Source organism: Algoriphagus oliviformis (assembly GCF_017254915.1).
Taxonomy (GTDB): domain Bacteria; phylum Bacteroidota; class Bacteroidia; order Cytophagales; family Cyclobacteriaceae; genus Algoriphagus; species Algoriphagus oliviformis.
Genome location: NZ_JAFKCT010000004.1, coordinates 1 through 115,343, shown reverse-complemented (window position 1 = coordinate 115,343; position 115,343 = coordinate 1). Strand labels below are relative to the sequence as shown.

Sequence of the window (115,343 nt, the reverse complement as noted above, 5' to 3'; positions counted from 1 at the left end):
ATGCAGCTACGATGGTTGGAAGCTGGAGGACAGCGCGGAGCCCTTTGTCGTCGATTTCCCCAAGGGCTATCTGACCAAAGTCGCCGGGAACACTGAGTCTCCTTTGCTGAAAGTCGGCATTCAGGCCCCTGATTTTGAACTGGAGGACGGGCATGGCAATCCAGTCAGGCTTTCGGATTACCGTGGAAAGAAGGTCCTGCTCGACTTTTCCATCATCAACTGTGGCTGGTGCAAGATCGCCTTGGAGCAGTTTGCCAAACCCGACTATGAGTTTGCGGACGACATCGTACCCCTCTACATCAATCCCTCGGACTCCAAAGAACGGATGGAAAAGTACCAGTTGAAGATCAAGATCCCTTTTCCCGTCCTGGCCGATGCCGAGCAGGTCGGGAAGGACTATGGGGTCAATGGATTTCCGACCTTTTACCTGATCGACGAGACCGGCAAAATCGAGGAAGTCACGCAGGGCTACAGCGATGAGACGATTCTCCAGTGGAAGAAAAAATCAGAGTAATTTGGCCTTGCTTGTCAAAAGTCGACGGTCCACTGCACCAGATTGTCCGGTCGACTGCACCAAGTTGTCAGGTCGAGCACTGGAGCTACGAGAGTAGCGTATATCGAGACCCTGCTCAGATAATATGTTACGCTAGACATCACACTGGTTTCATCCGGATTTTCGAAAGGGGAAATCTGTTCTAACTTTGTTTTTCCCTCCTGTTGACCGCGGTCGGTCGACTGCCCTCAAAATTTTCTTTGCAAGAAGCTTCCGCTCAGTTCCGTGAAACTCATCCCCGTCACCTGCGCCCTGATCATCCACGATGGGAAAGTCCTCGCTGCCCAGCGCTCCGAAGGCATGGATTTGCCCGGCAAGTGGGAGTTTCCTGGCGGAAAAGTGGAGGAGGGGGAAGATCCCCGGGATTGCTTGGCGAGGGAGCTTCGGGAGGAGTTGTCGATTGAGGTGATCGTTGGCGAGGCTTTGGCTCCGTCGGACTTTTCCTATCCCACCAAGATCATCCGCCTGCTGCCCTTCCTGGCTGTCTGGAAAGCGGGTGCCATCCGTCTTCAGGAGCACAGCCAAGTGGCCTGGTTGGGTAGGGAATCGCTTTTTTCCGTAGATTGGGCGGAGGCCGATATCCCGATTGTGCACGATTTGCATGATAATTGGGTTAAGCTTGCAAATCCAACGAACGCTCAAAAGCATGGCTGAATTCATCAGGCTTTACGAAGAAAACCCCGACCCGCGCCGCGTGCAGCAGGTGGTGGACGTGCTCCGAAACGGAGGCATCGTCATCTATCCCACCGACACCGTCTATGGTATGGGCTGCGATATCACCAACCAGCGCGCCATCGAACGCATCTGCAAGATCAAGGGCATCAATCCCAGAAAGCATAACTTCTCCTTCATCTGCGCCGACCTGAGCAACATCGCCCAGTACACCCGGATGATCGACAAGCCGGTGTTTAAGATGATGAAGAAGGCCTTTCCAGGCCCATTTACCTTCATCCTCGAAGCGAGCACGCAGGTGCCCAAGATCCTGCACAGCAACAAGAAGACCGTCGGAATCCGTGTGCCAAACCATGGCGTGCCCCGGGCCATCGTGGAGGAGCTTGGCCAGCCTATCCTCTCTACCTCCATCCACGACGAGGACGAGGTGATCGAGTACTCCACCGATCCCGAGCTGATCTATGAAAAATACCAGCATCTCGTCGACCTGGTGATCGACGGAGGCTATGGCGCCAACGTGGCTTCCACCGTATTGGATTGTACCGGCGAAGAGGTCGTCGTCGTCCGAGAAGGACTGGGGAATGTGGATGATTTGCTCTGAGGTTGCAAGTTCGGAAGCCGGGATGCCGGAAGCTGTCACGCTGAGCGGAGTCGAAGCGTTGGGACTAGGGATAGTTGGATCGATGCTGTCCTCGGCCTCTTATCCCGATAGCTATCGGGATGTAACATAAATCAAAATTTCTCTTTCCCGTTTGGTTTGGCTATTGACGCTAGATACTACCGGCCGCCTCGTATCCCGATGACTATCGGGACGTATTTCTTACATCGTAAATCAAAAAGTCCTTTGTCCCAAATCGCCATAGACCTACACTACCTCCCCAGCTTGGAGTTTTTTGCCGCCATAGCAGGAGCGGAGGAGTTGTTGGTATTTCCGCAGGACCGCTACCAGCGCCAGTCCTACCTCAACCGCACCCGCATCCGCTTGGCCAACAAGGTCGAGACGCTAAGTATTCCCATAGTCGGCAGGAGGCCTCGGATACCCATGGAGGAGGTCAGGATTGACTACGGGCAAAAGTGGCAAGCGGTCCATCTTCGGGGGATTCAAAGCGCCTACGGCAAGGCTCCCTTCTTTGAGTTTTTCTTCCCCTATTTTCACGACATTTTTGAGTCTGAGGAAGAAAGCCTTTGGCGACTAAACCAAAAACTTCTGACAGTCTGTCTGAAACTCCTTCGCTCACCTGCCAGAATTACGGTGGCGGAAGAAGGCCGCCTTTCATCCGAAGTTTTTGACATAAGAGGTCAAATCGAGCCGGGAAGGCCTTTTTCGGAGAGAAATTTTTACCATCCCGTGCCCTACACCCAACTCTTTGGCGTAAACTTTGAGCCGAACCTGAGCATTCTGGATTTGCTTTTTTGCGCCGGTCCCGAGGCCGGGAGAATCCTGCAGGAATCGGCAAAAAAACAATGAACAATCCTTAAAAGGATTGTGTTTGTAAAACAAATTCGGTAACATACGTACAGGTTTATTACATAATCAGAAAGGATTTAAATGGAAGCGAAATTTTCGAATAGAGTCAAAGAGGTGATCTCTCTCAGCCGAGAAGAAGCGCTTCGCTTGGGACATGATTACATCGGGACAGAGCACCTCTTGCTGGGGATGATTCGTGAAGGGGAAGGTGTGGCTGTTTCCATTCTCAAAAAAATGGGCGTGCCTCTCGATGAGTTGCGCAATGCAATCGAACGAGCTGTAAAAGGCACCGCCAACCACAACGTAAAAAATATGGCCAATATCCCGCTGACCCGTCAGTCGGAAAAGGTACTGAAGATCACCTATTTGGAAGCGAAGATTTTCAAAAGCCAATTGATTGGCACCGAGCATCTCCTCCTTTCTATCCTAAGGGACGAAGACAATATTGCTACCCAAATACTGAACAAGTTTGAGGTGAATTACGACTCCGTGAAGGAGATGCTGGAGATGCAGTCTGATTCGGGTGCGAGTCCGCGCGCCAAGGCGGAAGCCGAAGATGGGGACGACGACGGCTCCAAGCTGTTTGGCTCGTCTGGCAGCGGATCTGGAGGACAGTCCAAACCAGGGGCGGAAAAATCCAGGACCCCGGTTTTGGATAACTTTGGCCGCGACCTGACCAAAATGGCGGAAGACGACAAGCTGGATCCCATCATCGGTCGTGAGAAAGAGATCGAGCGTGTCGCTCAGATCCTTTCCCGTAGAAAGAAAAACAACCCGATTCTTATCGGTGAACCTGGTGTGGGTAAGACCGCGATCGCAGAGGGCCTCGCCCTTCGGATCGTACAGAAGAAAGTTTCCCGCGTGTTGTTCAACAAGCGCGTGGTGACCTTGGACTTGGCTTCCCTCGTGGCGGGTACGAAATACAGAGGGCAGTTTGAGGAGAGGATGAAGGCCGTGATGAACGAGCTGGAAAAATCTCCAAACGTCATCCTGTTTATCGATGAGCTGCATACCATCGTGGGAGCGGGCGGCGCGTCCGGTTCTTTGGATGCTTCCAACATGTTTAAGCCAGCCCTAGCCCGTGGAGAAATCCAATGCATCGGTGCTACCACGCTGGACGAATACCGTCAATATATTGAGAAAGATGGTGCCCTCGCCCGTCGATTCCAGATGGTGATGGTGGACGCGACCTCTCCCGAGGAGACGATCCAAATCCTGAACAACATCAAGGACAAATACGAAGATCACCACAACGTGATTTATACTCCGGCGGCCATCGAGGCTTGCGTGAAGCTTTCCGATCGGTACATTTCCGACCGCTTCCTGCCTGACAAGGCCATAGACATCCTCGACGAGGCGGGTGCCCGAGTGCATATCAACAACATCCACGTGCCGGAGGATATCCTTCGTCTGGAGGCGGATGTGGAAAATATCAAAGCGGAGAAAAACCGCGTGGTCAAATCCCAAAAGTATGAGGAAGCCGCCCAGCTGCGCGACAAGGAGAAGAAGCTCCTCGAGCAGTTGGAAGCTGCCAAAAACCGTTGGGAGGACGAGAGCAAATCCAAGCGATTCACCGTGGAGGAGGACAACGTGGCCGAAGTCATCGCAATGATGACCGGCATCCCTGCCAAGCGTATCGCCCAAAACGAGGGCAACAAGCTTCTCAACATGGGCGAAGAGCTCAAGGGCAAAGTGATCGGCCAGGACGAGGCAATCAAAAAATTGACAAAGGCTATCCAGCGCACCCGTGTGGGCCTGAAAGATCCGAAGAAGCCCATCGGCTCCTTTATCTTCCTCGGCCCAACTGGCGTGGGCAAGACGGAGCTGGCGAAAATGCTCGCCACCTACCTCTTTGACAAGGAGGATTCCCTGATCCGAATTGATATGTCGGAGTACATGGAGAAGTTCTCCGTATCCCGACTGGTAGGAGCGCCTCCAGGCTATGTGGGCTACGAAGAAGGCGGACAGCTGACTGAGAAGGTAAGGAGAAAGCCCTATTCCGTAGTCTTGCTGGACGAGATCGAAAAGGCCCATCCCGATGTATTCAATATCCTGTTGCAGGTGTTGGATGACGGGATCCTGACCGACGGCCTGGGCAGAAGGGTGGATTTCCGAAACACCATCATCATCATGACCTCCAACATCGGGGTGCGTGACCTGAAGGACTTCGGAGCGGGAATCGGCTTTGCCAATCGCGCCAAGACGGAGGGGCTGGATGACATCATGAAGTCCACCATCCAGTCTGCGCTCAAGAAGGCCTTTAGCCCAGAGTTTCTCAACCGTCTCGATGACGTGGTCGTGTTCAACTCCCTGAGCAAAGAGCACATCTTCAAGATCATCGACATCAGCTTGGGCAAGCTTTTCCACCGAATCACCGACTTGGGTTACCAAATCGAGTTGACCGATAAGGCCAAGGATTTCTTGGCAGAAAAAGGCTACGACCAGCAATATGGCGCCCGTCCGCTCAACCGTGCCATCCAGAAGTATCTGGAGGATGCCATCGCGGAGGAGATCCTGAAGGGAGACCTTTCCGAAGGGGATGTGATCACTGCAGACTACAGCGGGGAAGGAACTGAGCTTACCATTTCGGTGACGAAAAAGGAAAAAGCGGAAGAATAAAGCGAAGTAAAGCAATAAAAGTGAAGCCCTGGAAATGATAGTTTTCGGGGCTTTTCGTTTTTGCTGTCTAAGCTATCTTGATGTCGGCGGCCAGCATTCTTTGCTTCAGCTCCTCCATCGTGCCTTTGTATTCCCAATACATCACTCGCTCATGCGAGGATTTGACCAAGATGTACTTTTCACTGATGGACTGGATGCGGTCAATCGCGACGATCTTTTTGACAAACTCGGGTTCTTGGCAGACTTCTTCAATCTCTCTGTTTTCGGCAGTATAGCCATGGACGATGATGCCAAGTTTGACTTCTAGTTCGATGAACATTGGAGTTTTAATAGGGAAAAATGGATGTTGGGAAAATGGTTTTTGTTAGGCGTGAATTTAATACACCGCCTTATAATTCACCTCGATATCCAAAAGCGTCCATTCGCTTTCCTTGACGGTCACAGGCTGCACATAGCCCTCGCCATCAAAAATGTTTGCGAAGAGGCCGCCTTTCTCGACCACAAAGACAGAATATCTACCTGGGCTGAGCTGGACGGAATAGGTGCCATTTTCGTCGCTTTCTACTTCTGTCAGTGGTTTTTCGGCAATCGCAGTGTACAGGCCTTCTTCTACTTTCAGATCTTGAAATTTGACCAGTGGATAGATTCTCACGGTTCTTTGGATTCCCTTGGCGGAGGCTTTCGCTTCCGTATTATCCCCATCACTGATTGAGGGCATTTGGTTGCCTTCTACCCAGGTCAGGGTTCCGGTGATGCCTTGGCCTTCGGGTTTGTAGGGTTTGCAGTTTTGCGTGGTCCCCAGGACGAGGACCGCAAGCAAGGAGAGAAGTAGCCTTTTCATTTTTGTGGGGGTTAGATCCCTTCAAAGAGCACAAATGATTCCAAGTATTGCGGAATGACCGTGTTCCATCCCAATTCTTCCTTGAGCTTGAAGCTCAGCGCCTGGGCGCTTTCTTCCTCCCCGTGTACGATGAAGACGCGCTTGGGACTGTCGCTGAAACCTTCCGCCCAGTCCATCAGCTCGTTTTGGTCGGCATGGGCGGACAAGCCTTCGATGTGGTAGATTTTGGCTTTGACGGGAATCTCGCTTCCGTAGATCTTCACGCTGGACTCGCCGTCCAGCAGCCGCCTTCCCCGCGTGCCCTCGGCTTGGAAGCCGACGATGACGACACCGTTTTTCTCGTCTGGAAGACGGTGGAAAAGATGGTGCAAAACCCGCCCCCCAGTCGCCATACCACTGGCAGAGATGATGATGGCCCGTCCCCGAAATTCATTGAGCGCCACGGACTGTTCCTGCTTCTGCACGTAGTGGAGCTGGGGATGGCGAAAGGCATGCTCGGGCTCTTCCTCCAGCATCGCGGAGAGGCGATGGTCGGTGTGGAAATCCAAGTAGAGCTTGGTAGTCTCTATCGCCATGGGGCTGTCCAGGTAGATGGGTACTTTCGGGATTTTCCCTTTTTCCATCAGCTGGTAGAGGTGGTAGAGCAAAAGCTGGGTTCGTCCCACGGCGAAGGCAGGGATCACGACCAGTCCGCCCCGGTCAAAGGTATCCCGAATAGCACGGGCAAGCTCGTCTTCGGGTCGGCTGCTGGGGGCGACGCGGTCGCCATAGGTGGACTCCATCCAGAGTATGTCGGCCTTGGGAACCAAGGTGGGAGGAAAAAGCAAAGGGTCATTGAAGCGGCCGAGGTCTCCGGAGAATACCAGCCTTTTGCGCTGTGAGTCGCCTTGGATCACAATTTTGGCGATGGCTGCTCCTAGGATATGGCCGGCGTGGAAGTAGGTCAGCACCACACCCGGGCGGATAGACACAGGCTTGTCAAATGGCTGGGGGACAAAGAGCGGAAAAACGGCCTCGGCATCCTCCATAGTGTACAGAGGCTGGGGAATCTCGTGGCGAGAGTAGCCCTTTTTGCGGGCAAACTCCGCTTCTTCCTCCTGAAGTTTCCCGGAGTCCAAGAGCAGGATCTTGGCCAGCTCAGCGGTGGCTTCCGTGCAATAGATCGGGCCTTTGAAGCCTTGCTTGACCAGCTTGGGCAGGTAGCCGATGTGGTCGAGATGGGCGTGGGTGAGGACTACGGCGTCCAGCTGCTCCAGAGCCATGGGGAAGTCGTCCCAGTTTCTTTCCCGGAGCTCCCTAGGGCCCTGAAAAAGCCCACAATCCACCAGGAATTCGAAGTCTCCCAGATCGATGAGGTATTTGGAGCCGGTGACTGCACCCGCTCCGCCGAGGAATTTTACCGTGACATTCATGTGATTTTGGGTTTGGAAAATAAGATACAAAAAAAGAGACACCTTCTGGGGTGTCTCTTTCTATCGCTAGTTGGGGGGAAGCTTAGTCTTTCATAAAGTACGCCGAGTCGAATTTTGCGCGGGAAGCGCTGTCCAGCTGAGACTTCTGTAGGGAGTCGAGCTGGGGCTTTTCATCCTCGTCCCACTGGTCCCAGTTTTCCGATTCCCGGTTTTTCCTAGGACAGGTCAGGCAAACGAGGCCTCCTTCGTTGAACACCCAAACGGCGCTGGAGCTGACATCCGAAGACCGGTAGCCGTTGGCGTAGATGGTGTTTCGGAGGATGTCCAGCAGGGATCTTTCCATGATGAATGGACGGTCGAAAGGCACTTGAAGGGTGAGGTTGACCTTTTGGTCTCTAAACTGGCCGAGACTGCTGATGTCGAAGCCTTCGTTGAAAGTCACCACGGAATCCATCACGGAGTAGGAGTACTGGAACTTCTGCGCGTTGGCCAATGCTTCGGTTTTGGTACGGCCTCGGGAGAAATACTCCTCCAGCAGGTTGACCGTGCTGTCTTCTGTCCCTTCGATTCTCAGATTCACGTGGTTGAAGGTAGGCTCGTCTTCCATGTCGTTGAGCTTCAGGACTAGCGTGCCGGCGGAGACTGGAAGGGCCGCCTCGGTTCTATGCCAGTTTTCCTCCTTGAATTGTGCGACGATTTTTGGGATTTGGAAGATGGAGATCCCCACGCAGAGCAGCCAGACTCCAAGCGCTACCAGTCCAAAACGTCCTCCGATCAGGTTCTTTTGCGCCAGCACACTCAAGCCAAGGAGCAAGATGATGATGCCCGGGATGATCACCAGCCCGATGCTGGAGAACACCAGCCAGAGCGGTACCATGTCGGTGAAGAGCTCGATGGGGAAGTTGTCCATCAGGACTCTATAGTCCGCGTCGGTCACCCCGAAGTAAGCCGCCAAGGCGATCAAAGGTGTGATGGTCAGCGACAGGCCGATGAAGAAGATGATCAGTCCAAAGATCACCCGGATGACGTTTCCGAGGAATTTGCCCAAGGGACCCAATGCCGAACCGATGGCGTCAATGACCTTGCCCAGTACCCGGAAGGGAGCCATCAGGATCTTTCTGGTCTGGGACTCGGGAGCTTGGGGAATGGGATTGATGCTTTCCTTGATCGTGGAGTCGATGCTGTCCAGGGTGATCTCGCCGCCTTTCATCTTGATGCGCTCGGTGATGGAGCTTGCCACAGGCGTGATGATCCAGAGGATGAGGTAGATCAGGATGCCAGATCCACCGGCGAAGGCCAGCAGTACAAAAGCCAGTCTGACATAGACGACCTCTACGCCGAAATAGGCCCCCAGACCGCTGGACACGCCTCCCAGGACTTTGTCGTCGGGATTTCGGAAGAGCTTCTTGATCTTGGTGTCCTCGGTCATCTCGTAGGAGACCGGCAGGATGATCCACAGCACGATGTAGGCGACTACGGCAAAGAAGCCGAAGCTGAGGTTGACACGGAAGTTGTCAAAAGGAAAGATGTCCAGAAATCCCGGACGGAAATTCAGGTTGCCACTGAAGAGCAGCAGGATGGCGATCAGTCGGGTCCACAGTGGATCCACGGAGAAATAGTTGGCGATGCCGGCGCACACGCCGCCGAGGATTTTTTTGTTTTCCAGGCGCTTCAGTTTTTTGTAGCCGCCGGATTCGCTGCCGGGAGGGGCCACATATTTGTAGAAGTCCTCTTGGGTGGAGTCCCCCTCGTCTTGCAGGATTTCTTCCTTTTCCTCTTCTACCACAAAGTCCGCGATGGTGCCCATCTTTTCGATGAGTTTGTCCACGTTTTCGGCGGTGATGACCTGCTTGTTGTTTTTCAGGTTGCTCAGGAAGATCTCCGCGATGCGGTTTTCGATGTCGGAGATGATCTCGTGGTTTTCCTTGTAGTTGGAAAAGTGCCTGTTGATCGCGTCGAGGTATTTTCTCAGGGTGTCGTAGCCGTCTTCTTCGATGTGGAAGAGAATGCCGGAGATGTTGATGCTTATCGTCTTTTTCATGGTGAGTCTAGTTTAGGGTCGCTTCGGGATCAATTCTTGGAGGTGATTTCATTCGTGGAATTGACCAGGGAAGCCCAGGTGTCGGACAGGGTGAGCAGGAAGTTTTTCCCCTCCTCGGTGATGGAGTAGTATTTCCGAGGCGGTCCGGCTTCGGACTCTACCCAACGATAAGTGACGAGTTCGGCAGATTTGAGCCGGTTGAGCAGGGGATAGAGGGTGCCCTCGACCACGATCATCTGAGCCTGGGTGAGCTCTTCGATCAAGTCTGAGGTATAGACCTCGCCCCGGGAGATGATGTGCAACACGCAAAACTCCAAGAGTCCTTTGCGCATTTGAATCTGAGTGTTGGCGACGTTCATGGTTGGATGATTTAGCGCCCTTGCAGCGCGTGGTATTCGTTTCACTTGCCAGGGATAAAAGAAAAATAGTACCAAAGTTTTCCAAGCTACCTTGTATAGCCTAATTCCTTGCAAAAACTAAGCGCTGGGGATGGCAGAGTTCTGGAAAAGACGCCTTATCTGCCCCAAAAACGACTTTTTTGAATAGTCCAAAAAACTCCGGTTTTTTGGGGTGGATTGCTGGCCTTTCCTTTCAGTCTGCTGGAATGTCCACGTGTGTGACATAAAAGTGTCCGTCTGTGTACAGCGCAGAGGCCTTAGTTCAATTAAAAAGCGCTGGCTCTATGGGGAGTTTTTGAAATTGGATTATTTTGTCGGACAAATGAGCCACACCCGATTTTTGATCCTGCTTTCGCTTTGCCTCTTCCCTGGATTGTGGATGGGGGAAGCTTTCTCCCAGGATCTCACCCCGAAGTATTCCAACGAGTTCCTGAGCATAGGTGTGGGGGCAAGGGCTCTGGGGATGGGAGGGGCGCAGGTCGGGGCGGTCAGGGACGTCACCGCCGCCTATTGGAATCCCGCAGCGCTTACTGCGATCCGGCACGAATACGAGTTTTCACTCATGCATGCGGAGTATTTCGCAGGCATAGCCCAATACGACTACTTGGGGTTTAGCACGCCGCTCGGTGACCAAAACCAAGTCGCAGCTTCGCTGATCCGCTTTGGTGTGGACGACATTCCTGACACGCGCTTTCTCTACGACGCCAATGGCGCGATCAACTACAACAATATCCAGTTTTTCAACGCTGCGGACTATGCCCTGCTGCTGAGCTTTGCGCGGGACTTTTCGGAGAAAATCAAACTGGGCGCCAACGCCAAAATCATCCACCGCAACGTCGGCAAGTTTGCGCAGGCCTGGGGTTTTGGGCTCGACGTCGGCGGCATATACCTGCACAAGCGCATGACCCTAGGCCTGATGGTGCGCGACATCACCACCACCTACAATGCCTGGACACATGACGCCGACCTCGTGCGGGATGTTTACTCCCAGACCAACAATGAAATTCCGCTAAACACCGTGGAAATCACCCTGCCCAAGGCCATCGCCAGCATTGCCTACGATTGGAAGCTGGGAGAAAAGTTTTCGCTTTTGACGGCATTGGACTTGGAGACCACCTTTGACGGGGAGAGGAATACGCTGATTTCCAACTCGGCCTTCAGCGTAGACCCAAGATTTGGCCTGGAGCTGGGCTTCAAGCAGCTGGCCTACCTGCGCGGTGGGGTGAGCAATTTCCAATACATCAAGGACTTCCAGGGAGAAAAGTCGCTGAGCTATCTCCCGGCTGTGGGTCTTGGCGTGGTCCTCAGTGAGCGCTTTCAGATCGATTATGCGCTCTCGGATCTTGGAGATGTGTCCGAGAGTCCCTATTCACATATTTTCAGCGTGAAGGTCAGCTTGGAAAAGCTTGCGGATGATTTCAGAAAATTTAATTCCTGGGAGCGATGAGCGTGAAAAATACCTTGATCTGTTTCCTTCTTTTGGTTTTTACGAGCCAGGCCGCTTGGGCGCAGCTCCCGGTTTGGTACGACTACTCCAATACCTACTATAAGATCCCCACTGCCCAAGACGGGATCTACCGCATCTCCGCCGCTTCGCTAGAGGCCTCCGGGATCAACACCGCCAGCATAGATCCGCGGATGATCCGCGTGTACCATCGCGGCCAGGAAGTGGCTATCCATGTGGAAGGCGAAAGCGACGGCAAGGTCGATCCCCAAGATTTCATCGACTTCTACGGAATCAGGAACGACGCCGAGCTGGACAAGAGGCTCTACTCGAAGTTTCCCTCGGTACCCAATCCCTATTATAACCTCTACACCGATACCACGGCCTTTTTCCTGACAGTCACTCCGGGAAGCCCCGGCAAGCGCATGGCCCAGCGTGCCGCGCCCGCGACCAATCTGCCCCAAGTGGCCAGTTTTGAGACCGAGCAGCTGCAGGTGCTTTCCGACCAGTTTTCTCTCGGGGCCGAATATGCGCTGGGATTCCGGCTCTCCACCTATGACCAGGGCGAGGGCTGGATGGGCACTAACATTACCAAGGGATCGGCGCGGGAGCTGGTGTTTTCCAATCTCGGCACGCTGCTCAGCACCGGCACGGCAAAGTTGGAGATCGGCCTGGTCGGTAGATCCTACCATCCCCACCTGGCGGTCATCAGCGCTGGGCCCGCGACGGGAACCCAGCGGACACTCAGCCAGGCCAGCTTCAGCGGGTTCGAATATCCCCAGCTCACACTGGACCTGCAGATGTCCGACTTCAACGCCAACGGTACTTTGGTGGTGAAGGTCACTCCCCAAGGAGCCGAGTCGGTGGATAACATGTCCATCGCCTACGCCAAAATCACCTTCAGAAAACCAATCCAGAGCGGGGACTTTGCCGCCAGGCTGATGAACTTCCCGGTGGGCAGCCAGCGGGCAGTGATCACCCAAGTGCAGCAGAATTATGTGGCCGTGGATGTCTCCAACCTGTACAATGTCCAAAAGGTCTTGGTCTCCAGGTCCGGGACGACGCTGAGTTTTGCGGCATCCGTGCCGGGGCAGGCCAGCAAGATTTGGGTGCAGCCGGAGCAAAGCCTCATCCAAGTAGGAGCGATGCAAGCGGTGAAGTTCAAAAACTACCTCGCACAGGCGGCGGACTACATTCTCGTCGGTCATCGGGAGCTGGAAAAGCCCAGCTCGAAATATTCCAATCCCCTGAAGAAATACGCCGAGCACCGGGCCTCTTCGCTGGGAGGCGGTTTCGATACCTTGACGGTGCGGATGGAGGAGCTATATGACCAGTTTGCCTATGGGGAAAAATCCCCGCTGGCCTTGTACGAATTCCTGAAAGCCTACTATCCCGTCCACAAGCCCACGCACCTCTTTTTGGCGGCAAGGTCGCTGGCGGTATATTCTACTGCCCGACTCAACAACCAGACCGTGTACTACCGGAAAGCCCCGCAGGCTTTTGCCTTTCAGGACTTGGTGCCGGTGGGCGGCTATCCTTTCTCCGACAATGTGTATGTCCTTGGACTCGATCCGGAGAGGCCTTTGTTTCCAGCCATGGCAGTGGGAAGGATCCCTGCCAAAACCTCCCAGCAGGTGGAAGACTACCTGGACAAGGCCATCGAAAAAGACCAAGTCGGGGTGACGGAGCCTTGGCAAAAAGAGTTGGTGCACCTGAGCGGCGGGGTGTCGGAGTTTGAGCTGGAGCGATATTTTGGGTTTTTGAATGGCTTCAAGGCCGTAGCGGAGGGTCCCTTCCTCGGAGGCAATGTGACTACCTACCGCAAGCGCTCCAACTCGGTAGTCGAGGTGATCGACATCTCCGGGGACCTCAACGAGGGCCGGAGCATGCTTACGTTTTTTGGGCACGGCTCGCCGACGGTGATCGACATCGAGATCGGCTTTGCCTCCGATCCCACGCTGGGCTATGCCAACAAGGGCAAATACCCCGTCATGCTTTTCAACGGCTGCGACTACGGCTCTGCTTTCACTCCAGCTTATACCCAAGGGGAAGATTGGGTGATCACGCCCGAAAAGGGAGCGATCGCCGTGATGGCCAACTCCTCCATCGGTGTGGACGTGTATCTCCGCCGGTACTCGGATGCTTTTTATCGCTATGCCTTCTCCGACAGCTCGATGATCTATCGTACCGTGGGGGAGGTCAAGATGAATGCGGAGCGAAACTTTGTCGAGCTCTACGGCACCAGCCCGCTCAACTACTCCCACATGGAGCAGATGATCATGTTTGGAGATCCGGGTGTACGCATGTTTCCCGCCAATAAGCCCGACTATGCCGTCAAAGTGGAGGAAGTGGCCTTGGGGACGTTTGACGATTCCCCGCTCTCGGCCATCTCGGATAGTCTCAAGCTGAGTTTTGTGGTGAGAAACCTAGGCATCACCCATCCCGATTCCCTGGATTTCAAAGTCTCGCGCACGCTGCCGGACGGGACGATGGTGAGCTTTGACCCAGTGAAGATCCCCGCGCTGGACCGTGCCGATACCTTGGTCTTTTCCGTGCCAAACTTCCTGGTGGACGCGGCGGGGGAAAATCAGTTTACCATCTCCCTCAATACCGCACGAACCGTGGAGGAGATGACCTATGCCAACAACTCGGTCGTCTATTCTGCCTTCATTCCGCTGAGCGGTACCATCAACCTGTTTCCGGCGGATTTTGGCATCGTGAGCCAAAAGGAAATCAAGCTCCTGACCCAAGCGCCCGGGAAGCTCACCGAAAGCCGCACCATCGTCGTGCAGCTGGATACGACCTTCAACTTCAACTCGGCCTACCGAAAAGAGATCCGGTCCACCACCGCCGGACTCGTGGAGTGGCCGGTAAGCCTGCTGGCGGGAAGCGACTCGACCACCTACTACTGGAGGTCACGGTACGAGGAGCCAAAAGCCGGGGAGACGGACGCCTGGACCAATTCCAGCTTTTCCTTCATCCCCAATACCGGCAATGGTTGGACCCAGCGGGAAAATGAGCAGCTGGACCAAAGCGGTCTGGAAAACATTGCTCTGGACGCCAGTCGCAGCTCTTGGCAGTACATCAGCCAAAAAACCGGCATAGAGGTTTTTACCGTGGGGGCTGCGGTGGATTCGCTGAATTTCAGGAATACCCAGTTTTACTACGATCAGGTGCCGCAGATTATCGACAATGTGAACAATGCCAACAGCAGGCTTTGTCCCAACGGCTCTTTGGGACTGGTAGCGATAGACCAAAAGACCCTTTTGCCCTACCTGGCGATCCCGGTGCCTGGTTTTGATATTTTGGATTCCAGAGCCTGCGGCCGTGTGCCACAGATGATCCAGAGCATCCAAAACGCCTGGATCACCACGCCTGGCAACAACATGCTCCAAGAATACACCGCGGGCGTCAGGCCAGGCGACTATGTGGTCATCTTTTCCGTGGGCAATGTGACCTTTGATGCCTGGCCGGAGCGGGCCTACCAGAGTTTGAAGGAGTTTGGCGCGAATGAGGCGACACTCCGAACGCTGAAAACCGGCGACCCTTACATCCTCTACGGACGCAAGGGCATGCGGGCAGGTGAAGCCATCGAGATCGTGGGCAATCCCAATTTTGCCGTGCCGCCCTCCCAGCAGACGCTCAGCTTCGAATCCGAAGTGGAGGGCTACCTGACCAAGGGCGTGATCCTGACGCCAAAGATCGGTCCCGCATCTGCTTGGGAGCGTTTTTTCCAAAACGTCAACGCCCGCAGCTGGATCAACGAGGAGCAGTTTACCGGCTTTGACATCCTCGGAGTGAGGGAAAGCGGGGAGGAGGAGCTCTTGCTCGGCAGAGTCTTGGACACCGAGATCGACCTCTCCAGCATCAGTCCGGCCAGCTATCCCTATCTGCGGCTCAGGTACTCCATGGACGATCCCAATTCTACCCAGCCTGCCCAGTTGGACAAATGGCAGGTAAACTTCGAAGGAGTGCCGGAGGGGGTGCTTTTGGAGAAAAACCCGGGAGATCGCATCCGTCTGAGGGAAGGCCAGAGTGCCAAGATCGATTTTGTGTTCAAAAATGCCTCGGTGTACAGTTTCTTGGACTCCATCCAAGTGGACTGGAAGATGACCAACAAAACCACAAACAAGGTGGAAAACTTCAGCAGGAAGTTTGCCGCTGTGAAAGCCGGGGAGCAGTTTGAGTTTTCCGTCGAATTCAACAGCGTCGGAAGGGCAGGGGAAACGGAGCTGGAGGTTTTTGCCAATCCGCGGATTCTGCGTGAGCAGACCTACCGCAACAACCTCATTGACCTCGGGGTGGCTTTTGAGGTAGAGGGAGACAACTCGACCTCCCTGTTGGATGTGAACTTTGACGGGATCTACATCATGGATGGGGATCTGGTGTCGCCAAACGTGATGGTGACGGCCTTGCTCAAAAATGACCAGACCTTGCTCTACAAGACCGATACGCTGGGCATGGAGATCTTCGTGAAGAAAAACTGCGAAGGCTGTCAGTTTGAAAAAATCAACTTCTCCAATCCGAATCTGAGCTGGACTCCGGCTTCGGAAGACGAAGATTTCCGCGTGTCTTTTGTGCCCGGTCCTTTGGAGGATGGGCTCTACACGCTGCGGATCGCCAACGAAGACTCACCCCAGCCTTACGAGATCACATTCGAGGTGGTGAATGAGTCCCAAATCAGCAATTTTTATCCCTACCCCAATCCATTTAGCACCTCCGTACGCTTTGTGTTTACGCTCACCGGCTCGGAGATCCCCGACGAGATCAAGATCCAGATCATGACCGTGACGGGCAAGGTGGTGAGGGAAATCCTCCAAAACGAGCTAGGTGCCATCCGTATCGGCAATAATATCACCGAGTACGCTTGGGATGGCCGGGATGAGTTTGGCGACCAGCTGGCCAACGGCGTGTACATCTACCGGGTGTTGGTCCGCAAAAACGGCCAGTTCATGGAGCATCGGCCCACTGCCGGAGATCGGGGATTTACGAAGGGATATGGCAAAATGTATCTGCTTCGCTAGGATCGGCCTTTTTTCCAATTGCGGTACAGTCCCCAGAAGCTGACCAAAAGCAAAAACGCAAGCACGGCGACTTGCCAGGGATCTCTCAGGGCCTGTCGCGCATCCACGATCGAGCTGGCCAACAGGCCCGTGACAAAAGCGATCAAGGTTCGGGGCAGCATGCCTGGGACGCCGTAGAGCAGGACTTTTTTCAGGTCTATCTTCAGCGAGGCAAAAAGGAAATTGGAGATGGCAAAAGGGATGACGGGACTGATGCGGATGAAGAAAATCAGGCTTTGGGGCCGCTGGATTCTCCGCTCGATTTCTTGTCGCAGCTCGGGCTTTCTCAGATACAACAGCCCAAGAAAGTCTGCGTTGATCGCTTTTCCCAGGAGGTAGCCGATCACGTTGGCTAGAAGGTAGCCAAAAAACAAACCGGGAAAGCCCAGCCATCCAAAATAATAGCCGGTGACCAAGGCAGTGAGCGTGGTGGGAAGCAGTGCCAGCCCGAGCAGGGCGGAGACCGCCATCGTGAAAATCGCCTGGGCGGGAAGTCCTCCAAGACCCAGGCCTTCTAGGCTGTCGGCCCTGGAGAGCAGTACCAGACTCCCCAATCCAGGCATGAGCGCCACCCAAATCCAAGCCAATGTCGCCCCAAAGTGGGCTCGGAAGTACTCCCCCAATGTCTTGAATATACTGGCCTTTTTTGTCATATTTGGCTGGCTTTCGCCTGGTATTTTGCATTTGCTCCGGCAAGTTTAGCATTCCTGGCCGGATTTTTCCTTAATCGATCCGATTCATCTGACAGTCACTTCCCCAAGCATTTAAACTCAAAGTATTTTATGAAATCGAGCATGTCGCGAGCGACACACATTGGGATGAATATTCATCATGCGAGATTCCATGTAGCCACTAAACAAAAAATTGTAATCACATGAAATTTGGTACCAAAGCCATCCACGCTGGTGTGAGTCCCGATCCGTCCACGGGTGCGATCATGACCCCGATCTTCCAGACTTCTACCTATGTCCAGAAATCCCCCGGCGACCACCTCGGCTATGAATACAGCCGAACCCACAACCCCACCCGTACCGCACTGCAAAACTCGCTGGCGGCATTGGAAAACGGCAAGCACGGGCTTTGCTTTTCCTCCGGTCTGGGAGCTATCGACGCGGTCGTCAAGCTCTTCAATCCCGGTGACGAGATCATCTCCACGAGTGACCTCTACGGGGGGACCTACCGTCTTTTTACCAAAGTCTTCGAGCGCTACGGCATCAAGTTCCACTTCGTGTCCATGGCCGATCCGGAGTCTCTCACAGCGTATGTGAACGAGAAAACCAAGATGGTCTGGGTGGAGACGCCGACCAATCCGATGATGAACATCATCGACCTGAAGGCAATGGCTGCCTTTTCCAAAAAACACGGACTGCTCCTCGCAGTCGACAATACCTTTGCTTCCCCCTACCTCCAAAATCCCCTGGATCTCGGTGCGGATATCGTGATGCACTCCGTGACCAAGTATCTCGGAGGTCACTCCGATGTGGTGATGGGGGCATTGGTGGTCAAAGACGACGAATTGGCTTCCAAACTTGCATTTCTTCAGAATGCCTGCGGGGCGACTCCGGGGCCGCAGGACTGCTTCCTGGTACTCCGCGGAATCAAGACCCTGCATCTGCGCATGGAGCGCCACTGCCAAAACGGAAAGACGATCGCCGCCTACCTGAAAAACCACCCCAAGGTGGACAAGGTCTACTGGCCGGGCTTTGAAGACCATCCCAACCATGACGTGGCCAGGGCGCAAATGCGCGATTTTGGCGGGATGATCTCCTTCACCCTCGTGGGCAACCAGCTGGAAGACGCCAAAAAGGTAATGGAGAGCTTCCACCTCTTTTCCCTTGCGGAGTCACTGGGAGGGGTGGAGTCACTCTGTGGACACCCTGCCTCGATGACCCATGCGTCCATTCCTAGAGAAGAGCGGGAAAAGGTAGGCTTGGTGGATTCGCTGATCCGACTGAGTGTGGGTGTGGAGGATGCCGAAGACCTGAAAAACGACCTGGCCAAGGCTTTGGCCAAGATCTGAATTAGCCCATCACTTTCCTGAGCAGCTCAAAGGCCTGTCTTTCGATCTCGGAGGACAGGCTTTTTTTCTCTTCCTTGAGCTCCTTGATCCAGACCATGTACTTTTTGGAGATGTCGTCTTTTTCTGCCAGGAATCCCGAAAGCGCCTGAAAAGCGAGGTGGTTGGAGTACCAGGGCTTGAGGTTTTCCTTGAGCTGGTTGATCTCCTCGTGGATGGACGAGACAAAAATGGGATTGAAGCCCAGGCCCATGAGGAGGTTTTCGAGCATGATGATCTTGCGCAGGCTTTCGAACAAATCCCTGAAACCTTGGCTCTGGAGCGAGACCTTGAGGTCGTGGTGGAGGAAGTCCAGCTCTTCCTGCACGAGCTGGTTGATGGCGGTACTGATGACCAGGGGCTTGATGCCGCGGCTGGAGACTTGGGCTTTGTGCTGGAAATCATCCCAGGTCTTCAGGGAGCTGCCGACCACCAGGTCAAAGGCCTCCTTTTGGATCTCCTTTTTCTGGCTGGCCAGGTAGTCCTTGAAGCTCAGATAGCCCAGTCCGGAGGCTGATTCCCTCGCCTTGAGGCTGCGCTCTACCAGCTTGAAGTGGTGGGTTTTGCGGAGGGATTTTTTCAGGGGTTTGAAAGGCAAAAACAGCTCTGGCCCCCTGCTGGGATCTTCAAAGTGGATCTTGCCCATCAGGTCTGTGAAGAGCTCCAGAAACTCCAGCTTAGTCTGGAGCTCGATGGCTTTCTTTGATTTGACCTGTTTGCCTAGGACCAGAAACAGGGCTTTGGCTTCTTGGTGTTGCTGCTCAAAAATCTGGTAAACCGGAGAAGTCTTCGCTTGCATGGGATCAGGATATTCGCACCAAGGTAGCTCCGTAGCCCCATTGGTCTTTCTGGGTGTCCTGAAAGTACTTAATATTTCCTAATTGACTCAGGCGCTTGTGGATTTCTTTTTTGAGCACTCCGTTGCCCAGACCATGGATGAAGGTGATCTCGTCCATGCCCGAGGCGATGGCTTGGTTGAGGTTGGTTTCGAAGGCTTCGAGCTGGATGCGCATCTTCTCCGAGTTGCTCAGGGAGTCTGGATTGGCGTGGAGCTGCTCGATGTGGAGGTCGATGGATCGGGGTGGCTTCACGGCTTTGACGGGCTCGGGCTTGGGGCTGATTTCCTTCAGCTCGGCATTGAGGCTGCGGATGTCCAGCTCTTTGGTAGTCTGCTCCATGGCAAAGAGGTACACGTTTTTGCCAAGAATCGGGGCCTTGCTCAGGTGCTTGAAAAACTGCGTCGCCTTCATCTTCAGCTGGCGCTCAAAAGGTGGGATGGCCTTTTCCAACTTGTTTTGGATGGGGATGAAGCGGAGCAAAAATGCCGGCCAAGCGTCCAGCTCCTTCATCAGTCGGTCGTCGATCTTTTTGCTTTCACCCGGATTCAGCGCCCCGGCATAGAGGGTGCGCTGGTTGCCGCCGTGCACCTCAGACGCATGGGCGAGGTAGGGCTGGTGGCTGTCGTTGATCAGGTAGAGGCTGAGGTTTTGGTCGTTGATCGGGAGAAAAGCCAAATACAGTCCCTGGTCTTTGGGCGCTGAGATCGGGAGAGGGGCCTCGGGTTCCTTTGTCGCTCCCGCGTTTTCCCCGAAGTAGCCCTTCTCCGCCTCGGCGATGAGGACCACCTCAGACTTCATGGCGGGGACGATGAAGCCGTCCTCGATTTCTATCTCTATCCTCCCGCTGGAGGATACTTTTCTTATTGTTCCTTCTTCCCGTCCGTGCAGCAGTCTGACTCTGTCTCCGATGTTCATTTTCCCAAGGCGTTTTTATAAGTGTCCAGTGCTCTTTGTCTGGCAAATTTATAATCAACCATGGGTTTTGGATACTTATTTGTCCCTAATTCCGGAATCCATCGCTTGATGTAGGCCAGATCCGGGTCAAATTTCTTCGTTTGGGACTCGGGATTGAAGATTCGGAAGTAGGGCTGGGCGTCGGTGCCGGTGCCTGCTGCCCATTGCCAGCTGCCGTTGTTGGCGGCGAGGTCGTAGTCCAGGAGCTTCTGCGCAAAGTAGGCCTCGCCCCATCGCCAGTCGATCAGGAGGAATTTGGTCAGGAAGGAAGCAGTGATCATCCGGACCCGGTTGTGCATATAGCCGGTCTCGTTGAGCTCCCGCATGCCGGCATCCACGATGGGAAAGCCGGTCTTTCCCTCGCACCAGGCCCGAAACTCCTTTTCGTCGTTTCTCCAAGGGATGCGGTCGTACTCAGGCTTGAAGGCCTGGTCCACCACCTGCGGGTAGTAGGCGAGGATGGCCATGTAAAACTCCCTCCAGATGAGCTGGTTGAGGAAGGTGCCGTTGAGTGGGGCGGCCAGCAGCGCCAGCTTTCTCACCGAGACCGTGCCAAAGCGGAGGTGGATTCCCAGGCGGGAAGTGCCCTGCTGGGCAGGAAAGTCCCGTGTCTCGTCGTAGTGCCGGATCAGCGCTTCGTCCGTGGCTTTGGATGGGATGGGAATGTCTGATTTTCGGAAGCCCAGCTCTTCCAGGCTAGGCATAGTCAATGCCTTGGAGGACTTCAGGTTTTTCCAGTTGGGGCATCCGAGTTCTTGGATTTTTCTCTTTTCGAAGTTCTCCAGCCAGGTTTTGGAAAAGGGCGTGAAGACCTTGTAGCATTCGCCGGAGCCGTTGAGGATCTCTCCCGGCTCGAAGATGACCTGGTCTTTGAAACTCAGAAAAAGCACCTCTTTTTTCTTCAGAAGCTTTTCCACCCGCTCGTCCCGCTCTTTGGCGTAGGGCTCGTAGTCGCGGTTGGTATAGACCGCATGCAGCTCGTACTCCCCGGCCAGCTCTTCAAAAACCTCCTGTGGCGTACCGTGTCTGACCAGCAGGGAACTTCCTTTTTTCTCCAGACTGGACTTGATGTCAGCCAGCTGGGCATGGATGAAATCCACGCGGGCGTCGGCTTTTTCCTCGAGCTTGTCGAGGATGTTTCGGTCAAAAATAAAAAGGGGAAGTACGTTCTTTTCCTGCTGGAGGGCGTAGTACAGTCCGGTGTTGTCTTCGAGGCGAAGGTCCCTGCGAAACCAAAAGAGAGTCGTTTTGTCCATAAGCTTTTACCCACTAAAAGCGGATTGGGTCTGGAATTGTTTGGGGAATCGACCAGGCGAAGCGAGGCTACTGGTTTTCCTTTGGGCGGATGCAGTCGTCCGGGATGGGCAGGGGAGGGTCTTTGCGTGGAGGCAGGTTTTCCAGGTCCAGCGGTTTCCAACGTTCATCGCCCTGATATTCCTTTCTCAGGAGGTCGTCTGTGTCGTTGATGTTGAGCTGCTTGTCCTTTTTTCGGGTGATTTTCTGAAACAGTTCCGAAAAGGAGTTGAAGGACACGTTTTGGGTGACGGAGGCGCCGTAGGTGAGCACGTTTTGCGTGAGCGAAAGCGAGGTGAAGGTGTTGTAGTTGTTTCTGTTGAAGATGCGGAGGCGGTAGACGCCGTCTTCGGTGAGCATGTATTCCGCCTGCCAGTCTCCGATCACGGATGCGGCGCTGGCGTTGCCCTGGTTGTCGGTGAAGCCCCCGTCCCGAGAGACGCGGAGTCGGCCGTCCAAAAAGGTATAGGCCACGGACAGCTGGAAGTTTTCGAGGGTGTTTTGGTCTAGTGTAGCGAGGTCGACATTGACTTCGAGGTTTTTGTCCCACTGCCCGATGAAGCTGTTGAGCTGGGAGGAAAGCAGGCTTCCGAGGCTGGAGGAGATCGTGGCTACGCCCGAAAACTGTCCCTCGGGGGAGAAGTTTCGCGTCATGATCACGGAGAAAACCTGCCTGTTCATCTCCTGCTCATCTGCGGCGACGCGGCTTTGGAAAGCCGAGATGGTCGTCTGCACGTCGCCGCTGGAAGGGAACTCGGAGAAGTCGAAGCTAAACCTGATGTCCGGCGAGAGCAGCTCTCCCTGCAGGTCCATGAGCACTTTCAGCGGGTATCGCCGTCGCATTTGGCTGTTTTCGGAGACTGAGTTGGACGCCAAGAGAGGCTGGAGGGAGATGTTTTCCTCATAGATCGCTTTCAGGTTCATCACCCCCTGATACGGATCCCCAAACCAGGTAATCCTCCCTCCGGGCTGGATCACGAAGTCTTTTTTCACGACGTTGTAGAGGGAGAAGTTGTATTGTCCTTGGGTGATCTCGTAGTTGCCGGTGAGGTTGAAGTTGCCCTGGGTGTCGATGTTCATGGTGAGTACACCCCGTCCGCGGGCTTCGAGGCTTTCCTCGGTTTTTGGGTCGATGATGATCTGCGCAAAGGCATCGGGGGTGATGTCCAGGATGAAGTTCATCCGGATGTTTTCAATGTCGAGTCGGTTGGTCTCCTCGGACAGCTGCTTGATGCGGACGGTATCCTGGATGTTGATGATCTGGATGAAATCCTCCTGGTACTGGGCATTGCTGCTGGTGAGGGGGATGTAGATTCTGGTGTTGGGCTGAGTGGTGGCTCGGGCATTGATGTCCAGGTTGGTCGTGCTGCCCTTGATGGCCAAGGTACCGGAGGCGAATGCGGTGCCGTAAAAGACCTCGTTGTCCTTGGAGGTCGTGTTCAGTACCTGGAAATTGTTGAGGTTGGAGTTGATATCCAGGAAGATGTCTTTGAATCCCCGGTGGTTGAGCCCGCCGGTGAAGGTCGCCCGATTGGAGTTTACGTCCTTGAAGACCAGGTCTCTGAAGCTGACTTGGGTGGGCTGGAAGAGGATGCTCCCATCCACCACGTAGTTGGTGTTGAGGTAGTTGATGTGGAGTTTTCCCCCGTCGATCCGGCCGCTTCCCAGCACCTCGGGCATGGCCATCGTGCCCCGTACCTGCAGGTTTCCGGTCACGGTGCCGTCGAGATTGGTGATGTATTTGGACAGAAAGGGCTCAAAGATCACCAGATTGGCTTCCGTCATCCTCGCCTCCAGGTCGATGTTTTGGTAGGCGAGCTCGATGGAGCCGCCGATGTCGATTTTCTTTTGGCCGTTGATTTCGTTTTCCAGCTTGAGTAGGAGCTCGTTTTCCTGGAGGTTGGCCGAGCCGGCGATGTTGCCGATCGGAAAGCGGTTGATCTCGGTGTCCTCGATGAAGAGCTCTCCCTCGATGAGCGGCTGGTTGAGCAGGTTGGTCAGACGAAAGGCCCCGTTTGCCGTGCCCAGGAAATCCTGGGTGGTGATGGTGTTTAGCACATCTATGCCCACGTCACGGAAGAAGAGGTCCAGGACTTCCTCTGGGTTTCGGCTGATTTTCCCGTCCACGCCCAGCATCTGTCGGTCGTGGAGTATGCTCAGCTTGGTGAAAGCGATTTCTCCCTGGGAAATGAGGATCTGGTTTTCGGGGTCAAAATCCCAGTCCTTGTTGAGCACCCGAAGTACGGATGGCTTGAAGTGCAGCTGGGTGCCGGTGGAGGAAAAGGTCGTTTCGGCCTCGATTCTTGCGCGGCTTTGGGTAGAATCCTGGTCCAGGCTCAGCTGCAGGTCGAGGTTATCCTGATCCCAGATGGCCTCCAGGCCCAGATTGGTAAAGCCAAGGGTGTTGCCCACTTCCTGCTCTTTGGAGTAGATGTAAAAGGAGGCCAAGATGTCGGCGCTGTTGATGATCTTGGAGGTGTTGAAGTCGATGTTGGTGCCAAAGGCCGTGTTTCCCTGATAGCTCAGCGTGTCTATGCTGGTGAAAAAGTTGAATACCGTGTTTTCCGGGGTTTGGTAAAAAGCCCCTTCCAAAATCGTGTTTTTGGAAATGGAAAGGTCAGGCTGAAAAAGCTGGATGATGGGATTCAGGTTTTGGAGGCGGACATTGAGGTCGAGGTTGTAGGTTTCCGAAAAGTTTTCCCCCAAGTCGGCGATAGGTTGGGGCTCGTTCAGGAGGATAGCCAAATACTGAGAGCCCAGCATGTCCAGGTCTTTGAGCATCTGCTCCAGCTCAAACTGCCCCGATGCCGCCGCTACCAAGTAGTCCGAATTGATCGACAGGGTGCGTGTGCCTCCGGCGAACAGGGACTGGAAGAAGAAGTCACCCAAGTCCAGAAAGCGGTCTTCGTAGCCGATCTTGATGTCGGAGAAGCGCGCGATGCCCTGGATATCGTCCAGGTTGATGCCCTTGGTGTCGATGTCCAGCTTGCCGCTGAGGAAGGTAGGGGTTTGGGTCAGGTTGATGCTGTCCAGAAAGACCGAATCCACCTGCACCACCATGCGGACGGAATCCACGGATTTTTCGAGGTTCAGGTAGCCCTGGGCCGTCGCCTTTAGGTTGGGATCGTTGATGGCGAGGTTGCCACGAAAGAGGTTGAGCCCATAGGTGGCGTCCGTACTGATGTCGGAGTAGGTGTAGTTTTTGAAGCCAAACTGGGAAATGTGCGCATCCAGGTCCACTAGGGCGTTTTCCAGGGTGTTTCCTTTGAGGTTTACCGTTCCGTCCAAGCTTATTTTTTGGAGTAGCTCGCGGTCTTCTGTGAGGATGCCGAGATCCAGACGCTCCACCTTCACGCGGGACACCACAGAGGGAATGCCCTCTACCAGGTCAAAGTTGACCCGCCCGTCGATGTCGCCGATGCTGGTTCGGAACTTCCCGTTGGTGATGAAGCGGTTGAGCAGTCCGGCAAAGTCCGCATCCATACGGATCAGGTTGAATTTGTTGACCTGTTTTTCCATCTCGGGACTCAGGTAGGGCGCCAAATCCCGCGCCGACACGACCGAGTTTTTGAGGGAGAGGTGGATGTAGGTGGTCTCGATGTCAGGCAGTCCATCCAGCTCAAACGCCCCAAAAAGGGCTGTTTTTTCTCCCAGACGGATCAGAAACTCGTCCGATTTCATGTCCGATATCGGCCCCACGACCTCCCCGCTGAGGTAGATTTGGTCTTCGAATACGGGAAGGGAAGGAGCAAAAAGCCGAAGGTCTCGCAGGTCGATCTTGGTCTCGTCCATTCGCGCCGTGAGCTTCACGTCGTTCACAAAATCGGAGTAGCCCTCGGGGCCGGTGAGGTCCAGCCGGATGTAGTCCTTGATATGGCTGCGTGAGGACTTGAGGTTGAGCTTGTCCAGCTCGATGTACTTGGGCGAATAGGTCAGGTCGGTCTTTAGCTCTTGGATATCCAGACCGGAGGTGGACTCTATCCCCGTGAGGCGTAGGATGTCGATGCCGATTTCCGCACCTTCGAGTCTGAAATCCGCCGCGCTGCCGGATAGCTCCTTGAATACCATGCGGTTGTAGTCGAAGCCCTCCGTGATGGGTTCTTTGTTGGAGTTGACCAGCGAAAACTGGGTCTGTCGCAGCTCGATGGCGCTGATGTAAAACTTGGCTTTGGTGGCGGTGGTGCTTTTGGCAGTGAATAGGTCGCTGATCTCGTCCACCCAGCGGTTGATGTTCAGGACCGAGTCACCCTCGTGGGTGAGGAGATTGACCTGGGCACGCTCCAGGCGCACCGCGTCTATGGTCGGGTCACCAGGCGGGATGAGCGAAAGCAGGGCAAAGTCCGCGTAGAGCGTTTCCGCTCCGATCATCACGCTGTCCTGTTGGTCCCGGATGGTGACATTTTTCAGCTCCAGGGCGTCCCACCAGGTGAGTTTGATGCGGCCGATTTCTGTGGTGAAGTTGGAGTTGGCGTTGAGATAGCCGGTTAGGCGGTCTACCATCCAATTTTGTACTGCCGTGATCTGCAGGGCGAGCGCCATGGAGATGACAAAAAGCAGCAAACTAAATACTACCCAGAGAACCACCCGGAAAGCTTTGTACAAAAAATCCGTAACTTTCGAGTTCTTTTCCAATGGGTACCAAAGATATTTCTATACTAGCAATCGAATCCTCGTGTGACGAGACTTCTGCCTCCATTATAGTCAATGGCAAAGTACTCAATAATATTGTGGCCACACAATCAGTCCACGAAAAATATGGGGGCGTGGTTCCCGAGTTGGCGTCTCGTGCGCATCAGGAAAACCTCATTCCCGTCGTCCAGGAGGCCTTTTCTTCCTCGGGTGTTTCCAAAGAGCAGCTCTCCGCGGTGGCCTTCACCCGAGGGCCCGGCCTCATGGGATCCCTGCTCGTGGGGGTGAGTTTTGCCAAGGCTTTTGCGCGCTCGCTGGACATCCCGCTCATCGACGTGAACCACATGCAGGCGCACGTTTTGGCGCACTTCATCGAGGACCCCAAGCCTGCTTTTCCCTTCCTTTGCCTCACCGTCAGCGGCGGGCATACGCAGTTGGTTTTGGTGAAAAGCCACCTCGAGATGGAAGTGGTCGGCGAGACCCAGGACGATGCGGTGGGAGAGGCTTTTGACAAGACGGCCAAGCTGCTCGGCTTGCCCTACCCCGGCGGTCCGCTCGTGGACAAGTATGCCAAAGAGGGAAATCCCAAAGCCTTCAAATTCCCGGTAACGCGCATGCCTGGGCTGAATTATTCCTTTTCGGGGATCAAGACGGCCGTGCTGTACTTTCTCCGGGATCAGCTACAGACGAATCCCAAATTCATCGAGGAAAACCTGCCTGACCTTTGCGCCAGCATCCAATACACGCTGATCGAGATGCTGGTGATCAAGCTCAAGGAGGCCGTGAAGCAGTACGGTGTCAAAGAAATCGCGATTGCAGGTGGTGTGTCTGCCAACTCAGGCCTTCGAAACACGCTGGCCGAACTGGCCCGCCGAAAAGGCTGGAACCTCTACGTGCCCAAATTCGAATACTGCACTGACAACGCCGCCATGATCGCCATCGCGGCCCATTACAAGTACCTCCAGGGCGAGTTTGTCGGGCTCGACGTCACGCCCCTGGCCAAAATGAAACTCTGATATGTCCAAAGCCAACCGCTTCGAGAAAATAGTCAACATCAAAAACAAGAAGGCAAGCTTCGAGTTTGAGTTCATCGACACCTATGTGTGCGGGATCACGCTCAAGGGCACGGAGATCAAGTCCATCCGCGAGAGCAAAGTCTCGCTGACGGAGGCCTTTTGCATGTTCCTCGACGGGGAGCTCTACGTGCGCCAGATGCACATCTCGCCCTACAGCATGGCGGCGAGCTACAACCACGTGGCCGTGCGGGACAGGAAGCTTCTCCTGAAGAAAAAAGAATTGGAAAAGCTGGAAACTAAGTCGGCCGAAAAGGGTCTGGCAATCATTCCGGTTCGTATATTTATCAACGACCGAGGTCTGGCAAAGATGGAGATCGCGCTGGCCCGAGGGAAGAAAATCCACGATAAACGTCAGGACCTGAAGGAAAAAGATGCAAAAAGAGAGCTCCAGCGAATGGCCTTTGATTGATGCTTTTGGGATATGTCGACAGACTATCCTCCCTGTTTACCGCCAACCCACTTTTGATTCCGCCCTAGTCACCCAGCTGCTTTTTGGGGAATGCTACCAGATCAACGGACTGACCGCCGACAGGCAGTGGTTTCGGGTCTACCACGAGGACACCGGCATGGGCGGCTGGGTCTGGGCCACGCTCATCAAGGAAATCACCGGAGACGAATACCAGAAGTTTCTCAACCAGGACTTTCAGGTCGTCACCAGCCCCATCGCCGCCATCGAATACCTCGGCTCCAGCCTCTACCTCCTGCCCGGCAGCCGTCTCCATTTTTCCGAACTCGAACTCTTCAACTGGCAAGACCACGTCGGCTTCACGGGCAATTCCCGGCCCCATGTGCTCAAGGCGGATCGGGAGCAGCTGGTCCAGATCGGCCTATGCTTTCTCAACGCACCCTTTCAGGCGGGTGGCCGGAGTATTTTTGGGATAGACGAGGAGCAGGGCTTTGCCTTGATCCTCGCCATCGCGGGCTACAGCTGGAAGTCGGGCAAAATTCCCGGCAAAAGTGTGGAGCCCGAGGACGCACTTCCCGGTGATTTGTTTATTTTCAGGGACTTGGAAAAACAAAAGTCCCATTTTGGTTTGTTTCTAGGTTCGGAGGAAATCCTCTGGCTCGACAACCGCATGAAAGTATCGGATCTGGACGAGTGGGAGGATTTTTTGAGAAACAATACCGGAGATCAGGTCAGCATAGACACCCGGGCAATCGTCACATAAGCTATGGAAAAGCGCGTTTTGGTACTGAACTTGGATCACTCTCCGGTAGCGGTCGTGCCGGTCAACAAGGCCATTGTGCTCTGTCTTTTGGAAAAAGCCAACGTGCTCACCACCTACGAGCTCCTCCAGATCCGCACCGTGAGCCGCAGCTTTGCGTACCCCGCCGTCATCCGGCTCAACCAGTACAAAAGCATCCCCTTCCGCGGCGTGCTGCTCAACCGTACCAACCTTTTCCGCCGGGACAATGGGGAATGCCAATACTGCGGGAGCAAGCGCCACTTGACCATAGACCACATCGTGCCCAAGTCCAAGGGCGGCAAGACCAACTGGACCAACCTGGTCACCGCCTGCAACCGCTGCAATGTGAACAAGGGCGACAAAACCCCCGAGCAGGCCGGATTGGCCTTGCGGTCCGAGCCTTTCAAACCCTCGCTTTCCTATTTTTTGGCGGAATACGCCGAGCGCCAAGCGGAGGAATGGCTACCCTTCCTGCCCAGTCGGGTGAGGACGGATTGCTAGCGTTGAGCAAAGAAGTTTTTCCAACGCGTTGCCAAAGTCTCCGAAATGGTTAATTTGATCACGGAAACAGCCGGAAAGAATCCTTCGTCCAAAATGGATATACACGACACTCGGTAAGGGAGTGGTACTTATACGGATGTTAGAGGTAATATTACACAATGAGGACTATTTTCTGCTCACTCTTAATTTTCGTTTGTTTTGGAGCCTTTGCTCAATATTCGGTGCCGCTAACTAACGGGCAAACCTTAACATTTATCAACGCTGAATCCGACAATTTTGAACATGAGTTGAGTGGGGACACAGTCATCATTCAACAACTCTTCTTTGATGGTTTAGACGGCTTGGAGATCAAGTTTTCAGAACGCCCCATGAATATCAGACTAAGTTATGAGATTGATTTCTTTCAATATACAATTGACGATAACCCAGCTGGACCTCTCGAACCAACTTACTGGACTAAACCGTCTCTTTTCTACGGGTCAATTCTGCCAGATAATTATGGCAACCACTTGAATACTAAGCAAACTTTCAAATATCTCGGTTTCAATTCACAGTCCGATTTTGCTAACTACTTTTTAACGAACTATCCGAAAATCAAAGAATTGTCGCTTCTGACTCAAACTAACTTCATTAATGGATTACTGGAAGATGAACGATTTCAGGAGTGCTGTCCTGAATACATTCAACAAGGCAAAGAATTTTTAAGCAAAGAACCCTACGATTTTAAAACTCTTGGAGATCTAGCTCTTGAACTGGGTTTTCGAACAACTTTACTGGAACTTACCTACGAAACTGGCAAACGATATGTCAAAATCAAAAGGTAATCCGCTCAACTTAAAATATGACTGAACAACCCAAAATTGAATTTAATCCGCTTCAAGCAGTAGGAAAATTAATAATGCAACTGTTTGGACTTGTTGGAATGGTCAGTTTTACTGAGGATCTTGTAGCTTGGAAAGCTCGGATAATCAAATTATCCATAGCCTATCAGAAGATAGTTTACTACCCATTTTTTCAACTGAATATCTCAATACCCGAACGCTTGATTGACTACTTTTTCATAGGCTCTCTTCTAGGTATTTCATTTGCCAAAGCTATTAACTACGGCATAAACACTAAACGATTGTCAACGAGAGGAATTGACAGTATGGGGGCTAAGATTTTCTACTTTATCCTTTACCTTTTGTTTTGGCCTTTGGGGATGTTGATAACTCTTAAACAAGTTCTTATCGGGGAAGCTGATGAGAACGAAAGATCAATCAAAGTAAAGTTTCTACAATGGTTAGGAGCTGCATTAATCTTATTTTTCTTGGTGTTAACCATTAATACCCTATGGTTGTAGTGGAAGCAAAAAGAAAACCTTTGACAATCGCTGTTCCATACAACCCTTTTTAATGACAAAATTATTTGACAAGGCCTACTTGATTTTTTGCTCGCTATTCCGCTGATCCTGTTAGTCGGTTTTTTGGATAGAGATTCTAACTTGGATGTGAATGCATACGACACGTATTACATCATCTCTTACTGGCAGTTGGCGTTGTGGACTTCGATACTTTTCGGAATAATCACGCTTGTTTGGCTCTTGGAAAAAGTGGTAGCGATCCGCGTACTTAGATCAGTGCTGGTCTTCATCGGGATGGTGGGGACGGATTGCTCGCGTAGAGCAATGAATTTTTTCCGACACCTTGCCAAAATCTCCGAAATGATTAATTTGACCACGGAAACAGCCGGAAAGAATCCTTCGTCCAAAATGGATATACACGACACTCGGAAAGGGAGTGGGACTTATACGGATGTTGTAAGCCATTAAAAAAAACGTGAGACACCTAATTCCAATATTCTTATTCTTATCCATTGCACTTGACAGTTCTGCTCAAACTGACAGCTTGAAAAAGGTAAACCCGAGCTATACCAAAATGCTTGTGGGTACAGAAAATATTTATGCATTGAATTCAAGCGGACAACTTGTTGCTTGGGATATGGAGAACTTAACTAGAACCTTTACGAGTGACACCATTGTAAAGTACACCTCCATTGCCAAAGACAACTCGAATAAAATCTACCTAGGAACATCACATGGCAAAATTTTCACGATTAACGAAGATGACTATTCAACTGAGCTGCACCTTGAATTAAAAAAGGACTACATAGTCACTGATATCTTTTTCAACTCTGCAGATGAAATCTTTCTAATAGTTCCCTACGCTGTCTATGACCCGATAAAAGATGAAAATTGGACAAATTTCGAACACCAGCCAAATGGTGTGATTGTGTCGAAGCGATTCTTATTCTTCTTTTGGAAACGTACAAACCATTACTTTGACATGCCACAATATACTTTCATAGACAGTCAAGACAGAATTTGGATGACTAGGAGCTTTGGAGAGTTTGGTGGATCAATACAAATTTTCGATACTCAAAATAGGACAGAACTAAGTGCGGACATTGAAAGTCTAAACTATGGCTCACTCTTTCCAAAGTCGGTATTTGAAGATAAAGACCAAAACGTTTATATCACTTCTGGTCATCAACATTTTATGAATAGTGGCGACATTTTTCAAATTAGTAACCATACCGCTACCAAAATTTATGACAGTGAAGATTTCAGAGACACTGCAGAAACTAATCCTTTTGGTGGTGGAGTTTTTGTTGGACCAGGCACATATAACCCTTTTGACAACAAAATCTATTTTGCCACAACAGACGGATTTTATCGAGCTACAATTCCGAACGAAGGAAGAATAGAAAACCCTGAATTGATTTTTAAACCAGAATTACTTTGGGATAGAGAACCTTTGGCAATTGGAGTTTCAATGTCCGTAAAAAGATTAGACTTCACAGAAGACAATAGACTTGTTTTCCTGACTTCAAATAATGGAATCGGGATTTATGATGGGAAAGAATTAAAAATGATAAAATAAAAATGGCTTTCATCGGCTATAGCAAATGCGGGCAAACTGCTTTAAAATGAAGATATTTTGGCCAGAAAGCATTTGGTCTGACGGACAAAGATTCGTTTTCAAAATCCTGCGCTCAAATCAAGACATGGCTACGTGCGAGGCCAGAGTTTTGTACTTGCTAATCCCCATCATTATAGCTGTGAGTTACCAGCTTGCCGGGTAAATCCACTCATTCGACTTAGTATTTTGGATATTACGGCTGATTACCAGTGATTCTATTATTCGAAAGCATCTCCTACCTCATCCTCTCCAGCTCCGCTTCCGCCGCGATAAATCCAAAGGCGGAGAAGTTTTTGCCGCCGACCACTTGCTGGAAGATCTCTTTGGCGCGAGCGCTGTCTCCCTTTGCGAGGTACCAGTTGCCGACGCCATAGCCTTGGGTGGCCAGCGCCAAATCCACGTCAGAAGTTCCTGCACTGACTTCCAGAAGTTGCTCGGCGGGGATGAGCCCCTGGTACATCTGGAGGCGGAGGTAGTACGATTCGTTTTCGATGATCTCCATCCCTTCCGGAGAGATGAGATCCAGCACTTGTTGGGCTTCCGCTTTCTTACCGAGCTTTTGGTAGGTCATGTAAAGCCAGTCGGCCGTGGCGCAAATCAGGTCGTCGTTGTCCGACACGAGCATACACTGTTCGTAGGCTTTCGCGGCTTTTTCAAAGTCCCCCTGTAGGTAATAGGCAAGTCCCAGATGATACCAGACGTTGAATTGGGTACTGGACAGGGGGATGTTCAGCATGTTTGGGATGCCGTCGGGCTCGATTTCCAAGGGCTCTTGGGGCATCAGCGCCGCGGCTTTCTCGAAGTCGGCAGTAGCATTTGCAAAATTCCGGGTGGTGAGGTAGCGATGGCCGCGGTGTCGGAGCAGCCTGTAGGAATCGGAAAACCGAGAAAGCCCCTCCGTGAAGGTTTCGATGGCCGCGGCATAGTGATAGGCATAGGCCTGCCTGCGCCCCAGCCAAATGTAGTTTTCCTCGCTGGGATTGGCTTCGAAGTTTTCCTTTGCTACCTGCAGGTTGCTGTCGAGTCGGGCTTGGCTTTTTTCGGGGAGTGCGGGAACGGGAAAAAGCCGCCCGTCCAGGCCCTTCACCACTTCCGCCCTAGGCTGGGATTCGGGAGCTTTCCCTCCGCCGCATCCGGCCAGGAGGATCAGGCTGAGGAGGAGAAGGAAAAATTGGGGTGGAAGTGGTTTTCTGTTCATACTGGGTTTTTTCTGTCGAAGAGAAGATCGGTTTGTAACAATGGAAGGGCTTTGGATTAAGCTGTGAAAACTGGGAAGGGATTTTCTTCCTTGATCATTTTTTCGCTTTGCGATCAAGAGCTCCATTTTTTCAAGCTGAATACTACTCTTTGTGTTTTTAGGTTGAGTCTCAGGACGAAATAGGCTATTTTTAGTAATACTCCAACCCATGATGACCCGACTTTTAGCATTTTGTCTCAGCTTTGTGACTTTTCAACTTTTGGGCACGCTCTGCCAGGCACAGATTGCCTATCAGCGCCCGACCTACAAAAACTTCTACATCGGCAGCTACGGACGCATCGGGGCCGATTGGTCCTTTGTAAATGAAGGCTCGATCGGCCGGCGACTGAACCTGAACAATATGGGCAGCATAGGCGGCAGGATGGAGGAGCAGGACTACCTGGAGCTGGCGACGGGGATAGACTTTTCACCCCTGGTCAAAGGCGACAGCATGAATGTGACGGTCAATACCCGCTTTGCCCTCTGGTCCAACAGTCTTTCGCTTTTTGGCAACAGTACCACGAGCAGTCAGGGAGGACTTACTTTTGCCATCCCCGAGCTCTATGTGGAGGCTACCGGAGTTGGGAAAAAGGATCAGGTAAACTTATGGATCGGAAGTCGCTTGTATCGGGGAGCGGATATCCACATCGCAGACCATTTTTACTTCAATGACCACTCTGGGCAGGGATTTGGCGTGGAGGTGAAAAGTACCCGGTTTGCCGCGCTATTCGTAGCCTCGACGGACACCTCCTCTACCGTACCGCCCTATTTCTACCTCAACATCAAGACGGGTACTCTGGCCTTGGCACTTCGCCAGCGTACCGTGCTCGTCGTGGAGCAGGACCTTCCGCTGTCTCAGGGTTCCCGCCTGACTCTGCTCGGCGAATATCACCGTATGGGCAATCCGGATGCGACCGATACAATTCCTGACCTAGCCTATCCCGGCGATAGGGGCTATGTGCTGGGCGCCCGGGTGAACAAGAGCCTTCCGAAGTTTCTGGCCGGCTCTTTCAACGATTTTGCCATCCGCTATGGCCGCGGCATCGCCAACGGCGGCGATGGCGGGGTGTCGCGGACTTGGCTGACCTTTGGAGCGCCGGATCTGGCAAGCCAAAGCTTCCGCGATGCCTACAGCTGGTCACTGGTCAACCATGTCCTTTTGAATCTGTCGGAGCGCTTTTCGCTCAATGGCTACCTGATCTATAACCAAAGCAAAGGCGCGGCGGACTCAGACGATAGGGCGGAGACCTTCTTCGAAAAGGAAGTCTTTAACCGAAAGGAAGACTTCACCATCGGCAGCCGTGGCACCTGGTATATCAGCGACAATTTCCACCTTTTGTCCGAGTTGCACTATTCCCAGCGGCGGGACGGCGAGCAGCCCCTGTATGCCATGGGCAAGTTTTCCATCGCTCCCACGCTGTCCACTTCGGGGGAAAGAAGCGTCTGGGCGAGGCCCCATCTCCGCTTTGTCTTTAGCCTAGCCCGATACAACGAAAACGCAAGCGAATCGCTCTACAGCCCCTACCTGCAGTTTGTCGGCCCGGAGCGCTGGGGCTACTACATGGGGGTGAAGGCGGAGTGGTGGATTTTTTAGAGGCCAACGATGGTTGATGGAAGGTGTGAGCTACGATTTCAGAAGTACGATTTACGACGTCTCCGTCAGCGCCAAACGCCATTTTCCGACTTTGACACCTTTCCGCCCAATGTTCCAACCTTTCAACCTTCCAATTTTCCAATTCCGAACTCTGGATTCTTTACAACTCGCCCCTTCGACTCCGCTCAGGGTGACAATCCTACTACACCGGATAATTTTCGATCACAAAAGCCTCGGCATTGTTGTAGCAAAAGTCGTCGACCAGCTTTTCCACGTCTTCCCGCGACTTGAGGTGGGCGAGGTGTTTGGCGGCGGGGTTTGACCTGGCGGATTCGATCTCATTGGCCAGGTCCTCGGCAAATTGCCCGTAGCTCAGCGCGGTGGGGTAGGCGTTGACCGGATCGATCAGGCCCTCGAAGTCGGTGCCTATCGTGAGGCACTTCCATACTTCGCGTTTTTCCACTTCCGAAAGTCTGGGGTTGTCATAGGCGCTCAGCGCGATGCCTTCGATGTTTTCCCAGATCAGTTGGATGCCGTTGCGCTTGCTGTCGGGGTCTTTGAGGTCTTTTTTGGTGATGCCCAGGATGCGCTGGTCAAAGGATATCCCAAACATGCCCCGGGTCTTCACGATCATTTCGATGTCCTCGTCGCACATGTTGATGTTCCAGGCGTTGAACTTCCCGCTTTTTTTGTCGCAGTAGTCGTCCTCCTCTTCCCGCTCGCAGCGGATGTGCTCCGCGAGGGACTCGATGCCGGAGTAGCCGCAGTGCGAGGCGATCACGGGGATGCGGTCTCCCTTGGCGAGGCATTCCTTGACCAGCTCGTAGTATTCGACGCGGGACTTGGCGGCCATGTGCTTGACGTCCACGAGGATTCTATAGCCCAGTTTGGGGTCTTTTTCCAGCTTGGAGTCCAGGCCGAGCACTTCCCGGATGATGCGCCGCCCGTTTCTCCGAAAGCCTCCATTCATGTGCTTTCGCTGTTTCATGAGTATTTTCCCCATCCCCGGGATGGAGTGCGCGTGGCCACAGAGATGATTGTCGAAGTGATGGGAAAAAGTGATGAAAAACACCGGCACTTCCCACATCTCCTTGATGAACTTCACGCGGTCGGAGATGTCGTCCACACTCTTGCAGCGGTCGGTTCCCATGGCGTGGGCTCCCTCCACGGTGATGACCATCGTGATCTCGGTGTCGTCGGCCAGGGACTGGAGGAGCTCTGGCCGGTTCTTGGGCACGCGATAGCAGGCATTTTCCGCCACGTAGGAGGAAGGGTCTTTCTTGGCCCGCTTGGCGGCGGCTTTTTCATCCCCAAAGATCGCCATCGGCACATGGATCTCGTTTTGCTCGAGCCGCTTGCCCGAGTCCAACAGGACAAAATCCTTTTCCTTGTTGAGCGCCTCCCAGTAGTCGTAGTCTTCGGACTGGAAGAAGTCGATGACCTTGTCCGGGATGCGCATGTAGGCCGTCTGGAGTAGGTCTCTTTTCAGGCCGGAATGGCCCAAAATCCCCCTGGCGACAAAATGATACCATTTGTCTTCCTTGATGCTGGGGTCCATGCCCACCACAAACTGCCGCTCCAGGGGATAGAGGGAGTTGAAGGTGAGGCGGAGGTTGGCGTTCCAGCACTTGACCAGGTCGATCTGGCTGTAGCTGGCGCCCATCTTGCCGAGTTCCTGCTTTTTGGAGTTGGACGCGATCACGGTCCAAGGACTGAATTCGCCCTTTCTTTCAAACTTCTTCTGTTTTTCCTGCATGTGAAAATGTGCCCTCATGTGGTTGTGGCAGTGCAGGTCTGAAAATTTACGTTTCATGGGTTGGGGTTAAAAATGTGAATGGTACTCAACGAGAGGCCTGGCCCAGTGGCGTATGCGGGGATCGTCGGTGAAAAAGGACGGAGATCCCGCCACGTCCGGCAGGCGAAAAGCGGAGACCTGGTTGGCTCCAAAAACTTCTAAGCTCCTGCTGGGAAAAGCGGCAGAGATTGGGTTTACTTCTTGAAATACAGGGGGTAAACGGACTATAATTTGGGAATAAATCTCCTTATTGTCAAAATCGTCCCGCCCAAATCCCGGGTAGCGCAGGATTAAGAAATTGAGAAGTTTGATGAAATGCCTTTTTGGTGTCGGACGGCTGCGCAATTTTAGGGGAGAAGTCAGGAAGGCTTCAGTTCTGAAAATGTCTAGCATCGAATTTCGAAGACTTCGACTCCGCTCAGTCTGACAAGACTCCGCTCTTCCGACAGTTATCGGGACTGACCGCACATTGCCACTTTAAAACCTTACCACATTGCAACCCGAAAACGCAATTTTCCAATTTTAGAATCCGCCACGGCGGACGAGTCTTTTCAATTTTCAAATAATCCTATGTTCAAAAGAAGAGAATTCATCAAAAGCCTGGGCCTGAGCTCAGTCGCCTGGCTGGGAATGGGGGATGCGGTCTTTGCCGGAGTGCAAAAGGAGCTGCCTGTTTTGGATCTTCCCACGCTGTTTAGCCCCATCCGTATCAAGGGAAAAGTCAGTGCTGCGGGCAAGGGACTCGCCGGCGTGTCCGTCTCCGATGGCAGGATCGTCGCCCAGACCAATGCCAACGGGGACTTTGAGCTGATCTCCGGCAGTGACCGCGATTTCGTTTTCGTTTCCATGCCCTCGGGCTACGAGATCCAGAAGCAGGCCAACGGATCGGCCTCTTTTTTCCAAAAAATCGACAAAGCCAAAGCTGAGCAAAGCTTCCAGTTTGAGCTGAAAAAGGCAGGAAGCCCGGACGAAAACCATCATTTTCTCCTCCTGTCCGACACCCAAATCCAGGATGAGTACGATGCCAACCAGCTGCTGACTGTGTCCGCTCCCGACGTGCAGCGGACCATCGCTTTCCTCGGCGATCCCAATCTCTTCGGCATAGGCTGCGGGGACTTGGTCTATGACAAGCTGGAGCTTTTCAAAGAGTACAACCAGTCCATACAGATGTACGACATTCCCTTTTTCCAAGTCGTAGGCAACCATGACCTGGACTTTGGCGGGCGGTCTGACGCGACCACGACAGGGACCTTCAAGGGACACTTTGGCCCCACCTACTACTCCTGGAATCGGGGCGAGGTGCACTACGTGGTCCTGGATGACGTGTTTTACCTAGGCCGCATCGGTGCGGGAACCAAGTACATCGGCCATATTCCCGAGGAACAGCTGGCTTGGCTGGAGCAGGACTTGAAAGCGGTGGAAAAGGGCAAGACGGTCGTGATCGCCCTGCATATCCCTGCCTACACCGGCGCGGTGACCCGCTATCCGGAGCGCGACACGCTGGGCGGCACCGTCAGCAATCGCGAGCATCTCTACCGCATGCTGGAGGGCTATCAGGCCCACATCCTCTCGGGGCACACCCACTTCAACGACAACATGATCAGCGGGCACGTGTACGAGCACTGCCACGGTACCGTCTGCGGAGCCTGGTGGTCAGGCCCCATCTGCTATGACGGCACGCCCAATGGCTATGCGATCTACGAGGCCAGAGGCTCGGAGCTCAGATGGCAATACAAGGGAACCGGCCTGGACATCAACGAGCAGTTTCGGGTCTATGAGACCGGCCGACACCGGGACTTCCCCGAGCAGATGGCGATCAACTGCTGGAACTACGATCCCGACTGGGAGATCAGCTGGTATGAGGATGGAGTGAAAAAAGGCGCGCCGCAAAAGATCGTTGCCCTGGATCCCTGGAGCGTGGAGCTGCACTCCGGCCCTGATCTGCCAGCGCGCAGAAGCTGGGTAGAGCCGCAGCTGAACGACCACATGTTTTTCTTCAAGCCCGAGTCCCGCGGCAATCTGGTCGTGGAGGCCAAAGACAGGTTTGGAAAGGTGTACAGTAAAAAAATCTAGCCAAAAGTCGCAGATAGGAAAAGGGATTGGGTAGCGCCCAATCCCTTTTTTGTTTCCTCAAAACTCTATCCTATAGCTGATCAGCGGAATCAGCGGTGCCTGATAGGAGGTCTCGATCTCTCCCGACATGGGCTCAAAGTAGCTCCCGTAGATGTTTTTTCGGTTGGTCACATTCTGGATGTCCAGCGCTAGGGTGCTGGTGGATTTGGGACGGTTCCACTTCAGGCTGACGCGGAGGTCGGTACGGAAATAGGCCGGATTTTTCTCCTCAAAGGCCCGGCTCTCGTCATGCACCGTCTCGCCATCGAGGATGGATTGCTCCAGGTCTATAGGCGTGGCGCGCAGTCCGCCACCGTAGATGCTGCGGAGGTTGATGCCGAGCATGCGGTTTTTCTTTAGGTGATATTCCTTGCCCGCGGTGAGGGTCAGGTTGGCGTTGCCGTTGTAGAGCGTGTTTCTCCACTTGTTTTCCTGGGTTTTATACAGGGAATTGTACACCGAGGCGGAAAGGAGGAAGTAGAGATCCTTGTGGGTAAACTGCTCCAGGGTAAACTCCGCCCCGTAGTTTTTCCCAAAGCCGTCATTGACCAGCGGATCGGTCATGTAGGTCCATTGCTGGTTGATGATCGAGTAGGTCTCCGTCTCGCCGGGCTTCACCGGGATATGGTACAGGTGCTGGTAGTAGCCCTCCACTTTCATCCGCAAGTAGGGATTCAGCTGCCGGTCATAGCCCAGTACAAGGTGATGGGACTTGCTCAGGTCCAGGTCTTCGTTGGGCTTGATGATCTGCCCGTTTTGCTCCTGCTCCGCAAAGTAGGTACCCAGGGGCTGCACCTGGCTGTGGAGGCCATAGCCCAGGCTGATGCGCTGCTTTTCGTCCAACTCATAGGAAGCGCTGAAGCGGGGTTCGAGGGAGTTGGAGTTGTTGAGCAAAAACTGGAGGTAGTGGATGCCGACGTTGAAGGTGAGCCTTTCGCTGGCGCGTAAGTGCAGTTGGGAGAAAGCCTGGACGCTCTGGGAGCTGCCCTTGGAGTTGATGTGCGTCTCCATCTGTCCGCTGTCGTCGCTGTAGCCGTTTTCCTTGAGGTTGTAGTAGAGTTGGTTGAAATAAACGCCGCTGCGCAGATTGGCCCTGGCGGAAAGCTTGGAGTTCAAGACTGCATTGAAGGTGACTTTGGAGTTGCCAAAGTTTTCATAGCCCCTTTCCTGATCCAGGTATTCGTCGTCCAAGCGGCTGTACTCGTCGCCGATCTCATGGCCTGATGCGAGCACCGTCGCCTGGAGGAAATTGGAGGAGTTCAGGATATAGGAGTACTTGATGCCGGCAGCCCCGGTGTTGGAGAAGAAGTTGGAGCTGTAGCGATCACCTTCGCTTTCCCAGATCAGGGAGTCCCGCTCGGCGGCGCTGTTTTGGTCACTCAGTCCTCCAAAGCCAAAGACACTGAAGCTGCTTTTTTTGCCGGCAGGCAGGTAGAAGTTGAATGAAAGATCTTGGAAGTTCGTGACAAAATCCCCCAGAGGCACACCGAGCTTCGACAGGATAGAGAGCGTCGAGTAGCGGTAGTTGACCAGGTAGGAGCCTTTGTAGCCTTTGGCAATAGGCCCTTCGGCCGCGATGTCGGTTCCGAGGAATCCCGCCTGGAAGGTAAATTCCCTGTTTTCGTTGTTGCCCTTTCTCAGGCTCAGGTCAAAGACACCGGACATGGCATTGCCGTACTCGGCAGGAAAGGCGCCGGTGATGAAGTCGGAATTGGCCAGCAACTGGGCGCTCAGGATGGACACGCCCCCGCCGGAAGTGCCCGGATTCACGAAATGGTTGGGGTTGGGGATGTCGATGCCTTCCATTCTCCACAGCAATCCGTTGGGGCTGTTGCCGCGGATGGAGATGTTGTTGTTGCCGTCGTCGGTGCCCACCACGCCGGAGAAGGAGGTGGCCATCCTTCCCGGATCGTTGACCGCCGCTGCAAATTTGCGGGTTTCCTCTACCGAAAACGTCCTGCCGCTGACCGCGATCATGTCGTTCACCGTGCGGTCTTTTTCCGCCCCCATCACCACGACTTCGTCCAGCTGCCCAAAGTCCTCGGCTATGCCCACGGTGAGCACGACTTCCTTGCCGGAGTTGACCAGGATGTTGGGGAGGAGGAGGTCTTTGTAGCCGACGAAGCTGACCCTGAGGGTGTGGTTGCCCAGGGGCACGCCTTGGATTCGGAAGTCTCCGTCCAGATCGGTGGCGGCACCGAGGAGGGGATCGGTAGTGAGGATGCTCACCGTCGCGCCGGGTATGGGCATCTGGCTGACTTCGTCGACCACTTTGCCACGGAGGGTTTGGGTGAGGTTCTGGGCTTGGAGGGGATTGATTGCGAAGCAAAAAATCACCAGGAGGAGTTTACTAAGCGAGTTCATGATGTTGGTTTAGTGTGAAAAGGGTTTGGGAAAAGACAAGGCGTTGCCAGGCGGCCGATAGTAAGGCAATCGGCCGTTTGGATTTCAATAGGTTTCGTTTGACTGAGGAAAAGGAACTAGTCCAGAGCTAGTAGGGCTTTGAGCGGAAGTCCGACTTCCGTCTCCGGTCTTCAGACTCGATTTCTAAAACGCGGTTTTAGTATTTGTTCCCCCATCTGCCGCCGCCCACGAAGAAGCCCAGCGTAAAGCCGAAGTACTCGTTGGTCGCTTCGCCGATCACCTCGCCGTTGACATTTTGGAGGTTGCTGGAGGGTACAAAGTTGTATTCGGCGCCGATGCGGAACTTTCGCAGCTCCACGCCCACTCGGACCATTGGAGCCCAAGCGAAGGAAGCCTCCAGGTTTTCGGCATCCTCGATGTTGTCGCCGTCCACGTCCACGTTGCTCAGGGCGTAGTAGCCGAACCCTGCGCCGATGTAGGGCGCTACCCTGCCTTTGCCGTAGTTGAAATAGTAGTTGGCCGTGCCGGAGACAGAGAGGTTGCCGGAGAGCTCACCCTCGTAGTCGTCGGGGATTTCGTAGTAGGTGACGTCCTTGGCCATGCCGGTCACACCCATTCTCAGGCCGACGGCGAGGTTGTCCAAGACGAGGATTTGAGGCTCGAGATGCACCATGGCGCCGATGCCGCCGTCTTTGGGGGCTGCAAATCCGAGATCCATCTGGTATCTGAATTTGCCTTCTGTTTGGGAATAGGCGGCTTGCGTGAGGAGCAAGGCAAGTACGAGGCCGAGTAGTTTTTTCATTTTGCTTTCTGTTTTTGATGTTTGTTTTTTCCTTCCCAGGGGGAAAGAAAGAGTTGGTTTAATTTTCGTCTATAGGACAATTGGGGTGGGATTTACCCCTATTCGGTTTTCGTGTTTTTTTACCACAGCACAGAGAAATGTGAGTTATCTTTTTTCTAAAATTTCCTTATGCCTTCAGTGCCGTTATGAAGTGGTAAATAGCTTGATGTGGCCTTAAGTTGTTGATTAATTGTGTTTTTTCTCCGTGTTCTCCGTGGTAATAATTACTATAAAAACCGGAAGCCCGCTTTGAATCCCCACCAGAATTGACTTCCTAGATCTTCTGGATAGTACACGTCATTGTGGATCTTGGTATTGGTGTAGGTGAACAGCTCGGGGTGAAAAGGATAGGAGGTGTCGTACACCCTGAAGTTGACCGTCGGACCAGCGAAGAGGGCAAAGTTCTTGGTCGCCTTGAACTCCGCTCCCAAATAGCCCCGGTTGATCAGGTTGAGCGCGTGAACGCCTCCCTGACTCAGCTGCTCGGAACTCACTTCGATGTTTAGGTAGGTCTTTTTGCCGAGTCTGGGCGAGGTACCGAGCCCGTAGCCAAAGGACCAGGTCACCTGCTCGTTTCCCTCCGGACGGATGCCGGCGAAGAAGATGTTGTAAAACTCGCGCTTGCCAGTTCGGAAGGCCAAACTGAGGGGAAGTACCTCGTTCACGCTGACTTCGATGCTGTGGTATCCCGATCTCACAAAGCTGAACAAGCCGACCGGAACTCCACTGATGCTGTCGGCGTAGTTGATCACACCCAGTTGGAAGCCGTTCACTTTGTTGGCAAAGTTTACCCCGCCGGCCTGGGAACCCTTGACATCGCCTGCGGCAAAGTTTAGGACACCGGCTACCTGGGTGCCTTCCAGGTCCGTGGCCGTAAAGTTCGTGACACCGGCGATTTGCACGCCCGTCACTTTTTTCGGGGAGAAGTTGACAATCCCGGCGATCTGTACCCCGTCCACGGCTCCGGTGGTAAAGTTGGTCAAGCCTGCCAGCTGCACGCCCTTGGCCGAGTCCAGATTGGAATTAAACAGGCCTGCGAGCTGGACTCCATCCACTTTTCCGCCGACTTGGTTGAAGAGGCCAGCCAGCTGTACGCCGGTCATATCGCCCCGGTTGATGTTGAAGAGGCCGGCCATTTCCAGCCTGGTGGTGCCGGCAGAGTAGCCTCCCAGCAGGTTGAAGGAGTAGTCGTTGACCATATTTCCAGAGTACATGCCATTGGTGCCCACATAGGGGACGAAGGAAAACTGGAAGCCGATGGATGATGTGTCGCTCAGGTCTTTGCCAAAGGGATCAAAGCGGAAAGGGTCGGGCTTTTGGAAGGCTAGGGGAGTTTTTGCCTGCTTGCTGCTGTCGGATTCTGCTTGGCGGGCAAAGGCTTCCCCACCGAGAAGACCGAGAAATAAAAACGCTGCGAAGATTTTGTGAATCGTGTTCATGATCTGGTTTAGTTTCACCTATAGGACAGGCGAAACCAGATTTACCCCTATGATTTGGTGAAAAAAGATTTGCGAGGGAGGATTTACAGCAACTCTTGCGGTACAAGCCTCTGTAGGATTTGAAACTTTAGCGTGATATATTTTGTAAGTTTGGGTATGGGGAAGATCATCATCGAGACAAAAGACAAATCCAAACTTGACCTGGTCAAGTCCATGCTGGAGGCTATGCGGATTGGCTTTGAGGAAGTCGAAGATCGCGGCGAAATGCCCGAAAACCCCTCACCGAGCGGTGATCCATTTTTCTCCGATCCCAAGAATCTGAAGGAGCTCGACCGAAGGCTGGAAGAGCTTGAAAAAGGCACTGCCAAACCGATCAGCTTTTCAAAAGAGGAGTTGGCTGAATTGCTGAAGGCCAAATGAGATTTCAGGTTCTTTATCATCCCGATGCCCTGAAGGATATCGAAAGGTTGGTGAAAACGGGGAATAAGGGTTTGATCAAAAAGCTGGAGCAACTAATCGAGGAGCTGGAAACTCATCCCGAGACAGGTACCGGCAAGCCGGAACGGCTAAAAGGCAATCTTTCGGGGCTTTGGTCAAGGCGAATCAATCAGGAGCATCGCCTTGTCTACTCCATCGACGGCCAAAAGATCTTGGTGACGGTGATTGCCGCCTACGGACACTATTAAGCATCATTTACTTCTTAAAAAAACCTCACCCCAGCCCTGACGCCAAACCACAGTTGGCTGGCCAAGTCTTCGACTGGATAGGTTTTTTCCGAAAGGATTTTTGGCTCGGCATAGGTGAAGGTCTCCGGATGCTCGGTGTAGGAGCTCTCGTACACGCGCCAGTTGAGGCTTGGGCCCGCGTAGAGGCCAAAGCCTTTGGTGGTCTGCCAGTCAAAGCCCAGGTAGGCTCGGTTGACCAAGTTGACCGCGGCGACGTTGCCCTTATTGAGCTGCTGGGAGCTAAACTCGACGTTGAGGTAGGTTTTTCTTCCCAATCTAGGCGAAAACCCAACCCCATATCCAAAAGCCCAAGTGGTGGAGTCGGCCTGCTCTGGCCTCATGCCTGCGAAGAGCATGTTGTAAAAGGCGCGGGTGCCAGTACGGATGGAGATGTTGAGCGGGAGCATCTCATCGGCGCCGACTTCCAGTTTGTGGTAGCCCTTTCTCACGATGCTGATCAGTCCGACGGGCGCACCGCTGGTGCTGTCCGAGTAGTTGAATAGAGCGACTTGGGAGCCGGTGACATTGCGGGCGATGTTGAGTACAGCGGAGACCTGCGCCCCTGTGATATCGCGATGAGTGTAGTTGGCCACGCCTGCGATCTGGGTTCCCTGGACGTTTTTGGTGGCCAGATTGAGCACACCCGCCAGTTGGAAGCCCTTGACCTGTCCGGTGGTGAAGTTGGCTACGCCCGAGATCTGTGCCGCCTTGACTGAGTCTAGGGTGGAGTTGACTACACCGGCGAGCTGTAGCCCTCGCGTCTGTCCGCCAACTTGGTTAAATATGCCCGCGACCTGCACCACGCCCACGTCTCCTCGGTCGATGTTGAACATTCCGCCCAGCTCGGCCTTGTTGGTGCCGCCGGAGAAGCCGCCCAGCAGGTTTAGCGAATAGTCGTTGACCACGCTGCCGGATAGCTTATGGTTGGTGCCGACGAAGGGGATGACCGAAAACTGGAAGCCCCGGTGGATGGTGTCCCGCACGTTTTCGGAATTGGTGAAGCCGACGGAGTTTTTGGTCCACATCCAGAAGTTTTTCATGGGCTCGGCGAGGCTTTTGCCGATGTCCTCGGATTTGAGGAGGATCTTCTGAAAGGAATTACCCGAGTCGTCCAGCAAGAGCGTGTCCGAATAGTCCTTCTTGTTGACGATCAGTTCGAAGTTTTCGGTGGCGGGGTTTTTCACCTCAAACTGGAAATAGCCAAACTCATCCGTGGTGGAGGACTTCAGCGTGATCGGATCATAGACTGTCGCATCGCGGATTCCCTTACCGCTTTCATCCACCACATAGCCGCTGATGGTGACTTCCTTGTCGGACTCGGGCTTGGGCGTGAGGATCACGTACACGCCCTTGGACTTGAGCTGGACTTTTCCCTCAAAGACCGTCTCCAATATCTCCCGAAGCGGGCGGTCGGAGAAGGTGCCGGACACGCTACCGGTGACGTCCAGGACGGAGGGGCTGTAGGAAAAGACGCACCCCGCCTCCTGGGAAAGGCGCTTCAGAAACAAGTCCAAGCGTTCGTCTTGGGCCGAAAAATCCATTTTTCGCTCCAAGACAGGGGTAGTCTGGCTTTTTGCCTGCGTCAAAAAAAGAAAAAGCGCCAGTGTAAAAAGTAACAGTCTAGTCATAGTTCCGATGCCGTAGATTTAGAAGCAACCCTCGCCGCTCAGGATGATCTCATCGTCTTTCTCGTCCACTTCCAGTCCCATGGTTTCCGACAAGATCGCCAAAATGGTATCGAGTTCCTCCTCGTTGAATTCTACGGTGATTTTGCAGCTTTCGATACCACCCAAAAGGGTGATTTTTTTTCCATACACTTCACTGATGCGGTCCGCCACAGTCTGGAGATTTTCCTCGGCAAACTGGAAAGATCGGGTTTTGAAGGCTACCACATTGGTGTCGGCTACGGTCTTGCTGTAGCTGCCGGAGGCTTTGTCGTAGATGCCTTTTTCTCCGGCTTGGAGCAGGATGCCGGATTCGGTTTTGCTGTAGAACTGCACCGCTCCCTCCAGCACAGAGACTTCCACCTGGCTTCCGTCAGGATAGGCCTTCACATGGAAGACCGTACCTATGTCTCGAACGAGCAGGTTTTCCGCTTCTACCGTCCATTGCACTTCTTTCTCCTTCCCTATGCTGATGGTCGCCTCACCCTTGAGTTGGATGGTGCCGGTCTTTTTGCGGGCGTTGTAGTCCACCTTGACCTCGGAGGCTTTGTTCATTGAGATTTCGGTCTGGTCGGGAAGGGTTTGAGTAAGTACCTCGTTTTCGCTTAGGTAAACGTATTCGTCTCCTGGAGCCAGATTCCAGTAGAAGAGGTAGGACACCACGGCCAATAGGGCCAGGCCGGCGGCGACTTTCCATAGAGGGGAGAAAAGGCTGCGTTGCTTTGCCTTTCCAGCGCTGAGCTGGGGAGCGACTTTCGCCCAGGCCTTCGCCGGGTCAAAGGTATGCTCCGAAGGCAGCTGGGCTTTTTCGTAGATCAGCTGGCTGTCTTCCAAAAAGCGCTGGTTTTCCGCGCTTTTTCCCCTCCAGTCGTCCACCAGCTCCTGCTCCTGGGCGCTGGCCTCGCCGAGGAGGTATTTCACCACCAGCTCTTCGATATGTTCCCTTTCCTGCTCGCTCATATTTCCAATAATCCCCTCATCAGGATGATAAGTAAGGGTAAGTAATCTTTTAACTGCTCCCGCATGATCTTCAGTGCCTTGCCCATCTGGTTTTCCACGGTTTTGACCGAGATGCCCAGCTGCTCGGCGATCTCCTTGTACTTGAGCTCCTCAAAGCGGCTCATCTGGAAGATCAGCCGGCACTGCTCGGGCAGGCAGCGCATGGCCTCCTGGATTTTGTCCTCCAGCTCCTTTTTCATCGCGATCCGGTCCGAGGCCTCGGATTGGGGCTCCCCGTCCAGCGCGACCTGAGTGGCGTGGAGCTGCCGCACCTTTTGGCGCTTGAGCTCGTTGAGGCAGGCATTGCGCACGCTGCGGAAGAGGTAGGCCTTCAGTGACGTGTCGATGGAGATGCTTTCCCTTTTCTCCCAAAAGCCGATAAACGAGGCCTGCACGATCTCCTCGGCATCCTCGGGATCCCGGAGATACGTCACCGCAAAGCGGCATAGGGTGGAATAATAGGTATTGAACAGCATCTCAAACGAAGCGACGTCTCCGGAACGAATGGCAAAAAAAACCGACTGATCTGTGGCCTGCATGAAAAAAGGGCTGCTTTCGCGCAAGTTAAGACTTTGGTTCTTTTTTAGAAATGACAACCGAAAGGCGCGACACCCCTATGTCCGGAAAAATAATTTTGGACTATTCTTCAAAAAAGTAAACTACCAGCATTTTTGCCGAGCTCGAGCCGCTGTTCACGGGGTTGTGCTCTATCCGCCCATCAAATAGGATGGAGTCGCCCTGCCGAAGCTCGATCGTCTGATCCCGAAACACGTAAGTCACCGTGCCGTCGATGAGGTATTTGTACTCGAAGGCGTCGATCTGCACAAAGTCCCGCTCCGCCCCAGGCTGTATCTCCAGCAACACGATGTCGATGGTGCAGGCGTTGATTTTTTTGGTGAAAATCCTCGAATACTCGTAGCCGGAGGAGGCCTCCTTCTCAAACTTCACGTACTGCTCGCTGCGCTGCACGAGGATCCGGCCTTCCTTGCCGTAGAAGTTGAGGTCGTTGAAAAACTCGTCCAAGCCGGTCTCCAGCGCCTTGACGATCTGGATCAGTACCAGCAGGGAGGGGATGGTGCGGCTGTTTTCGATCTGGGAGATCAGCCCCTTGGTCACCCCGGCCCGGTCTGCGACTTCCTGTAGGGTAAGGTTTTTTTCTTTGCGAATGCTCTTGAGCTTATTGCTGATCTGGACAATAACTTCCTGCTCCATGCCTGGATATTTTGGGTGAAACACGGGGTAAACTAAGGAAAAAAATGCGTGCTGGCGATATGGGTTTCTTTGGGAGGATCGACTTGCGGCCGCCGCCACGAAGCGAGCGATCGTAAAGACCGAGGGCTGGCGCCGTCCACTTCCATCCTGTGCCGATATGCGGGTCTGCCATCAATGGGAAATCGGTTTGGGATTCGCACGAAAGGGAGAGCCGCGCAAAACACGCTCCCCCTTCATTGTGCAAAACCAACTCAGTTACTGTTTAGCAAAAGTAAACATGCGAGGTTTTTTGATTGAAAAGCCAGGATTAACCTTTTGTTAGGGGTTGCGCTTGAATCGTTTATGAGATGCGTATTTCCTTGCTGAAACTGGATTTTGTCAGTCCGTTTATGCGTTTGAATGAGGAGGTCAAGTTTACAAAAACTTAACCGTTCAAAATTGGCGAAGCCAAAGACTTGGGTGAATTTTGCGGACTAAACGCGGCCTCTATGGACTTTCAGCAGCTGAGCAAAACCGAAAAACTGGATCTGATTTTTGGCCTCTACGACCGACATGGGGCGGAGGACTACATCGGTGAGCCGGTGTCCCAGATCGAGCACATGTGCCAGAGCGCCCAGTTGGCCGAAAAGGAGGGGTTCGACGACGAGGTCATCCTTGCGGCATTTTTTCATGACATTGGCCATCTGTTTTCCCATTTGCAGGAGACAGAGTCCATGGGAGGCTTTGGTGCCCAGCGCCACGAGGAGCTGGGAGCCCGGTGCCTGCGGGAGATGGGTTTTCCGGAGAAAGTGGCCAAGCTGGTCGAGAACCATGTGCAGGCCAAGCGCTACCTCACTCACCGATATCCGGAGTATTTCCAGAAGCTCAGCGAGGCCAGCCGACAGACACTGCGCTACCAGGGTGGGCCTATGAGCGCGGAGGAGGCCGCGCAGTTTGAGTCCGATCCGCTGTTTGAAGCGTCGCTCAAGATGCGGACTTGGGATGAGGAAGCCAAAGTGGAATTTGTCCCGCTGCCAGATCTTGGGAAGTATCGGGAGATTGCCGAGCGGCTTCTGCCGTGAAGTAGTTATTGCGCTAGTAAAAAAGGGCCGAAGCAATAACCTTCGACCCTTTTTGGTTTAAAAAATAAGATTCGGCACTAGGCCGAGACGGTGGCCTAGTGCCGAAAGCCTTTATTCGCATCAATAGGACGTTACTTGATCAGCTCTTTGATGGCAGGGGCCGCATCCGCTTCGGGATAGTCCAGGCCAAGCAGTTGGAAGACGGTCTTGGCGACCATGGCGCTCTGCCACTGTCCCTGGGTTTTCATCTCTCCGCTGGCGGGGGTGTCAGGGCCTATGGCCATCAGCCAGATTTGTCCCCCTTCGGGGACGCTCTGTCCGTGGCTTTTCCAACTGGTCTTGGTGATGCCGCGGCCATGGTCCACGCCGATGATCAGGGTAGTCTTGTCCTTGTATTGGGGGTCGGACTGGACGGTTTCCCAGATTTCGCGGATGTATTGGTCGGTTTGGCGGGCTGACCAGAGGTAATGGTCGTACTTGCCCTCGTGCGCCCAGTCGTCGGTCTCGCCGTAGGAGATGTAGAGCACTTTGGGCTTGTGTTTTTTGAGCGCCTCCAGGGCATAGCTGTGGGTGAAGGCATCCAGTCTGACCCCGCCCCAAGGGCCGCGGATCTCGGACTGCAGGCGGTTGACGGTTTTTTCCACCTCAGTCAGGTCGCTGCCTTCCGCCAGGTCAAATCCGGCGTTGACCGGTACCCCGCTTCTTTCCTCATTGATGATGTAGGGAAAAACGTCCCAGCTGCCGAAGGCCATCACCTTGCCTTTGTAGGCAGGCAGGCGGTTTAGGTGCTCCAAGAGGGTCACGTTGGGGTTGTTCATTTTGTCGTTGCTGTTGATGCGTTCGTCGTCGGCCTTTCCGCTGAGGAATTCATTGTAGCCGGGATAGGAAAACCACATCTTGTTGGCGTTGTCCACCAGATTGCCATAGGCGCGGTTGCCGTAGAGCTGCCCCTCTTTGGCAATGGTGCCCCAGAAAAAGGGAAACAGTATTTCCCGTCTTTTGATGGGGTCTGGGTGCCAAAAGTCCTTCAGCAGTGACCCGGAGGACTCGATCATCCCGGTGTCGTCCACCATCAGGGAGTCGGCTCCCTTGAAGAGCTCCTGCCATCTCAGTCCGTCAAAGGTGATCAGGATGACATTTTCCGTTTGGGTGGTTTTTTGGGCGTAGGATGGAAAAAGCGCAAATAAGGCCGCAAGGGCAAAAAGCACGTGTTTTTTCATAATAGGCTATGGTTTTAAATAAATGCTACCGGCCAAAATGACCGGTAGCAGGTTGGGTGGTTTTTGATAAAGTTAGCGGCTTATTTCACATCCCACCAAACCTTGGTGGTGATGTCGTCAGCTCCCTGTCTCGCGATGGCTGCCTTGTAGTTGTCACCGTTGAGCGACTGGACGCTGCTCGGATACATGAAGCGCACGGGGACGGTATTGATGTAGGCGGCTGGGCCCGGAGTGATCTTGGGGTAGTCTGTTCTTCTCCAGTCATACCAAGCTTCCATGCCGTTGAAAAACAGGGCCAGCCACTTCTGCGTGCCGATCTTGGCCAGTTTTTCCTCGCTGGTGCCGGTGTAGGCGACTTTCGCCTGCGCGAAATAGCTGTCGCCCACGGTCAGCTTTTCGGCAATCTGGGGCTGGTTGATGGCGGTGTATCGGGCTTTGTAGTAGGCAAAGGAAGCTTCGATGCCATTTCTGTAGTAGTCGGCGGCGGAGCCCACCGTAATGTAGCCTCTTTCCCTCGCCTCTGCCAGGATAAACTGGAGCTCAGCGTAGCTCATCAGTACCGCCTGATAGCCGGTGGGGTTAGCTAGGCTGGTACAGGCGGAGCAAGACCAAAGCAAGCCCACGCGGGAGATGTAGTTGGAGCCTCCCTTGGAAGGGTCGCCGGATGGAGAGTAGGCCAGTGCTTCCTCATCCGCCAGTCCGTTGGGTACGCCCTGGTAGTCGTCCACGTTGCCGATGACGCCTTTTCCGGAGGCCGTGGTCGGCTGTGCGTAGGCAAAAAGACGGGGGTCGTTCAGGTCTTTGAGCACGCCCTCCATTTTTTCGCTCAGGCGATACTCGTCAAATGAGCCCGATCGGGTTGTGTACAGGGGATGCTGGTTTGGCACATCCAGCAGGTACTGCAGCGCGGCCTCCTCGGAGGTGCTGGTGAAGATGGGGGACTGGCTTGGGTTGCTCAGGATGGCCTGCATCGCCGCGGAGGGGTCATTGCGGTCGGAGATTCTCATCAGGATTCTCAGGCGCAGGGAGTTGGCGTACTTTTTCCAGCGGGTCAAGTCCCCGTTAAACAGGATGTCTCCCGCCACCTGCTCCGAGCTGGTGCCCAGCAGGGCGTTGGCTTCTTCGAGCTCCTTCAGGATGCCGCTGTAGATTTCCTCCTGGCTGTCAAACTTGGGGTAGTTGATGCCCTCTTTTGCCTGGATCGCCTCCAGATAGGGGATCTCTCCGTAGGCATCGCTCATGTAGGAGAAGAGGTTGGCGCGGATGATCTTCGCTACGGCCACGTAGTTTTGCTCATTTGCCTTGCCTGAGATCAGGATTACGTTGTTCAGGTCGCGAAGGGAGTTGTAGAAGGTGCTATACGGGCTGCCGGAGGGCCCCCAGTTGTAGCGGTCTTCGTTGGTAAACTGGATCTTGGCGGTCTGCTGCATCACGACGTTGCCGGTGCCCCAGGCATTGCCCGCGATCTCGTTGGTCGTGGAGCGGATCACGTTGGGGAGGAGCAGGGAAGAGGATACCGTCTCCGGGCTGTTGGGGTTCATGTTGACTTCCTCAAAATCCTTGTCGCAGGAACTGAGGCCCAAGGCCAAAGCCAGAGAAAGTGCGGAAATGTATTTTCTGTTGAATTGCATGATTTCTTTCTTTTTGGATTGGAGAATTCAGCCGCTTAGAACTTCACGTTGATGTTGAATCCTATGCTTCTGGTGGATGGGAAAGCCATGTCTTCCACGCCTGGGATCAGGGTGCCGCCACCCATGGAGAGGGTCTCGGGATCGAAGTGGGGGTTTTCTGTCCAGAGTGCCAGGTTTCTGCCGACCAGGGATACCTTCAGGTCTTGGATAGGCGTCTTGCCCAGTACTTTGCGTGGGATGGTGTAGCCGATCACCACTTCTCTGAGCTTGAGGAAAGTAGCGTCGTAGAGTGCCGCTTCCACGTTGTTTCGCTCGTAGTAGCGGTTGTGCCAGTTTCTCGAAGAGATCTTGACAGTGTTTGGCGAGTAGGAGCCGTCGGCATTTTGTACCACGCCTTCAGAGACGATGCCGTTGCCTTCGACGGTCAGGTCGTATCCGTTTTCACGTCCAAAGAGGGTTTCTTCCAGCTGTCCTGAAGTGGATCCGATGGTCTTGGTGCGGGAGACTACGATGCCGCCATATCGGAAGTCCAGGAGGAATCCCAGAGAGAGGCCTTTGTAGGTAAAGGTGTTTTGCAAGCCCAGCATCCAGTCCGGATTGTAGTTGCCTTGGTGCTTCAGCGTAGGGTCGGTGATCGGCGTGCCGGTGGCGGTGTGGATGATCTGTCCGAAGTATTCGGAGCTGGGATCATCGACTCTGTCAAAGCCAGCTCCGTAGATATTGCCCATTCGTTCGCCTACCCTGGCTTGGATATTGGCGCCGTTTCTGCCCACCAGGGTGTAGGTGTCCAAGCCTTCGGTCAGCTCGAGCACGTAGCCTCTGGTGCGGGTGAAGTTGGCAATCACATCCCAGTTGAAGCCGGAGGGGCTCTGTACAGGGCGGCCGTTTAGGACTACCTCTATCCCTTTGTTTTGGATTTCCCCGGCGTTGATGATCCGAGAGGAGTAGCCGGTGGCGATGTCCAGTGTGATCGGGATGATCTGGTTTCTGGTGCGGTTGTCAAAGTAGGTGAAGTCCAGTCCCAAGCGTCCATTCATCAGTCTCAGGTCAAATCCAGTCTCGAAGGAACCGGTTCGCTCCGGCTTCAAGTCGGCGTTGGAAAGGGTGCTGGACTCGGTCTTTACTTGGGTGGAGCCCCAGGCCGTGCCGGAGTTGAAGACGTTGGTCAGCGAGTAGGGGTTGGTGTCGTTTCCTACTTCCGCGTATGCCGCGCGGGCCTTCAGGAAGGAGATCGCATTTGGCAGTCTAAACATGTCGGACAGCACGGCGCTCAGTGTCGCAGAGGGGTAAAAGTAGCTGTTGTTGGATACCGGAAGGGTGGAGGACCAGTCGTTTCGGCCGGTTACGTCCAGGAACAGGATGTTTTTGTAGCCGATTTGGCCAAAGCCATAAAGCGAGTTGATGCGCTTTTCGGAGACGCCCTGGCTCACCTGAAGGTTGACAGCCGTGTTGGTGAAGTTGTAGATACCCGGGATCAAGAGCTGTGGCGCGACGGTCTGGAGGTAGCGGTTGTCCTGGCGCATCATGTTGCCGCCTAGGGCGATGCTGTAGGACCAGACCGGCTTGGTCGTCTCGGAGTAGGTGAGGAGGAAGTCCGAGTTTTGCTCGTTGAAGTACACGTCGTCTTCGCGGTAGTTTCCTTTGGGGAAGCGCTGTGTGCTAAAGGCTCTTTTGCGGTCACGCAGCTCGTTGTAGGTGTCCAGTCCGGTGCGGAGCATCAGGCTCAACTTAGGGGTAAACTGGTAGGACACGGACACGTTTCCATAGATCCGGTCTTTGCTCTGCCCGTTGGTGTTTTCATACACGTTGAAGTACGGGTTGTCGTGGTAGTTGTAGTTGTAGTTGTACTGCTGCACACCTTCCATTCCCTTCATCCAATAGTCCCTCAGGCTGTTGGTGTTCACCTGTCGGCCGTACCAGATCCAGAGGTACATGAGGTTTTCGGTTCCGTAAGAGATGTTGGGACGGTTGCCGGAGTTGGTTCGCTGGTAGTTGACGATCGCGTCTACCTTGAGCTTGTCGGTCACCTTGATGCCGCCGTTGATGGCCAGGGTGTTTCTGTCAAGGTCCGTGTTGGGGACGATGCCCTTTTGGTTCAGGTTGGTGTAGGAGAGTCGGATGTTTGACTTGTCGTTGGCCCCTTCGATGGAGACGTTGTTGGCGAGGGTGACGCCAGTCTCAAAGAAGTCGCTGATGTTGTTTGGAGCCGAAACCCAAGGCGTCGGGGTGATGGTGCTGCCTTCCGGAGCGTTGAGGTCACCGCCTCTGAAGCCAGGTACGTCTCTCGGGGAGTCAAACTGGGGAGTCAAGAAACCGGCATCCAGCAAGGGGCCCCAGCTTTCATCCACGCCATCCGCGGTACCGGAGCCAGCGCCGTTTACAAAGGCAAACTGCCCGTTGTTGCCTTGCCCATATTTGTTTTGCCACTGGGGCATCACCAGGGGATTGTCAAAAGTCGTATTGGAGTTGATCTGCACGCCCAGGCCTTTTTTGCCCTTTCCGGACTTGGTGGTGATCAGGATGGCGCCGTTTGCCGCGCGGGAGCCGTAGAGCGCTGCCGCTGCCGGGCCTTTCAGCACGGTCATGGACTCGATGTCGTCGGGGTTGATTTCTCCGGCGGCGTTGCCATAGTCCACCTCTTGGTTGCCGGAGCCGGAGGAGCCCACCACGTTGTTGGAGATGGGGACACCGTCCACCACGAAGAGCGGCTGGTTCGCGTTGATGTTCAGGGAAGATTCCCCGCGGATGGTCACGCGGCTGGAGCCGCCCAGCCCGCTGGAGCTGTTGGTGATCTGCACACCGGCCACGCGGCCGCTGAGCGAGTTGATCACGTTGGTCTCTCTCGCCTCGGTGAAGCGCTCCCCGTCCACTGCCTGTACGGAGTAGCCGAGGGCTTTGGTCTCACGCTCCACGCCTAGGGCGGTGACCACCACCTCGTTGAGCGCGAGCCCTTCGGAGAGTGTCACGTCGATCGTGCTGCTGTTTCCCACGGGAAATTCCTTGGTCTCAAAACCGACAAAGGAAAAAATGAGTGTCTCTGATGGGGCTGCCTCGATAGAATAGGAGCCATCAGCGTCCGTGACCGTTCCGCGAGTGGTACCTTTGACCAAGACAGTCGCGCCGGGCAAAGGTTCGTTGGAGACATCGCTTACTTTTCCGCTGACCCTGCTTTGTTGGGCCATGGAAAAATTCAGGACAAACAACAGGCAGGCTGCCGTCATCCATGTCCAAATGCTTTTTTGAGCAATCATTCGTTGTAGAGGTTTGGAATAGATAGTTTTCTTTTTAAAAATTTTAACAAAACTAAACCTCTGCGATTTTCCCTTTTTTAAACCCTCTTTATCAAAAAGTGAATTATCTGAATGTTAAAGGGTGTAAATGCCTTAAAAATGATGTTTTCAGAGAGGCTTGGCGATTTGTTTTCTTAATATGGGAAGCGGGATTTTCCATAAGTTAAGAATTGGTTAAGGAAAAAGTATATAAATATTAAACAAATGACTTGGGCTTTGTCCGATAGCCGAAAAAAAGAAAGGAGACTCGTCGACGAGTCTCCTTTTGGTTGCTTGGCTGAAAGGACTAGGCAGGGATTAGTTGACTGCCTTCTCCAAGGAAGCTTTTCCCCCTACCACCGGCAGGGTCAGTACGGTGCCGTCCAGGTCCACGGTCAGCTCCGTTCCCGGCTTTGGCAATAGCGTGAACTCCTTGTCTGAGGAGAAGATCATCAAACCGATCTGCTGACCTGCCGGGATGACCTGGTCATCCGGCTGCAGCTCGAAGCTCACCTCGTAGAATTTGCCCGGCGTCAGAGGCTCTCCTTTGCGGATGTCCGCGTGGTTTTGGGGATCAGCCCAGCCTCGGGTGATGATGTTGTCGGTGATGCGGGAGTTGCGCCCCTCGGTCCAAGGGAGGGAGACCAGCCAGACGGAGAGGTTTGCCGCGGGCTTGCTGGAGGCGAGCTTGACGGTGATTTTTGGAGTGCCGGAGAGGTGGACCGCTTCCTTCAGCACGGGGCTGAGGTAGATCAGACGATGCTCGGTGTAGTCTGCCTGGGCCAGTGCCGATCCGGAGAAGGAGTAGTTGTCCACGAGGGTTTCTTTGGCGCCCGTGGCCATTTTTTCCAAACCCAAAGACCCAGCGGCAGGCGCGCCGCCTTGGAGGTAGAAGTCCACGTCGGATGCCTGTGGATTGGGGAAATCCGCGTAAGCGGTAGGCTTGTCCCTGTCGTCCTGCTCGCGGACGATCCAGGCGCGGGGCTCTTTCTCCACACCGTTTTCTACGCCATGCAAGTAGCGTGTAAACCAGCGGTTCATCATGGAAAAGGGCGGCGGGCCTCCGTGGCCGTTTTGGTGGTAAAAGATCATGGACGGAATTCCCTTGGCTCTCGCGGCGTCGTAGATGCGGTAGCTGTGCTCGGGCATCACGTTCCAGTCGTTGAAGCCATGGGACATGAGCAGGGCGGCTTTCATCGGTGCCATGTCGTTGAGGTAGTCTCGCCCTGCCCAGAAGTCATTGTAGTCGCCGGTGACGCGGTCCATGCCCTGGGCCATCTCGGTGTCCCGGACGGTCTTGTTGTTGTAGGCACGTTTGGATTCGTCTCCGCTGTGGATGAAGTCGTAGAGCACATCGATGTCCTCGCCGAGATAGCCTCCCGGTGAGCGCACTAGGCCATTGGATCGGTAGTAGTGATAGTAGGAGGTGTTTGGTGCGATAGGGATGATGGCTTCGAGTCCTTTTACTCCCGTGGTCGCGGCAGCAAGGGGAAGCGTTCCGTTGTAGGAGGTTCCGGTCATGCCGACTTTTCCGCTGGACCAGAAGGCCATCACCTTTTCGTTGCCGTCGGGAGAAGTGTAGCCGTTGTCCTTGCCGGTGAGCCACTCGATCACGGCTTTGGGAGCCAAAGATTCATTGTCTCCGCCCACGGTGGGCGAGCCCTCGGAAAGGCCGGTGCCAGGAGAGGAGGAGTGGACGACGATGTAGCCTCGCGGTACCCAAAGCATGATTTCCGAGTTGGAGATGATGGGGCGCTGTCCGACGCGCTTCACCTCGACGTGGGCCCGGGGAGGTCCGGCCACGCCGAGCTCGTGCTTCACGTCCCAGAAGATGTCCGCATTGTCGGCGGTGCCAGCGTAGTAGGGGCTGCTGGCGTAGATCACGGGAAGCTTCAGTCCTTCGGTCTCCGTCTGCCTTGGCCGGGTCACGTCCACGTGCATGCGGTCTTTTTTGCCGTCCCCGTCCGTGTCAAACTCCGTTTCCACCCAGAGGTCGTGGCGTATCCAGTTGGCGGAGTCCTTCAGCTCGGGCACGATCTGGGCCTCGCCATTTTCGAAGATGGGTTTGACCTGGGCGGATAGCCCCAGGCTGAAGCTGAGCAGCAGGGCTAGAAGCGTGGTGGTTTTTAGCTTTTTCATGGGTGGTTTTCTTATCTATGGTTCGCTTGTTTCTTTTTTTATGTTGGTCAATCTCGCAGGCGGCAGACCATGATGCCGGACTGGGACTTGTTGGCGGCAAGGTACTCGTGCAGGGGCTTTTCGGAGATTTCGACCTGCATCGATCCGGTACTGGCGTGCATGAGGTGGATTCGGCCGTCTAGCTCCACGGCAAATCCCACATGGACAATGTCCAAGTTTTTCAACGGAGTGGTGATCGCGATCAGGTCTCCGGATCGGATGTTGCCCTCCAGGCCTTGGATTTCCGCCTTGGGGATGTAGTGATAGGTGCGGGTGGCGATTTGGGCCTCGTCGGCCTTGATCTCGGCTACCAGCGCCGGGTTGCTGAGCTGGGGATAAAACCTGGGGTTTTCCGACATGAAGCTGGGCTGGTTCACGTAGGGTGTTCCGCCTATTTCGGCCGTGATGTCCTCTACGATTCCCTTCTTTTCGTTTTCATAGATCCAGTCGGAAAAATAGTGCAGGCGGGACGAATAGTCCTTTCTTTCTCCATTTCGGTAGCGGAGATATTCCAGCTCTTTTTCATAGGCTTCGAAAGTAAACCCACCGGTTTTCGCGATTCTAGCCAAAGTCACCACGGTCTCCAGGTAAGTCGTGCAGTCCAGGCCGAGAAGGTCGATGACCAGCTTTTCCTCTCCGGGCAGCTCCAGGGTTTTTTCCACATAGGGAGTTCCGATGAAGCTATATCCTATGCCCAAGACCATATCTTGCAGTGATGCTGTACTTGGATTTTTTGAAGAAAGCTTCTCGAGCAGAGTTGTCAGCTTTTCCCTGCTCTCCAAAGAACAGACGGTCTGCCCCCAAAGGGAGACCGGGACAAAAAAGAGAAGCAAAAAGGCCAGGCGCATGGGCGGTCAAGGGTTTGGAATCCTGAAAATGCAGGATTTCTTCCAAAAAGTCACGGGTTTTTGATATGCGGCGTGGTCGAAGGTGGGCGAGGGAAAGCCCAAAAACCGAAGGCAACATGACCTTTGTCAGGCTTTTTCCCCGAGCTTATCTTCTACTTTGAGGATCAAGACGGAATTTTTACGGGAGTCCCTTCCATTAGCTATGACAAACGCCATCTACCTCACCACCACGGAGCCTTTTTCCGGCAAGTCGATTTTCGCACTGGGCCTCATGAGCCTGCTCGCGGCAAAGACCGACAAGCTCGCCTATTTCAAGCCGATCATCGCGGGAGGCAAAAAGGACAAAGACCGGCGTCTGGACTTGATCAAAAGCCAGTTTAAGCTCTCCCAGTCCTATGAAGACATGTATGTCTTTTCCAGAAAGAAGGCCATCAAAGAGATCAACAACGGCAACGAGTCCTTCCTGATCGACTCGATCATTGAGAAGTTTCAGCGCCTGCAGGAGAGTTCCGACTTTGTGGTGGTCGAGGGCACGGATTTCATCGACTCCACGACCAATGTCGAGTTTGACGGCAATATCGCGATCGCCAAAAACCTGGGAATCCCGGCAGCCATCATCCTAAACTGCTCCAGGAGGACTGTCGCGGAAATCGTCGACCAGGCACTGGCCACGGTGAAGGGATTCCTGAGCCGGGGCGTGCAGGTGCTGGTGCTGGTGGCCAACAAGGTGGAAGAGGGTAAGGCCGAGGAGATCGAAAAGCGGCTGAAAGCCATCATCCCCAAGGAAACCCTGGTCACGACCATACCCATGTTGCTGGAGCTGAGCAACCCCACCATGGGGGAGATCAGGGAGTCTTTGGGCGCTAAACAGCTTTTTGGCGAAAACCTCCTGACCAACCGGGTCGACCACGCCATCGTCGGGGCGATGCAGTTGCCGAATTTTCTGAACCGCTTGGGGCAAAACACCTTGGTGGTCACGCCGGGGGACAGGGGGGATCTGATCATCGGCGCGCTGCAGGCAAATGTGTCCAGGAGTTTTGGCAAGGTCGCCGGCATCATCGTGTCGGGAGGGATTCCGCCCGAGGCTTCCATCCTCAAGATGGTGGAGGGGCTGGAGACCATAGTGCCTATCCTGGAGGTGGAGATGGGTACATTCCAGGCAGTGACGGAGGTGAACCTCATCCGGGCGAGGATCGCTCCGGGAGATGAGGAAAAGATTTCCATTGCCATACGCCTGTTTGAAAGGTGGGTGGATGAAAAAGCCCTCGCCGATAGGATCATCGCTTTCAAGTCGGATACGCTGACTCCGCGGATGTTCCAGTACCAGCTGGTGAAGCGCGCCAAGGCGCTCAAAAAACACATCGTCCTGCCCGAGGGCGACGATGACAGGATCTTGATCGCCGCGGATATGCTCATCCGGCAAAATGTGGTCGACCTGACCATTTTGGGATTGCGGGAATCCATCGAGACGGCGATCAAGCGGCTAAACTTATCCTTGGATTTGGATAAGGTGACGATAGAAAATCCGGAGACCTCCAGCCGACTGGAGGACTATGCGCAGCTTCTGTACGAGTTGAGGAAGAGCAAGGGGGTGACCCTGGACATGGCCCGGGACCTGATGCATGACGTTTCCTATTTTGGTACCATGATGGTGTACCGGGGAGAGGCGGACGGCATGGTATCCGGCGCAGTCCATACCACGCAGCATACCATACGTCCTGCCTTGCAGTTTGTGAAGACCAAAGCCGGTGTGGCGACGGTCTCTTCGGTCTTTTTCATGTGCCTGCCCAATCGGGTTTCTGTCTTTGGAGACTGCGCTGTCAATCCCAATCCCACCTCGGAGCAGCTGGCTGACATTGCCATCTCCTCGGCGGAGTCGGCCCGGATGCTGGGCATCGAGCCAAAAGTGGCGATGTTGTCCTACTCTTCGGGCTCGTCGGGCGCCGGGGAAGATGTGGACAAAGTCCGAAAGGCGACCGAACTCGTCCGCGAGCGTCGGCCAGACCTGGCGGTGGAGGGTCCGATCCAGTATGACGCAGCGGTAGATCCCGCCGTGGGCAAAAAGAAGATGCCCGACTCCCAGGTGGCGGGGCAGGCCAGCGTGCTGATTTTCCCTGATCTCAATACCGGAAACAATACCTACAAGGCGGTGCAGCGGGAAACCGGCGCTTTGGCCATAGGCCCCATGCTCCAGGGGCTCAACAAGCCGGTCAACGACCTGAGCCGAGGCTGTACCGTCGCCGACATCTTCAATACCGTAGTCATCACTGCCATCCAGGCCCAAGAGTCAGGGGGCTGACAACTGTTGTTTTCTGTCTAAAAATTTAAGATTTATGAATTTCGATTTACGAGGATCCAGCCTCATGCACGGGTCTTTTCTTCTGTCTTCTGTTTTCTGTCTTCCATCTTCTCAGCCATGAATGTCTTTGTCATCAATTCCGGCAGCAGCTCGATCAAATACCAGCTGATCTCCATGCCCGCAGCCCGGGTGATCTGCTCCGGCATGGTAGATCGCATAGGGCTCGAGGAGTCCAAGGTCGAATACCGGGCTTTTCTTCCCGAAGGCTTGAAGTCGAGGGAGGAAAACCTTCCCGTCCCCGGGCATGCCGAGGGCTTGAGGGCGGTGGCGGCTTTTCTGACTGATCCAGAGGTGGGGGTGATTTCCGATCCCAGCCAGGTACATGTGGTGGGGCATCGAGTGGTGCATGGGGGAGAAAAGTTTTCGCAGACCCAGCTGATCACCGAGGAGGCCAAGGCCATGATCCAGGAGCTTTTTCCGCTTGCCCCTTTGCACAATCCCGCCAATTTTCTCGGAATCGAAGTGGCGGAGAAGATTTTTGCCCAGGCAAAGCAGGTCGTGGTGTTTGATACCGCTTTCCACCAGACTATGCCCGCTGTGGCTTTCCGCATGGCGATCCCAAACGAATACTACGAAAAGCACAAAATTCGCAGCTATGGCTTTCACGGGACCAGCCACAAGTACGTGTCCGAGCGTGCTGCCGAATATCTGGCTAAAAAAGGTCCCAAACTCATCACCATTCACCTAGGCAATGGCTGTAGTATGGCTGCAGTGAAGGAGGGACGATGCGTGGACACGAGCATGGGACTTGGCCCGATGAATGGGCTGATCATGGGAACCCGCGTGGGAGACGTGGACCAGTCGGTGATCTTTCACCTGGTCCAGCAGCTTGGCTACTCGCTGGATGAGGTGAATACCGTGCTGAACAAGAAAAGCGGGATGCTCGGCCTCACCGGCTTTAGCGACATGCGGGACATCCGGGCGCGCTACGAGGCTGGGGAAAAGGCGGCAATCTTGGCCTACCAGATGTATGCCTACCATATCCGTAAATTCATCGGTGCCTATGCGGCGGTGCTAAATGGCTTGGATGCGATTGTATTCACTGCCGGAGTGGGGGAAAACGACGCGCTGACCCGTACGCTCGCCTGCGCGGACATGGACTTTTTGGGAATCAAGCTGGATGCCGCCAAAAATGCCGAACCGGGCAAAGGACTCAGGGAAATCAACCAAGAAGGCTCGCCGGTAAAGGTGCTGGTCGTCCCGACAAACGAAGAACTCGAGATAGCCAAGCAGTGCTATGACTTGCTAGCCTAGCCAAGGGCAAATTCTTGTGTTTTCCGGGGAAACAGGTCTCTTTTATTTTTTGAAGGATTAATTTGTTGGGTTGCTTTTTATTTAGTTTTAAAAAAGCTACTTTGAACCTGCCAAACAATCAATACACTTTCAAGCCGACCCTAGTCTTCCGTTTGTGGCGGGAGCGTCAAAATAAGGTTTGCTGGCGAGGCTTCAGTTTTTGATCGAACCAAGTCCCAAGTCGCTGAAGGGGCCCCGTGCCCACCACTTTCGACAGGATTGACTCGGGAGAAGCCAACTTTTCAATCGGCCTTGCGAGGCAGTTGAACAGATCTGATGCAGGTAAAAGCAGGTCTTTAGGCAGCTTTTCCTTTCTGGATTTTTAGAAACAATAGACCAAAACAACAATAAACCAAAATAACATGAGGGATCTGGCAGTGTGTTTTTCAAAAGATGGGGAATCGGCCAAGGCTAGACTAATTGCTGTCGCCTTGGGTTTGGAACAAAAAAAAGCCCCTAGCCATGTCTAGCAAGGACGTTCATCTGCTGTGCAGCAGCGGAGGGGTAAGGTGCTTCAGCTACATTGGTGCCTACAAGGCACTGGCAAAGGCTGGATATCGGGTCAGCGGTGTGTCGGCGAGCAGCATGGGGTCCGTCATCGGGATGTTGATTTGCATGGGGATGTCCCCTGCGGAGATCGAGGAAAAAGTGCTTCACAACCCTATGCGGAAATACCTGAGAAAAAGGGTCTGGAGCAATCTTTTTGCGGTGTTTCGCTATCCGTTTGCTATCTATCACCATCCTGACTACGAAGCCTTGCTGAGGGATTTTGGAGGAAAAGACATGAATCTGTCCAGCCTGCCGATCCCTTACAGTACGCTGGCTTTGGACTTGAACCGGCAGCAGCTTTTGAGCATCAACAGGGAGACCCATCCCTACTGGAAGGCTTCCAAGGTTTTGGCTATTGCCACGGCTATCCCTCCGCTGTTTGCCCCGATCAGCCAAGACGACATGCTGCTCGTGGATGGGGGAGTGGCCTCGGACAGTCCGGGCTGGGTGGCTGCTGCGGAGAGCCAGGGCAAACCTGTGGTGGTGCTGAAGACCAATACCCTGCTCAAAGGGAGATTGAGCAACTTTTCGAATTTTATCCAGTCCATGATCCAGTCCGCCGCCGCGGCCAACGACTCCTTCAGCCTACAGCAGATGCCATCCAGCATCGTGGTGGAGATCAATTGCGGTGATCAGGAGGCAGAGGATTTTTCGATTTCCCGCGAACGCATCCAAGCCCTGATCCTCTCGGGAGAAAAGGAGATGGAGCGCATGCTGGAGCTGTGTCAGGGAGATCTTCGCAAGTTTATCCGAGTGGAAAACATCGCGCCTGCCAGCACCAGCGCGGTGGGCTTTGACCTGGCAAGGGAGCGAAACATCGCCCTGATGAAGCAATTCAGCAGGGAAACCAGCGGTCGACATCAGGTGTTCATCAGCTACAGTCACAAGGACAAGGAGTGGTTTGACAAGCTGCAGCTGATGCTCGCCCCGGTGGAGGCCTTTCATGGCATCAAAGTCTGGGACGACCAGGAGATCATGCCCGGTACCTACTGGCATACTGCGATAAAAAATGCACTTTCGCAGACCAAGGTCGCCATTTGCTTGGTCAGCCGAAATTTCCTCGATTCAAGCTATATCACCACCAATGAGCTAAACTACTTCATGGACGAAGCGCGAAAGCAGAAGGTCAGGATCTTTCCGATCGCCATTTCTCGCTTGGCGGCCCATGAAAATCCGCTTCGGGAAATCCATTTTGTGAACAATCCAGATGAACCCTTCGAGGAGCTGGACAGTGAAAGACAAAGGGAGGTTTTGGCTACAATGGTCGAGCAGCTGATCGATATCATGGACGACGAAACCCTTGAGGCTTGACCTCTTGGGGAACTAGCGTTATGTTAACTTCGAAATGGCCTTTTGACTATTTGCCGACCGGAGGCAGGAAGTTTCCTACCCGGTCGGTGTCCCCACCGAACGGAATTCCCTTCTGCCGGACATCCTTTTTAACATAGGAGGCCACAAAGAGAAGAAAAAACCTTGTCTCGTGTGCCACAGGAACCCCTCTCCTAGATTTCCTTTTCCCAGGCCATTTCAAGGGCGCAAAGTAAAAAGCTTCGCTTTTTTGCGGTGGACGGAGACCTGGCGTTATGTTGCCTCTTGAATACCTGCCTATTGGAAAGGTCGTAAAACGCCAATTAACAGGTAACATTACACCAGGTAGGATGCCTGCCGATGCCGCGTAAGCCGTTCCCAATCGTAAGAAAAAAATATGCAGAAGAACTTCTCCAGTCCAAGAATAGAAACCCTGACCGAAAAGAAGCTGGTGGGCAGCAGGCTGAGCCTCAGCTTGACAAACAACCGGACCGCGGAACTTTGGCGGGCCTTCATGCCTAGGAGAGATGAGGTTGCGCATGCGCTCAGTAGGGATTTGATTTCCATGCAGCTTTATCCGGCCTCTTATTTCGCTCAATTTGACCCAGCGACTTCCTTTGAAAAATGGGCGGCGGTGGAGGTGTCCGATTTTGCAGGCGTCCCGGCCGGGATGGAGACATTTGTATTGCCGGGAGGGCGCTATGCGGTGTTTGACTACCGGGGATCGAGCCGTGACACGAGTATTTTCCAATACATTTTCACCCAATGGCTACCCAGTTCGGGTTACGTGCTTGATGAGCGGCCCCATTTTGAGGTGTTGGGAGAAAAATACAAAAACGACGATCTGGATTCCGAAGAGGAAATATGGATTCCCGTCCGGTCCAAATAGGGAGGGGCTGGATTTGCTACACCCATGAATGCAAAAAAGGGCTGAAAAACCGATTTTCAGCCCTTTTGTTTTCTGTAAGTTTTTTACCAGCCTCCTCCGAGCGCCTTATACAGCCTCACGGAGGAAATCAGCTGGTTTTCCAGGGCCAGGGATTTTTCAAACTCGGAGTAGTAAAGCTCCCGCTCTGCATCCAAGACCTGAAGGAATGAAGTGTAGCCGTTGTCGTAGAGTGCCTTGGAAAGCATAAGGGATTTTTGCGTCGCGGCGACCTGCGTCATGCGGGCCTCGTACTCGTTGGTGTAGGTGCGTATCTCGGCCAGGGAGTTTTCTACCTCTGCAAAAGCCTCCAAGATGGTCTGCTCGTAATTGTAGGCGTATTGCTTGGCGCGGGCGCGCTCGGCTTCCACCCTACGTTTGTTTTGGCCAAATTGGAAAAGCGGTCCGGCTAGCTGTCCGGTGACAGAGCCGAGGACTGCATTGGGGACAAAGAGCTTGGAGATGTCCGGGCTGGCGACTCCAAAGAAGCCGGTCAGGCTGAGTGAAGGAAAGCGCATGGCCACTGCCACGCCGATCCGCTCGGTCTGCGCCACCAATAGCTGCTCTGCCTGAAGGATGTCGGGTCTTCTTTCGAGCAACTCGGATGGTAGGCCGGTAGGGATCTCCAGCGGCAGCATCTGCTGATCGTTTCGCAGTCCCCGCACGATGGGCGAATAAGTCTTGCCGGTGAGGATTCCTATGGCATTTTCGACAAAAATGATCTCACGCTCCAGGGTGTACATTTCCGCCTTGGCATCCGCGGCGATCTGCTCCGCCTGCAGCTTGTCCAGCTCCGATACCTCGCCTTTGTCAAACCGCAACTCGATGATGCGGAGGTATTCCAGACGGGTCTGGTAGGTGCGCTCGGTGATCCTGAGCCGGTCGTCCAATCCTCTGAGGTTGAAGTACAGCTCGGCGATCTGCGCCACGAGGCTGATGTAGATGGACTTTCGGTTTTCCTCCGAAGCCAAGAGCTCGGCATAGGCCGCGCGATTGGCATGGCGTAGCTTGCCCCAGATGTCGATCTCCCAGGATATGTTTCCCAATACGGAGTAGGAATTGGTGTTGAAGCCCACTCCTGCCTCTTGGGCACGCTCCCGGAAGTCTGTCGCCCTTGCTGCGGCTCCGTAGCCTATGGCTGGCCCCATGTTGGCTTTATTGTAGCCGAGGATGGCCTGGGCTTCCTCTACCCGCGCCATGGCGGTCAGCAGGTTGAGGTTGGAGTCCACCGCATTTTGGATCAGGGACTGGAGGACGGTGTCCTGATAGACGTCCCACCAGGCCAGGTTGGTGATCGAGTCGGTTTCGTCTCCGTTTTGGAAATATCCCTCCGGAGTCCGGGTTTCGACCGTTTCAGGTCGGGAGTATTTTGGCCCCACGGCACAACCTGCCGCCACCAACAAGATGAATATCGCTATGATCAGGTTTTTCATGTGTTTGGATAGATTTTGATGGACACATGGAATCTCGCATGGGCAAGAATCATCCCTTTTGTAGTCAACTGATTTATGCTCGATTTCATATCAATGAGTCGGTTCTGAAGGTGAAACAGTAGCTGAGGCCGGTGGATCGGTTTTCTTTTTCTTCACCAGGTTTTCGATGAGGACGTAGAGTCCTGGGACCACGATCACACCGATGATGGTGGCAATGAGCGTCCCGCTGAATACGGCCATGCCCATGACCTTCCTGGCCTCCGCGCCAGCGCCGCTGGCGGTGAGGAGGGGTACCACGCCCAGCATGAAAGCAAAAGAAGTCATGAGGATGGGCCTTAGTCTCAGCTTGGCCGATTCCAAGGCGGCCTCGTACAGGGATTTGCCCTGTTCTTCATGCAGCATTTTGGCAAATTCCACGATCAGGATGGCGTTTTTGGCAGTCAAGCCAATCAGCATCACCAAGCCGATCTGCGCGAAGACGTTGTTTACATAGCTCACGCTCCAGAGCCCGCCGAGCCAGAGTCCCAAAAATGCCCCAAACACCGCCGCCGGAACGCCGAGAAGTACGGAGAAGGGCAGTGTCCAGCTTTCATATTGCGCGGCCAAGATCAGGAACACGAAGACCAAGGCCATGAGGAACATGGTGCCGCCGGTTCCCTCGGCCGCTTTTTCCTGATAGGACATGTTGCTGAAGGCCATGCCGATTTCCTTGGGCATGGTGGAGGCGACCTCCTCCAGCGCCTTGAGGGCGTCTGCGGAGCTGTAGCCATCTTTGGGCGCGCCGGATATCTCCGCTGCCCGATACATGTTGAATCGGTTGGTATAGGATGGGCCGGAGATGTCGTCCACCTGGGCCAGGGTGCTGAGTGGGACGATCTCGCCGCTTTTGCTGCGCACATAGTAGCTGGCCATGTCGTCTTGGTCTAGCCGGTTTTCGCCCTCAGCCTGGACGAAGACCTTGTACTGCCGTCCAAAGCGGTTGAAGTCGTTGACATAGGAGCTGCCGAGATAGGTCGATACCGTGCTGGTGATCTCAGAGAGGTCAATTCCCATTTTCTCCGCCTTGTCATAGTCGATGTGGATGCGCTTTTGGGGCACATTGGATCGGTAGAGCGTGAAGATGTTTCCGATCTCGGGTCTTTTGCGGGCCTCGGCCATGAAGGCCTGGGCCTGCTGGTCCAGGTACTCCGGACTGTTGCCGGATCGGTCTTGGAGCTGCAGGGTAAAGCCTGCGGAGGTCCCCAGACCCTCGATGGGCGGAGGCCCAAAGGCAATCGCCGTGGCCTCGGTGATCGACTGGCGGAATGCCATGTTGGTCTCGGCGATCAGCTGTTTGGCGGTTTTGGTACGCTCTTCCCACGGCTTCAGCGACACGAAGACGAAGGCCGTGTTGGTCGAGTAGGTTGTGGTGAGCAAGCTGTAGCCGAGGATCATGGTGGAGTACTGGATTTCCTCATGCTGGCCAAGGATGGCTTCGATCTTTTGGGCGACCTCATCGGTCCTTTCCATCGAAGCTGCATCCGGAAGCTGCATGTTGATCAGGAAGTAGCCTTCGTCCTCTTCCGGAACGAAGCCTCCAGGGATGCCGCCGTTGAGCAGGAATATGCCGCCGACCACGAAGCCGATGATGATCACAGATCGGATGGATTTTTTGGCCACAGCTCCCGCTACGCCGGTGTAGCCGAGGGTAAACTTGTCAAAGCCCCGGTTGAAAGCATTGAAGAAGCGCTGCAGAAGGCCCTTTGACTCGCTTTTTGGTTTCAGGATGATGGCCGAAAGGGCGGGGCTCAGCGTGAGTGCGTTGAAGGCGGAAAACAATACCGAGATCGCAATGGTGATCGCAAACTGCTGGTAGAGTCGTCCGGTGATGCCTCCGGCAAAAGCCACCGGCACAAACACCGCCGCCAGGATCAGGGCGATGGCCACTACTGGGCCACCCACTTCTTTCATGGCTTTTTGCGTGGCTTCCTTCGGCTTCATGCCATGCTCGATGTTGTGCATGACTGCCTCGACCACCACGATGGCGTCATCGACCACCAGACCGATCGCGAGTACCAGTCCCAAGAGGGAAAGCACGTTTACCGAGAATCCCAGCATGGGGAACACGATGAAGGTACCCAAGAGCGATACCGGTACGGTGAGCAATGGAATCAGCGTGGCTCTCCAGTCCTGGAGGAAAAGGAATACTACGATGATCACCAGGGCGACGGCTTCGAACAGGGTATGCACGATCTCCTCGATACCTACCGAGATGGCTCGGGTGGTATTGAGGGAAATGTCGTAGGTCAGGTCTTCGGGAAAGTAGGATTCCAGTCCGAGCATCGCGGACTGCACCGCCTCAGAGACTTCCAGTGCGTTTGAGCCGGGGATCTGGTACACCACAATGGATGCGGCGGGTTTGGTGTTGAGTCGGCTGGTGGAGTTGTAGTTGTCCAGGCCGAGTTCCAGTCGAGCGATGTCCTTGAGCCGGACGATGGAGCCTTTTTCGTCGGATTTGACGATGATGTTTCCAAATTCCTCCTCGGTCACCAAGCGCTCCTGCAGTGTCACCGTGTAGGTGTATTCCACTCCTGATGGGGTGGGCGGCGCGCCAAATTTACCCCCTGGGGCGATGGCGTTTTGTTTTTTTACCGCATTGGAGACGTCGTTGACGGTCAGGTCCAGTTTGGTCAGCAGGTCGGGGTCGAGCCAGATTCTCATGGAGTAATCGGCTCCGCCAAAGAGGAACACGTCGCCCACGCCCCTGATCCGCTTGAGCTGGTCGACGATGTTGATGTTTGCGTAGTTGTTGAGGAAAAGCCCGTCGTAGGTCGCGTTTGGCGAAGAGAGGGATACCAGCATCAGCGGGAATACCAGGGATTTTTTGGTCGTCACCCCGAAGTTTTTCACTTCCAGTGGCATCTTGGCACTGGCTTGCGACACCCGGTTTTGCGTCAGCATGTTCGCGTTGTCGAGGTCTGTGCCTACCTCAAAGGACACCTGCAGGGTAAGGGAGCCGTCGGATCCGTTGATGGACTTCATGTAGAGCATCTCTTCCACACCGTTGACCTGCTGCTCGATGGGCGTGGCTACGGCTTGCTCCACGTTGACCGCATTTGCGCCGGTGAAAGTGGTGGTGACCTGGATCATCGGGGGGGTAATGTCCGGGTATTTTGAAATCGGGATGCCGCTCAGGGTGATCAATCCCATGATGATCATGAGGATGGATATCACCATGGCGACTATGGGTCTTCTTATGAAAAACTCACTCATAATGCTGGAGTATAGAGGTTAGGATAAAAATGGGAGGGGATCATTTCTGGTCTTCAGGCCACTTCTGATCCACCACCTCGATTTTGGAATCGGCAGTCAGCCCGGCAGCGCCGATGATGGCGACCCGGTCGCCGGCCTTGAGCCCGCTTTTGATGATCCAGGCGTCGCCGACTTTTGGCCCTGTCTCCACGGAGGTGACCTGGAGCGAGCTGGAGTCCGTCACCACATATACTTGGGCGATGTGTTGCAATTGGGCGACCGCGCGCTGGGGAACCATCACCGCGCCCGGATAGGTGCTCATCAATATTCTTGCTTTGACAAAAAGTCCCGGTCTGAGCAGGCCAGTCGGATTGGGGAAAGAGGCCTCCAGGGTCAGGGTGCCGGTGGATGGGTCTATTTCCCTGTCCCCAAAGCTGACCGATCCCATCTCGCTGTACACGGTGCCGTCGGCCAGGATCAGTTGGACGTTGTTGCGGGCCTCGGCACGCTCCTCCATGCTGAGCTGTGCGATGCGGAGGTATTCCCGCTCACTGATCTGGAACCTTACCCGTACCCCGTCCACGCTGGATATCGTGGCCAATACGGAAGATCCCCCGACGCGGCTCACGTAGTCTCCCTCGCGTACGTTGGAGATGCCGATGATGCCGTCAAAGGGCGCGTACACCCGGGTGTAGCCGAGCTCGATCTTGGCGTTGTCCAGGGAAGATTGGGTCGCATTGACATGCGCTTTGGCGGCTTCGTATTCGGCCACGGCATTGTCGAGGTCTTTTTGGCTCAGGGCGTTCAGCTCGGTGAGGGGCCGTACCCGGCTCAGCTCGCTTTCGGCACGCACCAGCTCGGTGTTTGCCCGGGTGACCTCACTGGCCTGGCGGTCCATGCGGTTTTTGTACTCGATGTCGTCGATGGTGTAGAGCAGTTGGCCTTTTTTCACGGCCGAGCCTTCCTTGAAATTCACCGAGGTGACCCAGCCCTCTACCCGAGCGCGGATGTCCACGTCCGACTTGCCGTAGACTTGGGCCACAAATTCCTCGTAGAGCGGAACGTCGTTTTGGATCGCGGTCACCACGTTGACCTTGAGTGGAGGGGCTTCCGTCACGACTGCCTCCTTGCAGGAGGGCAGCAGCAAAACGAGCGACAGTAAACCCAAAAGTGGTCTTTTTGAATCAAAGGAAAATTTCATATGGGATGGAATTAGGCTGGGTAATGGCTCCTCTCAAAACGTTTTGGCGTTTTGATTCGGCAATACTCATTTGTAGAAAAGGGTGTTGGGGTTTGGAAAAATTCAAATCAAAATCTTAAGGCTTCTTCCAAAAGTTGGTATTTATTCCAAAAAAAAACCTGAGAAAAATCAGGTTAGGGTCTGAGACTGGATTTTATTCGAAAAAAGCGGCGGTAGAAATTGCGGCACTGTGGTGTGCAGGCACCTGTAGGTAGTGAAATTCGTAGTTTGTGTCTGCCTACGGCTTTTTCGGTAAAAAAATGTCAAAAAAAGATAGCCGCAGTGTCCAAAAAGAAACTGGGGCTAAGGGAAAGGATTGGGGCTTGTGTAAGAAAATCTGGATGAAGCCGGATGCTAGTCTTTGAAGTAAGGGGCGAAAATGGATGCCCAGATTTCGTATCCTTTGGCGTTCAGGTGAAGCTGATCCTCGATGTACAGCTCAGGACGGGGATTTCCGGCCGGATCGGTGAGGGCTTTCCAAGTATCCACAAAGCTGACCCCCTCCTGAGCTTTGCCATACTCCCACAGTTTTTGGTTGAGAATCTCGTAGTTGGCTTTTTTCTCCCAGCGAGAGGGGCTTGGCTTGGCTCCGATCAGGTAGATCTCCATGTTTGGGTCGATCAGCTGGAGACGGGTGACGATGCGATGGATGCTGGCCATGATCTCGGCAGCGGGCACGCCTGCCCAGATGTCGTTGTCACCTTCGTAGATGAATACGCGGCTGGGCTCCAGACGGATGACCAGCGGGAAGAGGTGCGTTTCGAGGTCGGAGGCTTTTGACCCCCCAAAACCGGTGTTGAGGATGGACGCGTTGGGAAAGGTGCTCTGGACGTCTTTCCACATGCGGATGGTCGAGCTCCCGGTGAATACCGTTCCGCCCTGTTGCCAGCCGACACTGTCCAGCTTGGCGGAGATTTCCCGCACCTCTTTTTCAAAAGGCACATCTTGGGCTTGGCTTTTTCCCCAGACTAGGAAAATGAGAGTTAGAAATAGGGCACTCAGTCGGATTGGGTTCATGTGTCAGGTGGCTGATTCGGGTATAAAGTAAAACATCATTCCCAATATTAAATACACCAAAATCAGTTGGACGCCCTTATACCAGTTTGAGCGGCCGTCGCTGGCGATCATGGCGGCGAGGATCACTCCGAGAAACAGTGCCCCGATCAGTGCCCGATTGAAGGTGAGGTTCATCTGCTCCGGGCCGACAAAGGTGCTGAGCAGTACCAGCAGGGGGGCAATGAAAAGGGAAACCTGGATGGAGCTTCCCAAGGCGATGCCGATACTCAGGTCCACCTTGTTTTTGGCAGCCATCACGATGGCCGAGATGCTCTCTGCCGCGCCGCCGATCACGGCCAAAAACACCACCCCGATGAAGATGGTGGACATGCCCATCACCTCTCCCGTCTCCTCCGCCGCTCCTACCAAGATCTCGCTCATGAATGCCGCAAACACCGAGGCCAGAACCAGCAAGGAGATGGCCTTGGCCTTAGACCAGGGATTTTCATGCGGCTCGTGGCCGCCGGGGCTTTCGCTCTTGAAAAAGTCCGGGTGGGTCTTGAGCATAAACACGAGGTAAAGCACGTAGGCGGCGAGGAGCGCGCAGCTGAGGTAGAGGTTCAGGTTGTTTTCGGACTCATGGAATCCCGTGCTGCCAAAGAAGCGGTTGAATGCGCTGGGTACGGTCAGGCTCAACACCGCAATCATCATCATCGAGCTGTACATGCGGATGCTGGTGGAGTTGTATTCCTGATAGTGGTATCGGAGTCCGCCGATGAGAAAAGACATGCCCAGGGCCAGCAGCAGGTTGGCCAGGATCGCGCCCGCCAGGGAGGCAAGGACCATGTCGTAGAGGCCCGCCTTCAGGGCCACAAAGGCGATGATCAGCTCGGGAAGGTTGCCAAACGTCGCGTTCATCAGGCCTCCGACGGCATCGCCGGTATAGGTGGCGAGGTTTTCGGTGGAGGTGCTGATGAGTCGCGCGATGGGAATGATGGAGAGGGCCGCGGAGAAAAATACGTAGGGAGCCGAGGCATGGGCGGATTCCAGCACCAGCGTGATCGGAATGAAGAGCAGCATCCAGTGGATTCCCGGCTTTAGGAGCTGCCGAAGGAGAGAGGTCTGTTGGGACATGGGGATGGATTTTTTGAAAACTAGGCCTTTCCTACTGGATTAAACATGATGAATCTCATGTGACGGACACCTTTGACGGAGAGCGGGCATATTTCTGCACGATAATGTACAGTTCGGACAAAAATCCGGATTGGCTTGGCCCAGGGCTGGAAAGGAGGCCATTTCTTTTTCTGCCCCCGAAAAGCGGCTTTTGGTCACATTTTGGGGTCGAAAGGGACAGTTCCCGAGTGAAGTGCATCTTTTTGGAACTGTTTTGGCGTTTTCTATTGGGATCCAACACTCAACCTTCCTGGCTATGCAGCACCTCACTCGTTTTTTCTGGTTTTGCGGCGGGGCAAACTTTGCCCTGCTCAAGCGTGCCCCGACCGAATCCAACAAATACATCGGTATCGGAGCGACCGTTTTCTTCACCGGCGTGCTCGCCGCCCTCGCGGCAGGCTATGCGCTGTACACGGTGTTTCAGTCGCTGGTTCCCGCGATTTTCTTTGGGCTGCTGTGGGGGCTGATGATTTTCAACCTGGACCGATTCATCGTGTCCAGTATGCGTAAGCGGGAAAATGCCTGGGCGGAATGGAAGCTGGCTATTCCACGTTTGGTCTTGGCCGTGTTGCTTGCCTTGGTGATTTCCAAGCCGCTGGAATTGAAGATGTTTGAGCGGGAGATCAACCGGAAGCTGGACGAGAAAAAGACAGAATTCATCACCCAGTCCAAAGCCAACCTCGCGAAGGGCTTTCCCGAAATCCAGGAGCTGGAGGCCAAAAAGGACTCGCTGAAGGCGGAAGTATCGGCCGCGGAGGCTTTCCGTGACCAGCTTCAAAAAGAATACGATGCGGAGCGTTTTGGCGAGAAAACCTCCGGCACCAGTGGCATAGTCGGCCTGGGCACCAACGCCAAAAAGAAGGAAGCCCAACTGGATGCCGCGCAACTGGCGCTGGATGAGCTGCGAAAGCGAAACCAAGTCCGTGTGGATACGCTGGAGGCCCAGATCAGGGCCTTTGTGGCGCTACGCCAGGCGGAATTTGAAAAGCAGCAGCCCGGCATCGAAGGGTTTGACGGACTGGCGGCACGAATGGATGCAATGGATGCGCTCACCACGGAGAGCTCCGCCATGGCCATGGCCAATGTCTTCATCATGCTGCTTTTCATCGCCATCGAGACGGCTCCGATCTTTGTCAAGCTGATCTCGGCGCGGGGTCCCTACGACGAGCTGCTGGAGCTGCACGAGGACAAGGTCAAACTTTTCAAAGGAGAAAAATGGACAAAGGCCAAGGGCGAATCCGAGGCTCGCGTCAGCTATTTTCAAGACACCCACTTCTACGCCACGGATCTAAACAAGGAAAAGACTAACCGGAAAAACAAAGCCCAAACCGAAGCCGAACTCGCTGAAATCGAGGAGAAATGGGGGAGGAAGGTTTGAGTGGTTTACGTATGATTATTTTATCATCTTGACTATCCGCATTCTTGCCAGTAGGCGAATTTGCTTCTTCAATCGGGCCTGTCTGCTCAGGCAGGTCGGAAGACCGATGACCGAAGACCGAAGTAGGGCAAAGCCTAATTTTAGCGTTCTTTCGGATTGTTACGGCTGTCTACCGGCGTAAAAGCGGATAATCATATCATGATTTAGCTATGGATACCAAGGTGACTTTGTTCTTCAATGAAGAACTGATCGAAAGAGCAAAAGCCGCAAGGATCTGAAAGACGAGTTTTTCTCTTCCAGAATAGAGGTTTTATGATGCTACCCCAGACCCACCATAGAAACGGAGTTTTCTCACATCCTTCACGCACTTTACTGTGGCTTTTTTTTGTATTTTTTTTTGGTATCCAAGCGAAAGCCCAAGCGGTTGATACCCTGATTGACGTTGGTGGATACAAGCTCCATTTCAATATTCTAAAGGGAAATGGAACTGCAATACTTTTTGAATCCGGAGGAGGATTAGATGCGTCGCAGTGGGATTTTATCGCAGAAACTTTACATCATCGACTTGAAGCGACGGTGATTACTTATGACCGTGCGGGTTTTGGGGAAAGTACATTAGATACCTTAAACTATTCTATTCTTGAAGAGATAGAAGGTCTGGAGGTTGGACTGACAACATTGGGCTATGGCGACAGCGAATATTTTTTAGTGGGTCACTCTTTGGGAGCTTTTTACAACTGGTTGCTTGCGGCTAGAAATCCCGACCAAGTAAAGGCAATCGTCTTTTTTGACCCCAGAATACCATCAAGTGAAGATGAGAGGTTCGCTAGGGATTATTTTCAGACTCTTGATCGCAAAGATTTTGAGGAAGGAGGCTATTTGAGCTTGTATCATCTGTTAGGGAAAATAGAAGCGAACAGCAATTGTATTGGGAAATATTCTTTGCCGCAAGATGTCCCGATTCTGAACGTCATGGCAGAAACAGGGCCATTCGACTCTGCTAAAGAAAATCTTCGTTTTCAAGCGGCGCAGTTGGAGTTTGTAAAAGCGGGAGAGAATAGAAGATTGGTGTTAGCAAAAGGAAGCTCGCATAACATCCCATTGGACGATCGATGTCTAGTGATTGAGCATATTGAGGCTTTCTACAAAGAGCAAGTGTATTGAATTTTGGTGAGCCGGCGTGAGATTGGAGCCGTCAAGGATTTAGTTTTAAAAATTCGATTAACTGATAGATTTTTCCACCACCACGTCCAGCTGATCCATCGTTTTGCTCACGGATTTCCATTCCAGTAGGCAGACGATCTTCACGATGAATGCCAAAAACTTGCCGGGGCTGATGAGCTTGTTGGCTAGGACGGCGATGTTTTTGTCCCGGTCGGAAACCTGGAATTCCTTGTTGGGGTCGGCATGATACTCTCCGGCGTATTTCCAGGCACCATTTCTTGCGATCTGTATGGAGAAGTTGAGGAGCATTTCGTCCCTTCCTTTGGCCAGGGGGATCAGCCAGCCAAAAATGGGAGAGACCTTGCTGATGTTTGACTTCACCCCATCCACCAGTTCGGCCAGCAGGGCATTGATGCGGTTGAAATCGCCCTGGATCCCAATCAGGTCTTTGCCCACCATGGTCTCCGAGGCGGCGATGCCCAGATCCAGGTTGATGTGGGCGTTGATGCCCAGGAAGAGGTGCTGGAGGACGAGATGCTTGGAGTCTTTGCTGGCCTCGAAGGCCAGTCTCCAGCTTTCGGTACAGGTCTCCCGCAGAGCCCAGCGATCGTAGGCATCGATGAAGCGCTTTGCAAACAGCACGTCCAAGACCTCCATCCGGGGATTGTCCTCAAACTCCCCCGCCAAGATACCGTCCTTCACGCGCCGGGTCACCTGGCGGTAGAGGATGGCAAAATAGCCGATTCGGGATTGTTTGGCCTTGCATTCCTCCACTATCTGATCCATGCGGATCAGTACGTCATCGATGGTGTTCATTGGTTTTTTATTTGATGAAAAATGCTTCGAGGATATCCCCGACAAAATAGGCTACGGTCGCGGCCAAGGCCCCGAGGGCCACGGTCTCTGCTATGCTCCGAATGGCCGAGGTCTGGTTGACGTGGCTTTTCATCCAGCCGACGACCAGAAAAGCAAAGCCGGTCAAGATACAGGTCCAGAGAAAGATGTCTTTGTCCGTAGGAAAGAAGAAATCCCAGAGATAGACGAGCAGGGGGATGATGCCCACCGACACAAAGGACAGCAAAGTCGCCAGCCCTGTGGCAAAGGGGCTTTTGGTATTGGGGATCATTTCCAGTTCGCCCTTCATCATCTCCGAAACCCAAAGGTCTTTGTCTGAGCAGATGTGGTCGACGATCTGGTCAAGCAGTTGCCCTTCGAATCCCTTTTCCCGGTAGATTTCTTCGATCTCCTGACGCTCCGTTTCCGGTAGGTTTTCCACTTCCCAGTACTCGATGTTTTTGTGCTTGGTGTAGCTGTCCCGCTCGCTCTTGGCGGAGAGATAGGCTCCCACCGACATGGAAAATCCATCCGCCAGCAGGTTTGCGAAGCCTAGGATGATCAGGATGCCAGAGTCCAGGTTGGCTCCGAATCCCCCGGCAACCACGGCGAAGGTAGTCACCGAGCCGTCTATTCCGCCGTAGACAAATTCGCCCAGGTACTCTTGGATTTTGCCAAAACGGATACCTGTCTGCTGGTGGATTTTTTTTTCGCTCATGGTCTAGTCGAGGTGTTGGAGGAAAAAGCGTTTCACGTTTTCCCCCATGACCGCGCGGATTTCGCTCTCGGAGAGCCCTGCCTCCAGCAGCCCGTCCACGATCAAGGGAAGTCCGGTAATGTCAAATGGCGCGACCACCGCTCCGTCATAGTCCGAGCCCAGTGCCACGTAGTCTATGCCTACCAAGTCGCGGACGTACAGAATGGACGCGATGATATTCGGGAGCTCGGGAGTGCCTACCGCCCCGTCAAAGAAAGCGATCCCGATGATTCCGCCTTTGCTGGCTATTTTTTGGATCTGCTCGTCGCTGAGGTTTCGCTGGGAGTCGAGCACTCCCCGGACGCCGGTGTGGGACACGATGACGGGCTCGGTACTCAGCTTCAGCACGTCGTCGATGATGGCAGGGGAGGCGTGGGCCAGATCGACAAATATGCCGAGCTCATTCATGCGCATGACGGCCGATTTGCCAAAGTCGCTCAGCCCTTCGTTGCTTTCCCCATGTGCCGAGCCGCCAAACTCGTTGTCGAAGAAGTGGGTGGGGCCGATCATCCGGACACCTGCTTCATAGACCTTTTCCAGATTTTCCAGACTGCCTTCGATTGCGTGGCCTCCTTCGATGCCGAGCATCGCGCCAATGACTTGTTTGTCGGTTTTTCTTGCCTCGACCAGCTGCTGTAGGTCGGCTTTGGAGCGGATGAAGATGGCTTTTCCGCCTTCATCGTCCACAAAATCGGCCAAGGCTTCCGACTGGGAGAGGGTGCGGTTGACCAGGCTAAACCAGTTCCAGGGGCTTTCTCCCTTGGCGATGGTCAGCGGGGTGATGTTGTCAAAGGTGTCCGAGGAGTTTTTCTTCATGTTTTGCCCCGAGGGTGACTTGGAGACAATCGTAAACATCTCCAGGGCGACGTTGGCCTCTCTCATTCGCGGGAAATCCACATGGCCGCGGGTGCCTTTTTCGGTGATGTCACGCCCCCAGAGCAAGGCGTCGCAATGCAGGTCGGCGATGAAGTCCAGCCGATCGTACAGCGCCTGTGCGGCGGGGGACACTGCGTAAGGCGGGCTTTGGATGACCGGGTTTCGCTGGGACTCGATGTAGGGTGGGACGGTGTAGATGCCTATGAGGTAAATAGCCAAGAGGACTCCCAAGGCAATCAGGATTTTTTTCATCCGCTGGGGTTTTGCTGATTAAGATAGATAAAAAAATGTGGTCTACGCGGCAGAAAGCCTACGGCAGGGACAAAAACTCCTCTCCATTTTGGGTGGGGGGCAGTGCTTCGTACTCTTCCATGGAAAATAGGCGGGAACGGATAAGGAAGCGGATACCCATCGGGATTTCCAGGGAAAAGCTGCTCCCCCTTCCGGGTGTGATGTCCAGCGTCAGCTCGGAGTACTTCCAGTATTCAAACTGGTCTGCGCTCATGAAAAAATCGCAGCCGTGGACGGTGCCCAGCCAGACGTCTTGGGATCCGACTTTGAAGTCTCCCTTTTCGAAGCACATCGGCGAGGAACCGTCGCAGCAACCTCCGCTTTGGTGAAACATCAGCTCCGTGCCTAGGCGGGTTCTCAGCGTATCGATGGTCTCTTTGGCCGCTTCGGTGGCAAGGATTCGTTTTGGAGTAGTCATGTCAGGTTCTTTTGGGTTGGAAAAAAAGAGGAGCAGGATACTTCCTGCTCCTCTCCGACAATAAACCCTAATTAAAAGAAACCTAATTTTTGCTTGCTGTAGGAGATCAGCATGTTCTTGGTTTGGCGGTAGTGGTTGAGCATCATCGCGTGGTTTTCCCTGCCAAAGCCGGATTTTTTGTAGCCGCCAAACGGAGCATGGGCTGGGTAAGCGTGGTAGCAGTTGACCCAGACTCTCCCCGCCTGAATCGCCCGAGGCACCTGGTACAGCTCGTGGGCGTCCCGTGACCAAAGCCCGGCGCCGAGTCCGTACATGGTGTCATTGGCAATGGCGATGGCTTCTTCGGTGGTTTTGAAAGTCGTCACGCAGGTGACTGGTCCGAAGATCTCTTCTTGGAAAATCCGCATCTTGTTGTTTCCCTTGAAGATGGTGGGCTGGATGTAGTAGCCGTTTTCCAGGCCGGAGTTGAGCGAGGCTTTGGCACCTCCGGCGAGCACTTCCGCGCCTTCTTGTTTTCCGATTTCCAGATAGGAAAGGATTTTTTCGAACTGGTCGTTGGAGGCTTGGGCTCCCATCATCGTGTCCTCCGCCAGGGGGTGGCCCAGCTTGATGGCTTTGGTACGGGCGATGACCCGCTCCATGAATCGGTCATAGATGTCCTCGTGAACGAGAATCCTGGAGGGGCAGGTGCAGACTTCCCCTTGGTTGAGCGCAAACATCACCGCGCCCTCTACGGCCTTGTCAAAGAATTCATCGTCTGCGTCGGCGACGGACTTCATGAAGATATTCGGGGACTTGCCGCCCAATTCCATCGTGACGGGGATTAGGTTTTCGGAAGCGTACTGCATGATCAGGCGCCCTGTGGTCGTCTCTCCGGTGAAAGCCACCTTGGCTACGCGGGAGGAAGTCGCGAGGGGCTTGCCCGCCTCAGGGCCAAATCCCGTGACTACATTGATCACGCCGGCGGGGACGATGTCCGCGATCAGCTCCATGAGCACCATGATGCTGGTGGGGGTTTGCTCTGCCGGTTTGACGACCGTGCAGCATCCGGCCGCCAGGGCAGGGGCGATTTTCCACACCGCCATCAGCAGGGGGAAGTTCCAGGGGATGATCTGTCCCACGACGCCCAGCGGCTCGTGTAGGGCAATGCTGACGGTGTGTTCGTCATGTTCGGAGATGGTGGATTCGTCGGCGCGGATCACTCCTGCGAAATATCGAAAATGGTCCACGCAGAGCGGTAGATCCGCGGCGCGGGTTTCACGGAGGGCTTTTCCGTTGTCTATGGTTTCGATCCGGGCGAGCAGCTCCAGGTTGTCCTCGATCACGTCGGCGATCTTGTTGAGCACGCGGCTGCGCTCAGCGGCTGGGGATTTTGACCAAGTCTTGAAGGCCTCATGCGCGGCATCCAGCGCTTTTTCTATGTCTTCTTTATTGCCTCTTGCGGCCTTGGAAAAGGCTTTGCCGTCGATGGGTGAAATATTGTCAAAGTACTCTCCGGATGCTGGGGCGACCCATTGTCCGCCGATGAAGTGCTCGTATTTTTCCTTGATCAGGGGTCGGTCGACCGCCGGGCTTTTTGCGTAGGTAAGCGTGTCCATGGTTTCTGGTTATTTTGGTATGAGTCAAAGTTGTCCCATTATAATTTTGAAAAATTGCACAGTAGGCTCATTTGATCCACTTGTGTTGCGGTTTGGCTTGGCCTGATTCGTGAAAAAAAGCAAAGGGAACAAACTTGCAGGCTTGTATTCAGTATATTAGGATGACTATGGCCCAAAATGACTTCATCTCAGGCGTGCCCTGGAGAAACCCCAGAGACCTGAAAACGCTGGTCGAAAACCGCACGACCTATACCCTGGACAATTGCGAACTGAACATCTTTGAGACCCACCAGCAGGCGGACAACGTGAACTTGGTGTTTGGCGATCTGGTGCTGACGACCATGCTCAGAGGGAAAAAGGTCATGCACCTTTTTGACAAGCCGGGCTTCGAGTACGTGCCCGGAGAGTCCGTGATCGTTCCTCCCGGTGAGGTGATGAACATCGACTTTCCCGAGGCCCAGTGGGACAATCCCACCCAGTGCATCGCCCTGTCCATTTCCAAGGAAATGATAGAAAATACCTTCAATATGCTCAACGAGCGGTTTTCCGAGCGCCTCCTTGAGCAGGGCTGGGGGCTAAACCTAAACTATTTTCATCTTTCGAATTCCCAGGATTTGACGGAGATCATCAACCGCTTCATCCGGATCGGAGTCAAGGAGCGGTCCAGGGAAAAGGATCTGATTGCTTCCTTGGCCTTGAAGGAACTGCTGATCCGGCTCAGCCAAACCCAGGCTAGAGAGATGCTGGAGAATACCTACCGCCAACTGGCGTCGGGAAATCGGCTGGCCCACGTGGCGGAGTATGTGAAAAACAACATCCGCGAAAACATCACCCTCAACCGCCTGGCATCCGAGGCCTGCATGAGCAAGGCGCATTTTGTCCGCACCTTCAAAAACGAACTTGGAATGACCCCCATGGACTATGTGCTGAAAGAACGCCTGAAGCTGGCCCGCAAATACCTGCTCATCGGAGGCTTTCAGATCCAGGAGGTCGGACTGATGGCGGGCTTCAACAGTGTTACCTATTTTATCCGCGCTTTCAAGCAGGAATTTGGCGTTACCCCCAATGGTTTTAAAAAGGTAACAAACGCGTAACAAAAAATATCTGAAAACTTTTTACGGAAATTTTGAAGTTTTAAGTGTTTTAATTAGGTTTAAGAAACTTTTGCATACTAAAGAGTAGCTCAACCCAGCCTATTGCCAAAGTTTATATGGTTTTAATCCATTAACAATAAACCCTAACCGGGAGCCTGTTTTTTAAAAGGCTCCCTTTTTTTATGTCTGTTTGATTTTGATTTTTGTCAACTATCAAAAAACCGGTTTAAAAAAGAGGTGTATTTGAGCTTTTTTTTGTGGAAATGGAGGGAACTGGTTTTTGGATTTGTAAAACCTTGTGATTTAGAAGATTCTGATTTTGACCCAAAAAAGCGTTATTCCTTTTCGAAAATTTGGAAACTGGAGATTCACGCAAGGAAACTGGGGTTGGTGGAGGGACAAGCCGGGTGATTCTCACGGCGCAGCTCCCAGGCGTTGTGGTTTTATTTCTCTTGGAGTAGGCCGAGGTTTGAAAAAAGCAGGTTTTGTCGGCGCTGAAAGCTAAACTGGTAGCCGATTCTTAGGGATGCCAGCGAAGAGAGCTGCTGAAGGTCCTCGGAAAGCAGTTCGACGACTTTTAGGTCTAGCAAGGCCGAGTCCTTTGTTTCGAGTATCAAGCCGCATGCACCGATGATTTCGGGAATGGCGCCGACCGCAGATCCGATGGGAATGCAGCCGCAGGCCATGGCTTCGCCTAGAGCATTTGGGAAGCCCTCAGACGCGGAGAGTTGAAGGTAGAATTGGTGCCGATTGTACTGGTCTCTCAGCTGGGCAGCGTCCACTTTGCCAAGAATACGGACATTGGCCTCGGGAGAGGAATAGTTGGCGTCGCCGATCAGGGTGAAGGTCCAGTCCGGGTGGGCTTGGGCCAGCTGCTCGATCAGGTCGTAGCCCTTGACCTGTGCGCGGGATGCATTGGACGTTCCGGTGGCGACCGAGACAAAGCTTAATGGGGTTCTTGCTTTGCCGAGATTCTTCCAGAAGGAGGTGTCAAAGCCATTAGGTACGACCTGCGTAGGGGTAGTCAGGTCGGGAATGAGGTTTTGCAGGCCCTGCTTTGGATTGATTTTGGGATCGTAGCGATAGTCTTGCTTGAGCAAGGCCTCGGCAACCGGGAGGATGAGACTACAATTTTTGAAAGAATAGACAGTCGCTTTTCGAAGCCACTTTTTCCGAAAATTGCCGTAGCCAATCTCCGGCATGTTCATGCAGTCCATCCCCCCAGCCTGGATCGTGCACCTTTTGCCGAAGGCCCTTCCAAACCACACTGGAAGAACAGCGTGGTATCCCCCGAAGAAACAGAGGTATTGGTCCGTTTTCGGCAAGAGCCAGAGGAGTTGGAAAAACTGGAGGATGAAATAGAAGGGGAGCTTGGCAGGCTGATTGGTAAAGACCAGCGGTCGGATTTTGGCCTTTGGGCTGATCATTTCCAAGTCGCGGTCTATAAAGGCAGTACGAATAGGGAAAGTATAGATGATCATTTTTCCGCAAGAAGTAGTGTTACTTCCTTTTTTAAAAGGGGAATATGATCAGTCAGCGTTCTGGACAGAATGGACAAGGAGACTGACTCATACTCGTGGGCAATATAGTTTCTCGCTCCTATGATCTCTGATGTGTCAGATATTTGTATTTCGGGATCAAGTCTAAGGATTCGTTTCATGGCCTCACCAATGATTTCAAGGTCACGTTCTATGGCTCTTAGAGTCTTTCGGTCTGACCTAAGGGTGTCCGTGCTGATTTCTCTTCCTTCAATAAAGCTTTCGATTTCTTGGATACAAGTGAGGATGTCGAAAAGATACTTCTTAATCTTCCGATTCATAAAGTAGCAGTTTTGTTTCCTCCAGTTCTTCCTTAAAGTAAGGATTGCTGATAGCATCCGATTCGACCAAGTCAACTTCTCTTCCCAGAAGTGATTCAAGATTAGCCTTCAAGCTGAAAAAATTGCTTACAAACCTCTCGATTTTTTTGTCTTCGAACTCTACCAAAAAATCCACGTCGCTGGAATCGGTGAAGGAGGGCGTGAGCACAGAGCCAAAGACATAGAGTTTTTCTACGTGGTGCTTTTTGCACAGCTGCCCGATTGTTTCGATATGGTCTTTGACCAGGTTCACCTACCAAATATAGCTTGTATTCGCTAAAACGGAAAAAGGCCCGATCCGTTTGGAAAGAGCCTTTTTCAGGAAGTTTAATGGAAGTTACACCACCAGATTGACGATTTTGCCCGGTACGATGATGACCTTTTTCGGAGCCTTTCCCTCAAGCCACTTTTGGACGGCTTCGTCGGCTAGGGCAGCTTTTTCGATCTCCTGCACGGTGAGGGAAAGGGAAAGATTCAGCTTAGCGCGCATCTTGCCATTGATCATGACGGGGTATTCAAAGGCGCTTTCTACCAAATGCTTCTCGTCGAATTCCGGGAAGGTCGCTTTGGTGATGGACTCGGAATGGCCCAAAAGCGACCAAAGCTCCTCGGCGATATGCGGCGCATACGGGGAAACCAAGATGGCCATCGGTTCCAGAATCTCTCGCTTGTTGCACTTAAGCGCCGTGAGCTCGTTCACGCAGATCATAAAGCTGGACACGGAGGTGTTGAAAGAGTGGTTGGCCATGTCCTCTTCCATCTTCTTGATGGCTTTGTGCAGGGCTTTCAGCTCTTCTTTGGTAGCAGGCGCGTTGGAGACTTGGAAGTCCCCAGCGGAGTTGTGGTACAGGTTCCAGAGCTTTCGGAGGAACTTGTACACGCCGTCGATGCCATTGGTGTTCCAAGGCTTAAACTGCTCCAAAGGCCCGAGGAACATTTCGTAGAGTCGCAGCGTGTCGGCTCCGTATCGCTCGATGATGTCGTCCGGGTTGACGACGTTGTACTTGGACTTGGACATTTTTTCCACCTCAGAGCCGCAGATGTATTTGCCGTCTTCGAGGATAAATTCCGCATCGGCCAAGTCAGGTCTCCAAGCCTTGAATTTGTCCAGATTGAGCTGGTCGTTGTGGACGATGTTGACGTCCACGTGCATCGCGAAGGAATCGTATTGGTCTTTCAGTCCGTGGCTCACAAACTGGTTGGTGCCTTTTACCCGATACACAAAGTTGGATCGACCTTGGATCATGCCTTGGTTGATCATCTTCTGGAAAGGCTCGTCGATGTGTACCGCACCGATGTCGTGGAGGAACTTGGTCCAGAATCGGGAATAAAGCAGGTGGCCTGTCGCATGCTCGGATCCTCCGATGTAGAGGTCCACCGCGCCCCAGTAGTCGGTTTTTATTTTGTCGGCAAAAGCAGTATCGTTGTTCGGATCCATGTAGCGGAAGAAGTACCAGCTCGACCCTGCCCAGCCCGGCATGGTGGACATTTCCAGCGGAAATTCCCCTTCGGCGGTTTTGTACGTCCAGTCTTTTGCCCGACCGAGTGGTGGCTCGCCATCCTCGGTTGGTAGGTATTTGTCCACCTCTGGCAATACCAAAGGCAAGTCTTTTTCCTCCACCAGGTAGGGCAATCCGTCCTTAAAATAAACCGGCAGTGGCTCGCCCCAGTAGCGCTGGCGGGTAAAAATCGCGTCGCGCATACGGTACTGGATCTTGCCTTTTCCGATTCCTTTTTCCTCCAGAAAGGCAATGGCCTTGGCCATCGCTTCCTTCATGTACATATTAGAGATAAAGCCGGAGTTGATGATAAATCCGCCTTTTCCCGGGAAGGAACCGTTTTCCATCGATCCTTCGATGACTTGGCGGATTTCCAGGCCGAAGTGCTTCGCAAAGTTGTAATCGCGCTCGTCGTGCGCCGGTACGGCCATCACCGCGCCGGTACCGTAGCCCGCCAACACGTAGTCGGCTACCCAGATTTGGATTTCTTCGCCGTTAAACGGATTGATCGCATAGGAGCCGGTGAAGGCTCCGGAGATGGTCTTGACATCGCTCATGCGCTCGCGCTCGGAGCGGTTTTTGGCCACTTCGATGTAGGCTTCGGCCGTGGCGCGCTGGTCTTCGGTGATCAGGCTGGCGGCCAGATCGGATTCCGGTGCCAAGGCCAGGTAAGTCACCCCGTAGATCGTGTCCACTCGGGTGGTGAAAACTTTGATTTTCTTGTCGGAATCCTTTACCTGAAAAACGACGTCTGCACCGATGGACTTGCCAATCCAGTTGCGCTGCATTTCCTTGATCGGCTCTGCCCAGTCGACTCGTTCGAGTCCTTGGAGCAGGCGGTCGGCATAGGCGGTGATCCGCATGGACCACTGCATCATTTTCTTGCGCTCGACAGGATGCCCGCCTCTTTCGGAGAAGCCGTCTTTTACTTCGTCGTTGGAAAGGACGGTGCCCAAGGCCGCGCACCAGTTGACGGTGGTCTCAGCCAGGAAGGTCAGGCGGTACTTGAGAAGTATTTCCTGCTTTTCCTTTTCGGAAAAAGCCTTCCACTCCTCGGCGGTAAATACCGGGGTGTCTTCGTCGGAAACGGCTTTTACGCTTTTGTTTCCCAAAGTCTCAAAGCGCTCGATCAGGGAGTCTATCGAAAGCGCCTTGTTGGCGTCCAGATCGTAGTAGCTCTTGAAGAGCTGCATGAAGATCCACTGCGTCCATTTATAGTAAGCAGGATCAGAAGTCCGCACTTCGCGATCCCAATCAAAGGCAAAGCCGATGTTTTTCAGCTGCTCGGTGTAGCGGGTGATGTTTTGCTCAGTCGTGATGGCCGGATGCTGTCCGGTCTGTATGGCGTATTGCTCCGCGGGAAGTCCAAAGGAATCGTAGCCCATGGGGTGGAGGACATTGAAGCCCTTCAGCGCCTTGAATCGGCTCACGATGTCCGAGGCGATGTAGCCCAGCGGGTGTCCCACGTGGAGACCGGCTCCAGAGGGGTAGGGGAACATGTCCAGGGAGTAGAATTTAGGTCGATTGGGGTCGACTTCTGCTTTGAAAGTGCCCTTTTCTTTCCAATAGCTTTGCCATTTCTGCTCGATTTCCCGGAAGTTGTAATCCGCCATGATTGAAATATTCTTGGTTTTTATACTGAATGCCTGCAAAAATAGAAAAATCAGGCGGCTTTGGTAGTCAAATTTCCAATTCCTCTCATCGTTCCGATTTTGCCTTTGATCATTTTTGTATCAGCGACTTAGGGCTTTTTTGTATTTTCCAAAACCTAACCAATCGACCTTATGAGAAAGAATTTACTATTGACAGCGGCATTGGCTGGGGGCATTTGCCTCTCCGCTTTTCCCCAGAAAAAATACTCCGCCAAGCAGATCGAGGCCCTCAAGACCGAAGCCGCCCAGATCGTGCAGGCCAACCACAAGCAAAGCCAGGTGATGGTGGACAAGATTTTCAGCTTTGCGGAGCTGGGTTTTCAGGAGGTCGAGTCGTCCAAGTACCTGACGGGTATTTTGGAGGAAAATGGATTCAAAATCGAGAACGGCATTTCGGGCATCCCCACGGCTTGGTTTGCGACCTGGAGTAACGGGGATGGGCCGGTCATCGCGCTGGGCTCTGACGTGGACAACATCCCGAAAGCCTCCCAATACCCCGGGGTGTCCTACCACAAACCCATCGTGGAAGGTGCGCCTGGCCACGGGGAAGGACACAATGCCGGCATCCCGCTGAATATCACCGCGGCGCTGGCAGTGAAGCAGATCATGGAGCGCGAAAACATCGGCGGCACGCTCATCCTCTGGCCGGGGATCGCCGAGGAGTTGGTCGCTGCCAAGGCATGGTTTGTCCGCGACGGCAAGTTTGAGGGCGTGGACATCTGCATCTTCACCCACGTAGCCAATAATCTTGGAGTGAGCTATGGGCAGGCTTCCGGTACCGGCCTGATCTCCGTGGAATACACCTTTGCCGGCGATGCGGCCCATGCCGCAGGCGCTCCCTGGAGGGGGAAAAGTGCCGCCGACGCCGTAGAGCTGATGAACATCGGTTGGAACTACAAGCGGGAGCACCTCCATCCGCTGAAGCGTTCGCACTCGGTGATCACGGATGGCGGCGACCAGCCGAATGTGGTGCCTTCCCAAGCCTCGATCTGGTACTATTTCCGCGACGTGAAGTACGATGGCATCATGGAAATGTACGCCCAGGCCAATGACATCGCCAAAGGCGCGGCGCTGATGACCGGCACGACGATGACATCGAAGATCGTCGGCACCGCTTGGCCCCGCCACTTCAATAAGACCATCGCCGAAACCATGTACCAAAACATCCTCAAAGTCGGCTTGCCGACCTGGGATGAGAACGACCAAACTTTGGCAAAAGCCGCCCAGAAGGAGCAAGGGTCAAAAGAAGAAGGCTTGCCAACCAAGCTCGATACCTTGGGTTTGCCGGTGAAGGAGCCGATCTCTGGAGGTTCGGATGATATCGGGGACGTGTCTTGGGTGGTGCCGACGGTGACGCTGCGCTTTCCATCGAACATTCCCGGTCTGCCTGGCCACCACTGGAGCAATGCCATCGCGATGGCGACGCCGATCGCCCACAAGGGCGTGACGGCTGGTGCCAAAGCCGAGGCGATGACGATTCTGGATCTTCTGCTGAAGCCGGAGCTGGTGGATCAGGCTTGGGACTATTTCAAAAATGTCCAGACCAAAGAGGAAACCTACAAGCCGATGATCACGGCGGAGGATCCTGCGCCGATCTATATCAATACCGACATCATGAAGCGTTTCCGTCCCGAGTTGGAAAAATACTATTATGACGAGACGAAATACGATACGTATTTGGAGCAGCTGGGCGTGACGTATCCGACGGTGAAGAAATAGCGCTGAAAAGTTGCAAGGTGGGAAAGTTGTAAGGTTGGGAGAACCCTAACTTTACAACTTTGCCACTTTACCACATTCCAACCTGCTATTTCCAATGTTGCAATTTTCCAATATAACCATTCGTGAAGCCTCCCTGGAAGAGCTGCTCTGGGTCCATTCCCGTATCCCGGAGTTTCCGGGCAGGGCTTCCGGTGATTTTTATGCGGATCGCTTGAGGCATAGGCTTTACTTGGCTTTGGTAGCAGAACGAGACGGAGAGTTGTTGGGATTTAAAGTCGGTTATCAAAGCGAGACGCCGGACACCTTTTATTCATGGATGGGCGGGGTGAGGCCGGAGTTTAGGAAACACGGCGTCGCCGATGGGTTGGCGGACTATCAAGAAGCATGGGCTAGGAAAAAGGGCTTTAAATCCGTCTTTTTCAAAACCCGAAACCGCTTTCCTGCCATGATATGCTTTGGACTCAGCCGAGGCTTCCGGATCATCGGCGTGCTGCCCAAGGGTGGGGTGGAGGATTATCGGGTGGTGATGAGTAAGGAGTTGTAAAGTGGAAAGGTGCCAAAGTGGCAAGGTGGCCCAACCTGCAACCTTGCCACTTTACAACTTTACCACTATTTTTGTGCCCTCATTCACCAGCGGTTCAATCGCCCGCTTTACCAAAAATTCATGAAGACTCAAGAACTCATCGCGTCAAGCAAGCAAGCACTCGTGGCCGCCGGCCAACAGCTTCCGATCATGGAGGCTTTTTACACCATCCAAGGAGAAGGCAGATTTACAGGCTATCCGGCCTATTTTATCCGGCTGGGAGGCTGTGACGTGGGCTGCGTCTGGTGTGACGTGAAGGAAAGCTGGGAGGCTGCGAAGTGGCCCGTGCTCTCCATCGAGCAGATCGTGGACGAAGCGCTGAAGTTCCCGGGGAGGCTTGTGGTGATCACTGGCGGAGAGCCGCTGATGTATGACCTGGGGCCGCTGACCAAGCTTTTGAAGGAAAAAGGCTTCACCACCAACATCGAGACGTCCGGCGCGCATCCTTTTTCGGGGGACTTTGACTGGGTTTGCTTTTCCCCCAAGAAATTCAAAAACCCACATCCGAGCATCTACAAGCACGCTGACGAACTCAAAGTGGTCGTCTTCAACAAGAGCGACTTTGCCTTTGCGGAGGAGCATGCCGCCCAGGTCAATCCCCTCTGCGAACTGCGCCTACAGCCGGAGTGGAGCAAGGTTGCCCGATTCACGCCAGAGATCGTCGAATACGTTAAAAACCGCCCGAATTGGAAAGTTTCCCTGCAAACACATAAATTTATGGACATCCCATAAGTGAATGCGCCCTGTTTTCCTCATTGCTGTACTGCTTTTCTTCTTTTTCCGCTCGGAAGCCCAGACCTATTCCATCATCGATGGAAAGGCCATCAAGCTGTACCAAGAGGGGGAAGAGCTGACGCTGTCTAGGCAATACAATGAGGCGATGGGCAAGTACAAGGCAGCTATCGCAAGGGAAGCGTCTTTTTTGGAAGCGTATGTGAAGGCCGCGCAGCTGTACATCACCATGGGGCAGCTGGACAATGCCGAAAAAACCGCCAATGCGGGCAAGGCAAGGCTGTCGGGAAAAAACGCCAGCGCAAAAAACGTGGCGGAGTTTGGGTGGGTGCTCACGAATATCTACTGGCAAAAGGGAGAGTTTCAAAAGGCCTACGATGAATTTGCCAAGGTAGATCCCATCCTCGACCCGGCTTTCAAAAACCACCTTTACTATAAGGAGATGCAGACGCGGATGAATTTCCTGCAGACGCAGCTGGGCAGCACCCAGGCTATAGAGAAGCAGCGGCTCAGGTCTCCGCTGAACGAGTTTAACCTCCAGTATTTTCCCGTGCTGACCGCGGATGGGGAGCAGATTCTCTTTACTAAGCGGGATGGGACGGGGAACTTTGACAAGGAAGACATCTACACTTCCTATGTGGATGGGGAGGATGGCTGGACGCCCCCGCAAAGCCTCGCCGAGACGATCAATTCCCCCTACAACGAAGGCACCTGCTCGGTCACCGCCGACGGCAAGATCCTCATCTACACGTCCTGCGACGCGCCCGATTCCCAGGGCAGCTGCGACCTCTACGTCGCCTACAAGGTCAATGGACACTGGCAACGGCCGACCAACATGGGCACCAAGGTCAACTCGCGGTCATGGGATTCCCAACCCTCCCTCTCTGCCGACGGCCGGATTCTGTTCTTTTCCTCCAATCGCCGGGGAGGCTTTGGGGGCAATGACATTTGGTACAGCGTGCGCCAAAATGACGGCAGCTGGGCGGAAGCAAAAAATCTGGGTGCCACGGTCAATACGCCCAAGGACGAGATTTCCCCCTTCATGTTTTTCAACAACGAGATCCTTTTTTTCGCCTCCGACGGACATCTGGGCTTTGGGGGGATGGATATTTTTCTTTCCCGGGTGAAAAATGGGGAGTTTCAAAAGCCTGAAAACCTAGGCCTTCCGATCAATGACCAGCTGGAGCAGGTGGCGCTCTTCATCACGGCCAAAAAGGACTATGCCTACTATACCGAGTTGACCTCGGAGGAGGACCAAAATGACCGCTCGCTCTTGTATAGGTTTAAGTTTCCGGAGGAGATCTACCTGGGCGAAAACCTGACGGTGACCGAGGGCAAGGTATTCAACGCAAAGACCGGGCAGCCCGTGGACGCAACGCTGTCGCTCGTGTCCCTGACCAACGACAGTACGCTGTACCAGTTTCAGGCGGATGGCAAGACGGGTGACTTCACGATGCTCTATCCCGAAAATGCCGTGTCGGGGCTCTATGTGGAAAAGAAAGGCTTCCTGCCCAAGATCTACAATGTGGAGCGGGACAAGATCCAAAACGTGAAAGACCTGAAGGTGGAGCTTACACCTGTCGCCGCTGGGGAGGAGTTTGTCTTCGAAAACGTCTTCTTCGAGTTTGACAAATACGATCTCAAGCCAGAATCGAAGACCTCCCTCCGTCGCCTCCAGAAATTTCTTTTGGAAAACCCCAATGTCAACATCCTGATCACCGGCCACACCGACAACGTCGGCAGCGTGGCCTACAACCAGACGCTCAGCCTTCAGCGTGCCAAGAGCGTGCAGTCTTTTTTGATGGCGGCAGGGCTCCATCCGGGAAGAGTCATGGTGGAGGGCAAAGGCGACAAGGAGCCGATGGTGCCCAACTCCAACCCCAAAAACCAGGCGCTGAATCGCCGGATCACGATCAAGATTCTTTAGGCGATTTTATCTGCAGTGGCAGCGCTTTGGGGACCGCTGTCTACTGTCCGTTTTTTCTATTGCGAAAGAGGAAGCGTCCCGATCAAACCAACTGGATAAAGAAAGGTTTGTCTATGTTTATCGACATATTATTTTCATTCAGTACTACGTAGCGACTTCAAGTAAGAAGAAAATTTTGGTTTTTATGTTTTTGGCTTACCGTTCATGTAGTTTTTTCGGTACAGGCCGAATTTTTTCGAAAATTAACTTTTGTTAACATTTCCTTTACAGAATAATCAACTGTGAAATCAGTGGATAAAATTGTTTTCAGAATTATGTTCTGAAAACATGGATTGATGGATTCATTTTATTTGCCTCTTCCTTCAAACTTTTGTACATTCTTAGCGGTATTTATTACTATATCGAGTAGAGTACTAGTTCTATTATTTAACCAAAACCAATCAATATGAGGAAAGTTTTACTTCTAGGACTCATGCTGTTTTTCGTAGGCGTTTCTGCGTTTGCGCAAAGCCGTGTGATTACCGGTACCGTGACCTCGGTAGAGGACAACTTGGGTGTACCGGGAGCGACAGTTCTGGTGAAGGGAACGACGATCGGGACAGCCACCGACATCGATGGCAAGTATTCGATCAATGTCCCCGCCGGAAGCAATGTTCTCGTCTTCAGTTTTGTGGGCTTAGCTTCCCGCGAGGTGACGATCGGGAACCAGACGACGATCAATGTGGCCATGGAGCCGGATGTGCAGTCTCTGTCTGAATTTGTAATCACCTCCTACGGGGATCAGTCCAAGCGGGAGATGACCGGGGCGGTGTCGTCCGTTCGAGGGGAGGTCTTTCAGGATCTGCCCGTGCAGTCTTTTGACCGGGCGATGCAGGGTAGGATAGCCGGTGTACAAGTCACTTCTTCCACTGGCCAGCCTGGTGGGGCGCTCAACGTACGCGTGAGGGGCGTGGGCTCCGTCAATGCCAGCAACGAGCCTCTCTACATCGTCGATGGGGTGCAGATCGCCATCGGTGGCGTGGGGTCACAGAGTTTGGCGGGACAAGGTTCCCAAAACGCCCTCGCCTCTATCAACCCCAATGACATCGAGTCAATCGAGGTGCTGAAGGATGCTGCTTCCGCGGCGATCTATGGTGCCCAGGCTGCCAACGGGGTGGTGCTGATCACTACCAAAAGAGGTAAAAAAGGCAAGACCAACGTTCGCCTGTCCGTGCAGGAAGGTATCGTGAAGCCCTTGAACCTCTATGACGTCATGGATGCCACCCAGCTGGCTACCATCAAGCGTGACGCCTACATCAACGCCGGTCTCAATCCGGCCAATGCAGCGGCTACCTATGGAGATCCTGAGGATCCCAATCTGGAAAGTTACAATTGGGTAGATGAGCTCTATCGGGATGCGAGAGTGAGTGTATATGACCTGTCCATCTCCGGTGGGGACGACAGGACGACCTTTTTCCTCTCCGGATCCTATACCGATCAGGAAGCCCAAATCATCCAGTCAGACTACCAAAGAGCTACCGGACGTCTGAACTTGACCCACAAGCCCAACCAGAAGTTTACCGTGTCGGCGGCATTGTCCCTGGCTTACCAGAATACCAACGGTACCATCGACCGAGGCAACTTTGTGAACGGGCCGTTTGTGGCAGGCTACTCAGCGCGTCCCAATGTACCGATCTACAACGAGGACGGGACCTTTGCCGCTTATCCTTCCAATCACCTGTTTGGGTACAACATCGTGCAGGGTGTGTATGAGGAACTGCGAAACGCCAAGACCGTGCAGTCCGTTTCCAACCTGTCGCTTACCTATCAGTTTGTGCCTTGGTTGAGCTGGACTTCCTATTTTGGGTTGGACTTCTCTGATATCCAGGAGATCAACAACAGGCCTTCGACTATCCCTGTGTTCTCCTCTTATGGAGGCGCTTCGGTTTTCACCGGAAGAAGAAATACCAACTTCAACACCAACCATAACTTCAATTTCAACAGGAAATTCAACGAAGTGCATACCGTATCCGGTGTCTTGGGCTTTGAATACAAAGTCGGCAACGGAGACACCCAATCTGCCACGGGTAGAGGATTCCCCAATCCAACCCTGATCTACCTGCAAAACGCGGCGACTCCCTTTGCGGTCAACTCCAACTACACCGAGTACAAGCGGGCGGGATTTTTTGGCCAGGCCAAATATGACTACGACGATCGCTACACCGCTGACGTGACGCTGAGAAGAGACGGATCTTCCCGTTTTGGTTCGGAAAACAAGTGGGGAACCTTTGGCGCCTTGTCGGTGGGATGGAGACTTTCCTCCGAAAGCTTCCTGCAGGATGTGAGCTGGCTGGACAACCTCCGCGTGCGGGCGTCCTACGGGATCACCGGTAACTCCGACATCGCCAACTTTGCCTCCAGAACCTTGGTCGGCTCTAGTGGCCAGTACCTCGGAAACGGTGGCTTGACGATCTCTCAGCTCGGAAATGACCTCCTGACCTGGGAAGAGGCCCACTCCATGAACGTGGGTGTGGACGGAACCATGTTTAATGGCCGAATCATCGCCACGGTGGATTTTTGGAGAAAAGACTCCAAGTCCCTGCTGTTTGATACGCCGCTGCCTGTGGATTCCGGTTTTGGCACCATCACCCGAAATACAGGGGAAGTGCGAAACCAAGGGATAGACATTGACCTGCAGACTACCAACGTGGTATCCGGCAAGTTCCAATGGTCTACCGCCTTCAATATCACCTTTCTGGAAAACGAGCTGCTTTCCCTTTACGACGGCTTGGACAGAATCGGCAATGACCTTATCGTCGGCAGACCCATCGATTTCTTCTACACCAATGAGTATCTGGGTGTGAACCCGGCAAATGGGTTGGCCATGTACTCTGACAACGCTGGTAGCTACACCTACGTGGTGGGCGAGTCCACGCTGGACTACAGAGGCAGCGCCCTTCCCAGCAGCTACGGAGGATTTACCAACACCTTCAGCTACGGACCTTTGACCTTGGAAGTGTTTTTCCAAGGCCAGTTTGGCAACCTCGTGACCAACTCGGATATCTATAACCTGGGCGCTTGGGGATCTGGTCCCGACAACCAGTTTGTGAGCCAAGGCGACTACTGGAAGCAGCCCGGCGATATCACCACGGTCGGCAAGCCCTATGAAGGCGGCCAGGCTCCGGGGACATCCAACATCGGAACCTTCTCTACCAGACTGCTGAGCGACGGTGGCTACGTGCGCCTGAAGCAGGTGACCCTCAAGTACACCCTTGCCGGTGAGCTCGCCAGCAGAATTGGCATGAGCAACGCCAGCGTGTTTGTCCAAGGGATGAACCTGGCCACGTTCACCAACTATAATGGAATCGACCCGGAAGTCAACTCCGTAGGTACGTCCACTTATGGATCGTATCCAAACGGAAAGCAAATCACCGCCGGGATCAATCTTAACTTCTAACAGAAATAGGGAATGAAAAATATATTAAAGACACTTATTCTGGGAGGCGCCTTGTTGTTGGGATCCTGCGATAGCATGCTGGAGACCGAGCCAAGACAAAGTTTGACCCCCGAGACGGCCTTTACGGATGTGAAGAGCTTTGAGTCCTTGCTGTTTTCCATTTACGGCCGGGTGAGAAGCTTCAACTACTATGGCCAGACTATGCTGATCGCCCCCGAGATCATGGCGGATAACCTGCGGATCATCGCCAACACTGGTAGATACATCGGCCAGGAAGCCAACGCCGATCGGCAGCACATCAACCTGTGGAGCTACTCCACCACGGGACTGTTCACCGCGATCAACGAGGCCAATATCCTCCTGACCGAGATCGACAAGGTGGAAGGGGACGAGGCGCTGCGCACCAAATTGAAAGGTGAAGCCTCTTTCCTGCGGGCTTTGTTTTACTTCGACCTGGCCCGAGTCTATGGCTACGAGCCTGGACAGGAGGTCAGTGGCTGGAATGCCGCGGTGATCCTGCGTACCACCCCTACTTTGGGGCTTTCCAATGCGGACTTCCGCTCCAGAAGCACCAACCGGGAAGTATATGACCAGATCGAGGCGGATTTGAATGTGGCTATTTCCAGCTTGGCTGTACAGTCCATGGGAACTGCCGGGATCTACCGGGCCTCCAAAGGCGCCGCCGAACTGCTGCTGTCCCGAGTATATCTCTACGAGGGCAAAAATGCGGAAGCAGTCACCATGGCCACCCAGGCGATGGGAACTCTTGGCCTGAGCAACACCGGTACCGGGCTGGTCTCCGCAGCGGGTTATGAAGCAGCCTTCAATACCTTCCCAAATCCCGAGTCGGTATTTGAGATGGAAATCAGGTCGGTGGACTGGTCCACAGTGGATGGGGTAAACAACTCCATGTGCTCCCTGACCGCCAACGTGTACACCGGGGCTCAGTTTATCGTGACTGCCACGGACGAGCTTCTGGCTGCCTATGATGCCGGAGATGTGAGAAAGACCATGTGGGCCGAAACTACCCGAAGTGGAGCCGACGGCGTGGTTTACCGATCCAAAAAATGGCTGGGGGCAAAGGGAGACTTCCTGGAAAACCTGCCAATCCTCCGTGCATCAGAGCTCTACCTCATCCGTGCGGAAGCAAGGCAAAAAACCGGGAACGACTCCGGTGCGCTTGCGGACCTGAACGCCCTGAGAAGCAAGAGGGGAGTGGCGCCGCTGGCGGGACTGTCCGGCAATTCACTCTTCCAAGCCATCTTGAAGGAGAGAAGAACCGAGTTTGCATTGGAAGGACACAGATGGTTTGACCTGAAGCGCAACGGATTGACGATCTCCAAGGCGGGGTCTTTTGAGCCGGTTCCTTACGCTGATTACCGCATTTTGGCGCCTCTTCCTCAGGACGAAATCACCCTCAACGAGCTACTGGAAAACAATCCTGGTTACAACTAAAAATCGGAAAATCATGAAATTGAACAAGATATATATATTCCTTGCGACGATCTTGGCCTCCCTGTCTCTGACGGGATGCTTTGACGACCAGGGAGATGATACCCTTCTACAGGGGACCTTTGTCGAGTTTGAAGACGGCAGACTGCCCAATGGACGCACGGCTTCCTTTGTCCGCTTGTCGGCTAATCAGACGGATGTCGTGGAGCTTCAGATCAACCGTGTGTCGACCAACAGTTCCTCGCCGATCACGGTGGAGGTCTCCGTGGATCCGACTTCTACGGCCGTCAGGGGAGTGCACTACGAGTTTAGCGGCGCTTCTGTTACCATCCCCGCCGGCGAATTTACCGGGATGGTTCCGGTGACGGTTCTTACCGGAAACATCGACCCCTCTGAGACTCCGGATTTGGTCTTGAAGATGACTACGGCGAGTGGCGCCGAGGTTTCGACGAATTATGGAGACCTTTTGTTGGCGATTCGGGTGATCTGCTCTTCCGAGTTGGCAGGAACCTACAAGGTCTTTTGGGAATATTTGCAGCTGGGAGATGGAGAAGGCGGAGCCGATCAGTCTACGACCAACTTTGTGATATCCGCTGCTGACCAAGTGGTGTTGAGCAATGCCGGTACCGGCGTCTATCAGGTCAATGACATCTCTTTTGGGCTGTACCCTGGTCTCTATGACGACACAGCGCCCATAGGCAAGATCTCCGATGCCTGCGGTGAGATCACCGGCGACCCCGCCAACGCGGACCGGTATCAGGATCCGTTTACCATCAACGGTATGATAAACCAAGACGGAACTATATCCATCACCTGGTCCAATACTTGGGGCGATGCAGGCGATGTGGTTTTGACCAAGCAATAAACGGTTTCCTATAGATCGAAAAGAGGGTCATCTTGGCCCTCTTTTTTCTTTTGCTCAAGTCTGAGCTAAGGGCGCCGGGTTTTCGATGGCTGGATCATTTTGTGGGAAAAAGCATCTGTTGGCCGATCAGGGATAGCGGAGGCCGTCTTGGCCAAAACCGAGCTTAGCGGGCTAATAGGAGGGCTTGGAAATAGGATATAGGCAAACTTTAATTACTTTGTACTAGTTTAAAATCTGAAGATGAACGTGTTGCTATGAGAAAAAATCTACTGGTTCTATTGAGTTCTTTTTTTTGGATGGCTACGGCAGCCGCACAGGAAACCCAGTCTTCGCTGGAGCGTCTGGATGAGGCGAGGGGAAAAGTGGCGGCGCAGTTTGAGGAGGGGTATAGGCATTTGATTTTGTCGAAAAACGAGATTTTGCTCAAGGCTGCCGCCAAAAATATCCCCGTGAGAATCCCCCTTTCGGACGGGAACACGGCGGAGCTTTTATACTTTGACCTGCTCGATCAGCCGGTATATTACCAAGTGATGAACGTCAATGCCGCCAAGACTACCGGGACTAGCGCCCTACAGCCTGGCGGAGAACTAGGGCTCAGCCTGACCGGAAAGGGAATGGTGGTCGGGATATACGACCAGACCCGACCCAAGATAGACCATGTGGAATACCGGAATCGACTGACCCAAGTGGACGGCTCTACGGAGACGATTTCCAGCCACGCCACTCACGTCACGGGTACGATCCTGGCTACCGGCGTCAGTGCCAATGCCAAGGGCATGGCCTCGGAGGCAACTGGCTGGGCATTCAACTGGGAGTCTGACCTGGACAAGATGAACAACAATGCCTACGATCCGGCGAGCAAGCCCGGAGGGCATTTGGTGTCCAACCATTCCTACGGGGTGGTTTTGGGCTGGTACCGAAACTCCAGCAATGCCTGGGCTTGGGCTGGCAACACCAGCGTCAACGCCAACGAGGACTATCGATTTGGCTTTTATTCTTCCAAAAGCAAGGGCATCGATGACCTGCTGTATTCCAAGCCTTACTACACCGTAGTCTGGGCGGCGGGCAATGACCGTACCGATAGCGGGGATGGTACGCGCCCGCCGGATGGTCCGGACGACACGCTTGGCCCCGAGGGGGTCGCCAAAAATGCGATTACCGTGGGGGCAGTGTCCAATGTGGCTACCTACACCCAGCCATCCGACGTCAAAATGAGTGACTTCTCCAACTGGGGGCCAACGGACGATGGGCGGATCAAGCCCGACCTGGTGGGGATGGGCGTGAGCGTGTACAGCTCTTCCGTCACCAACAACGGCGCTACCGACGCCTATGCCAGCCTCAGCGGGACATCCATGGCCTCTCCCAATGTGGCAGGGTCCCTGCTTTTGTTGCAGCAGCTCTTTGCGCAGCGCAATGCAAACAAGTACATGTGGTCCTCTACCGTAAAGGGCCTGGCTGTCCACACTGCAAAAGAAGCCGGGCCAGCCCCTGGGCCGGACTATATGTTTGGCTGGGGCTTGTTGGATGCCAAGGCCTCCGCGGATATGATTTTGAACGAAGACGGCAACAGCCGAGTGATCCGTGAGCTGGTGCTAAACCAAGGCGCTACCTACGAACACCAGATCATCTCTGACGGGATCACACCTATCCGCGCGACCATCGCCTGGACCGATCCCTCCGGTACCCCCACCGGTGCCGTGCTCGATCCCACCAACTTGATGCTGGTCAATGATCTGGATATCCGCTTGGTGGATGAGGACGGGGTTACCTATTTTCCATGGACGCTCGATCCCTCTCTTGGTGCCGGAGCAAGGGCCGTGCAGACGGGGGACAACTTCCGGGACAACGTGGAGCAGGTCCTCATTTCCTCGCCCAAGCCGAAGAAATACACGCTGAAAGTGAGCCATAAGCGGGAGTTGAAGTCCGGCGTGCAGCCCTTCTCGCTTTTGTTCTCTGCCGGAGTGCTGGATGGCGCTGAGGAGACCCTCTACTGGATAGGTGGAGCTTCGGGCAGCTGGAGCGAAGGAAGCAACTGGTCCCTGACCTCCAATGGGGTAGCCGCTGGGAAAATACCCGGAGAAAATACCCGGGTGGTGTTTGATGGAGCTGCGGGGCAAAACAAAACCGTTCTGCTGACTGCCGCTTCAAGGGTGTTTAGCGTGAATGTGTTTGGCAACCAAGTGCTAAACCTTGACCTTAACTCCAACATGCTGTTTATCTCCAACGGGCTTCGGGTCAGCAATCAGATTACCGAAATCAAGAACGGTAAGATCGTTTTGGACAGCGAAAGTGCCAATGAAATGCTGGTGGAGCTAGGCCAGACATTGTTTGAAAATACGACGCTGAGCTTCGTTGCGGGAAACTGGAGGATGATCTCCGCCACCGCGGTGGACGAGCTCGAAGTTGAGTCAGCGAGGCTGACGGTAGATATGGCCGAGCTCAAGGCCAGCGAAATCCAAATCTATCCCAACGGCGTGCTGAATGGAAACGTGACTTCCTTGCTTTTCTCGGAGCAGCTCTCCGTCACAGCCAGCGGCCAGATCAAGTCCGGTCTTTCGGCGCAGTTTTCTGGGACAAACGGGGTTTTCCTGAATGCCTCGTCGGTACCGATCAATACGCTGGGAGTCGGTGGGGGGACGCTGGTGCTGAACAGCGACGGTCTGGACAACCTCAACATCGCGAATGGAAAAGCCGTCGTGAATGTCGATGCCCTTGACGTGAATGTGTTGGGTCTAGGCGCCGGAGCGACCTTGGAATTTGGCAAGACCGCCGTGCTTTCGGTGAAAGACAACATGCTTTCCACGGCCACACAGGCTTCCAAAGCCCTGATCACTTCTACTGCGGCGGGCAGCTCGATCCTGTACGATATCTACCGCAAGCTTTGCTTGGAGCACGTTAACGTTAGCAATGTGAACAAGACGGGAGAGGGGATCATCAATCTGGGGACTGGCGCTTCGGTGCAAAATGCCACCGGCTGGCTGACCCAAAACTGTGCGGATGTGCTGTTTGCCAAGTTTGAGGCTTCCTACACCTGTGTGGGGGCCGCGGTCACCTTTGACAACCAAAGCGAGGGATCGGCGACCACTTACCTCTGGGAGTTTGGGCAGGGATCTACCTCTTCGCTCAAAAATCCGATCTTCACCTATACCTCCGCCGGTACCTACTTGGTCAAGTTGACGATTTCCAACAGCCAAGGGGCTACCGATTTTGAGCAGCAAATCACCGTGGGGGCCAATTCTCTCGCCAAGCCGCTGATCGTGATCAACGGCAGCCAGCTGACTTCCCAGCAACCAGGCACTTCTTACCAATGGTACCTCAACGGCCAGCCCATCGCCGGAGCCACGCAGCGCAGCTACGTCGCCAGCGCCGATGGATCGTATCAGGTGGCCATTTTTGACGCTACCTGCAACAGCCTCTCGGATCCCGTGGTCATTTCGGCCATTCCAGAACCAGAGCTGAGCCGTTTCGGCATCTTTGTAGGCCCCGTTCCATCCTATGACCGGGTCAGCGTCCAGTTTGTCAATGAGTATCGCGGCAAGGTGACCCTCACACTTGTGGATTTGGCAGGAAGGGTATATGAGTCCAGAGTCTTTGGCAAAAATGCCGATGAGCTGATCGAAGCGCTTGCCCTGCCCGCAGCTTCTGGGATGTATTTGCTGAAAATAGAGACGAGCACCATGACTTTCCACAAGAAACTGATCAAGTACTAGTGATGAAAAAGCTGTTGATCTTCGTCTGCCTGCTGGCCTCGCAAGGGGCTTATGCGCAGATCTCTAATTTGGATTTCAACGGGGTGCCGGCCCGCTTGACGCCCTATACCGGCGTGGACGGCTCCCCTTACCTTTTCCCGGATTGGGGCACCGCATCCGTTGCGACTACCAACGGGGGGGTGAAAGAGGGGGTGTCCTACCGTTTTGATATCCATACCAATGAGCTGGAAGTGGTGAATGAGGCTGGCAACAACATCATCTTGGACAAGGATTACCTGGACTACGTGGTCTTGGAGCGCCCGGCAAGCCAGCTCGCCCAGGGCACCACTCCGGGCTTGCTGCCCAAACTGCTTTTCAAAAAAGGGTTTGAGTTCATTTCCGGTGTGGAGGCCACGGATCTGATCAATGTGTTGGCGGAGGGAGAAAGCTACAGCCTCGTGCGCAAGTTTTACTCCGATCTGGTGACGCCGCCAAAAAACAGCTATGCGCCCGCCTCGGGGAAGATGTTTGTCTTCGAAGAGACCTTTTACCTCATCAATTCAGACCGCTCGGTCACCTCCGTCAAGACCAGGGCGAATGCACTGATCAAGGCTTTGGATGCTGCGGATCAGGACCGGGCCAAGCAGCTGATCAAGGAAAGGAAGCTTGACCTGGGAAGGGAGGACCATTTGGTGGAGTTTTTCGCGGAGCTGAACAAACCCTAAACTCGCCATCGGCAGCAGAGGCAGCAGTGTCGAATTTTGGATTTCTTATCCGTGTACTTTTGCCTAACTTTGCGGCAATTATCAAGAACGATGATCCATATCTCCCGAAAAGAACATTTCAACGCAGCCCACAAACTCTGGAATCCCAACTGGTCCGACGAGCGGAATTTTGAGGTGTTCGGTCCCTGCGCCAATGTCAACTGGCATGGACACAATTTTGAACTGATCGTCACCGTGAAGGGGCTTCCCGATCCCGACACGGGCTTTGTCGTGGACCTGAAGCAGCTCAGCACGCTGATCCGAAGGCTGGTCATCGACAAGGTCGACCACAAAAACCTGAACGTGGACGTGGACTTCATGCAGGGCAAGTTGGCCAGCTGTGAGATCCTCGTCATGGAATTTTGGAAAATCCTCGAGCCCGCCATCAAAGAAATCACCAAATACGGAGGCCTGTACAAACTCACCCTCTACGAGACCCCGAGAAACTTCGTGGAGTACTTTGGAGAGTGATTCTTAGTTTTTCCACCACAGAGTTCACGGAGTTTTCAGAGAGCTTTTTAAATTTAAAAATGATTGGATCTGAACTGACCGAGAAAATTATTGGTGAAGCGATTTTTGTTCACCGCAACCTAGGTCCCGGTCTTTTGGAGAGTACGTACGAGACCTGTCTTTTTCATAGGCTTATAAAGGCGGGTTTGTCTGTGGAAAAGGAGAAACCAATGCCCGTTTTTTTTGACGGAGTCCGTCTGGATTGCGGCTACAGGTTGGACTTGGTGGTGGAGGATAGTGTTGTGTTGGAGTTGAAGAGTGTCAAAAAGCTTAGGGAAATCCATCTGGCCCAGATGATTACCTACTTGAAGCTTGGCGGATACCAAACGGGACTGCTTATGAATTTCAATGTACTGCGTCTGGTTGATGGCATCAAACGTGTAAAGGTCTAGTCCTCTTTTTCTCTGTGATCTCTGTGGTTAAAAATAAAATCTACATCATCTCCGGCGAGCGATCCGGTGATCTACACGCATCTAATCTTGTCCTTTCTCTCAAGGCCCAAAACGCCAATCTCCAGTTTCGTGGCATGGGCGGAAGCTATTCCCGGGAAGCGGGAGTGGAGCTCGCAGTGGACTATTCCGAGGTGGCGCTGATGGGTTTTTTGGAGGTGGTTTTGGGCTTTCGCAAAGTGCTGAAATACCTCAAGCTGGTCAAAAACGACCTGATGGCTTTTCACCCAGATGCTCTGATCCTGGTGGACTACGGCGGCTTCAATATGAAGATCGCGGCCTTTGCCAAGGAAAACGGCATCCCCGTCCACTACTACATCCCGCCGAAAGTCTGGGCTTGGAACCAGAAGCGCGCGCTCAAACTCAAGGCGACTACCGACCGGATTTATTCCATTTTGCCTTTCGAGCCGGAGTTTTTCGAGAAATTCGGGATGAACGTCCACTATGTCGGCAATCCTCTTCTGGACGAAATCAGGAAGTTTACCCCGCACGATTTCTTTTTTCAGAAAAACGAGCTGAGCTATCAGCCCATCATCGCCCTGCTGCCGGGAAGCAGAAAGCAGGAAATCCTCAGCATGCTGGACAAAATGGTCAGCCTGTTCAAGGAATTTCCCAACGCACAGTTTGTGGTGGCGGGAGTGGACAGCCTGCCGGAGTCCGTCTACGAGCCGGCAAGAAAGGCTGGGATCAAATTGGTCTTTAACCAAACCTATGACCTGCTGTCCCATGCCACGGCGGCGGTGGTCACTTCGGGTACGGCGACTTTGGAGACGGCGCTGTTTCGCGTTCCGCAGATAGTGGTCTACCGCACCTCGGCCGTGTCCTATATGATTGCAAAAAATCTGATTCGCGTGCCCTACATTTCTCTGGTAAATCTGATCGCAGGCAGGGAGGTGGTCAAGGAATTGATCCAGGATGATTTTTCGGTGGAAAAGATCAAAGCGGAGCTGATGCAGCTCTTTTCCAACGTGGTCTATAAGGGTGAAATGCTCCAAGGCTATGACCTCATCCGCGAAAAAATCGGCGAGACAAGCGCCTCCGATACGGCTGCAGGGCTGATATGGGAGTCTTTGAAGGAGTAAGGCGCACGGGTGGCAACGGAGTCTGTTTTTAGTTTTCTTCGATCTCCGGCCTTCCAGCTAAAAAACAAAACCCCGCCTCATCGAAGCGGGGTTTGTCGTGTTAGGCGACTTGCAGTCGCTTGAACTTTGACTTGTCAAACTTGGATCTGGCATATCCCTCGTCTATGGTGAGTTCCTTGATGGAATCATCCGAAGGAAGATCATACATGGCATCCGTGATGATGGCCTCGCAGATCGAGCGAAGACCACGCGCGCCGAGGTTGTACTCTACCGCTTTGTCCACGATGAAGTCCAGCGCGCTTTCGTCAAACTTCAGCGCTACGCCTTCCATTCCCAAAAGCTTGGTGTATTGCTTTACCAGTGCGTTTTTGGGCTCGGTGAGGATTCGCTTCAAAGCATCTTTGTGCAAAGGATCCAAATGGGTCAGTACCGGGAGTCGACCGATCAGCTCAGGGATCAAGCCGAAAGCCTTCAAGTCCTGGGCAGTCACGTACTGCAGCAGGTTTTCGCGATCTGCCTGAGGCGTGTTGCTGGTCTTGCTGAAGCCCATGGGCTGCGTGTTCATGCGCTTGCCGATATGGCGGGCAATCCCATCAAAGGCACCTCCGCAGATAAACAGGATGTTTTCCGTGTTTACCGCTATCATTTTCTGGTCTGGGTGCTTGCGTCCGCCCTGAGGTGGGACGTTGACGACCGTTCCTTCCAGGAGTTTCAGCATGGCCTGTTGCACGCCTTCCCCGCTGACGTCACGGGTGATGGAGGGGTTGTCTGACTTGCGGGCGATCTTGTCTATCTCGTCGATGTACACGATGCCGCGTTCGGCGGCTTCCACGTTGTAGTCGGCGGATTGCAGCAGTCGGGTCAGGATGCTCTCCACATCCTCGCCCACGTAGCCCGCTTCGGTGAGTACCGTCGCATCAGCGATGCAGAAGGGGACTTCCAAGATCTTCGCTAGGGTCTTTGCCAGGTAGGTTTTGCCCGTACCGGTGTCGCCCACCATAATGATATTGGACTTTTCGATCTTGATATCGTCGTGGTCGTCCTTTTGCTGCAGCCGCTTGTAGTGGTTGTACACCGCCACGGTCAGTACTTTTTTTGCTTCTTCCTGGCCAATGACATACTGGTCCAGGTAAGAAGTCAGCTCCTTCGGCTTCTTTAGTTTAAACTTTGGTTTGGCACCTGTCTTCTTGGTTTTTTCTTCTTCGCCAAGGATCATATGCGCCTGGTCGATGCAGAAATTGCAGATATGGGCTGAAATGCCCGATACCATCAGATCTACATCTTTTTTGTTTCTGCCGCAGAAGGAGCAGGTAACTTGAGCCATGCTTATGCTTTTTTAACTAATACTTCGTCGATCAGGCCGTATTCCTTGGCCTCAAGGGCTCTCAACCAATAGTCGCGGTCGGAGTCTCGTTCAATTTCTTCGTAGGTTTTGCCGGTGTGGTTAGCCAAAATCTGATACAGCTCCTCTCTCATGGAAAGGATGAGTTTCAAAGAGATTTCCATATCCCTGGACTGACCCTGCATGCCTCCGGAAGGCTGGTGGATCATCACTCGGGAATGCTGCAGCGCAGACCGCTTGTTTTTGGCACCGCCAGCCAGCAATACCGCACCCATGGATGCCGCGATGCCGGTACAGATCGTAGCCACATCCGGGCCGATGTACTGCATGGTGTCGTAGATGCCCAGACCTGCCGTCACCGAGCCCCCGGGGCTGTTGACATAGAGGAGGACGTCCTTTTTCGCATCCACCGACTCGAGGAAAAGGAGCTGCGCCACGATGATGTTGGCGATGTGGTCATCGATGCCCGTGCCCAGGAAAATGATGCGGTCCATGATCAACCTGGAAAACACATCAATCTCGCGGAAATTCTGTGGTCTTTCCTCAATCACCGAGCGGGTCATGTTTTCGATGTGCTGGGTGTATTGGTCAAAAGCCGTTCCGCTGACGCCCTGATTATGGATGGCGTATTTTCTGAATTCTTCTTTGTTAATCATTTTCGAGTTTGTTGTGGTAACAAAAATAAAAAAGTCCTTTACAAAAGGACTTTTCAATATAAACTCTAAATCGAATTACTTCTCTAAAAGTTCCTTGAATTCGTCGATGGAGATCGCCTTTTCGGTGAGGTCGATTTTCTCCTGGACGAGCGCAAGCACCTTTTCATTTTGCACCGAGGTCAGCATGTTCATGTAGTTCTGGCCTTCGTTGCCTTTGAGGTAGTTGTCCACAAACATGTCCATGCTGGCTTCCAACTGGGAACCAAGGCCTGAGGAGGCAAACTGCTCGCGGATCATTTCCTTGGTTTTCTCGATCACATCTTCATGTTCAGCCTGGATGCCGTTTGCTTTGGCGATCTCGTTGGAGATCAGGGACCAGGTCAGTTGCTTGGCGTAGATCGGGTACTCGTTTTCCACGTCGGCTTCAGTTACCTTTCCTTCGTTTGCCTTCAGCAACCATTCCTTGAGGAAGGTGTCCGGAAGGTCAAGCTTGGCTTTTTCCACCAAGACTTTCTTCAGCTCCTCTTCGGTGAAGACTTTGGATTCGCGGCTATAGCTCTCCTGAAGGGTCTCTTTCACTTTAGCGGTGAATTCCTCCTCGGATTTCACGGTTTCAGGACCGAAAATTTTATCAAAGAACTCTTGGTTGAGCTCAGCATCTTCGGTTCTGTTGATGTTTTTCACTTCGAAAGTAAAGGCTGCGGGAATCTCGGCGACCTCTTCGTCGGTCAAGCCAAATGCTTCAGACCACTCATCCTTCTTCACTTCTTTGGCTGCGAATTCTACAGTTGCATCTTTGCTGACGCCGACAAACTTCGCGGCCAGCTTTTTGGAAAGCTTGGAAGTAGGGAGGGAAAGCGTCTTGGTGAATTCGCCTTCGGTGGCTTTGAGGTCACCATAGATGTTGTCGCCGGCCTCGCTTACTTCAGGATTGGTGCTGTTGCCGTATTGGGACTTCAGGTTGTCGATGGTCTCTGCTACCAGTTTGTCGTCCACCGCGATGGCGTATTTGGTTCCTTTTACGGTGCTGTCCAGCGCGACGTCCACGCCGTCCACAAATCCGATTTTGTATTCGAAGTCAAATTCCTTCTGGGTTTTCCAGTCGATGGAGTTGTCTTCTTTTTCCACTGGGAGAGGCTCGCCGAGGATTTTGAAAGTCTGTTCTTTCAGGTAGCCGTTGAGCGACTCGCCAAGGATAGCGTTGATTTCATCTACCAGGATAGAGACACCATACATGCTTTTTACCATGGAGATTGGCGCTTTGCCGGGACGGAAGCCTTTGATGGCCGCCTTTTTGGCGTAGTCCTTGAGTTTGGCATCAACCTTTGGTTGATAATCTGCTTCGTTTAGCGTAATTTTAATTGAAGCCTGATTTGCTGAATGCTTGTCTAACGTGATTTCCAAGGTGTATAAAATTAAACAGATGATGAACTAAAAACCCCCAATCTCTTTCCTGTCTGATCTAAAACAGTGGAGTGATTGAGGGCTTGATGCTGTGCGGATAGAGGGACTCGAACCCCCATGCCTCGCGGCGCTAGATCCTAAGTCTAGTGCGTCTACCAATTTCGCCACATCCGCATTGGATTCAATCAGACCGAGATTATTTGATCAATGATCTCCTTTTCCAATTGTGGATGCAAAGGTAAAAACATAATTTACTTTTTCACAAGTGTCAGAAAAAATATTTCCCAAAAACGTGGAATGAAATGATCACAGTCCCAATTTTGAATAAAATTCCACCCTTATGATCCCTGTGGACGTCGAAGAAGAACGAAAGCAAATTCTCAAGCGATATAGAAAAATTCTCAAGCAGGCCAAGCCGATTCTCAAGCAAGGGGACACCAAGCTGATCAAAAAGGCCTTCAACATTTCCCTCGAAGCCCACAAGGATATGAGGAGAAAATCCGGGGAGCCCTACATCTATCATCCCCTGGAAGTGGCTCTGGTCTGTGTGGAAGAGATAGGTCTGGGTACGACCTCGATCATCGCCGCACTGCTCCACGATGTGGTGGAGGACACCGACTTGGAGCTGGAGGACATTGAGCGGGAGTTTGGCCACAAAGTCATGACGATCATCGACGGGCTGACCAAGATCTCGGGCGTCTTCGAATATGGGAGTTCCCAGCAGGCGGAAAACTTCCGCAAAATGCTCCTTACCCTCTCGGACGATGTGCGCGTGATCCTGATCAAGCTGGCCGATCGTCTGAACAACATGCGGACGCTGTCGAGCATGCCGCGGCACAAGCAGCTGAAGATCGCCTCCGAGACCATGTACCTCTACGCTCCACTGGCACACCGCCTGGGGCTCTACACGATCAAGTCAGAGCTGGAGGATCTTTACCTTAAATATACCGACACGGACACCTATAAAGAGATCGTCAAGAAGATCGCCGAATCCAAGAGCTACCGGAACAAGTTTATCAAGACATTTGTCCAGCCCATCGAAGAGGAACTGGTGAAGCAGGGTTTTAAGTTCATGGTGAAAGGGAGGCCAAAGTCGGTCTTTTCCATCTATAATAAGATGAAAAAGCAGGGGATTCCTTTTGAGGAGGTTTACGACCTCTTTGCGATCCGGATCATTTTGGAAAGTGAACTGGAAAACGAAAAGGCCGACTGCTGGCAGGTGTACTCCATGGTGACGGATTTTTACCGGCCCAATCCGGACCGCCTGCGTGACTGGATCAGTACGCCGCGGTCCAATGGCTACGAGTCGCTTCACACCACAGTCATGAGCAATACCGGCCAGTGGGTGGAAGTCCAGATCCGGACAGCCAGGATGGATGAGATTGCCGAGCGGGGCTATGCCGCTCACTGGAAATACAAGGACAAGGACAGTACGGGCAAATCGGGCTCTGGACTTGACGACTGGATTGGCCAAGTGCGCGCGATCCTGGAGTCAAACGATGGGAATGCCATCGAGTTTATGGACGATTTCCGGGGTAATCTCTTCCATGACGAGGTGTTTGTCTTTACCCCAAAAGGTGACCTGAAGGTGCTCCCCGTCGGGTCCACGGCCTTGGATTTTGCGTTTGAGATCCACACGGAGATCGGTGCGAAATGCATCGGAGCCAAAGTCAACCAGCGGCTCGTGCCTATCAGCCACAAGTTGAAAAACGGTGACCAGGTCGAGATCCTGACCTCGAGCAAGCAAAAGCCAACCGAGGACTGGCTAAACAACGTCGTCACCTCCCGAGCCAAGGCAAAAATCAAGGATGCGCTGAGGGAAGAAAAGAAATCGGCGATTTTGGACGGGCGGGAGATCGTGCAGCGAAAGCTCAAGGCCATGAAGATGGAGTTTACCTCCGAGCGCGTGGAGCAGCTGCGGGCTTATTTTGAGCTGAAGACGGCCAATGAGTTTTACTATAGAGTGGGAAAGGGCATCATCGACCCTACGTCCATCAAGGCCTTCAAAGACTTCAAGGAAAGCCGCAAAAGCAAAAGCAAGGTCAGCGAGAAGGTAAAGGACGAGTCGTCCTTTACCAAAGAGATCAAAAACCTCAAAGGCGCCGAGCATGACCAGCTGCTGATCGGGGAGGACATGGATGTGGTGGACTACATTTTGGCCAAATGCTGCAACCCTATCCCGGGGGACGATGTCTTTGGCTTTGTCACGATCAACGAAGGCATCAAGATCCACCGGACTTCCTGCCCCAACGCACTGGAGCTGCTTTCCAACCACGGCAACCGGGTGATCAAGGCCAGATGGACCAGCCAGAAGGAGATTGCCTTCCTCGCCGGCCTGAGAATCCTGGGAACCGACCGGGTGGGATTGATCAACGACGTCACCAAAGTCATCTCCAACGAGTTGAAGGTGAACATGCGCTCCATCACCGTGGATTCCGATGCGGGGATATTCGAGGGAGCCATCAAGCTCTACGTCCACAGCACTGAGCATCTGGACCATCTCATCAAAAATCTCCAGCAGGTAAATGGCATCATCAAGGTGACCCGTTTCGACTGAGTGAATCTTTTATGGGAGACAAAAGTTATATTTGAAAAAAAACGCAGAAAATGCCTTTGAATACCGCACATTTCGAAGAGGTCAAAAAGATATTTACCGCATATCTAGAAAACCAGAAGCTCCGAAAAACCCCCGAACGCTATGCGATCCTGGAAGAGATCTACAGCCGTACGGGCCATTTTGATGTAGAGGGCCTCTACATCAGCATGAAAAACAAAAACTACCGCGTCAGCCGCGCGACGGTGTACAACACGCTTGACCTGCTGGTAGAGTGTGATTTGGTGACGAAACACCAGTTTGGCAAGAATCTCGCCCAGTTTGAAAAATCCTACGGCTACAAGCAGCACGACCACATGATCTGTGTGGAGTGCGGCAAGGTGTACGAATTCTGTGATCCGCGTATCCAAAACATCCAAAACACCGTAGGGGAAATATTGAATTTCAAAGTCCTGCACCACTCGCTGATGCTGTACGGGACCTGTAACAACGGCAATTGCCAAAATCCAAAAAAAGAAGAGGAGCATGAAGCTAACCTATAATACCAGCAAAGACGACAAGGCCAATTACCTTTTTATCGAAGGCGACCTGATCGGGGACGAAGTGGGGCCAAAACTGGTAGAGATCGTTTCGGACGCAATTCAAGAGGGTGAAAGGACTTTTGTCATCGACCTGAGCGAAGTCCGCTACATCAGCTCCAGCGGGATAGGACTGCTGATCACCATCCTGACCAAAATGCGGAACGTCGGCGGGGAGGTCTACCTCACCGCGCCCTCGGAGCATGTCAAAAAGCTGCTGATCATCACCAAACTGAACAATATTTTCACGGTGTATGACTCCGTGGATGAGTTCAAGTCCAAACACTGAGACCTTGCGGGCCCCGTCCCAGGATCGACTCTGGACGGGATGTAGAAAAGGAAACCAAGCTGGAAAACCCGCTTGGTTTTGTTTTTTCAGCCGAAATATAAAGTCTTTTTTCCTTGGTTTTCCCTGCCCTTATGGCGACTTTCGCGCTTTAAAAACTCAATAGTAAGCTAAGATCGCGCATCAAATGAAGATGGATGTATTGCTGGGTCTCCAGTGGGGAGATGAAGGAAAAGGAAAAATTGTTGACGTGCTGGCTCCTCAGTATGAGGTAGTTGCCAGATTTCAGGGAGGCCCCAATGCCGGCCACACCCTGGAGTTTGACGGGATCAAGCATGTCCTGCACCAGATACCTTCGGGGATTTTCAGATCCCAGATCCTAAACATAATCGGAAACGGCGTCGTCCTCGACCCGATCATTCTCAAAAAGGAGATCGAGGGCTTGGGCAAGTTTTCCATCGATTATCAAAAAAATCTGGTGGTCTCCAAGAAAGCCACCATCATTATACCAACCCACAAGCTGTTGGATGCCGCCTATGAGCAGTCCAAGGGCGACAAGAAAATCGGCTCCACGCTGAAGGGTATCGGCCCGACTTACCAGGACAAGATCGGACGCTCCGCACTTCGCGTCGGGGATATCCTGAGCCCGGACTTTGCGGAGAAGTATCAGGTGCTGGTAGAAAAGCACAAGACTACGCTTTCTTTCTATGACTTCCCGGTGGACAAGCTGGAAGAAATGGAGACACAGTTTTTCGAGGCGGTGGAGTTTGTCAAAACGCTCAATCTGATCGACAGCGAATATGTGGTCAATGAGGCCCTTTCCTCCGACAAGAGGATTTTGGCTGAAGGGGCGCAGGGCTCTTTGCTGGACGTGGACTTTGGCAGCTATCCTTTTGTGACCAGCAGCACCACCATGACTGCCGGTGCATGCACTGGCCTCGGTGTGGCTCCTTCCAAGATCGGTGAGGTATTTGGCATCTTCAAGGCCTACTGCACCCGAGTGGGGAGCGGTCCTTTCCCTACCGAGCTCTTCGATGAGACCGGGGAAGCGATGAGAAAGGAAGGCAACGAGTTTGGTAGCACCACCGGCCGTCCCCGCAGATGCGGTTGGCTGGATCTCCCTGCCTTGAAATACTCCATCATGATCAACGGCGTGACGCAACTGTTCATGATGAAGGCTGACGTGCTGAATATTTTCGAAGAAATCAAGGTGTGTACCCAATATGAGCTTCCCGACGGGGAAAAGATCGACAAGCTGAGCTTCGAAATCACCGACACAGAAGTGAAGCCGGTGTACCAGACCCTGAAAGGCTGGAACTGCTCCCTGGCCGAGGTTCGGTCATACGAGGAGTTTCCGGTGGAGTTGAAGGACTACGTGGCCTTTTTGGAGGCTGAACTGAAGGTGCCGATCAAGTTGGTCTCTGTCGGTCCGGATCGGGTTCAGACTATTATGAGATAGAAAATCTGTTTGCAGATATACCAAGCTCCTGGAGTTCTCCTCCAGGAGCTTTTGGTTTATAGTGCCATTGTCATTTTATTTAGGATACCAAAATGCTTGGACTTGAAGGCAATCTATAGATTTCTGTTTTTTTTACTTTTTGTGCTATTGGCCAAGCCGGCCAGTGCCCAGGTGGGCTTTCCCTACTGCGAAAGTTTTCAAACTGAAAGTGCTTTTGCTGAAACTCTTTTTGGTGAATCGGTTGACATGACTGGAGGTGTGTTGAGATTGACCGCTAATTTGACTTATCAAAATGGGTATGTGTATATAAATATGCCTTTTCCTTCCAACTACGGAGTCAAGGTTGAATTTGAATATTTTATGTATGGAGGCACGGGGGCAGATGGACTTTCAATTTTTTTGTTCGATGCGGATGTGGACAATTTCGCACCGGGCGGATTTGGGGGGTCTTTAGGATATGCTCCGCGCAACGAACAGCCTGGATTGACCGGCGCATACCTGGGGTTGGGTTTCGATGCTTTTGGCAATTATAGCAACACCACCGAGGGAAAGTCGGGAGGCTTTTTGCAGGGCTCCACGGACTTGTTTCCCAATAGCATTACGCTGAGAAAAGGAGGGGCGGGGCTCACGGGCTACGATTACGTGATCGGTAGGATAACGCATAGCCCGCCGGCCAATGCGCCGGACTTGGCGCTTGACGTCCAGTATCGTTTTCCCCTGAGTTCCGGTGGCCCAGGCACGCAGCGTGTGACCGATCCCAATAGTATAGGCTATCGTAAGGTGTTCCTCGAATTGGAGCCGCATCCTTCGGGTACGGGATACCTTGTGAAGCTCGAGATGGAGGTGACGACGGAGGCGGGCAAGCCCAGGCTGGTTACGATTTTTCCCGGATATGATTTTTCATTTCCCGCTCCCCAAAACCTCAAGATCGGGTTTGCCGCATCCACCGGTGGAGAGACCAATTTCCACGAAATCCGAAATCTCATCGTAGAGGTCTCTGCTGACCAGGCCCTGCACATTCCAGAGGCAACTGACCTCACTGGTTTGGCTTCTTGTGCTGGCCAAGAAAATCCATTTGTCATTCCTGAGGAAGATATTTTACTTCCCAATGAAAACAGCGTGCTGCGATGCCTGCAGTTGTTTGCCTCCGCCGAGGAGATTGAGGCGATGGGGGAGGATGTGTGTCAGCGAGCCAGATGCCTAGAGCAAAACCGCTTGCTGGTGCTGCCGGAGGGGATTTTTGCTGCGGGAGACGAGCAAAACAGTTTTTCCTTTTTTCCCAACGAAGCGTATATGGGCAAGGAAGTGACCATCTACTATACGCTCACCGATAGCTATGGGAAAACTTCCGGCGGCAATTCTATTACCATTAAGATAGAGGAGTCTCCGGAGCCGATAAGTCTGCGGGTGTCCGGCAAAAGCGAGGAGATCGACCAAGTGGATATTTGTGCGGGGGAGTCGGTGACCTTGGAGGGGCTGGGTGGCGAAATCTATGAGCGCTATGAATGGTACCAAGACGGAGTTTTGATAGAGGGAGCGGCCGGGGCTTCCTTTACCACGGGAGAGGGAGGCGAGTATGAAGTGTGGGCTTTTAACAAAAAGAACTGTCCTGCCTCGAGCAACCGCGTCAAGGTGAGTCTTCCTGGATTGCCGGACTCGGACATCGACTCCCCGGTGGTGGGCTGTGTGCCAGGCCAAGTGGTGGATCTGACCGCGGAAATTTCGGGCTACGATGAAGAGCAATACGACTACCGCCTGGTGGGAATGGGGCAGGTGCTGATGAATGAGCAGCTCAAAACGGTGGAAACAGCAGGCAGCTATGAATTGAGCGTCAAGCGAAAGGCCTTGGACTGCTATTCTGATCCCATTTCGGTTGAGATTGTGATTCAGGAACTGGAGCTCGAAGCGGACTTTGACTACGGAGTGAAAGACACCGGGGTAAAAGACGATGTGGACGGAGGGGTTTTTCCCGACGATCCCATCGAGTTTGTAAACCTGGCGGACGAGCGGGCTGTCGCTTGGGAGTGGAGCTTTGGGGATGGGGCGGTATCACAGGAGCAAAGCCCAACCCATGTTTTTGGCAGAAAGGGAGACTTTGAAGTGGAGCTGTTGATCACAGACCAGTATGGCTGTCAGCAAAGCGTCCAAAAGGCCATTTCGATCACGCGGAGCTACCGGCTGATGGTGCCCACGGGCTTTACTCCCACGGAGGCCCAAAACAAAACCTTTCTCCCCAAGCAAAAGGGATTGGTCAGTTTCGAGCTTTTGATTTTCAACACCTGGGGAGAATTGATCTTCCGTACCGACGACATCGATACCGAAGGATGGGATGGGACACTGAAAGGCAAACTTATGGATGCAGGCGTGTATGCCTATCGCGTCAACGGCACGGCGACTGATGGAGAGAAGGTAAAGCAAAGTGGGAAATTCAGACTGATCCGATGAAAATCTTGCTGCTGACCGGTCTGTTCCTTTGCTGCGCTTCTTGGCTTCTGGCCCAGGATATCCAGTATAGTCAATACTATGCCAACCCGATCTATCTGAATCCCGCTTTCACAGGCAGCACGGGTCTGACCCGCGCCGGGGTCAATTTCCGAAACCAATGGCCTGCCATGGATGAAAGCTTCGTCGCCTATACCGCCTATTTTGACCATTATGAGGAAAAGCTCAATTCTGGTTTTGGCCTTATTTTCCAAGGGGCTCAGGAGTCTTTTACCGAGACCAGCCTGAATGAGATCGGCCTGGTGTACTCCTATCGCTTGCAGCTGGGGGAGAAAAGCTACCTGCAAGCCGGGATGCAGGGGAGCCTGGTGGCCAGGGACGCGTTGTTTGACCGCGTGATCCTCGGTACTCAGCTGGACATCGACCGGGGTCAGATACTGGGAGAGCCGGGTGGGTCCTTCGAAGGGGACAGTGAGATTCGTTCCGCAGATGTGCACGCCGGCCTGCTCTATTATGGAGAAAGGGCTTGGTTTGGATTTTCCGTCGCCCATCTGCTGGAGCCTGAGATCAGCTATTTGGCTGACGACTCCAATCAGCTTCCGATGAAGTATTCCCTGCATGGCGGCTACCGAATCGGCTTGGCTCCGGGTGACATCAACGACTATTTCAACAACATTGACCAAGAGCGTTCGCTCACGCTGGGGTTCAACTATAAGAAGCAGGGGGAGTTCTCACAACTGGATCTTGGAGTGGAATTTTACTTCGAGCCTTTGGTATTGGGGCTTTGGTACCGGGGGCTGCCGACCAAGTATTCACTTCCCAACAATGAGGCGTTGGTTTTTTTGCTTGGGGTGAATATCCCCATGGGAATAGACTTGGGGTATAGTTTTGACTATTCTATATCCAAACTGGGTTTTTCTCCGTCAGGTGGAGCGCATGAGGTGTCCTTGAGGTATGTTTTCTCAACCAAGAGTGCAAAAAAGAGGTACTACGCCACGCAGTCATTCTTTAGATATTGATAGTTTTGGGATTATTGAAATAATATTCTGTAGGAACCAGCTTTCTGGACTAGATGTCAGAATGTTTAGTTTGTTTTTACTGAAAAACGCATCAAAACTTTTCCCCGATCATTTCCAGGGAGTTACGTGGAAGTTGTGTTTTTTTTCGTGCGGGGTATTGTTGTGGAGGAAAAAAGGGGGATATTTGCACTCCCAATCGACGCGGACGGCGCGGGGGAAAGTTGAAAAGCGGGAGTGGAACACTGGAGAGCACGGCCTAAGCGGTTGTGGTCCA

At 53.4% G+C, this 115,343-nt stretch carries 86 protein-coding genes and 1 tRNA gene (1 of these 87 running past the window's edge); 45 read left to right on the top strand and 42 right to left on the bottom strand.

Annotated features, from left to right (window positions below; genetic code table 11):
- The 5 genes from J0A68_RS11045 to J0A68_RS11025 all read left to right on the top strand — a co-directional run.
- On the top strand, nucleotides 1-514 hold the 3' portion of the coding sequence (locus J0A68_RS11045; protein ID WP_206578277.1) for a peroxiredoxin family protein. The gene continues 590 nt to the left of window position 1, outside the view; 514 of the gene's 1,104 nt are visible here — the last part of the coding sequence; the start codon falls outside the window, past its left edge; the stop codon is at nucleotides 512-514.
- A gap of 264 nt (nucleotides 515-778) precedes the next feature.
- On the top strand, nucleotides 779-1,207 hold the full coding sequence (locus J0A68_RS11040) for a (deoxy)nucleoside triphosphate pyrophosphohydrolase (RefSeq protein ID WP_206578276.1): 429 nt from the start codon (nucleotides 779-781) through the stop codon (nucleotides 1,205-1,207).
- Nucleotides 1,200-1,826 carry an L-threonylcarbamoyladenylate synthase gene (locus J0A68_RS11035; RefSeq protein ID WP_206578275.1) on the top strand — a complete coding sequence of 209 codons (627 nt, stop codon included), beginning with the start codon at nucleotides 1,200-1,202 and terminating at the stop codon, nucleotides 1,824-1,826. Before J0A68_RS11040 ends, J0A68_RS11035 begins: the two co-directional genes overlap by 8 nt.
- 243 nt (nucleotides 1,827-2,069) lie before the next feature.
- Nucleotides 2,070-2,693, top strand: a complete 624-nt coding sequence (locus J0A68_RS11030) for a WbqC family protein (protein WP_236025539.1) — start codon at nucleotides 2,070-2,072, stop codon at nucleotides 2,691-2,693.
- An 81-nt stretch (nucleotides 2,694-2,774) separates the two neighbouring features.
- On the top strand, nucleotides 2,775-5,312 hold the full coding sequence (locus J0A68_RS11025) for an ATP-dependent Clp protease ATP-binding subunit (RefSeq protein ID WP_206578273.1): 2,538 nt from the start codon (nucleotides 2,775-2,777) through the stop codon (nucleotides 5,310-5,312).
- Between the two features lie 67 nt (nucleotides 5,313-5,379).
- On the opposite strand, the gene J0A68_RS11020 is transcribed toward J0A68_RS11025, so the two are convergent.
- From J0A68_RS11020 to J0A68_RS11000, 5 genes are all read right to left on the bottom strand, one after another.
- Entirely contained in the window at nucleotides 5,380-5,631 is a 252-nt protein-coding gene (locus tag J0A68_RS11020; RefSeq protein WP_206578272.1) for a hypothetical protein, read from the bottom strand.
- A gap of 57 nt (nucleotides 5,632-5,688) precedes the next feature.
- Nucleotides 5,689-6,153 (bottom strand): carboxypeptidase regulatory-like domain-containing protein, encoded by a 465-nt coding sequence (locus J0A68_RS11015; RefSeq protein WP_206578271.1) that lies wholly within the window; start codon nucleotides 6,151-6,153, stop codon nucleotides 5,689-5,691.
- An 11-nt stretch (nucleotides 6,154-6,164) separates the two neighbouring features.
- Nucleotides 6,165-7,565: an MBL fold metallo-hydrolase RNA specificity domain-containing protein gene (locus tag J0A68_RS11010; protein WP_206578270.1), complete on the bottom strand. Its 1,401-nt coding sequence runs from the start codon at nucleotides 7,563-7,565 to the stop codon at nucleotides 6,165-6,167.
- An 82-nt stretch (nucleotides 7,566-7,647) separates the two neighbouring features.
- Nucleotides 7,648-9,606 (bottom strand): PspC domain-containing protein, encoded by a 1,959-nt coding sequence (locus tag J0A68_RS11005; RefSeq protein WP_206578269.1) that lies wholly within the window; start codon nucleotides 9,604-9,606, stop codon nucleotides 7,648-7,650.
- Nucleotides 9,607-9,635: 29 nt separating this feature from the next.
- Complete coding sequence (locus J0A68_RS11000; RefSeq protein ID WP_206578268.1) at nucleotides 9,636-9,965, bottom strand: PadR family transcriptional regulator; 330 nt, start codon at nucleotides 9,963-9,965, stop codon at nucleotides 9,636-9,638.
- Between the two features lie 361 nt (nucleotides 9,966-10,326).
- Here J0A68_RS11000 and J0A68_RS10995 point away from each other — a divergent pair, with 361 nt between their 5' ends.
- Both J0A68_RS10995 and porU2 read left to right on the top strand, forming a co-directional pair.
- Entirely contained in the window at nucleotides 10,327-11,451 is a 1,125-nt protein-coding gene (locus J0A68_RS10995) for a putative type IX sorting system protein PorV2 (RefSeq protein WP_206578267.1), read from the top strand.
- The gene (gene porU2, locus J0A68_RS10990) at nucleotides 11,448-16,472 is read left to right on the top strand and encodes a putative type IX secretion system sortase PorU2 (RefSeq protein WP_206578266.1); all 5,025 of its coding nucleotides are present in this window, start codon (nucleotides 11,448-11,450) and stop codon (nucleotides 16,470-16,472) included. Before J0A68_RS10995 ends, porU2 begins: the two co-directional genes overlap by 4 nt.
- On the opposite strand, the gene J0A68_RS10985 is transcribed toward porU2, so the two are convergent.
- Nucleotides 16,469-17,164: a TVP38/TMEM64 family protein gene (locus tag J0A68_RS10985; protein WP_206578265.1), complete on the bottom strand. Its 696-nt coding sequence runs from the start codon at nucleotides 17,162-17,164 to the stop codon at nucleotides 16,469-16,471. The genes porU2 and J0A68_RS10985 overlap by 4 nt on opposite strands.
- 221 nt (nucleotides 17,165-17,385) lie before the next feature.
- On the opposite strand from J0A68_RS10985, the gene J0A68_RS10980 reads away from it, so the two are divergent.
- Nucleotides 17,386-18,531, top strand: coding sequence for a cystathionine gamma-synthase (locus J0A68_RS10980; protein ID WP_206578264.1), 1,146 nt, complete (start codon nucleotides 17,386-17,388; stop codon nucleotides 18,529-18,531).
- 1 nt (nucleotide 18,532) lies between these two features.
- Here the strand turns inward: J0A68_RS10980 and J0A68_RS10975 are convergent, their stop codons facing one another.
- From J0A68_RS10975 to J0A68_RS10960, 4 genes are all read right to left on the bottom strand, one after another.
- The gene (locus tag J0A68_RS10975) at nucleotides 18,533-19,366 is read right to left on the bottom strand and encodes a hypothetical protein (protein WP_206578263.1); all 834 of its coding nucleotides are present in this window, start codon (nucleotides 19,364-19,366) and stop codon (nucleotides 18,533-18,535) included.
- A 4-nt stretch (nucleotides 19,367-19,370) separates the two neighbouring features.
- Nucleotides 19,371-20,321: a Smr/MutS family protein gene (locus J0A68_RS10970; protein WP_206578262.1), complete on the bottom strand. Its 951-nt coding sequence runs from the start codon at nucleotides 20,319-20,321 to the stop codon at nucleotides 19,371-19,373.
- Nucleotides 20,318-21,616 (bottom strand): cryptochrome/photolyase family protein, encoded by a 1,299-nt coding sequence (locus J0A68_RS10965; protein ID WP_206578261.1) that lies wholly within the window; start codon nucleotides 21,614-21,616, stop codon nucleotides 20,318-20,320. Before J0A68_RS10965 ends, J0A68_RS10970 begins: the two co-directional genes overlap by 4 nt.
- Nucleotides 21,617-21,683: 67 nt before the next feature.
- Nucleotides 21,684-26,255, bottom strand: a complete 4,572-nt coding sequence (locus J0A68_RS10960) for a translocation/assembly module TamB domain-containing protein (protein ID WP_236025538.1) — start codon at nucleotides 26,253-26,255, stop codon at nucleotides 21,684-21,686.
- Between the two features lie 29 nt (nucleotides 26,256-26,284).
- On the opposite strand from J0A68_RS10960, the gene tsaD reads away from it, so the two are divergent.
- From tsaD to J0A68_RS10925, 7 genes are all read left to right on the top strand, one after another.
- Complete coding sequence (gene tsaD, locus J0A68_RS10955) at nucleotides 26,285-27,298, top strand: tRNA (adenosine(37)-N6)-threonylcarbamoyltransferase complex transferase subunit TsaD (protein WP_206578260.1); 1,014 nt, start codon at nucleotides 26,285-26,287, stop codon at nucleotides 27,296-27,298.
- A gap of 1 nt (nucleotide 27,299) precedes the next feature.
- On the top strand, nucleotides 27,300-27,767 hold the full coding sequence (gene smpB / locus J0A68_RS10950; protein WP_206578259.1) for an SsrA-binding protein: 468 nt from the start codon (nucleotides 27,300-27,302) through the stop codon (nucleotides 27,765-27,767).
- On the top strand, nucleotides 27,730-28,527 hold the full coding sequence (locus tag J0A68_RS10945) for a hypothetical protein (RefSeq protein WP_206578258.1): 798 nt from the start codon (nucleotides 27,730-27,732) through the stop codon (nucleotides 28,525-28,527). The genes smpB and J0A68_RS10945 overlap by 38 nt, the downstream gene beginning before the upstream one ends.
- A gap of 3 nt (nucleotides 28,528-28,530) precedes the next feature.
- Nucleotides 28,531-29,046: an HNH endonuclease gene (locus J0A68_RS10940; protein ID WP_206578257.1), complete on the top strand. Its 516-nt coding sequence runs from the start codon at nucleotides 28,531-28,533 to the stop codon at nucleotides 29,044-29,046.
- A 158-nt stretch (nucleotides 29,047-29,204) separates the two neighbouring features.
- On the top strand, nucleotides 29,205-29,870 hold the full coding sequence (locus J0A68_RS10935) for a hypothetical protein (protein ID WP_206578256.1): 666 nt from the start codon (nucleotides 29,205-29,207) through the stop codon (nucleotides 29,868-29,870).
- Nucleotides 29,871-29,887: 17 nt separating this feature from the next.
- Nucleotides 29,888-30,388 (top strand): hypothetical protein, encoded by a 501-nt coding sequence (locus J0A68_RS10930; RefSeq protein ID WP_206578255.1) that lies wholly within the window; start codon nucleotides 29,888-29,890, stop codon nucleotides 30,386-30,388.
- A 544-nt stretch (nucleotides 30,389-30,932) separates the two neighbouring features.
- Entirely contained in the window at nucleotides 30,933-31,967 is a 1,035-nt protein-coding gene (locus J0A68_RS10925) for a hypothetical protein (RefSeq protein ID WP_206578254.1), read from the top strand.
- 274 nt (nucleotides 31,968-32,241) lie between these two features.
- Here J0A68_RS10925 and J0A68_RS10920 read toward each other — a convergent pair whose 3' ends face one another.
- On the bottom strand, nucleotides 32,242-33,204 hold the full coding sequence (locus J0A68_RS10920) for a tetratricopeptide repeat protein (protein WP_206578253.1): 963 nt from the start codon (nucleotides 33,202-33,204) through the stop codon (nucleotides 32,242-32,244).
- A gap of 208 nt (nucleotides 33,205-33,412) precedes the next feature.
- Here J0A68_RS10920 and J0A68_RS10915 point away from each other — a divergent pair, with 208 nt between their 5' ends.
- Nucleotides 33,413-34,837: a carbohydrate porin gene (locus J0A68_RS10915; RefSeq protein WP_206578252.1), complete on the top strand. Its 1,425-nt coding sequence runs from the start codon at nucleotides 33,413-33,415 to the stop codon at nucleotides 34,835-34,837.
- A 202-nt stretch (nucleotides 34,838-35,039) separates the two neighbouring features.
- Here the strand turns inward: J0A68_RS10915 and J0A68_RS10910 are convergent, their stop codons facing one another.
- Nucleotides 35,040-36,650: an amidohydrolase family protein gene (locus J0A68_RS10910; RefSeq protein WP_206578251.1), complete on the bottom strand. Its 1,611-nt coding sequence runs from the start codon at nucleotides 36,648-36,650 to the stop codon at nucleotides 35,040-35,042.
- A 552-nt stretch (nucleotides 36,651-37,202) separates the two neighbouring features.
- On the opposite strand from J0A68_RS10910, the gene J0A68_RS10905 reads away from it, so the two are divergent.
- Nucleotides 37,203-38,705, top strand: a complete 1,503-nt coding sequence (locus tag J0A68_RS10905; protein WP_206578250.1) for a calcineurin-like phosphoesterase C-terminal domain-containing protein — start codon at nucleotides 37,203-37,205, stop codon at nucleotides 38,703-38,705.
- 57 nt (nucleotides 38,706-38,762) lie between these two features.
- On the opposite strand, the gene J0A68_RS10900 is transcribed toward J0A68_RS10905, so the two are convergent.
- From J0A68_RS10900 to J0A68_RS10890, 3 genes are all read right to left on the bottom strand, one after another.
- The gene (locus J0A68_RS10900; protein ID WP_206578249.1) at nucleotides 38,763-41,108 is read right to left on the bottom strand and encodes a TonB-dependent receptor; all 2,346 of its coding nucleotides are present in this window, start codon (nucleotides 41,106-41,108) and stop codon (nucleotides 38,763-38,765) included.
- Between the two features lie 196 nt (nucleotides 41,109-41,304).
- Nucleotides 41,305-41,910 carry a hypothetical protein gene (locus J0A68_RS10895; protein ID WP_206578248.1) on the bottom strand — a complete coding sequence of 202 codons (606 nt, stop codon included), beginning with the start codon at nucleotides 41,908-41,910 and terminating at the stop codon, nucleotides 41,305-41,307.
- A 266-nt stretch (nucleotides 41,911-42,176) separates the two neighbouring features.
- Nucleotides 42,177-43,388: a hypothetical protein gene (locus J0A68_RS10890; protein ID WP_206578247.1), complete on the bottom strand. Its 1,212-nt coding sequence runs from the start codon at nucleotides 43,386-43,388 to the stop codon at nucleotides 42,177-42,179.
- 132 nt (nucleotides 43,389-43,520) lie between these two features.
- On the opposite strand from J0A68_RS10890, the gene J0A68_RS10885 reads away from it, so the two are divergent.
- On the top strand, nucleotides 43,521-43,808 hold the full coding sequence (locus J0A68_RS10885; protein ID WP_206578246.1) for a hypothetical protein: 288 nt from the start codon (nucleotides 43,521-43,523) through the stop codon (nucleotides 43,806-43,808).
- On the top strand, nucleotides 43,805-44,074 hold the full coding sequence (locus tag J0A68_RS10880) for a Txe/YoeB family addiction module toxin (protein ID WP_206578245.1): 270 nt from the start codon (nucleotides 43,805-43,807) through the stop codon (nucleotides 44,072-44,074). Before J0A68_RS10885 ends, J0A68_RS10880 begins: the two co-directional genes overlap by 4 nt.
- A 14-nt stretch (nucleotides 44,075-44,088) precedes the next feature.
- On the opposite strand, the gene J0A68_RS10875 is transcribed toward J0A68_RS10880, so the two are convergent.
- The 4 genes from J0A68_RS10875 to J0A68_RS10860 all read right to left on the bottom strand — a co-directional run bounded on the left by J0A68_RS10875 (nucleotide 44,089) and on the right by J0A68_RS10860 (nucleotide 47,988).
- Complete coding sequence (locus J0A68_RS10875; protein ID WP_206578244.1) at nucleotides 44,089-45,741, bottom strand: peptidase associated/transthyretin-like domain-containing protein; 1,653 nt, start codon at nucleotides 45,739-45,741, stop codon at nucleotides 44,089-44,091.
- Between the two features lie 18 nt (nucleotides 45,742-45,759).
- Nucleotides 45,760-46,737 carry a FecR family protein gene (locus J0A68_RS10870; protein WP_206578243.1) on the bottom strand — a complete coding sequence of 326 codons (978 nt, stop codon included), beginning with the start codon at nucleotides 46,735-46,737 and terminating at the stop codon, nucleotides 45,760-45,762.
- The gene (locus J0A68_RS10865; protein ID WP_206578242.1) at nucleotides 46,734-47,315 is read right to left on the bottom strand and encodes an RNA polymerase sigma-70 factor; all 582 of its coding nucleotides are present in this window, start codon (nucleotides 47,313-47,315) and stop codon (nucleotides 46,734-46,736) included. The genes J0A68_RS10870 and J0A68_RS10865 overlap by 4 nt, the downstream gene beginning before the upstream one ends.
- A 100-nt stretch (nucleotides 47,316-47,415) precedes the next feature.
- Entirely contained in the window at nucleotides 47,416-47,988 is a 573-nt protein-coding gene (locus tag J0A68_RS10860; RefSeq protein WP_206578241.1) for a helix-turn-helix domain-containing protein, read from the bottom strand.
- A 488-nt stretch (nucleotides 47,989-48,476) separates the two neighbouring features.
- Between J0A68_RS10860 and J0A68_RS10855 the strand changes: the two genes are divergently transcribed.
- Nucleotides 48,477-49,049, top strand: coding sequence for a phosphonate degradation HD-domain oxygenase (locus J0A68_RS10855; RefSeq protein WP_206578240.1), 573 nt, complete (start codon nucleotides 48,477-48,479; stop codon nucleotides 49,047-49,049).
- A gap of 131 nt (nucleotides 49,050-49,180) precedes the next feature.
- On the opposite strand, the gene J0A68_RS10850 is transcribed toward J0A68_RS10855, so the two are convergent.
- The 5 genes from J0A68_RS10850 to J0A68_RS10830 all read right to left on the bottom strand — a co-directional run bounded on the left by J0A68_RS10850 (nucleotide 49,181) and on the right by J0A68_RS10830 (nucleotide 58,195).
- Entirely contained in the window at nucleotides 49,181-50,269 is a 1,089-nt protein-coding gene (locus J0A68_RS10850; RefSeq protein ID WP_206578239.1) for a phosphoglyceromutase, read from the bottom strand.
- An 80-nt stretch (nucleotides 50,270-50,349) separates the two neighbouring features.
- A complete protein-coding gene (locus tag J0A68_RS10845; protein WP_206578238.1) occupies nucleotides 50,350-51,900 on the bottom strand; it encodes a SusD/RagB family nutrient-binding outer membrane lipoprotein in 1,551 nt (516 codons plus the stop codon).
- A 35-nt stretch (nucleotides 51,901-51,935) separates the two neighbouring features.
- Nucleotides 51,936-55,151, bottom strand: a complete 3,216-nt coding sequence (locus J0A68_RS10840; RefSeq protein ID WP_206578237.1) for a SusC/RagA family TonB-linked outer membrane protein — start codon at nucleotides 55,149-55,151, stop codon at nucleotides 51,936-51,938.
- A 336-nt stretch (nucleotides 55,152-55,487) separates the two neighbouring features.
- On the bottom strand, nucleotides 55,488-57,308 hold the full coding sequence (locus J0A68_RS10835) for a Xaa-Pro dipeptidyl-peptidase (protein ID WP_206578236.1): 1,821 nt from the start codon (nucleotides 57,306-57,308) through the stop codon (nucleotides 55,488-55,490).
- A gap of 47 nt (nucleotides 57,309-57,355) precedes the next feature.
- A complete protein-coding gene (locus tag J0A68_RS10830) occupies nucleotides 57,356-58,195 on the bottom strand; it encodes an N-acetylmuramoyl-L-alanine amidase-like domain-containing protein (protein ID WP_206578235.1) in 840 nt (279 codons plus the stop codon).
- Between the two features lie 202 nt (nucleotides 58,196-58,397).
- Here J0A68_RS10830 and pta point away from each other — a divergent pair, with 202 nt between their 5' ends.
- The 4 genes from pta to J0A68_RS10810 all read left to right on the top strand — a co-directional run bounded on the left by pta (nucleotide 58,398) and on the right by J0A68_RS10810 (nucleotide 64,593).
- Nucleotides 58,398-60,494: a phosphate acetyltransferase gene (gene pta / locus J0A68_RS10825; protein ID WP_206578234.1), complete on the top strand. Its 2,097-nt coding sequence runs from the start codon at nucleotides 58,398-58,400 to the stop codon at nucleotides 60,492-60,494.
- A 117-nt stretch (nucleotides 60,495-60,611) separates the two neighbouring features.
- Nucleotides 60,612-61,808: an acetate/propionate family kinase gene (locus J0A68_RS10820; protein ID WP_206578233.1), complete on the top strand. Its 1,197-nt coding sequence runs from the start codon at nucleotides 60,612-60,614 to the stop codon at nucleotides 61,806-61,808.
- A gap of 501 nt (nucleotides 61,809-62,309) precedes the next feature.
- A complete protein-coding gene (locus J0A68_RS10815; RefSeq protein ID WP_206578232.1) occupies nucleotides 62,310-63,707 on the top strand; it encodes a TIR domain-containing protein in 1,398 nt (465 codons plus the stop codon).
- 394 nt (nucleotides 63,708-64,101) lie between these two features.
- Nucleotides 64,102-64,593, top strand: coding sequence for a GyrI-like domain-containing protein (locus J0A68_RS10810; RefSeq protein ID WP_206578231.1), 492 nt, complete (start codon nucleotides 64,102-64,104; stop codon nucleotides 64,591-64,593).
- An 83-nt stretch (nucleotides 64,594-64,676) separates the two neighbouring features.
- Here the strand turns inward: J0A68_RS10810 and J0A68_RS10805 are convergent, their stop codons facing one another.
- The 5 genes from J0A68_RS10805 to cax form a co-directional block, all read right to left on the bottom strand.
- The gene (locus tag J0A68_RS10805) at nucleotides 64,677-66,062 is read right to left on the bottom strand and encodes an efflux transporter outer membrane subunit (protein WP_206578230.1); all 1,386 of its coding nucleotides are present in this window, start codon (nucleotides 66,060-66,062) and stop codon (nucleotides 64,677-64,679) included.
- 90 nt (nucleotides 66,063-66,152) lie between these two features.
- A complete protein-coding gene (locus J0A68_RS10800; RefSeq protein WP_206578229.1) occupies nucleotides 66,153-69,314 on the bottom strand; it encodes an efflux RND transporter permease subunit in 3,162 nt (1,053 codons plus the stop codon).
- Nucleotides 69,315-69,354: 40 nt separating this feature from the next.
- Nucleotides 69,355-70,494 carry an efflux RND transporter periplasmic adaptor subunit gene (locus J0A68_RS10795; RefSeq protein WP_206578228.1) on the bottom strand — a complete coding sequence of 380 codons (1,140 nt, stop codon included), beginning with the start codon at nucleotides 70,492-70,494 and terminating at the stop codon, nucleotides 69,355-69,357.
- Nucleotides 70,495-70,887: 393 nt separating this feature from the next.
- Complete coding sequence (locus tag J0A68_RS10790) at nucleotides 70,888-71,550, bottom strand: GDSL-type esterase/lipase family protein (RefSeq protein WP_206578227.1); 663 nt, start codon at nucleotides 71,548-71,550, stop codon at nucleotides 70,888-70,890.
- A gap of 3 nt (nucleotides 71,551-71,553) precedes the next feature.
- On the bottom strand, nucleotides 71,554-72,663 hold the full coding sequence (gene cax, locus J0A68_RS10785) for a calcium/proton exchanger (protein ID WP_206578226.1): 1,110 nt from the start codon (nucleotides 72,661-72,663) through the stop codon (nucleotides 71,554-71,556).
- 295 nt (nucleotides 72,664-72,958) lie between these two features.
- Between cax and J0A68_RS10780 the strand changes: the two genes are divergently transcribed.
- Complete coding sequence (locus J0A68_RS10780) at nucleotides 72,959-74,080, top strand: DUF4407 domain-containing protein (protein WP_206578225.1); 1,122 nt, start codon at nucleotides 72,959-72,961, stop codon at nucleotides 74,078-74,080.
- 312 nt (nucleotides 74,081-74,392) lie between these two features.
- Nucleotides 74,393-75,244, top strand: a complete 852-nt coding sequence (locus J0A68_RS10775; protein ID WP_206578224.1) for an alpha/beta fold hydrolase — start codon at nucleotides 74,393-74,395, stop codon at nucleotides 75,242-75,244.
- Nucleotides 75,245-75,301: 57 nt separating this feature from the next.
- Here J0A68_RS10775 and J0A68_RS10770 read toward each other — a convergent pair whose 3' ends face one another.
- The 5 genes from J0A68_RS10770 to J0A68_RS10750 all read right to left on the bottom strand — a co-directional run bounded on the left by J0A68_RS10770 (nucleotide 75,302) and on the right by J0A68_RS10750 (nucleotide 80,018).
- Nucleotides 75,302-76,060, bottom strand: coding sequence for a DUF5995 family protein (locus J0A68_RS10770; RefSeq protein WP_206578223.1), 759 nt, complete (start codon nucleotides 76,058-76,060; stop codon nucleotides 75,302-75,304).
- Between the two features lie 7 nt (nucleotides 76,061-76,067).
- Complete coding sequence (locus J0A68_RS10765; protein WP_206578222.1) at nucleotides 76,068-76,796, bottom strand: VIT1/CCC1 transporter family protein; 729 nt, start codon at nucleotides 76,794-76,796, stop codon at nucleotides 76,068-76,070.
- A 3-nt stretch (nucleotides 76,797-76,799) separates the two neighbouring features.
- Entirely contained in the window at nucleotides 76,800-77,963 is a 1,164-nt protein-coding gene (locus J0A68_RS10760) for a dipeptidase (protein WP_206578221.1), read from the bottom strand.
- Between the two features lie 58 nt (nucleotides 77,964-78,021).
- The gene (locus tag J0A68_RS10755; RefSeq protein WP_206578220.1) at nucleotides 78,022-78,420 is read right to left on the bottom strand and encodes a DUF779 domain-containing protein; all 399 of its coding nucleotides are present in this window, start codon (nucleotides 78,418-78,420) and stop codon (nucleotides 78,022-78,024) included.
- A 71-nt stretch (nucleotides 78,421-78,491) separates the two neighbouring features.
- Complete coding sequence (locus J0A68_RS10750) at nucleotides 78,492-80,018, bottom strand: aldehyde dehydrogenase family protein (protein ID WP_206578219.1); 1,527 nt, start codon at nucleotides 80,016-80,018, stop codon at nucleotides 78,492-78,494.
- 167 nt (nucleotides 80,019-80,185) lie between these two features.
- Here J0A68_RS10750 and J0A68_RS10745 point away from each other — a divergent pair, with 167 nt between their 5' ends.
- On the top strand, nucleotides 80,186-81,112 hold the full coding sequence (locus J0A68_RS10745) for an AraC family transcriptional regulator (protein ID WP_206578218.1): 927 nt from the start codon (nucleotides 80,186-80,188) through the stop codon (nucleotides 81,110-81,112).
- Nucleotides 81,113-81,555: 443 nt separating this feature from the next.
- Here the strand turns inward: J0A68_RS10745 and J0A68_RS10740 are convergent, their stop codons facing one another.
- From J0A68_RS10740 to leuS, 4 genes are all read right to left on the bottom strand, one after another.
- Nucleotides 81,556-82,593 carry a glycosyltransferase family 4 protein gene (locus J0A68_RS10740; protein WP_206578217.1) on the bottom strand — a complete coding sequence of 346 codons (1,038 nt, stop codon included), beginning with the start codon at nucleotides 82,591-82,593 and terminating at the stop codon, nucleotides 81,556-81,558.
- Nucleotides 82,590-82,931: a HepT-like ribonuclease domain-containing protein gene (locus J0A68_RS10735; protein ID WP_206578216.1), complete on the bottom strand. Its 342-nt coding sequence runs from the start codon at nucleotides 82,929-82,931 to the stop codon at nucleotides 82,590-82,592. Before J0A68_RS10735 ends, J0A68_RS10740 begins: the two co-directional genes overlap by 4 nt.
- Nucleotides 82,915-83,223, bottom strand: a complete 309-nt coding sequence (locus J0A68_RS10730; protein WP_206578215.1) for a nucleotidyltransferase family protein — start codon at nucleotides 83,221-83,223, stop codon at nucleotides 82,915-82,917. The genes J0A68_RS10735 and J0A68_RS10730 overlap by 17 nt, the downstream gene beginning before the upstream one ends.
- A gap of 84 nt (nucleotides 83,224-83,307) precedes the next feature.
- Nucleotides 83,308-86,082 carry a leucine--tRNA ligase gene (leuS, locus tag J0A68_RS10725; protein WP_206578214.1) on the bottom strand — a complete coding sequence of 925 codons (2,775 nt, stop codon included), beginning with the start codon at nucleotides 86,080-86,082 and terminating at the stop codon, nucleotides 83,308-83,310.
- 171 nt (nucleotides 86,083-86,253) lie between these two features.
- On the opposite strand from leuS, the gene J0A68_RS10720 reads away from it, so the two are divergent.
- The 12 genes from J0A68_RS10720 (at nucleotide 86,254) to lpxB (ending at nucleotide 103,329) form a co-directional block, all read left to right on the top strand.
- On the top strand, nucleotides 86,254-87,840 hold the full coding sequence (locus J0A68_RS10720) for an amidohydrolase (RefSeq protein ID WP_206578213.1): 1,587 nt from the start codon (nucleotides 86,254-86,256) through the stop codon (nucleotides 87,838-87,840).
- 94 nt (nucleotides 87,841-87,934) lie between these two features.
- Complete coding sequence (locus J0A68_RS10715) at nucleotides 87,935-88,384, top strand: GNAT family N-acetyltransferase (RefSeq protein WP_206578212.1); 450 nt, start codon at nucleotides 87,935-87,937, stop codon at nucleotides 88,382-88,384.
- 120 nt (nucleotides 88,385-88,504) lie between these two features.
- A complete protein-coding gene (locus J0A68_RS10710; protein ID WP_206578211.1) occupies nucleotides 88,505-89,155 on the top strand; it encodes a 7-carboxy-7-deazaguanine synthase QueE in 651 nt (216 codons plus the stop codon).
- A gap of 4 nt (nucleotides 89,156-89,159) precedes the next feature.
- Nucleotides 89,160-91,082: an OmpA family protein gene (locus J0A68_RS10705; protein ID WP_206578210.1), complete on the top strand. Its 1,923-nt coding sequence runs from the start codon at nucleotides 89,160-89,162 to the stop codon at nucleotides 91,080-91,082.
- A gap of 445 nt (nucleotides 91,083-91,527) precedes the next feature.
- Complete coding sequence (locus J0A68_RS10700) at nucleotides 91,528-94,518, top strand: SusC/RagA family TonB-linked outer membrane protein (RefSeq protein ID WP_206578209.1); 2,991 nt, start codon at nucleotides 91,528-91,530, stop codon at nucleotides 94,516-94,518.
- 12 nt (nucleotides 94,519-94,530) lie between these two features.
- Nucleotides 94,531-95,973 (top strand): RagB/SusD family nutrient uptake outer membrane protein, encoded by a 1,443-nt coding sequence (locus J0A68_RS10695; RefSeq protein ID WP_206578208.1) that lies wholly within the window; start codon nucleotides 94,531-94,533, stop codon nucleotides 95,971-95,973.
- 13 nt (nucleotides 95,974-95,986) lie between these two features.
- Entirely contained in the window at nucleotides 95,987-96,835 is an 849-nt protein-coding gene (locus J0A68_RS10690; protein WP_206578207.1) for a DUF4843 domain-containing protein, read from the top strand.
- A gap of 278 nt (nucleotides 96,836-97,113) precedes the next feature.
- Nucleotides 97,114-100,545, top strand: a complete 3,432-nt coding sequence (locus tag J0A68_RS10685) for a S8 family serine peptidase (protein ID WP_206578206.1) — start codon at nucleotides 97,114-97,116, stop codon at nucleotides 100,543-100,545.
- A gap of 2 nt (nucleotides 100,546-100,547) precedes the next feature.
- Nucleotides 100,548-101,249: a hypothetical protein gene (locus tag J0A68_RS10680; RefSeq protein WP_206578205.1), complete on the top strand. Its 702-nt coding sequence runs from the start codon at nucleotides 100,548-100,550 to the stop codon at nucleotides 101,247-101,249.
- A 90-nt stretch (nucleotides 101,250-101,339) separates the two neighbouring features.
- A complete protein-coding gene (locus J0A68_RS10675; protein WP_206578204.1) occupies nucleotides 101,340-101,759 on the top strand; it encodes a 6-pyruvoyl trahydropterin synthase family protein in 420 nt (139 codons plus the stop codon).
- A complete protein-coding gene (locus J0A68_RS10670; protein ID WP_317195102.1) occupies nucleotides 101,756-102,190 on the top strand; it encodes a GxxExxY protein in 435 nt (144 codons plus the stop codon). The genes J0A68_RS10675 and J0A68_RS10670 overlap by 4 nt, the downstream gene beginning before the upstream one ends.
- A 23-nt stretch (nucleotides 102,191-102,213) precedes the next feature.
- Nucleotides 102,214-103,329 (top strand): lipid-A-disaccharide synthase, encoded by a 1,116-nt coding sequence (lpxB, locus tag J0A68_RS10665; RefSeq protein WP_206578203.1) that lies wholly within the window; start codon nucleotides 102,214-102,216, stop codon nucleotides 103,327-103,329.
- Nucleotides 103,330-103,429: 100 nt separating this feature from the next.
- On the opposite strand, the gene clpX is transcribed toward lpxB, so the two are convergent.
- From clpX to J0A68_RS10645, 4 genes are all read right to left on the bottom strand, one after another.
- Nucleotides 103,430-104,653 (bottom strand): ATP-dependent Clp protease ATP-binding subunit ClpX, encoded by a 1,224-nt coding sequence (clpX, locus tag J0A68_RS10660; protein ID WP_206578202.1) that lies wholly within the window; start codon nucleotides 104,651-104,653, stop codon nucleotides 103,430-103,432.
- A 2-nt stretch (nucleotides 104,654-104,655) separates the two neighbouring features.
- Complete coding sequence (locus J0A68_RS10655; RefSeq protein ID WP_206578201.1) at nucleotides 104,656-105,327, bottom strand: ClpP family protease; 672 nt, start codon at nucleotides 105,325-105,327, stop codon at nucleotides 104,656-104,658.
- Nucleotides 105,328-105,402: 75 nt separating this feature from the next.
- Nucleotides 105,403-106,731, bottom strand: coding sequence for a trigger factor (gene tig / locus J0A68_RS10650; RefSeq protein ID WP_206578200.1), 1,329 nt, complete (start codon nucleotides 106,729-106,731; stop codon nucleotides 105,403-105,405).
- Nucleotides 106,732-106,823: 92 nt separating this feature from the next.
- A tRNA-Leu gene (locus tag J0A68_RS10645) sits at nucleotides 106,824-106,905 on the bottom strand.
- 166 nt (nucleotides 106,906-107,071) lie between these two features.
- On the opposite strand from J0A68_RS10645, the gene J0A68_RS10640 reads away from it, so the two are divergent.
- The 6 genes from J0A68_RS10640 to J0A68_RS10615 all read left to right on the top strand — a co-directional run bounded on the left by J0A68_RS10640 (nucleotide 107,072) and on the right by J0A68_RS10615 (nucleotide 115,069).
- The gene (locus tag J0A68_RS10640; RefSeq protein ID WP_206578199.1) at nucleotides 107,072-109,288 is read left to right on the top strand and encodes a RelA/SpoT family protein; all 2,217 of its coding nucleotides are present in this window, start codon (nucleotides 107,072-107,074) and stop codon (nucleotides 109,286-109,288) included.
- A 50-nt stretch (nucleotides 109,289-109,338) separates the two neighbouring features.
- Nucleotides 109,339-109,827, top strand: coding sequence for a Fur family transcriptional regulator (locus J0A68_RS10635; protein ID WP_206578198.1), 489 nt, complete (start codon nucleotides 109,339-109,341; stop codon nucleotides 109,825-109,827).
- Entirely contained in the window at nucleotides 109,811-110,152 is a 342-nt protein-coding gene (locus tag J0A68_RS10630) for an STAS domain-containing protein (protein ID WP_206578197.1), read from the top strand. The genes J0A68_RS10635 and J0A68_RS10630 overlap by 17 nt, the downstream gene beginning before the upstream one ends.
- A 184-nt stretch (nucleotides 110,153-110,336) precedes the next feature.
- Nucleotides 110,337-111,608, top strand: a complete 1,272-nt coding sequence (locus tag J0A68_RS10625; RefSeq protein ID WP_206578196.1) for an adenylosuccinate synthase — start codon at nucleotides 110,337-110,339, stop codon at nucleotides 111,606-111,608.
- 312 nt (nucleotides 111,609-111,920) lie between these two features.
- On the top strand, nucleotides 111,921-114,053 hold the full coding sequence (locus J0A68_RS10620) for a PKD domain-containing protein (RefSeq protein ID WP_438839572.1): 2,133 nt from the start codon (nucleotides 111,921-111,923) through the stop codon (nucleotides 114,051-114,053).
- Nucleotides 114,050-115,069: a PorP/SprF family type IX secretion system membrane protein gene (locus tag J0A68_RS10615; protein ID WP_206578195.1), complete on the top strand. Its 1,020-nt coding sequence runs from the start codon at nucleotides 114,050-114,052 to the stop codon at nucleotides 115,067-115,069. Before J0A68_RS10620 ends, J0A68_RS10615 begins: the two co-directional genes overlap by 4 nt.
- The last annotated feature ends 274 nt before the right edge of the window (nucleotides 115,070-115,343 follow it).

Excerpts from the sequence above, each read along its gene's own strand:
- J0A68_RS11035 (WP_206578275.1), top strand. The coding sequence starts at position 1,200 with ATGGCTGAATTCATCAGGCTTTACGAAGAAAACCCCGACCCGCGCCGC.
- J0A68_RS11025 (WP_206578273.1), top strand. The coding sequence starts at position 2,775 with ATGGAAGCGAAATTTTCGAATAGAGTCAAAGAGGTGATCTCTCTCAGC.
- J0A68_RS11020 (WP_206578272.1), bottom strand. The coding sequence starts at position 5,631 with ATGTTCATCGAACTAGAAGTCAAACTTGGCATCATCGTCCATGGCTAT.
- J0A68_RS11015 (WP_206578271.1), bottom strand. The coding sequence starts at position 6,153 with ATGAAAAGGCTACTTCTCTCCTTGCTTGCGGTCCTCGTCCTGGGGACC.
- J0A68_RS11010 (WP_206578270.1), bottom strand. The coding sequence starts at position 7,565 with ATGAATGTCACGGTAAAATTCCTCGGCGGAGCGGGTGCAGTCACCGGC.
- J0A68_RS11005 (WP_206578269.1), bottom strand. The coding sequence starts at position 9,606 with ATGAAAAAGACGATAAGCATCAACATCTCCGGCATTCTCTTCCACATC.
- J0A68_RS11000 (WP_206578268.1), bottom strand. The coding sequence starts at position 9,965 with ATGAACGTCGCCAACACTCAGATTCAAATGCGCAAAGGACTCTTGGAG.
- J0A68_RS10995 (WP_206578267.1), top strand. The coding sequence starts at position 10,327 with ATGAGCCACACCCGATTTTTGATCCTGCTTTCGCTTTGCCTCTTCCCT.
- porU2 (WP_206578266.1), top strand. The coding sequence starts at position 11,448 with ATGAGCGTGAAAAATACCTTGATCTGTTTCCTTCTTTTGGTTTTTACG.
- J0A68_RS10985 (WP_206578265.1), bottom strand. The coding sequence starts at position 17,164 with ATGACAAAAAAGGCCAGTATATTCAAGACATTGGGGGAGTACTTCCGA.
- J0A68_RS10980 (WP_206578264.1), top strand. The coding sequence starts at position 17,386 with ATGAAATTTGGTACCAAAGCCATCCACGCTGGTGTGAGTCCCGATCCG.
- J0A68_RS10975 (WP_206578263.1), bottom strand. The coding sequence starts at position 19,366 with ATGCAAGCGAAGACTTCTCCGGTTTACCAGATTTTTGAGCAGCAACAC.
- J0A68_RS10970 (WP_206578262.1), bottom strand. The coding sequence starts at position 20,321 with ATGAACATCGGAGACAGAGTCAGACTGCTGCACGGACGGGAAGAAGGA.
- J0A68_RS10965 (WP_206578261.1), bottom strand. The coding sequence starts at position 21,616 with ATGGACAAAACGACTCTCTTTTGGTTTCGCAGGGACCTTCGCCTCGAA.
- tsaD (WP_206578260.1), top strand. The coding sequence starts at position 26,285 with ATGGGTACCAAAGATATTTCTATACTAGCAATCGAATCCTCGTGTGAC.
- smpB (WP_206578259.1), top strand. The coding sequence starts at position 27,300 with ATGTCCAAAGCCAACCGCTTCGAGAAAATAGTCAACATCAAAAACAAG.
- J0A68_RS10945 (WP_206578258.1), top strand. The coding sequence starts at position 27,730 with ATGCAAAAAGAGAGCTCCAGCGAATGGCCTTTGATTGATGCTTTTGGG.
- J0A68_RS10940 (WP_206578257.1), top strand. The coding sequence starts at position 28,531 with ATGGAAAAGCGCGTTTTGGTACTGAACTTGGATCACTCTCCGGTAGCG.
- J0A68_RS10935 (WP_206578256.1), top strand. The coding sequence starts at position 29,205 with ATGAGGACTATTTTCTGCTCACTCTTAATTTTCGTTTGTTTTGGAGCC.
- J0A68_RS10930 (WP_206578255.1), top strand. The coding sequence starts at position 29,888 with ATGACTGAACAACCCAAAATTGAATTTAATCCGCTTCAAGCAGTAGGA.
- J0A68_RS10920 (WP_206578253.1), bottom strand. The coding sequence starts at position 33,204 with ATGAACAGAAAACCACTTCCACCCCAATTTTTCCTTCTCCTCCTCAGC.
- J0A68_RS10915 (WP_206578252.1), top strand. The coding sequence starts at position 33,413 with ATGATGACCCGACTTTTAGCATTTTGTCTCAGCTTTGTGACTTTTCAA.
- J0A68_RS10910 (WP_206578251.1), bottom strand. The coding sequence starts at position 36,650 with ATGAAACGTAAATTTTCAGACCTGCACTGCCACAACCACATGAGGGCA.
- J0A68_RS10905 (WP_206578250.1), top strand. The coding sequence starts at position 37,203 with ATGTTCAAAAGAAGAGAATTCATCAAAAGCCTGGGCCTGAGCTCAGTC.
- J0A68_RS10900 (WP_206578249.1), bottom strand. The coding sequence starts at position 41,108 with ATGAACTCGCTTAGTAAACTCCTCCTGGTGATTTTTTGCTTCGCAATC.
- J0A68_RS10895 (WP_206578248.1), bottom strand. The coding sequence starts at position 41,910 with ATGAAAAAACTACTCGGCCTCGTACTTGCCTTGCTCCTCACGCAAGCC.
- J0A68_RS10890 (WP_206578247.1), bottom strand. The coding sequence starts at position 43,388 with ATGAACACGATTCACAAAATCTTCGCAGCGTTTTTATTTCTCGGTCTT.
- J0A68_RS10880 (WP_206578245.1), top strand. The coding sequence starts at position 43,805 with ATGAGATTTCAGGTTCTTTATCATCCCGATGCCCTGAAGGATATCGAA.
- J0A68_RS10875 (WP_206578244.1), bottom strand. The coding sequence starts at position 45,741 with ATGACTAGACTGTTACTTTTTACACTGGCGCTTTTTCTTTTTTTGACG.
- J0A68_RS10870 (WP_206578243.1), bottom strand. The coding sequence starts at position 46,737 with ATGAGCGAGCAGGAAAGGGAACATATCGAAGAGCTGGTGGTGAAATAC.
- J0A68_RS10865 (WP_206578242.1), bottom strand. The coding sequence starts at position 47,315 with ATGCAGGCCACAGATCAGTCGGTTTTTTTTGCCATTCGTTCCGGAGAC.
- J0A68_RS10860 (WP_206578241.1), bottom strand. The coding sequence starts at position 47,988 with ATGGAGCAGGAAGTTATTGTCCAGATCAGCAATAAGCTCAAGAGCATT.
- J0A68_RS10855 (WP_206578240.1), top strand. The coding sequence starts at position 48,477 with ATGGACTTTCAGCAGCTGAGCAAAACCGAAAAACTGGATCTGATTTTT.
- J0A68_RS10850 (WP_206578239.1), bottom strand. The coding sequence starts at position 50,269 with ATGAAAAAACACGTGCTTTTTGCCCTTGCGGCCTTATTTGCGCTTTTT.
- J0A68_RS10845 (WP_206578238.1), bottom strand. The coding sequence starts at position 51,900 with ATGCAATTCAACAGAAAATACATTTCCGCACTTTCTCTGGCTTTGGCC.
- J0A68_RS10840 (WP_206578237.1), bottom strand. The coding sequence starts at position 55,151 with ATGATTGCTCAAAAAAGCATTTGGACATGGATGACGGCAGCCTGCCTG.
- J0A68_RS10835 (WP_206578236.1), bottom strand. The coding sequence starts at position 57,308 with ATGAAAAAGCTAAAAACCACCACGCTTCTAGCCCTGCTGCTCAGCTTC.
- J0A68_RS10830 (WP_206578235.1), bottom strand. The coding sequence starts at position 58,195 with ATGCGCCTGGCCTTTTTGCTTCTCTTTTTTGTCCCGGTCTCCCTTTGG.
- pta (WP_206578234.1), top strand. The coding sequence starts at position 58,398 with ATGACAAACGCCATCTACCTCACCACCACGGAGCCTTTTTCCGGCAAG.
- J0A68_RS10820 (WP_206578233.1), top strand. The coding sequence starts at position 60,612 with ATGAATGTCTTTGTCATCAATTCCGGCAGCAGCTCGATCAAATACCAG.
- J0A68_RS10815 (WP_206578232.1), top strand. The coding sequence starts at position 62,310 with ATGTCTAGCAAGGACGTTCATCTGCTGTGCAGCAGCGGAGGGGTAAGG.
- J0A68_RS10810 (WP_206578231.1), top strand. The coding sequence starts at position 64,102 with ATGCAGAAGAACTTCTCCAGTCCAAGAATAGAAACCCTGACCGAAAAG.
- J0A68_RS10805 (WP_206578230.1), bottom strand. The coding sequence starts at position 66,062 with ATGAAAAACCTGATCATAGCGATATTCATCTTGTTGGTGGCGGCAGGT.
- J0A68_RS10800 (WP_206578229.1), bottom strand. The coding sequence starts at position 69,314 with ATGAGTGAGTTTTTCATAAGAAGACCCATAGTCGCCATGGTGATATCC.
- J0A68_RS10795 (WP_206578228.1), bottom strand. The coding sequence starts at position 70,494 with ATGAAATTTTCCTTTGATTCAAAAAGACCACTTTTGGGTTTACTGTCG.
- J0A68_RS10790 (WP_206578227.1), bottom strand. The coding sequence starts at position 71,550 with ATGAACCCAATCCGACTGAGTGCCCTATTTCTAACTCTCATTTTCCTA.
- cax (WP_206578226.1), bottom strand. The coding sequence starts at position 72,663 with ATGTCCCAACAGACCTCTCTCCTTCGGCAGCTCCTAAAGCCGGGAATC.
- J0A68_RS10780 (WP_206578225.1), top strand. The coding sequence starts at position 72,959 with ATGCAGCACCTCACTCGTTTTTTCTGGTTTTGCGGCGGGGCAAACTTT.
- J0A68_RS10775 (WP_206578224.1), top strand. The coding sequence starts at position 74,393 with ATGATGCTACCCCAGACCCACCATAGAAACGGAGTTTTCTCACATCCT.
- J0A68_RS10770 (WP_206578223.1), bottom strand. The coding sequence starts at position 76,060 with ATGAACACCATCGATGACGTACTGATCCGCATGGATCAGATAGTGGAG.
- J0A68_RS10765 (WP_206578222.1), bottom strand. The coding sequence starts at position 76,796 with ATGAGCGAAAAAAAAATCCACCAGCAGACAGGTATCCGTTTTGGCAAA.
- J0A68_RS10760 (WP_206578221.1), bottom strand. The coding sequence starts at position 77,963 with ATGAAAAAAATCCTGATTGCCTTGGGAGTCCTCTTGGCTATTTACCTC.
- J0A68_RS10755 (WP_206578220.1), bottom strand. The coding sequence starts at position 78,420 with ATGACTACTCCAAAACGAATCCTTGCCACCGAAGCGGCCAAAGAGACC.
- J0A68_RS10750 (WP_206578219.1), bottom strand. The coding sequence starts at position 80,018 with ATGGACACGCTTACCTACGCAAAAAGCCCGGCGGTCGACCGACCCCTG.
- J0A68_RS10745 (WP_206578218.1), top strand. The coding sequence starts at position 80,186 with ATGGCCCAAAATGACTTCATCTCAGGCGTGCCCTGGAGAAACCCCAGA.
- J0A68_RS10740 (WP_206578217.1), bottom strand. The coding sequence starts at position 82,593 with ATGATCATCTATACTTTCCCTATTCGTACTGCCTTTATAGACCGCGAC.
- J0A68_RS10735 (WP_206578216.1), bottom strand. The coding sequence starts at position 82,931 with ATGAATCGGAAGATTAAGAAGTATCTTTTCGACATCCTCACTTGTATC.
- leuS (WP_206578214.1), bottom strand. The coding sequence starts at position 86,082 with ATGGCGGATTACAACTTCCGGGAAATCGAGCAGAAATGGCAAAGCTAT.
- J0A68_RS10720 (WP_206578213.1), top strand. The coding sequence starts at position 86,254 with ATGAGAAAGAATTTACTATTGACAGCGGCATTGGCTGGGGGCATTTGC.
- J0A68_RS10715 (WP_206578212.1), top strand. The coding sequence starts at position 87,935 with ATGTTGCAATTTTCCAATATAACCATTCGTGAAGCCTCCCTGGAAGAG.
- J0A68_RS10710 (WP_206578211.1), top strand. The coding sequence starts at position 88,505 with ATGAAGACTCAAGAACTCATCGCGTCAAGCAAGCAAGCACTCGTGGCC.
- J0A68_RS10705 (WP_206578210.1), top strand. The coding sequence starts at position 89,160 with ATGCGCCCTGTTTTCCTCATTGCTGTACTGCTTTTCTTCTTTTTCCGC.
- J0A68_RS10700 (WP_206578209.1), top strand. The coding sequence starts at position 91,528 with ATGAGGAAAGTTTTACTTCTAGGACTCATGCTGTTTTTCGTAGGCGTT.
- J0A68_RS10695 (WP_206578208.1), top strand. The coding sequence starts at position 94,531 with ATGAAAAATATATTAAAGACACTTATTCTGGGAGGCGCCTTGTTGTTG.
- J0A68_RS10690 (WP_206578207.1), top strand. The coding sequence starts at position 95,987 with ATGAAATTGAACAAGATATATATATTCCTTGCGACGATCTTGGCCTCC.
- J0A68_RS10680 (WP_206578205.1), top strand. The coding sequence starts at position 100,548 with ATGAAAAAGCTGTTGATCTTCGTCTGCCTGCTGGCCTCGCAAGGGGCT.
- J0A68_RS10675 (WP_206578204.1), top strand. The coding sequence starts at position 101,340 with ATGATCCATATCTCCCGAAAAGAACATTTCAACGCAGCCCACAAACTC.
- clpX (WP_206578202.1), bottom strand. The coding sequence starts at position 104,653 with ATGGCTCAAGTTACCTGCTCCTTCTGCGGCAGAAACAAAAAAGATGTA.
- J0A68_RS10655 (WP_206578201.1), bottom strand. The coding sequence starts at position 105,327 with ATGATTAACAAAGAAGAATTCAGAAAATACGCCATCCATAATCAGGGC.
- J0A68_RS10640 (WP_206578199.1), top strand. The coding sequence starts at position 107,072 with ATGATCCCTGTGGACGTCGAAGAAGAACGAAAGCAAATTCTCAAGCGA.
- J0A68_RS10635 (WP_206578198.1), top strand. The coding sequence starts at position 109,339 with ATGCCTTTGAATACCGCACATTTCGAAGAGGTCAAAAAGATATTTACC.
- J0A68_RS10630 (WP_206578197.1), top strand. The coding sequence starts at position 109,811 with ATGAAGCTAACCTATAATACCAGCAAAGACGACAAGGCCAATTACCTT.
- J0A68_RS10625 (WP_206578196.1), top strand. The coding sequence starts at position 110,337 with ATGAAGATGGATGTATTGCTGGGTCTCCAGTGGGGAGATGAAGGAAAA.
- J0A68_RS10620 (WP_438839572.1), top strand. The coding sequence starts at position 111,921 with ATGCCTTTTCCTTCCAACTACGGAGTCAAGGTTGAATTTGAATATTTT.
- J0A68_RS10615 (WP_206578195.1), top strand. The coding sequence starts at position 114,050 with ATGAAAATCTTGCTGCTGACCGGTCTGTTCCTTTGCTGCGCTTCTTGG.